The organism is Dictyoglomus sp. SSW, assembly GCF_055181335.1.
Window position 1 is genome coordinate 1,268,584 of the sequence record NZ_CM143705.1, and the last position, 115,343, is coordinate 1,383,926.

The following is a 115,343-nucleotide window of genomic DNA, read 5'->3' on the forward strand; positions in this document are numbered from 1 at the left end:
GCAGTTCTTGATTTCGTAACCTTAGATAAAATCAAAGATGCGATATTTACACCCAGTAAATCGGAAAGACAGAAATCCTTAGAGGATCTAAAGAAAAAAGCTCTTGATTATTTGAAACCTATCTATGGAGAAGTAAAAGCACAAATAGATGAAATTATAAATGAAGAAGCAAAAGCAATATTAAAGAAAGTTATATTGGAGGAAAAGAGAAGAGTTGATGGAAGAGAACTTGATGAGTTAAGACCAATAAGTTGTGAAGTAGGAGTACTTAGTAGAGTCCATGGATCAGCCTTGTTCCAGAGAGGGGAAACGCAAGTTCTTTCTGTAGTAACCTTAGGTGCAGGAGAAGAACAGATAATTGAAAGTGTAATAGAGAATGAGCCTAAAAGATATATTCATCATTATAATTTTCCACCCTTCTCAGTAGGAGAAGCAAAACCCTTAAGAGGGCCAAAGAGAAGGGAAATTGGGCATGGTGCTCTTGCTGAGAGAGCTTTACTCCCACTTATACCCAAGGAGGAAGAATTTCCATATACTATTAGGGTTGTATCAGAAGTCTTAAGTTCTAATGGTTCAACTTCTATGGCTAGTGTTTGTGGTAGTAGTTTATCTTTAATGGATGCTGGAGTTTCTATAAAAACACATGTGGCTGGTGTGGCTATGGGATTAATAAAAGATGGTGATAGGTATGAAATATTGACTGATATTCAAGGTCTTGAGGATGCTTTAGGTGGTATGGATTTCAAAATAGCTGGTACACGTAATGGTATAACAGCAGTACAACTTGATATAAAGGTAGATGGTCTTACTTTTGATATTATCGAGAAAACCTTGAGGCAAGCTAAAGAAGCAAGAACCAAAATTATTGAAATAATGGAAAAAACTATTCCTGAACCAAGACCTCAAATATCACCTTATGCTCCTCGTATCATGGTATTAGAGATCAATCCTAATAAAATTGGAGATCTTATTGGGCCGAGTGGTAAGAATATAAAGAAGATCATAGAAGAGACAAATACTACTATAAATATAAAACCTGAAGGATTAGTCTACATTTCAGCTCCCAATCAGGAATCAGCAGAAAAAGCAGCTAAAATGGTACAAAATTATACTAGAGAGATAAAAGAAGGAGATGTGTTCTTAGGCAAAGTTGTAAGAGTTACAGATTATGGAGTATTTGTAGAAATATTACCTGGAAAAATAGGACTTCTTCATATATCAAAGTTTAAAACTACAAAAAGCGGTAAAAGTGAGGTAAGAGAAGAGATTAATTTAGGAGATGAGATATTGATTAAGGTTGATTCTATTGATCCAATGGGTAGAATCAGTCTGAGCAGAAAAGATCTATAACTCATGTTAAAAGGATGCAAGTTACTGAAATAGAGTTTGAAAATGGTCTAAAGATAATTCATGATTTTAATCCAGGCAGAAAAACCGTGAATGTTGTAGTAGCAGTAAAGGTAGGAACCCGTGATGAAGATAAAAAAGAGCATGGCTTAGCTCATTTCGTAGAACATTTACTCTTCAAAAACAATTCTGCCCGGAAAATTGATGACATTCACGAAGAAATAGATCGCTTAGGCGGAGAGTTGGACGCCTTCACCACAAGGGAAACTACCTATTTCACGTTAAAGATTTTAGGATATCATTTTACAAGAGGAGTTAAACTTCTCAGTGATATTATATTAAAACCTGATTTTACTGAGGAAGAAATAGAGTTAGAAAAAATGGTAGTTAAAGAAGAGATAAAAATGTATAGAGATTCACCTGAAGAATTAGTCTTTGACAATTTTCTGAAGGCATCTTGGGATGGTCATCCACTGGTAAAAGAAATTCTTGGGACTGAAAAAAAAGTGTCAAGTTATAATAAAGATCTTATTGTCTCTTTTTATAAAAAACATTATGTACCAAATAAGTTCATTATTGGCATAAGTGGTAATATCCCTACAAAGAGAGTTGAAGAAACTTTCAGAAACTTTTTTATTTTTAATGAGTCAAATATCAACAATGTAAATAAAAAAATCTCTTCTAAACCACCTGTTTTTAAACCTAAAAATATTTTTCTAAGAAGAAATTTTGAGCAAATTCAATTGATATGGGGAACTGAAGGATACCCACCTGGTCATGAAAAAAGAGAAGCTTTGTCTCTCCTTTCTGTATCATTAGGGGGTGGAATAAGTTCAAGATTATTTAGAGAATTAAGAGATAAACGCGGTTTAGTTTATAATATTGAGACCCAACTTATTACCTTTAGGGATGCATCTCTTTTCGGTATATATACGGCTACTTCTCCTAATTCATTTTTAGAAACCTTTAAAACTCTATCAGAAGAAAAGAAAAAACTTTTAAAATATGGAATAAAGAGAGAGGAATTAGATCTTGCAAAGAAACAAATCATAAATAATATACTTATGGCTATCGAAAGTCCAACGCAGAGACTTTTTTATTTAATAGACTCTTATCTAGTATATGGAGGAGTTTTTCCTTGGATTGAAAAGATTAAAAAGATAAGAAAGATAAAAATAGATGATGTTAATGATACTATAATGGATATCTTTAACAAGCCTTTCTCTTTAGCAGTAATAGGTACTTTAGATTCTCAAATAAAAAATTTTTTAAAAGGGGAGAGAGTATTATGATAAAAGTGGTTCTATTTGGCGCTTGTGGTAAGATGGGAAAAGTTATTGGAAAGGCAATAGTTGATGCAGATGATATGTTACTTGTAGGTGCAATAGATCCTAAATTTACTGGGGAAAACTATGGAAAAATTATAGGTACTGATAAAATTTCTTTAGATGTGTTAGGATCAATTGATGAAGTAAAGGATGATTTTGATGTAGGAGTAGATTTCACAACAGCAGAAGCAGCTTATGATAACATAAAGAAGGTTTTGTTGAAAGGTAAAAGAATGGTTGTGGGAACAACAGGACTTCCTAAAGAAAGTATAGAAGAGATAAAGAATTTAGCTAAAGGAAATAAGACTTCGATATTGATTGCACCTAATTTTGCTCTCGGTGCAGTTCTTATGATGCAGATTGCAAAACAAATAGTAAAGTATTTTCCTGATGTAGAAATTATAGAATTGCATCATAATGAGAAGATAGATGCTCCTTCAGGAACAGCTTTATTAACTGCCGAACTTCTTTCTCAAGAGATGAAAAAATATAATCTAACTCATAAAGATGCTACAAAGATTGAAAAACTCCCTGGATCGAGAGGGGGGAAAGTAGAAAGTATAAATATTCATAGTATAAGACTTCCTGGACTTGTAGCTCATCAGGAAATTATATTTGGAGGTATAGGGCAAACCCTTTCTATCAGGCATGATGCTTTGAGTAGAGAGTGTTATATTCCTGGTGTCCTTATGGCTTTAAGAGAGATTGTAAAAAGAGATGGTTTCTTTTATGGATTAGAAAGCTTTTTAGAATAGAGGGGAGGTAAAGCTTATGATTCATTTTGGTTCATTAATTACTGCTATGATAACACCTTTCGGTAACGATGATGAAATAAACTGGAAAGAAGTAGATAGAATAGTAGATAAGCTTTTAGAGGATGGCAGTGATAGCATTCTTGTATCTGGTACTACAGGCGAAGCTCCAACATTGTCTAAGAAGGAAAAATTAGAACTTTTTGCACGAATAAAAGAAAGAGTAGGAAACAAAGCTAAAGTAATTGCAGGAACAACTACTTATTGTACAAAAGAATCGATAGAACTTACAAAGGAAGCAGAAAAAATTGGGGTAGATGGTATTTTAGCTACTGCACCATATTATAATAGACCACCTCAAGATGGATTGTATTTACATTTTGCAAAAATAGCATCTGAAACATCACTACCAATCATTGTTTATAATATCCCATCCAGAACAGCAGTTAATGTTCTTCCTGAAACATTAAAAAGATTAGCCAATGATTACTCTAATATTGTGGGTGTTAAGGAAGCAAGCGGTGATATGAATCAAATTTCTACTATAAGAAGAATTCTACCACACCCCTTCTTACTATATAGTGGAGATGACTCTATGACTTTACCTCTTTTAAGTGTGGGGGGAGATGGGGTGATAAGTGTAGCATCCCATATTGTAGGAAAAGAAATAAAAGAAATGATAAATAGCTATTTTAAAGGTGATGTAAATAGAGCATCTGAATTACATCTGAAACTTTTACCTATATTTAGGGTACTTTTTGTAACCACCAATCCTATACCTTTGAAAGAGGCATTAAATTTATTAGGGTATAATGTAGGTAAATGTAGACTTCCACTAAACCCTATAGATGCGAAAAGTAGAGCTGATCTTATAAGAGTATTGAAAGAGTATGGATTTGAAGTAAATGAAGGATAAGTTGAAGATTATACCTCTTGGAGGATTTGGAGAAATTGGGAAAAATATGTTGGCTATCCAATACCAGGATAGTATTTTGGTTGTAGATGCAGGGTTAATGTTTCCTGATGGTGACATGTTAGGTATTGATTTCATAATACCAGATATCTCATATTTGGTCTCTAATAAAGAGAAAGTTAAAGCTATTTTTGTAACTCATGGACATGAAGATCACGTAGGAGCTTTACCATATATTTTAAAAGATATAAATGTGCCTATTTACGGAACTTCTTTGACCCTGGGACTTATAGAGAGAAAACTGGAAGAATTTGGGTATAAGGCAACCCTGAAGAGGATTGTACCTGGAGAGTCTATAGAAATATCACCCTTTATAATTGAAACTTTCAGGCAAACCCATAGTATACCAGATACTGTTGGACTTGCTATTAATACACCAGTAGGATTAGTAGTTATAAGTGGAGATTTTAAACTTGATCAGAATCCCATAGATGGTATAACTCCTGATTTTAAAAAGATGGCTGAACTTGCCGGAAGAGGTGTTCTTGCCCTTTTTTGTGATACTACAAATATTGAACAACCGGGTACAACTCCTTCTGAAAGTCTTGTTAAAAGCACTTTTGAAAATATATTTGCATCTACGAAAAGTAGGATTTTTCTTGTTACTTTTGCTTCTAACTTTCATAGAATACAACAAGCTATAAATATGGCTCATAAATTTGGTAGAAAAGTAGCTATTGCTGGTAAAAGCTTAATAAACAATATAGAAGTAGGGAAGAAATTAGGATACTTAGATATACCAGATAATCTTATTATGAATATTAGAGAGGTAAATAATCTTCCTCCTGAAAAGGTGTTGGTACTTTCCACTGGAAGTCAAGGAGAAACTTATTCTGCATTATCACTTCTTACTAATCATTCCTATAAACAACTTTCTTTGCAACCTGGAGATACTGTTATTCTTGCTACAAAGCCTATACCAGGAAACGAAGTAATTGTGTATAGATTGGTAGATCAGCTTTTTAGAAAAGGGATTGAGGTAATATATGGAAAAGATGCAGGAGTACATGTATCAGGTCATGCTGCTCAGGAAGAGATAAAGCTTTTAATAAATATTCTAAAACCTAAATATCTTATACCCTATCATGGAGAATATAGGCATTTAGTATTACTTAAAAAGTTAGGTAAAGATTTAGGTTTCTCTGAAGATAGAATAATTCTGATGGAAGATGGTGATGTTTTAGAATTAGATCAACAAACAGCTAAAATAGTTGATCATATAGAACTTTCTAATGTTTATGTGGATGGGTTAAGTGTGGGAGATGTTGGAAATATTGTTCTTAGAGAAAGAAGAGCATTAGCAGAAGATGGAGTATTAGTAATAGGTGTTTTATTAGATAGTGCTACTGGGTTAATTCTTGAAGGACCTGAGATAATATCTAAGGGTTTCATATTTATGAAGGAATCTGAAGAATTAATAGAAGAAGCTAAAGAGGTCGTTAGAGAATTATTTAAGAAGAAAATTAAAAATGGTAATGTAAGTAAGGAAGTATTAGTAAAGACCTATCTGGAAAACTTTTTTAATGAAGAAATAAGAAGAAAGCCTGTAATAATTCCTTTAGTATGGGAAATATAGTTATGGAGAAACATAGGCTTATAGGAATAATTGTCTTCTCTATTGTTATATTTATCTTTATGGCTTGGTTATTTCCTGATGCAAGCGGTCGTTTAGGGAAAACTATAATAGACTTTTTAACTTGTGTTTTTGGTATATACCTAATTCCTTTGTTTCTTTATCTAACAAGTATTTCATTTCTGCTCATTAAAAAGGACTATCAACCAAATATTTTAAAGGCTTTATTGTTTTATTTTTTATCTTTATTGCTTCTAATTTCGATCTTGATACATATTTTTAATCTTCAAGATCATGGTAAATTTATTGGAAGATTATCTTTTAACATATATCAATATGTGGGAATAGGTGGATACATACTATTAACTTTGTTTTTTACTTTTTTAGGATTTCTCTTTTATCCATCCTTTGAAATTTTTAATAAAAAAAAGACTCTTTCAAAGGAAGAAAAAGTAGTAAAAAGAAAGAAAGAAGGAAAGATTGATAGGATACAAAATAGAGAGCAAGCCAAATTTATAAATACTTCTCAAAAACCTGTTACTAAAGAATTTTCTATCCCTCTAAATATTCTTTCCTATTCTGCTCAAAAAAATGATGAGGAAAACTATGAAAAAATGGCTCGTAGTTTGGAGGAAACTCTTAAAAGCTTTAAAATAGAAGCTAAGGTTAAAGACTGGAATATTGGACCTTCTGTTGTGAGATATAATATATCTATACCTCCTGGAGTTAGAGTAAGTAGAATTTTGAGTCTTTCTAATGATTTAGCTTTAGCTCTTGCAGTACCAAGTGTAAGATTTGAGGCTCCAGTTCCCGGTGAATCAGTTATAGGAATTGAAATTCCAAGAAGCAAGCCAGTTAAAGTATATTTGAGGGAAATCTTAGAGAGTGATGTTTTTAAAAAATCTGTTCATCCATTAACTATAGCTCTTGGAAAGGATTTGATTGGAAATATAAAAGTTGGTAACCTTGCAGAAATGCTCCATCTTTTGATTGCTGGTACTACAGGTTCTGGTAAGAGTATGTTTATTAATTCTTTAATTTTAAGTCTTTTATACAAAAATTCCCCTGAAAATTTGAGTCTCATTCTTATAGATCCAAAAAGAGTAGAATTATCAATGTATAATAAACTATTAGGTAAATATATGAGACACAAAGTTGTGGTTGAACCTAAAAAAGCTGTTTATGCGTTAAGATGGGCAGTTTCAGAGATGGAAAGGAGATACGAGGTATTTGAAAAATTGGAAGTAAGAAACATAGATGAATATAAAAATCTTTCTCAAATAGAAGAAAATTTACCCTATATAGTAATCATTATAGATGAATTGAATGATCTTATGATGATAGCTCCAAAGGAAATTGAGGATTTAATATGTAGAATAGCTCAAAAAGCAAGAGCTGCTGGTATGCATTTAGTGGTTGCTACTCAGAGACCCTCTACAGATGTAATAACAGGCCTTATAAAGGCTAACATTCCTTCTCGTATTGCTTTTGCGGTATCATCACAAATAGATTCAAGAATAATATTGGATGATGCAGGTGCTGAAAAACTTATAGGAAGGGGAGATATGCTATTTCATCCAATAACAAGCAGTCATCCTATAAGGCTCCAAGCACCTTATGTGGAAGACAAAGATATCAAAAATGTGGTATCATATATCGTAGAAAATTTTGGAAATTTAAATTATGATATTATTACCTTTGAAGAGAAAGAAGAGACAGAAGGAAAAGAGATTGAGGAATTTGGAGATCCACTTCTACCAAAAGTTATAGAACTTTTGAAGGGAAAAAAAGTAATTTCTACATCTTATATTCAAAGAAAATTTAGTATAGGTTATAATAGGGCAGCAAGAATATTAGATATATTAGAAGAAAAGGGTTATGTAGCATCACAAGGAGAGGGGAAACCAAGAAGAGTATTAAGGGGAGGTGATGACATCTAGTAAGATTAAGAATTTAGAATTTTAAGGGGTTGTTTGTTTTAGAAAATTTTCTCAATGGAGGAGGTTTAAATTATTATGCGTAAGTTTTTAATTACCTTTTTAGTTCTTTCTCTTATCCTATTTTCTTCTTTAGGATTTTCTGCAAAAACTATTAGAGTTGGTATAGTATATGATGTAGGTGGTAGAGGAGATAAATCTTTTAATGATGCTGCATATAATGGATTGCAAAGAGCGATTAGGGTACTTAAAGTGGAAGGAAAGGATTTAGAACCTGGTCCTGGAGGGGCGAATAGGGAAGAACTATTAAGGACCCTTGCTGAACAAAACTATGACTTAGTTATTGGTGTAGGTTTTCTTTTCACTGATGCTATTATGGCAGTAGCTAAAGATTTTCCAAAAGTAAAGTTTGCCATAGTAGATGGGGTTATAGAGGGACTTCCTAATGTTTCTTCTTTAGTATTTAATGAGCATGAAGGATCCTTCTTAGTAGGTGTTATTGCAGGTTTAATGACTAAGAGTAATATTATTGGGTTTGTAGGTGGAATGGATATTCCCTTAATACACAAGTTTGAAGTTGGGTATAAAGCTGGAGCATTATATGTTAATCCGAAAGTAAAGGTATTGATAAATTATATTGGTGTAACAGGAGATGCATTTAAAGATCCAGTGAAAGGTAAAGAATTAGCCTTGGCACAATATAAACAAGGAGCTGACATAATTTATCATGCTTCTGGGGCATCTGGAGAAGGAGTATTTGAGGCAGCAAAAGAAACTAAGAAATATGCTATTGGAGTAGATTCTCCTCAATCTTGGATTATGCCCGATAGGATTATTACAAGTATGTTAAAGAGGGTAGATGTAGCAGTTTATGAAACCATAAAAGATGTAAAGGAAGGAAAATTTAAACCGGGAATTAGAGTTTTTGGTGCAGCAAATGGTGGGGTTGATTATGAAAAAACAAAACTTCTTCCTTTAGGTGTAATTTCAAAAGTTGAACAAGTTAAAAAAGATATAATATTAGGAAAAATCGTAGTTCCATATGATGGTAAGACCTTCGAACAATTTAAAGCAAAATATCTAAAGTAAAAATATAATTTCTTACCCCCTCTCATAATGGGAGGGGGTTTTATAAAGGGAGGTAAGAAAGTAAGTGGAAGAGATAATAAGATTAGAAGGAATCACTAAGATTTTCCCAGGAGTTGTTGCAAACGATAATGTATCCTTATCAATTTATAAGGGAGAAATTCATGCAATTGTTGGAGAAAATGGTGCTGGAAAATCTACCTTAATGAAGATAATATATGGTCTTTATAGACCAGATAAAGGTGAAATTTATATAAGTGGGAAAAAGGTTAATATACATTCTCCTAAAATTGCTATAAATTATGGTATAGGTATGGTGCATCAGCATTTTATGCTGATACCTCCTTTTACAGTTATTGATAATATTATTTTGGGATCAGAAGTAAAAAATGGTATATCTTTAAATTTAAAAAAAGCTGAAGAGACTCTAAATGAAATTATTAATTCTCTTGGTTTTAAAATAGATTTGTATGAAAAGGTTGAAAATCTTTCTGTTGGTGAGGCCCAAAGGGTAGAAATTTTGAAACTTTTATACAGAAAGGCTGAAATATTAATTTTAGATGAACCTACAGCTGTGTTAGCTCCCCAAGAAGTAGAAGAGCTTTTCACTATTCTTAGAAAGCTTTCTTCTCAAGGGAAAACCATAATATTTATTTCTCATAAGTTGAATGAAGTCCTTGAGATATCTGATAGAGTAAGTGTAATGAGAAGAGGAAAATTAGTAAATACAGTAAATACTAAAGAAACAAATAAGTTTGAACTCGCTCAAATGATGGTAGGAAGAGAGGTTTTTCTAAAAGTTGATAAAATTAAGAGAGAAAGAGGAGGCGAAATATTTAGAGTTGAGGATATATGGGTAAGGGGAAGAAAGGGATTAGATGTAGTTAAAGGTGTATCTTTTAATATAAGAGAGGGAGAAATTTTGGGTATAGCAGGAGTTGAGGGAAATGGACAATCTGAGCTTGTAGAAGCTATAGTAGGGCTTTTACCTTTAAAAAGAGGAAAAATATTTTTTAAAAACAAGGACATAACTTTGGAAAAGATTAGACAAAGACGTCTTCTTTTTGGTCATATACCAGAGGATAGGCATAAAAGAGGATTAATCTTAGATTTCTCTGTAGCGGAGAATTGTATTTTAGGTCTTCACTATTTTAATAAATTTTCAAAGGGAATATTTATAGATTATTCAAAAGTGTATAAACATGCCAATGAAATTGTAGAGAAATATCAAGTAAAAACTCCTAACATAAAAATACCTATTAGGAATTTATCAGGTGGTAATCAACAAAAAATAGTTTTAGGAAGGGAATTAAGCTTTTTACCTGATCTTTTAATCGCAGCTCAACCAACTCGTGGTTTAGACATAGGAGCTACAGAATTTGTTCATCAACTTTTAGTAGATCTAAGAAATCAAGGAAAAGCTGTGCTTCTTGTTTCTGCGGATTTAGATGAAATTTTAAATTTAAGTGATAGAATTTTGGTAATGTATAATGGGGAAATAGTAGGATCTTTTAGTCAATCAGAAGTTGATGAAAAAGAATTAGGTTATTACATGACTGGAGTTAAGAGGCAGACTGAATTAAAGGAGGCATTAATTTGAAAAATCGGGAATTTATAGAAAACTTAATTCTCAGTATAATAAGTCCTTTAATATCAATATTTATAGCATTATTTTTTGGCGGGATTATTATTTATTTACTTGGACATAATCCATGGGAAACATATAGAGAAGTGATAAATTTTTCTCTTGGAAATCCAAATGGATGGGGTTATGTATTATTTAATACCACCTCTTTTATATTAGCTGGATTAGCAGTAGCTATTGGTTTTAAAGGAGGTCTTTTTAATATTGGTGCAGAAGGGCAAATTCTTGTAGGAGGATTAGTATCTGCTTTGGCAGGTCTTTATATAGCTCCGTTATTTCCACCTTTTCTACACTTACCCATTACTCTTGTTTTTTCTGCTTTAGGTGGAGCTATTTGGGCATTTGTTCCTGCCATATTAAAGGCAAGATTAGGGGTCCATGAAGTTATTAATACCATAATGATGAATTGGATAGGTTATGCTCTTACTAATTATTTAGTTGTTAATACTTTTAGAGAAAAAGGAGTTTTATATCCATTACCCCAAACTGATAAATTGCCTCCTTCAGCAGTTCTACCTAAGCTGTATTCAATTTTTCAAAAGATAGGTATTAATATACCAGAAAGTAACCCTGTAAATTATGCATTGGTAATTGCTACATTAATGGTTATAGTTACTTACTATTTATTATGGAAAACTAAATTAGGCTATGAGATAAGAGCTTTGGGGCTTAATATACATGCATCAGAGAATGCAGGTATAAATGTGAAAAATGTCATATTGGTAACTATGTTAATAAGTGGTGCTATAGCTGGACTTGCTAGTATAAACGATGTTTTAGGATATAGATACAGATATCTTGATAATTTTTCTCACGGACTTGGTTTTACTGGAATAGCAGTTGCTCTACTTGGGAAAAATCACCCTGTAGGCATAATATTTTCTGCACTTCTTTTTGGTGCATTAAATAGAATGGCTATTGGTATGGATGTTTTTACTCATATACCAAGAGAAATAATTTCAGTCCTACAAGCAGTCATAATATTAACTATTGTGGTAAGTAACGAAGTACTCATTCGCTTTCTGAAAAAAAGGAGGAAAGTTACATATGCTTGAAACAATTTTTGCCTGGGAAACCATAACTTCTGCTATAAGAATGGCAACTCCACTTGCTTATGCATCCTTAGGGGGAGTTTTTTCGGAAAGAAGTGGAGTAGTGAATATAGCTTTAGAAGGTATTATGTTATTTGGAGCATTTTTTGCTGCAGTTGGAACATATTTTTTTAAAAATCCTTTAATTGGATTATTATTCTCTATAATTGCTGGTTCAATTGTTGCATTTATTCATGCAGTGGTATCGATTAAGTTTAGAGTAAATCAGATAGTAAGTGGTACAGCATTAAACATGTTAGCTGTTGGAGGTACCACTTTTTTGTCAAGGCTGATATTTAAAGCTGCAGGATCTTCTCCCCACATTGAGGGTTTTGTACATATAGATATTCCAGTCATTTCTAAAATCCCTGGTATAGGGTTAATTTTTAGAGACCTTTCTCCACTAATCATCCTTATGATTGTTCTTGTCTTTTTGTCCCAATATATACTGTATAGAACAGTCTTTGGTTTAAGAATAAGGGCAGTAGGTGAAAACCCACAGGCAGCAGATACATTGGGAGTAAATGTTTATAAATACAGATATATAGGTGTGCTTATAAGTGGAATTTTAGGGGGTATAGGAGGTGCCTTTCTTTCCTTAGAACATGCGAGGGTTTTTGTCGAGAATATGACCGGGGGAAGGGGTTTTATAGCTCTTGCTGCTATGATATTTGGTAATTGGAATCCTATAGGTTCCTTAGGTGCATGTTTACTTTTCGGTCTGGCTGAAGCTCTAAGAATGAGACTAGAAGGTGTAGGTATTCCAACGCAATTTATACAAATGATACCTTATATTCTTACTATGTTAGTTTTAGCAGGAGCTGTAGGAAAATCTACTCCTCCTTCGGCAGATGGAGTACCCTATGAAAAAGAGGAGATATAGGGAAAAGTTTCAAATATTTGTTTATAAAAGTATTGCAGTTGTTCTTAGAAGATTACTAAAATGGTTTTATAATTTGAAAGTGTATGGTATTGAAAATATACCATTAGAAGGGCCTGTCATTATTGCTCCTAATCATAGGAGTAGTCTCGATGTTTTGGTTATAGCTACGACCCTGCCAAGACCTATTAAGGCTTTGGGTAAAATAGAACGATTCGAATATCCCATATTTGGTAGATTTGCAAGATATTTGGGAGGAATTCCAGTTAAAAGAGAAAATATTGATTTGTCTGCTGTAAAGGATGGTTTAGAAGCTATAAGAGAAGGTGAAGTATTATTAATATTTCCAGAAGGCACGCGTTTAAGAAGAGATAATGGAGATGTTAAAATCAAAAGAGGAATTGGTTATTTTGCAGCGAAGACTAAGGCTCCTGTTATTCCTACAGCTATAATTGGAGCTGATAATATATGGCCTCCTGAGAAAAAATTTCCTCATTTATCTGGCAAAATAAAAGTAATATACTCAGAACCATTAGTTTATGAGGGTGAACATGATAGAAAGAAAGAAGAAGAATTTACGAATAAAGTGATGGAAATAATAAATCAAATTTTAATGGAAGCAAGGATAGAAAATGAAAAGGATTAAGAAGGAAATTTCCTATTTTTTCTATAAAATAATTATTTATATTGTAAGATTTCTATTAAAAATTTTATGGGGCTATAAAGTTGAAGGGAAAGAAAAGATTCCTAAAGGTTCTTTCATTGTGGTTGCTAACCATGTCAGTTTATTGGATCCTATTGTTATAGGTGCTGCCTTTGATAAGAGACTTTTTTATCTTGCTAAAAAAGAGCTTTTTAAATCAAAGATTTTCAACCCTTTTCTAAGATGGCTTGGAGCTATAGATGTAGATAGACGAGATTTTAGGTTTGAAACATGGAAAAAGATTAAAAGACTTATAAAAGGAAATGAAATAATTGTAATTTTTCCTGAGGGAACAAGAAATGAACATCCTGAGAAAGGACTTCTTGAGATAAAGGATGGAGCTTCCACTCTTGCAATTACTCATGGTCTTCCCATACTTCCGATTGGAATTAAGGGTACTGAAAAGATCTGGAGAAGAAGAAAAGTAATTCCTCAATTAGGAGGAAATATTACTATAAAAATAGGAGGACCAATTTTTGTTATAAAAAATAATAAACCTACTAAAGAAGAGATAAAAGATCTTAATGATAAGATTAAAGAAAGTATTACGGAGCTTTTAAAATGAAGGTATATTTGGTAACACCTTATGGATGGTGTTCAGGTGTTAAGAAATCTATTAGTTTAGCGGAAAAGATTTTACAAACAAAAGGTGAAGTATATACATTAGGTGCATTAGTGCATAATCCAAAAGTGATAGAAGATTTAGAAAGAAAAGGAATAAAAATTTGGAATAATAAGTCAATTCCAGAGGGAAAAAAGCTTATTGTAAGAGCTCATGGTTTGCCATATAAGGAGGTAGAAAAATATAAAGAGTATGGTAATGAAATTTATGACGCAACGTGTCCCTTGGTTAAGAAGGTACAAAAATTAGCTGAATTTTTAAAAAAAAATGGTTATAAAGTATTAATTGTTGGTGAGAAAAAACATCCAGAAGTGATTGGTATAATGAGTTATGCTGAAGAAAAAGGCATAGTAATTGAAAATATTAATGATGCTATAATGGTAGAGTCATTTCCTAAAATAGGTATAGTTATTCAGACGACTCAAAGTTGGGAAGAGGTGGAAGAGATTATAAAGTTAATACTAACTAAAGGGAAGGAAATTAGGATTTTCAATACCATATGTCCTGAAGTTGAGAAAAGGCAGGAAAAGGCAAAGATATTATCAGAAATGGTAGAATTAGTGTTAGTTCTTGGAGGAAGAAATAGTGCTAATACAAGAAGATTGTATAATATTTTAGTTAAAAGTGTGCCTACTTATCATATAGAAAACTTAGAAGAAATTGATATGGAATGGTTTGATAATAAACAAAAAATTGGTATTATAACAGGCACATCTACACCAGATGCTTTTGTAGAGGAGGTTTTAAAATTATTAGAAACCCATCATCCCTTAGAGATACATTTGGTATAGAAGTAGGAATCCCTGTAGTAAGTATTGTAGGAAGGCCTAATGTAGGAAAATCTGTGCTCTTTAATAGAATTGCAGGAGAGGAAAAAGCTATAGTTGCTGATGAGCCTGGAGTTACTAGGGATCCTTTAGTGCACCTTTGCGAATATGAAGGTAAGTTTTTTTATCTTATAGATTCAGCAGGATATGGATTAAATGATGATTTAAGTGAACTTGTTAAAGAAAAAATATATGAAGTGATTGAAATAAGTGATCTTATACTATTTGTGGTAGATGGAAGGTCAGTGCTTACTTCTCTTGATTTTGAATTTGCTGAGATTCTTAGGAAATCTGGAAAAAAGATAATTTTAGTAGTAAATAAAATGGAAGGAAGAATTGATTCTGAAATTTATCTTTCTCCTTTTACTGTGTTGGGTTTAGGTGAACCTTTCCCTATCTCTGCTATTCATAAACAAAATCTTACTGAGCTTATTGAGAAAATATTATCCCTTATTCCAAATGTAGAAGTAGGAAAAGAAGAACAGTTAATAAAATTTGCTTTTGTAGGTAGACCAAATAGCGGTAAATCATCCTTAGTAAATACCTTGATAGGTAAATATAGAAATATTGTTAGTGAAATTCCTGGAACTACCAGAGATACGGTGGATATAATATGGGAATTTAATGGAAAGAAATACATGATTCTTGATACTCCAGGATTAAGAAGGCCCTCAAGAATTGAAGAAGAGCTCGAAGAATTATCAGTAAGAAAAGCATTAAATACTATAAAAAGATTGGATGTAGCTATAATGGTTGTTGACCTTTCGATAGGAATTAGAGATCAAGAGAAAAGAATTTTGCATTATATTGAAGATAAGGGAAAATCTTGTTTAATTGTTTTTAATAAAACAGATTTATTTCCCTCTTTGAAAGAAAGAAGAGAGTTTGAAAAAATAGTTCCAAGTTTACTTTCTCCTTTCGATTATTTTCCCTTTATATTTACATCTGCCCTTACTGGATATAATGTAAAAAAGATTATTCCTTGGGTAGACAAATTGTATGGACTAAGTCATATGAGAATTCCTACATCTCAAATTAATATGGCAATTCAAGAAGCTTTAAGTAGAGTTTCCTTCTCAAAAAAGAGTAAAAGCTTGAAAATTTATTATGCCACACAGGTTGAAACTTCTCCTCCAAGAATAGTCTTCTTCGTAAATGAACCAGAAATCATGAATAAGAATGTTCAAAAATATTTTGAAAAGTATATTAGAAATTACTTTTCTTGGACAGGTACTCCTATAAAAATAGAAGTAAGAAAGAGGGAGTAAAAGCCATGATCACAAAAATCTTATTAATGTTGATTTCTTATCTATTAGGATCTATACCTAGTGCATTAATTGTGGGTAAACTTTGGAAAGGTATAGACGTAAGAAAACATGGAAGTGGTAATTTAGGTGCTACTAATGTTCTTAGAGTGCTTGGATGGGGACCTGCTATTATTACAGCCTTAATGGATGTGGGTAAGGGAGTTTTAGCTGTATATCTTGCAACATTTATCCTTAAAAATGATCATATAGCTATTTTATTATGTGTTATCTCTGCAGTAATAGGACATTCTTTTCCTATATTTGCTGATTTTAGAGGAGGAAGAAGTGTAGGGATTTCTTTTGGTATTCTTTTTTATCTTTTCCCTAAAACCTCTTTGACTGTTCTGATAATTGCCATAATAATTGTGAGTATAACAAAATACAAATCAATAGCTTCTATAACCTCTGCTATTATTTATCCTTTTGTTTTATATTCTTTAGAAAGACCAGTAATGGAATATATGATTTGTGTGGTAATCGTATGTCTTTTTATTATTTATAGACATATACCTAATATTAGGAGGCTTATAAGAGGGGAGGAACATAAAATAGATTGGAGAATAAAAAGATAAAAATTACAGTTTTTGGTGGAGGAAGTTGGGGAACCACATTAGCAGATATATTATCGGAAAAGAATTATGATGTAACTCTTTGGGTACGAGATAGCAAAAAGGCGAAAATTATAGAAGAAAAAAAAGAAAATATCTTTTACCTTCAAGGGTATAAGTTAAATCCCAATTTAAAGATTACAAGTGATATAGAATTAGCCACAAAGGATACTCTGATAGCAATTTTGAGTATTCCTGTTCAAGGCTTGAGAGATTTTATTAGATCGAATAGATATTATCTTACCCATATTCCATATTTTGTTAACACTGGAAAAGGTATAGATATAGAAACTCTTAAAAGGCCTTCTGAAATAATAATGGAAGAGCTTAATATTGAACAGGGACAAGTTGCTATTTTTTCGGGTCCAAGTTTTGCAAAAGAGGTGATGGAAAGAAAACCCTTAGCTATGGTGATTGCTTCTCCAAGTATTGTAACTGCAGAATTTCTACAAAATATTTTTAATATGGATTTTATGAGAGTATATAGAAGTGATGATATAGTAGGTGTGGAATTAGGAGGTGCTCTGAAGAACGTAATTGCAATAGCAGCTGGAATATCGGATGGTTTAAATTTTGGATATAATGCAAAAGCAAGTCTTATTACAAGAGGTTTGGCAGAAATTAATAGGTTTGCTATTTTATTTGGAGCTAATCCTTTTACTATACTCGGTCTTTCTGGACTTGGAGATTTGGTACTTACAGCTACAAGTACTTTAAGTAGAAATTGGAGGGTAGGAAAATATGTAGGAGAAGGGAAAAGTTTACAGGAGGCATTATCTGAACTTCATGGTATGGTAGCAGAAGGAGTTTATACTGTAAAATCAGTTTATAATCTTTCCCAGAAATATAATATCTATATGCCTATTACTGAAGAAGTTTATGAAGTATTGTATAGTGGAAAATCCCCTAAATCAGCTCTAATAAGTCTTTTATCAAAAGAACTAAAACGCGAAATTGACGAAAATTTTCAAATAAACTTGTTATAAAAAATTACTCTTGTTATAATACTTTTAGAAATATAAAAAATTTTGAGGTGTATTAAAGTATGGAAAAAGAGAAAGCATTAGAATCAGCAATTTTTCAGATTGAGAAACAATTTGGAAAAGGCTCCATAATGAAATTAGGAAGTAATGAGAGATATGAGGTACCGGTCATACCGACTGGTATTCTTACCTTGGATTATGCTTTAGGAGTTGGAGGAGTTCCGAGAGGAAGAATTATTGAACTCTTTGGACCAGAAGGTTCTGGTAAGACAACAGTTGCCTTACAGATTATTGCTTCTGCTCAAAAACAAGGCGGAATTGCTGCTTTTATAGATGCTGAACATGCTTTTGATCCAAATTATGCAAAAAGAATAGGAGTAAATTTAGAAAATCTTCTTATCTCACAACCAGATACTGGAGAACAAGCATTAGAAATTGCTGAGATTCTTGTAAGAAGTGGCAGTGTAGATGTGATTGTCATAGATTCAGTAGCTGCTTTAGTGCCAAGAGCGGAGCTTGAGGGAGAGATGGGAGATGCCTTTATAGGTTTGCAAGCAAGACTTATGTCTCAAGCTTTGAGAAAGTTAACTGGAGTTATTAGCAAATCTAAAACTGTAGCCATATTTATCAATCAATTAAGAGAAAAAGTAGGAGTTTTCTTTGGAAATCCCGAAACTACACCTGGAGGAAGAGCTTTAAAATTCTATGCTTCAGTTCGTATTGATGTAAGGAAAGCAGAATCAATGAAAGAAGGAAGTGAGGTTACAGGGACAAAAGTAAAAGTTAAAGTTGTAAAGAACAAAGTAGCTCCTCCATTTAAAGAAGGTGAATTTGAATTAATATATGGTGAGGGAATATCAAGAGAAGGATGTATATTGGATGCTGGAGTAGAAGCAAAAGTTATAGAAAGAAGTGGTACATGGTATATATACAAAGATATAAGATTAGGGCAGGGTAGGGAGAATGCAAAAACATATCTTAAAGAGCATCCAGAACTTGCTGATGAGATAGAAAGAGAAATAAGAAAGATATGGGGTTTTGAAACTTCTCAAGTATCAGGAGAACCCAAAGAGAGTGAGAAAACAGAGACAAAAGAAGAAAAGACTACAAAAAGATCTTCTTCTAAATAACAAAATTATCTTAGAATCTTGACATCGGTTTATAGTATTTATATAATCAAAATCAAGAAATGCCGAGGTGGTGGAATTTGGCAGACACGTAGCATTGAGGGTGCTATGGGCTTACGCCCGTCCGGGTTCAAATCCCGGCCTCGGCACCAAATTAGAATATGAAACTCTTCCCCAATACTCAGGGAAGGGTTTTATTTTAATTAGCTGACGGAGGAATCATTGTTGTGGAAGATTGTTTGTTAGAGGTAAAAAATCTAAGAACATATTTTTTTACAGATGAAGGAATCGTTAAAGCAGTAGATGATGTATCCTTTGGTTTAAAAAAGGGAGAGAGTTTAGGAATTGTGGGAGAATCAGGAAGTGGTAAAAGTGTAACTGCTCTCTCTATCATGAGACTCATACAAGATCCTCCTGGAAAGATTGTTGGTGGAGAGATAATATTTAGAGGAGAAGATCTTCTTAAAAAGAAAGAAGAGGAAATGAGAGAGGTGCGCGGGAACAAAATATCTATGATATTTCAAGATCCAATGACCTCTCTCAATCCTGTTTTTACAATAGGGGATCAAATAATGGAAGCTATAATTCTACACCAAAAACTAGATAAGGTTTCAGCAAGAAAAAAAGCTATTGAGATGTTAGAACTTGTTAGAATACCGGAGGCATCTAAAAGAATTGATGAATATCCTCATCAATTTAGTGGTGGAATGAGACAAAGAGTAATGATAGCAATTGCACTATCATGTAGTCCTGAAATCCTTATAGCTGATGAGCCTACTACTGCTTTAGATGTTACAATTCAAGCTCAGATTATAGAATTAATTAAACAACTTCAAAAAGAATTAGGAATGTCTCTTATATTAATAACTCACGATATGGGAATAGTAGCAGAAACTTGTAAAAATGTGCTTGTTATGTATGCTGGGAAAGTAGTTGAGTTTGCTGATGTACGTACTATCTTCAAAAAGCCATCTCATCCTTATACAATTGGACTTCTTGAATCAGTGCCAAGGCTTGATGTAAGGAAAGAAAGATTGAAGGCTATAGAAGGTCAACCTCCAGATCTTGTTGCCCTTCCAAGTTATTGCTATTATGCTGAAAGGTGTCCTTATAAAACTGATAGATGTTTAGAAGAAATACCTGATTTAATTGAGGTAGAACCTGGGCATTATTCTCGCTGTTTTTATGCTAAGGGAATTGGAGTGAAAGTATGAATAACTATACAGATGATGTAATTTTAGAAGTCAGAAATCTAAAAAAATATTTTCCAATAAAAAGTGGCATCGTTTTTTCAAAACATGTGGGAGATGTAAAAGCTGTAGATGGACTAAGCTTTTATATTAGAAGGGGAGAAACATTAGGTCTTGTAGGAGAATCAGGTTGTGGGAAAAGTACGGTAGCGAGAACTATTATAAGACTTTTAGATCCTACAGATGGTGAAATTATTTTCGATGGGGTAGATATATCAAAACTTCCCCATAGTGCTCTAAGAAGAATAAGAAAAGATATGCAAATTATATTCCAAGATCCATATTCATCATTAAATCCAAGAATGACTATAAGTGAAATAATAGGTGAACCGTTACAAGTTCATAAAATAGTATCTTCTTCAAAAGAGAGAGAGAAGAGGGTACAAGAGTTATTAGAACTTGTAGGTCTTGCTCCTTACCATGCAACCCGTTATCCTCATGAATTTTCTGGGGGTCAAAGGCAAAGGATTGGAATAGCAAGAGCCCTTGCATTAAATCCAAAATTTATAGTTGCTGACGAACCAACATCTGCATTGGATGTATCTATAAGATCTCAGATTATAAATTTACTTCAAGATTTACAAAAAGAATTTAAATTAACTTATTTATTTATATCTCACGATTTAGCTGTTATAAGACATATATGTGATAGGATAGCTGTTATGTACTTAGGTAAGATTGTAGAACTTTCAGAAAATGATGATTTATATACTTCTCCACTGCATCCTTATACTCAAGCTCTTCTTTCTGCTATACCTATACCAGATCCTGAATTAGAAGAAAAAAGAAAAAAGATAGTACTTACAGGAGATATACCAAGTCCTTTAAATCCACCAACTGGTTGTAGGTTTCATACCAGATGTCCAAGCGTAATGGATGTATGTTCAAAAGTTGAGCCTGAATTAAAAGAAGTAAAACCAAATCATTTTGTGGCTTGCCATTTATATTGATATGGAAAAACAAGATTTTAAAAATCAACTAAAGAAAACTGCTCATCTGGCGAGATTATATCTAACGCTAGAAGAAGAAGAATTATTTTCTCGTCAATTACAAAGTATTCTTGATTATTTTAATAAACTTCAAGAATTAGACACTACTAATGTAGAGCCAATGGCACATGTATTACCTTTGTCCAATGTGTGGAGAGAGGATGATATTAGAAAGAGTATTCCTAAGGAAGAAATTTTTATGAATGCCCCTGAAGTGGAGGAAGATGGATTCAAAATTCCTAGAATTTTAAAAAGGGAAGAATAATTAGTATGAGAACTCTTAAGGAATTAAAAGATTTATATAGTAAAAATGAGATAAAAGTAAGGGAGTTAATAGATTTTTATCTAAAAAAGATAGAAGAATGGGAACCATTTATTCATGCTTTCCTTATATTGCCTTATAATGAAATAGAAAAACAAATTAGTGAAATTGAGAAAAAACCTAAAAATTTACCTCTTTATGGAATTCCTATTGCTGTAAAGGATAATATACTTACAAAAAATATTAGGACTACTTGCGCTTCCAAAATTCTTGAAAATTTTACACCTCCATATGATGCTACTGTTATAAGAAGGCTTAAAGATAATGGAGCGATAATAATTGGAAAAACAAATTTAGATGAATTTGCCATGGGTTCCTCTACAGAAAATTCTGCTTTTGGTCCTACTAAAAACCCTTGGGATATTGAGAGAGTTCCAGGAGGGTCAAGTGGTGGATCTGCAGCATGTGTTTCAGCAGGAGAAGTACCTGTTTCGATAGGATCTGATACGGGTGGATCTATAAGGTTGCCTGCGTCTTTTACTGGAGTTATAGGATTAAAACCCACATATGGCCTTGTATCACGATATGGACTTGTAGCCTTTGCATCATCCTTAGATCAGATAGGACCTTTTGGTAGAAGAGTAGAGGATGTGGCTTTAATTCTTCAGGTTATTGCTGGATATGACCCCATGGATTCTACGTCTTCTCCTTATGAGATTCCAAATTATTTTGAAAACTTGGGTAAGAGCGTAAAGGGATGGAAAGTAGGATTCCCTGAAGAACTTTGGCAGAAAGGGGTTTCAGAGGAAGTTTTAAGAGTTCTTGACAAATCCTTTGATATATTCAAGGATTTAGGAGTTGAAATAATAGAGATATCTCTTCCTTCTATAGAATATGCCCTTTCAGTTTATTATATCATTGCTACCTCTGAAGCAAGTTCCAATTTGGCAAGATATGATGGAGTAAAGTATGGATATAGAGAAGAGGCAGAAGATCTTATATCAATGTATAAGAACACAAGAGGTCATGGCTTTGGAAGTGAAGTTAAAAGAAGAATAATATTGGGTACTTATGCTTTAAGTGCTGGGTATTATGATGCCTATTATTTAAAGGCAACAAAGGTAAGGAATTTAATTAGAAAAGAATTTGAGGAAGCATTCAAAAAAGTTGATATAATTGTTTCACCAACAAGTCCTATACTCCCATTTAAATTAGGAGAGAAGATATCTGACCCTCTTCAAATGTATCTAACCGATATAATGACTATACCAGTAAACCTTGCTGGTATTCCTGCTATCTCTATGCCTGCTGGTTTCTATAATAATCTACCTGTAGGAATTCAATTCATGAGTACTTTCTTTTCAGAAAATAGACTTCTTCAGTTTGCTTATGCATATCAAGAAATGATGGATTTTTCAAGTAAATACCCAACTCTTCCTCAAAAGAGGAGGACTTAAAAATGCTAAAACCAGTAATAGGATTGGAAGTACATGCTCAGCTATCTACTGAAACTAAACTTTTTTGCTCTTGTAGTACGGATCATGAAAATGTCCCCCCAAATACTAATGTTTGCCCAATATGTATGGGGTTTCCAGGAGTCCTTCCAGTACTTAATAAAAAAGCGGTAGAATTTGCAATAAAGGCTGGTTTAGCTTTGAACTGCGAGATTTCAAATTATTCAAAGTTTGATAGAAAAAATTATTTCTATCCGGATTTACCCAAAGGATACCAAATATCTCAATATGATTTACCTTTATGCAAGAATGGTTATTTGGAAATTTTTGTGGATGGGGAAGTTAAGAAAATAAGAATAAAGAGAATTCATTTAGAGGAAGATGCTGGAAAATTATTACATATAGGGACAGGGGATAGATTATCAGAAGCCGATTACAGTCTTGTCGATTTTAATAGGGCAGGCATTCCTCTTATTGAGATTGTTACAGAACCTGATATAAATTCTCCTCAAGAAGCAAGAATATTTTTACAGGAACTAAGATTAATCTTAAGATATTTAGAAATAAGTAGCGGAGATATGGAAAAAGGTTCTCTAAGATGTGATGCTAATATTTCTATACAAACTCAGGAAGGAGTTTTAGGAACAAGAACTGAGATAAAAAATGTAAATTCTTTTTATTCCTTGGAAAAGGCTTTAGAATATGAAATTGAAAGGCAGATTGAACTTTTGAAAAATGGTGAACAAGTAATACAAGAGACAAGGCATTGGGATGAAAAAAAGCAAAAAACAGTGAGTTTAAGAGGAAAAGAAGAAGCAGAAGATTATAGATATTTTCCTGAACCTGATCTTTCCCCTTTAATCGTGACAGAGGAGATGAAGGAAAAAATAAAAAAGGAAATTCCAGTATTACCAAAGGAACTAAGAAGAAAATATTTTGCATTAGGTTTATTACCTAATGAAGTTGAGATAATTATTTCTGAAAGGGAATTAGCAGAATTTTTTGATAAGTCTCTAGTGTTATATACTAATCCCAAAAATCTTTTAAATTGGATATCTGTAGAAATCTTAAGTTATTTGAATGATAATAATATGTCCTTTAAAGATTTAAATATACTTCCTGAAAAATTTATAAAATTAATACAAATGGTAGATAAAAACGAAATAACACGTCCTGTAGCAAAGGACGTATTAAGAAAATATCTAACCACAGGTAAAGATCCAGAGAAGATAGTGGAAGAGGAAGGTTTAAAAACAGTATCTGATACTTCATATTTACAAGAGGTTATTCAAAAGGTTATATTAAATAATGAAAAAGCAGTTTCTGACTGGAAGAAGGGGAAGAAACAAGTCTTGAACTTTTTAGTAGGTCAGGTGATGAAAGAGACAAAAGGAAGAGCAAGTTTAGATTTAGTAAAAAATCTTCTTGAAGAAGAATTAAATAAATTATGAAAGAGAAAAAGCCCTTAGGTGAATATCTTTTAGAATTAGGACTTATAACAAAGGAGCAATTAGAGAAAGCTCTCGAGGAACAGAAGAAAACTGGGGTTAAATTAGGACAAATACTGATCGAGAGAGGATATGTAAAGCCCGAGGATATTGGAAAAGTATTAGAAAGGCAAAGTGAAATTCCCTATATTTCTTTGTCTGAAATCCCTATTGATGAAAAATTAGCTGGATCCTTTCCAGAAAATCTTTTAAGAAAATATAAATTTATACCTATGAAAAGAGAAAGTGGAATAATACATGTTGCTATAGTTCCTCCTATTGATCCTGTAGTAGTAAATGAAATAAGAAGAATAGTAAAGGCACCAATAAGATTGTTTATTACTACCGATAAAGAGTTTAATCAGATTATGTCAAAACTTTTCCCTTTAGAGAAGAGTACCCTTTCTGCTGTTCAAGACTTTCAAAGGAGTATGCCGGTAGAAACAATAGTTGAAGCCCCTCCTGCAATAGGCGTTGAAGAAGCACCTATTGTTAGATTGGTATCTTCTATAATTAATGAAGCAATCACAAGAAATGCCAGCGATATCCATTTAGATCCCCAAGAGAAAGAGATGAAGGTAAGATATAGAATCCATGGAATTCTTTATGATATTATGAGTATTCCTAAGGAAATTCAAGATGCTGTAGTAACAAGAATAAAGGTAATATCAGGAATGGATATAGCAGAAAGAAGAAGACCTCAAGATGGAAGAGCAACTTATAGATATGAAAATAAAATCTTTGATTTAAGAGTAGCTTCAGTGGGTACTATACACGGAGAAATGGTAGTTATAAGATTACTGGATAAATCAAAAGTACTTATTGAGCTTGATAGATTGGGCATGACAAATGAAGACCTTAATGTATTTGAACATCTTATAAAAAGACCTTTTGGAATGATCCTTGTCACAGGACCTACAGGAAGCGGTAAAACTACCACATTATACTCAGCTTTAAATGTTTTAAATAAACCATCAGTAAATATAATAACCTTAGAAGATCCGGTAGAATACGAACTTCCAGGAATAAATCAGATTCAGATACAACCAAAGATAGGTATAGATTTTGCTATGGGACTTAGAAATATCTTGAGACTTGATCCCAATATTATAATGGTGGGTGAAATTAGGGATTCAGAAACATTAAATACCGCTATTGAAGCTGCTCTAACGGGTCATTTGTTGTTAAGTACTTTTCATGCAAATGATTCTGTAAGTGCTGTGGCGAGATTGATACAAATGGGGCTGGAACCTTTTTTAATTGCATCTTCACTTATAGGGATAGTAGCCCAAAGATTAGTAAGGACTATATGTTTATCTTGTAAAGAAGAGTATATACCTTCATCGGAGGAAATAGAAGAACTCGGATTAACAAAAGATGAAGGAAGAAATATAAGACTTGTGCGAGGAAAAGGTTGTCTATTCTGTAATTATACAGGATATTCAGGAAGAACTGGAATTTTTGAGTTATTAAAAATAACTAAGAACATAAGGACATTAATAAATAAAAGGGCATCTATTGATGAAATTAGGGATATGGCATTAAGAGAGGGGATGAAAACCTTACATATGAATGCAAGAGAAAAGGTATTATCAGGAATAACTACTATTGAGGAGGCACGTAGAGTAATAGCTTGGGAGGAGGATTAATTTGCCCTCCTATAGATATGTGGCAAGAGATCTTGAGGGAAGAAGATATAAAGGTATAATTGAAGCAACCAATGAAAGAGAAGCAAGAAGAATTCTAAAATTAAGGAAATTATATGTAATATCCTTAAAAAAAGAATCCTCATTATGGAAAACTTTAACCTATAAAAAGAAAGTTACTCTTCCAGAGCTTGTTTTATTCACATCCCAATTTGCAACTCTTTTAAGATCTGGAATTATTCTTACAGAATGTCTTACAACTTTATCATCTCAAACCAACAATCCTTATTTTAGAGATATACTTAATGATGTAAGAAAAAGTGTTGATTCTGGATTGAGTCTATCAGAGGCTCTTTCTAAATATCCTAATGTATTTCCCAAAATATTTATAAGCTTAGTGAGAACGGGTGAAATTACAGGAAGTCTTGATATTATGTTGGAGAGACTTTCAAGGTATTTTGATGAACAACATGAATTAAGGGAAAGAATAAAATCAGCTACTACTTACCCTATAATAGTTATGGTTGCTGCAATCTTGGTTGTAATATTTATGCTAACTTTTGTAGTGCCTACTTTTCAAAGAATCTATGGGAGAACTAATGTACCTCTTCCTCTTCCCACAAGGATTACTATATTATTAGGAGATTTTGTTAAGAAAAATCTATTTATTATTTTTATCTTGTTTTTTTTGATTATTATTGGAATAAAACAAGCCCTAAAAATTAAAAAGATAAAAAGATGGTGGGATGAGTTTAAACTGAATATTCCTAAAATAGGCAATCTGTGGCGAAAAGTGTTACTTAATAGATTTACTAGTACCTTTTATGTACTTATAACAGGTGGAATATTAATAACCCAATCTTTGGAAATCCTTGAAGACGTAATGGGAAATCTATATTTCTCAGAGAATCTTAGAAAAATCCTTTCTGGGGTTTTGGAGGGAAGAAATTTATCAGAGCTTATTGATGAGAATGTATTTACCCCTCTTTTAAAGCAAATGATAGCAGTAGGGGAGAGGAGTGGAAGATTGGATTCTATGCTAGAAGAATATAGTAGATTTTCCCAAAGAGAGATAGAGATTGGAACAAAAAGAATAACCTCTCTAATAGAACCTGCATTAACATTGTTTTTAGGTATTGTAGTTTTCTTCATTGTTATATCAATGTATCTCCCAATGTTTAATATGGTAAGACTTTTTAGAAGGTAGGAATTAATACTTGGTATATGATAAATTTGTGATATAATTTAGTAAAGATAATAATTTTTAAATTTTGGGAAAGGAGGTGAGTTATTTGAAAAATAGTAAAGGTTTCTCCTTGTTAGAGCTTTTAGTTGTAGTAGCTATTCTTGGAATCCTTATAGCTATCGCATTACCAAGATATTTTGATGCAGTGGCAGATGCTAAAAGAAATGCTCAGAGAACAAATATAGCAATAATAAGAACGAGCTTAGAATATTATAGGAACAAAAATAACACATATCCAACAGATACACAGACATTTGTTAATTTCTTAAAAGATCCTAACTACTTCTCAGAAACACCAGTATGTCCGTATAATGGGCAAACATATACTTCTCAAGGATCTGCACCTGCTACTTGGGATGAGAGTAATGCTCATATATTAGTTTATCAAGGTTCAGCAAAATCCTATACTTTATCTTATACATCTCCATAGTTTTGTAACTATATTTATGCCCCGAAGCTTGTCTTCGGGGCTTTTTGTTAATAAATGAAGAAACTTTTTAATATCTTAAAGCTTAAAAAAATTATAAGTCCATTATTATATACTCTTCTTACATGTATTTTATTAATTCTTCTTTATATGTTTTTTAATATATTTTTTTGGTTAGGGGTACAAGCATTTATAATTTCCCATGAGATAGTAATAAATGCAAACTATGCTCTACAGCTTTCAGTTTTAAAAAATGAAAAAGTAGTCTTTGATTTTTATTACTCTTCTAAGACAAATTCTATTCAATTTTATTGGATGTATGGGGAAAAAACAAAAAAAAATATATCTTTCTCCTCATCTTATTCCCTCAGGTATAAGAGCATATAGCCCAAAAGGGACTTATACTTTTTATTTTGAAAATGGAAATATATATCCAGAAGGTGAAATATCACTTTCAACATTTTTTACAAAGAGAGTTATAAAGTTTTATAAAAATGGAAAGGTGAGTTTTTAAAACTTCTTGTAAAAACTTTTAAAGATTTGATAAAATAAAAACATGAAAAAGGGGTTTTCATTCTTAGAGGTTATAGTAGTAATATCCATCTTAGGAATCCTTTTATGGATTACATATAACTCTATATTGAGTAAACCGGACTCTAAAATATTATTACAGAATACTACAAATCAATTTATTCAGGATATAAGATATATAAGACAAAGAGCAATAATTAATAAAACTGACTGGATATTAATAATCTCACCTCAGGCATATACTTCCTATACCTTCCTTGATGATAAGGGAAAGATTGTAACAAGATTTTTTAATAATATTTCTGTAAATACAACTGCTACTTTATTTTCCTTTGATAGAGATGGCAATTTTACAGCTGATTATACAGAAACTTATGCCATTTTAACATTAATAATTGATAATTATACTTCTACTATAAGGATAAATTCCTTAGGTTTTATTGAAGTGGAAGGTTTATGAAAAGAGGTTTTACCTTCTTAGAAGTTTTGATATCAATACTTATTTTAGGAATATTTATGGCATCCTTTGGAGTTGGGTTATACCATATTTTAAATGAGGATGATATGGAAAAAATTGAAAGTACATGCTTAGAATTATCTGAAAGAGTTATAGAAGATTATAGAAAAACTATTTTAGCCAATTGGACAGCTTCTTTTCCCATTTCTGGAAATTTTGCTAGTATTGGATATACAAGCTATCTTTATACAATAAGCATTACAAACATTACAAATTCACTAAGACAATTTACAATTACAGTTTGGAATGATGCAAATAATAACAATACATTAGATAATTTTGAGGGTAAAGCAGTTCTTGTTAGTTTAATATCAAGAAGGAGATAATAATGAGGAATGGCTTAACCCTAATTGAAGTGATTATAGGTGTTTTAATATTAGGAATGATTGCTCTTCTTCTTGCCAATGTTCTTATAGGAACCATAGATCTTTTTGGTAGAAAACAAGAATCTCAAGAAATATTCTCAAATGCCCAAATAATTCTCGATAGATTAACAAGAGAGATAAGACAAGGATCTCAAGTGTTAGATATAAGTTCTGCTACTGATACCCTTGGTAAACTTTCCATTCAGCTTTGTACAGGAGATATAAGAAGTTTCTCCTACACATTATATAATGGAAAATATTATTTTACTGTTGATGGGGAGATTCAAGCGGGTCCAATAAAAGAGCTTAGGTTTATTGGATATGATTTTAATGGTACCTACACCACATTGACATCTACTATAAGAACTCTATCAATTACACTTGTCATGGACAATAATGAAAAACATATGACTTTGGTATCTTTAAGAACTCAAGTCCAACCACAGTTATCAGGTATATTCATTACTGAGATTATGTATTATCCTGCAAGTCTTGATAAAAATGGAAATTCTCAAGATGAAAGAGATATGGAATTTATTGTTCTGTATAATGGAACAACTTATACTGTAAACTTATATGGTTGGAGAGTTAATAGAACTACAAGAATTTTTGACAGTCCTTCAGGAAGCTTTTTATTAACACCTGGTAATTATGCTATTATAGGAGGAAAAGATTCAAATTTAACTAATTTTTACAATCTTCCATCTTCCTATTTATATTTGAAAACACAGCAAAGAGGTCTTTACTCTGCAAATGGGGAGATGCCTGATAATTATGGATCTGTTGTTATAGAGGATGATAGGCAAAATGTAATTGATCAAGTAGATTATTCCTATACTTGGGGTGGTTATCCATCGGGTAATAATTATTATTCTCTTCTTCGTAAATCTATATCAGCTCCCTCCAATGATCCGTCAAATTGGAGAAATAGTCTTTGTTTAAATTATTATACTTCAAGCTTGTACGTTTACTGCTTAATTCCGAGATTGATTATTAATGAAGTAATGTATTATCCTCCAACATTTGATAGGAGTGGTAATAATAGAGGAGAAAGAAATATGGAATTTATTGAATTATATAATCCTACAACCCAAACTATAAATATTCAAAACTGGAGTATAAATAATAATAGATTTAATACTGTTGTGGTAGGATCATGGAATATTCCTCCCAATGGATATGCAATAATTGGTGGAAGTAATTCAACTCTCAATACGTCCTATAATATTCCAGGATCTTATACTTACATAAGAACGCGAAATTCGGGTCTTGGAGGGGGCACATCCCTTTTACCAAATAACTCTGGCAATGTGGTATTAAGAGATAATTATAATAATATAGTAGATCAAGTAAGTTATTCTTTAACCTGGGGTGGTTACAGAGTATATTTGTCTCAACCTCCTAATTACTATTATTATCACTATTCTTTAGAAAGAAAACATATTTTTGGAAATTCTCAAGATCCTGCCAATTGGGAAAGTAGTAATATACTAAATTATTATTTCTTAAGACTAAGGAAAATTGGCTCAATTATATACTATTATCATTATTATTCTTATTGTACACCAGCTTCTAAAAATTCAATAATGCCATGAGAAAAGGACAAATTTTAGTTGCAGTTTTATTGGTTTTTGCTATACTTAGCTTAGTAATAAGTGGAGTTATATCTATGTGGGAGGGGAATATTAAAAGTATTTCTGCCCAAATAGGAGAAAAACAAGCGTTATATCTTGCAGAAGGAGTAGCTGAGATAGCTATTTATAGTTTAACATGGCTAGTAAATCCATCAGCTTATTTTGCTAATACTTATACCTTTTCCTTTACAGGCTTTTGGGGGACTGCAAAATTGGAATATAATTATAATAGTACAGAAAATTCATTTGTTATTTCTGCAACAGCCCAAGTTGAATCGGTATATACAGGAGAAAGTTACATTTATACAAGAGCCTTAAATATAGAAGGAGTAAGAACTGGGACTTCTGCTCCATATTCTCTTACTATAAATAAGTGGACAGAGGAATGATATGTTGTCTATTCATTGGATTGATGGAAAGTTAAATATAGGGCAAGTAAATATTAAAGGTAAAAAAGTTGAATTAAAAAATAAATTTACCTTCGAAATACCAAAAGGAGATTTCTGGAATAGAAAAAAAGATGTAGAAGAGATAAAGAAAACATTAAATGAATTTTTAAAGAAGAATAAAATTAAAGATAATAATGCGGTTGTTTCTTTTGAGAATAAAGATATAATGATGAGGATCGTAGAGTATCCAAAGATGTCTGTTAAGGAGCTTGAAACCTATATTCTGGATGATTTAGAAGAATCTCAAGGTATAAGTTTAGATAATTATTCTATATCCCTTTCTCCCATATTGGATGATAAAGATAAAGTAAAACTTATTGTTGCAACTTTACCAAGGGTTATAATAAATTCTTTTAAAGATATTTTTGAAAATAATAAAATATCTCTTATTCGTTTTGAGCCAACCTCTTTAACAATTTTTAGATATCTATTATACACACAAAAGGAAAATATTGCCTCTGTTATATTCATTGGAAATGATACTACTGATCTCATATTTTTGAATAATAGAAGATTATTTTCCTTTATAAATTTAAGTGTTGGTATCAATGATTTTACAAACTTAGATTCCTTAGATATAGATCCAGCCTATATAAGTTGGAAAGAAGAAATGATCACCTATTTAAATAGTGGTTTATATGACATAGAAGAAAAATCTGTGGTTATTGTAGGAGAAGATGATAAGTTTTTAAATATAGGAGTTAATCTGTTGGAAAATTTATCATTAACTTTCAAAGCCAGCTTAATACAAGAGACAAGTTTACCCCTCTTAGGCTCAATTCTTTATAGAGAGAAGATTGTACCAGATCTCAATTTTATAAGGTCGAAAATAGATATTGATAGAGAGCTCATTACCCGTTCTTTATTATCTCTGCTTTTATCTTTATCTTTACTATTTCCCTTGAATTTCTATTTGGATCTTAGAATTAGAGATTTAAATAGAAGAATACAAAGTTTGAGTCAAGAGATAGCAAAATATAATGATCAGATTTTTAATTTAAGAAAACAAGTGGATGATGGCAATTTGTTGTTGCAAACCTTAGAAGGATGGCTTGACGAAAGATCATCTGTTGCGTTACCTTTTCTGTTTCTTTCCGATCTTAAAAATTTTGTTCCAAGAAGTTGTTGGCTTACAAATTTTCAGATTGGCTTAGATAGAAAAATTATTATTGAGGGATATAGTCTTGATACCGAAGGAGTAGCAGATTTAATGCTTGCTTTATCTCAATATGAAAGAGTTAAAAACATAAAATTGGAAAGTTCAGTTTTAGAGATTGTTGGAGATAAACCTGTTCAAAAATTTAGAATGATAGGCTATATAAAATGAGAGAGAAAATTCATATTTTTATTTTTTTATTAATATTTCTCTTAGGCTTAATCCTTTTTATAATGCCTAAATATAGTCAGGTTAATAAACTGGTGAACCTTTATAGAAATAAGAGATTAGAGTTAGAGAATACTATTGAGAGTTTAACTATTCTTAGGGATACATTAAATAAAATAGAGGAGAGGAAGAAATTGATTTTTGCTGATAGAAATTTTCTTTTTCTAAGAGAGGATGAGATCCCTATCTTTTATAAAGATTTAAGTATAGTAATAAAGAAAAATAATATAAAATCTTTTGAAATAAAACCAGGGGATATGGAAGATGTGAAAGATTTACCAGAAAATTTTCCACTAAAAATGCAAAAACTACCTATAGAATTAAGATTAGTAGGAAGCTATAATCAATTTTTAGATTTCTTTAGAAATCTTTATAACCAGAACTATCCTATAAGTTTTACCCAAATACAATTAACAAATAATGAAAATGGTAACCTTATCTTATATACATCCTTTGATATATATATTCTTAAAGGAGGAGAGGAATAAGTGACTAAATTAGAATATTTTTTAGGATCATTATTAATAATATCCATGGGTTTAAATACATATTTAGTGTTAAATGTAGATAGGATAATATCTAAGGAAGATTATATAGAAATTGTAAATGTGAAAAAAGCTTCCTTGGAAACAGACAAAAATGTTAATATAAAACTACCTGATATAAAACCATTAAAAAGCTATAAATTAGTATTAGGGAGAGATGATCCTTTCGCTCCTCTTGTAAAAGTAAAGGAAGAAAAAAATACAACTACAAGTCAAAATATAAAAACTATTAATAATCTTTTTGTAGAGGAGAAAGAATCTTCTGAGGATAAGTTTCCATATGAGCTTAAAGGTATTTTAAAAGGAGAAGAAAAAGAATTAGTCATTCTTGAAAAAGTAGGAGAAGATAAAGGCACAATTTTAGAGAAAGGAAATCAAATAGATGGATATAAGATTTATAATATAGATGTGGAAAAAGGAGAGGTAATATTAAGGAAAGGAAATATTTCTTATAAATTAAAAATGAGAATTTAATAAGCTATAGGAAGTTCTTCTAAAAAGACTGCACCTTTAAATTTTATCTCCTTATTTCTGTAGATATTTTGATATCTTCTTTGAGCTCTTATAGTTACTTCCACTTGTTGTATATTTATACTTCTCGATGTTATGGAGTTTGTATAGGTTGTATATGTGTAAGCTGATGTTACATCAACAACATAATAATTTACTGTAAATCCATTATTTATTATATAATCAGCTATAACCTTAGGTCCTTCACCAGTAGTAAAGGTAATGTTTGTAGGATAATTAATTATTTTTGCAAGTTTAATAACTCTAGTTCCTCCTGTTTCTACAACAGTTAAAGTAAAAGTATTATATTGAGGAGCCCAGTTTATAAATTTTTTGTAATAGAGGAGCATTCTTGAATTTGGTAACAATGCATCTTGAGGATTTCTTGGTACAGATAAATATGCATTTAAATAATATCCTCCTGATGTGGGTGAAATAGTTAATAGTTTATTATAGGATACTTTTTCATTTATATTCAAATTAAAACGAGAATTATCCCTCAAAACAATATTCACATCAGGAGGATATATGAAAATACTTTTCAGAACCGAATCTAATATTTGAGACTTTGCTGTAGATAGTTGATCATACATTTCTCTATCGAGCCTTTGAACAATAAGATCCCTTTGTATAGCAAACCACATACTAAAAGCAGAAGCTAATACTATAAAAAGAATGGTAATTGATATTATTAATTCTGGTAAAGACATTCCTTGTTTCATGGCCTTGAAATAACTCCTACAATTTCAGCTAATGGATTTTCATATCTTTTTGGTGGACTTCCAGGTCCTGGCTTGTGGAAACTGGTATCAGTTTTTCCATCTCTTTTTGTGTAATATACCCTAATTGTAATTCTCTTTAGTATGACTGTGGAAGTTCCAGGTTGATAGTAATCCTTAATTAAAAATTGTACAGCATATTTGGGAGATCCATTTACTTGAGGTATGCTCATGAATTGTGTATAGATCATATCACCACCTGAAGGATCAGCTGGAATAGCTGGACATATTGTTGGAATAGCTGGGATCGCCCCTTGGACATTCTGCTTTTCATTTTCATTTAAAGATAAAAAGTTATCAAGACTATTCCCAGACCAAACCTTAATTGTTTCTATGATGTTTTTAGCTATGTCTTGAGCTTCAGCTCTATCTTTCAATCTTTTATTTAAGGTAAAACTTAACACTGTTGCTCCTGTTGCTCCTAAGACAAGAACCATCAAAATTATAGCAAAAATTACCACTCCAATTAAGGATTGTCCTTTTTCTCTTTTATTTTTCATACCATCACCCCCTAAGGTTACTCGGTAAACTCCACAAATGGAGGATAAGGACCTCTTTTATTATGATTCTCATTCTCCTTTTTGATTGGATTTGTATATGTATTTTTCTCTTCAATCTCCAAATTAATATCCCTTTCTACTTTACTCTTTATTTCCATAGATGAATATTCTTCGGTTTTTGAAGGTATCAATCTAAATATGAGAATCACTATAAATATGCCTATACTGATTATTAGCAATATTCTATCTAAATCTTTCATCTCCAGCTCTCCACCCATGAATCTATAGTTACCCATCTCTGGGTTTGAGGATTACCTTCCTGAATAGTTCTATTAGTAGTAGGGAAATATGGAGGTGCATACCCAGTACGCATTCTATAATCATACCAGAAATCTCTCCCATAACCGCTTTGAGGAACCGGATTACCATTTCTATCGGTGGTAAATGTACCAAAAGCACCATAATTTTTGGATATAATACCACCTAAAAGGTGCACATCTCCCGCAGGAGACCTAGTGTTATAGTTAGCTACTTGTACCACCCCATTGGGGGCCATAAGTACTGCATGGATATTAGGATCTTGTAGTGGAGTTCCGTTACTATTTTTAGGATCAAGAATTATATTGCCAGTTTCTGCGAGGAGTCCAAGTACATTTATAGCATCGGGATTGTTTCTTGGATCTTCCTCATAGGTTATATGATGTGTTATAGTTATACCACTTTTAGCAACCACAGTAATTCTTTGATCTTTTTGCACTATGCCTTTTATACTTGTGACACTTCCATTTACATAGATTACTCCATTGGGAATTTTATTTATTTCTATAGTTTTACTACCTATTTTTACATAAGTTTTATTATTTTGGGTATCAATAGTGAATACATAAGTATTTGATCCTTGGGTTATAGTATAAACTGCTCTTCCTAATGAATCTTTTCCAAGTTCTATACTTGCATCACCCTGTACATATATTCCTCCACCATTGGCTATTGTTATGGTATATATTCCATTATCAGGTGCCTGATTACTAACGGGTAGACCAAGGTACTGTCTTATAATAGAGTATGTGGGTGAATAGGTTGGAAAATTATCATTAGGGAAGTAGGATAGTGCAGCGTAAAGCTGAGTATAAGCTACGGTAGGAAGATTAATTGCAGGAGCACCTCTGACAAATCCTTTTGCAAAATAGGGAATATCTCTTGGAGGATTACTATCCGCATCAAGCCTTCTTTGATTTCCTCCATTGTAAAATAGAGCTGTTCGTGAATAGGAAGACACTTCATCAAAAAATTGTGGTGTATATGCAAAAGCAAATTCTCCATTGGTATGGACAGGACCATAGAATCTTGTCCTGTCTGTAAACCAAACTCTTGTTGTACCATCTCCCATTACATGTCTATCAGTAAATAATGCAAATCTTGCAAAATTTTCCTTTCTCAATACTCCCTCAATTTTACCTGTTACTGTTACCTCAAGGCTAATAGGTGGATTAAAGTTTATTTTTCGACCCAAACAGGTTATTGTATATACATAAGTATAGCTAATTTCATCGGTCGTCCCACCTCTTACCACTGCACTATAGCTTGCCAAACTAAAAGAGTAATCTAATATAGAGTAAACAGTAGTAGGATCTACTTGAGATGTACTGGTATAAATGTAATTAATTGTATTAACAAGGTTTGAGTTATTTTTTGATAGAACATATGAGAGAAAATCACTATCTATATCTGTTAGTTTTCGCCTTGTCAATTGGTCTTTTAGGTAATATCTGGCTGTAGTAAGAACAGTTTTAATACCGACTTGAGTAGCATAAAGCACTTGATCTCTTGCCTGATTTCTACGGGTAAAAAAGGATTGTTCAATAGGGAAGTTTACAACAAGGGCAATCAAAGCAGTAATAAAGATAGCAAAGGTAATCGCCGTGATTAAGCTTATATCTCCTTTCTCCCCCTTTTTACCTCTCATTTGTTAACACTCCTTATTAATATTTAAGGTCTTTCTAAAATATATTATACACATAAAAAACAAAAAATAAACCTTTCTTTATTTAAATTCAAAAGAAGTGTGAGAATTTCTAATGGCTAATTTAAATATAAATTCAAACTATAATCTTAATACATCATCGCAATCTTACCTGTAGTAGTTATCTTTATAGAATAAGAGAGATTTATAGTTAAATTTTTACCTGTTATTACTAAACCATTATTACTTGTAATATTAGTGTCCGAAGACAATCTTCTGCCATTTAATGAATTAACAATCTTCGCCTGCCCTCTAATCTCATCCGTATTTCCACCTGCTTTAAATACAATTACCAAATAGTTTTTGCCATTTATGTTTAGAGTAGGTGATACCAATTGCATTTTTATGTTTCTTGGAAACTTTACATTCTTAAAGTATCTAGAGGTTGTATCTCCTGGAACAAAATGTAAATTATAAGTTTGAGGATTTTGTAGCATTCCATATTGCATAAATTCAACATAATATTCATCTTCACCAATGTACGCAATAAGGTCTTGTTGTTGAGTAATAGCTTTTTCTCTTGCGATCCTTAAATCTTGAGCAAGTTGCCAAATTGTATTTTCCAAAGCTTTTCTTTCATAAAAATTTCGCAGAGTCGGAACACCAATTATTGCAATAATAGCTAAAACAGCAAGGACAATATATAATTCTATTAAGCTAAACCCTTTTCTCATAGCTTTACACTAACTATAGGATTTAAAGATCCTATATAATTTTCAGAAACAGTTTTAGTTATAATCTCTGACCATTTATTCCTTAATACCTTTCCTGCTGAAGATGTAACTTCAAAAGAAACACTAACATACTTCTTTGGCTCTCCCATTAATGGAGGTGGAGCAATGGTATTATTAGCAAGCCTATTGTCATAAATTATATTCTGCTTTCCATTAAAAGTAACTCCCTGGGTACCTCCATAACCCCCACCAATGACAGCTCCAAATATAGTAGATTCACCATTAAAGGTGACGTTACTATAAGGAGCATACATTAGTCCATGATACTCTACACTTCCATTTACTACTATTCCACCATTAGATCCTTGTCCAAGAGAAACAAGGGCAGAAATACTTTTATCATCCAAGTATTTTATTCCCTGAGCTCCATTAAATTGTATCTTCTTAGTGGAAATTATAGTACCCGAACCTTTTATCTTGACTATTCCATTAAAAGTTACATCTCCATTTACCCATATAACGCCTGGAGATGAAAATTCAAGAGTACAATCACCATTAAAAGTAAGATTACCATTAATATACAAGGCTACTGGGGGATTGGTTGAAGTAGGATTTATTTTCACGTTTCCAACAGCATTTAAAGTTAAAGCTCCATTTATATAATAAGGTACATTTGTCCCATTGTAAGTTCTTCCGTTTACTACAAGACTATAATTATTGTAAGTGGTTAAAGATCCATTATGAATAACTCCTGATGAGCTTGCTATCTGTTTTATCTGATCCTCTAAAGGAAGGGGTATTTGTGGCAATGATTCTTTTTGATTGTAAATTATTTGTCCTCCTATGTATGTACCACCTTCTATTATATTAACAGGATTTGCTTCTTGAGGTAGTGAGGTTATTACATTGCCATATATTTTTGCTCCTCCCCCCAAGTTTGCTGTTCCGTCTACGTATAGATCTCCATTACTATACTGAGTAGTATAGGTACCATTGGGAGATATATTTCCCGAATATATTTTAGTATCTCCATTTATAGTTAGGCCATTTCCAGACCAGACTGCATGAGTAAAAGCGGGCGGTATTATAGTATTAGTATAATCTTTAATAATTTGTGCTAATATACTTCCAATTTTAGCGGAGGAATAAATTGACCTAATCTTACTTGGGTTGTTTAAATAATATCCAGTAATTCTTATATGAAATTCTCCATTACTCCCACTGTCATCAGTGTATTGAACATTAGTCCTTAAGACAACCCAACGATTGGTTGTTCTAAGATTACTATCTAAGGTAGATAAACGATATGTATTATTTGAATAGAATTCTTGTACCAAAGTATTTTCATTTATTTCGGATACGTTTGGAATTAAATAATACATTCCGCTATTATTTAATCCAACTACTTTGTATAATTTCTTTTCGGATAGATCGTACAAGTAACTTCCATAATTATCTAAAATATCCCAAAGAGACCCAGAACTTTTAATAGCCTGAGAATAATTGCTATAATCTGCTCCTACAGCACTATATGGGTTTAATGTAGTGTTTAGATCAACTACTTCTCCACCATTGATTTTAGAAAGAAGTAAACTCAAAGTATAATAAGCTGATGCTTTTTTGATCATATTTTCGTCAGTTAGTTTTTGGGATATTATATTTAAACCCCTGTAAATATCTGAGTTTGTGTCAAGTACAGATGAAAGTAGTAGTTTAGAAAAATCGTTTATAGTAAGTAGAGTATTATCAAGCATCAAATCACATACGACAAGTAAATTATCCGACATTTTTTCCTCACTAAAAAGAACATCCTTAGTCAAAGCAGTATTAAGAAGAGTTATCGAGATTCCAAGAAGTATGAAACCAAGAAAAATCACCAATACAATAGTCGAATACCCTTTCTCCTTAATTTTAATCATAGCTAAACTCCCCCCAGTCAGAAAAATTATTTATTGCCTTAGAGAAATTAGAAAAGTCCTATATATACTCATGGTATTTCCATAAGGAAGAATAGATTCTGCGAAAATTTCCACCTCTACAACTCTTGGATCCCAAAAGGGTCTCCTTATAATTACGTTTCTAAAAACTTTCTCTGTTAATGGTTGGCTATTTATTATTTGTTGAAAAGTAGTTCCATTATCGTTAGATAAATTTAGAGAATAAAGAATAGATCTCATTCCCCTTGAGTTGGCAGTACCAGGTAGATAAACAATTTTTCTAATATGATTATTTTCATCTATAGTACTAAATTCAATAAGCCTGCTCTGACTAAAGTCAGAAGTACTATCATTTAAGCTTGAGTAGGAAGGAAAAGTTATAGTATAAGCTTGTCTTAAATCATTAGAAAGTTGTTGAATGAAAATACTCATATCATCGAGAATTTCATTATATATTTGTTGGGAACGGGATATTTGAAAAGAATAGAGAAGAGCACCAAATATTAAAGAGAAAATGATCATGAATATAACAATAACTATTAAAGTCTCTACAAGGGTAAAACCTTTATCTTTTTTAATTTTCATCCTAATCTCCCCAAGTCATTATTTGATTTGCTACCTCATAAGAGTATTCTTTACCACCATAAATCCAAAAGACTCTTACAAGAACATCATAAAATTGGACATGTTCTGGATCACTAGTATATCTTTTTCTTGCTATAATTCTTGTAAGAATCCTAAAACCTTCATAGTTCATGGTACTTTTTATTAAACTGGCATCGTTAGTGTAGTGAGGATCATAGTCAGGAGAATTTGGATTAGTTTTTTCAACATCATTTGTATAAATTTTAGGTATATAAGTTCCTTTTGCCTTGAAAAGATTTTTGGATATGTTTTTAGAATATTTAACCAAAGGAATTAAATTAGTAGTTTTATCTTTTCCATTATCGAGGTTGGCATCAGAAGCTCCAAAGGGAACAAATCCTTGTAGGACAGAATAGAAAGATTGAGGCTTATCATTATAAGTTTGATAAGGAAGAGAAGGATTAACATTTATGACTAATGGATCGCCGTTTATATCTACAAGCCCAGGATAATAATGATAAGAATCATTACCCAATGTATAACTAGTACCATATGTGGATCCATATTTGGCATCTATAATAGATCCTTTTCCTGGATTATTTTGATAATTAACATTTCTTGATCTTATATATTCAACAGTAAAAAAGGCTATATTTTTTGCCATCTCTGAAAGCTCTGTTTTTTTTATTTTTTCTCCAGAAGAGATAAAAACAGGAAGAGAAAAACTCATAATAATAAGCAAAATAGTCATGCTTACCAGAAGTTCTACCAAAGAAAACCCTTTCAATTTTTTAATTAAAGTCACACCCATCACCCTAATGTTGTATCTATTTTCCTTTAGTACTGATTACTTTTTACTTTTTATAAATTATACCAAAAATTTATAATTTTTATTCAATTGTTTAAATAAATAAAGAAAGTTGATTTATTATGCTTTTAACTTTACATAATATATATTATCGGAAGTAAAAATAAAAATAGGAAAATTCATATAAAAATTTCATCTAACCCTCTTTACAAAAAAAATTTTGTATGATAATATTCCTGATTAAATATAAAAAATCAAAGGCGATGAAGAGGAGCAGTATGTAGATTTGCATATTTTACAGAGAGCCAGGGGGTTGGTGTGACCTGGTGTTGCGGTCTATAGAACTCGCCTCGGAGCTTGAAATCTGAAACTTTTAGTAGGATTTCACGTATCTCTGCGTTAAAGAGAAGAGAGGCCTTAAGTATAATTATCTTAAGGCAATAAAGGTGGTACCGTGGGAGCTTCTCATCCTTGTTGTGGTTGAGAAGCTTTTATTTTAAGAAAGGAGGTAAAAATATCATGCAGATGACAGTAGCTGAAGCAATAATAAAATATATGCAGGAAGAAGAAGGGATTGAAATATTATTTGGTTATCCGGGTGGTGCTGTCATAAGTTTTTATGATGCATTATATAATTCTACCCTTAAGCACGTATTAGTAAGGCATGAGCAAGGTGCAGCTCATGCTGCAGATGGTTATGCGAGATCAACAGGTAAAGTTGGTGTATGTGTGGCTACCTCTGGCCCAGGAGCTACCAATTTAGTGACAGGTATAGCAACAGCATATATGGATTCTACTCCAATCGTGGCTATAACTGGACAGGTAAGAACTTCTGCTATAGGAAAAGATTCATTTCAAGAAGTAGATACCCGTGGTATAACCATGCCAATTACTAAACATAATTATCTATTGAAAGATCCAAGTGAGGCACTAAGAATAATTAAAGAAGCTTTTTATATAGCAAAAACAGGTAGAAAAGGTCCTGTTTTAATTGATATTCCAGCAGATGTATTTTCTTCAAAAATTGAATACTCTGTACCTAACAAAGTAGAACTTCTTGGATATCGTCCTAATTATGAACCACATCCATTACAACTTAGAAAAGCTGCCCAATTAATAAAAGAGTCAGAAAGACCAATTATACTGGCAGGTGGTGGAGTAATATCTTCAGATGCTTCTACAGAGCTTATTAAATTTGCAGAAAAAATTAATACTCCTGTAGTAACCACATTAATGGGAAAAGGCTCTATACCAGAAGATCATGAGTTATGTTGTGGATTTATAGGGATGCATGGGGCTGCTTATGCAAATTATGCTATAAATGAAAGTGATCTTATTATTGCTATAGGAGTAAGATTTAGTGATAGATCTACAGGAAAAGTAGAAACCTTTGCTCCACATGCTAAGATAATTCATATAGATATAGATCCAGCTGAAGTTGGTAAAAATGTTTCTGTTGATATACCTATTGTGGCAGACGCTAAAAGAGCTTTAGAGAAATTGTGCGAGATAGTAGAGCCAAAACATAATCCTATCTGGTGGGAAAAGATTAAAGAATGGAAGACTAAGTATCCTTTAAGATATAGATGGTATGATGATGAAATAGTACCCCAGTATGTAATTGAAAAAATCTATGAAAAAACCAAAGGAGAAGCTATAGTAGTCACAGAAGTAGGACAAAATCAAATGTGGGCTGCCCAGTTTTATAAAGTAAAAAGACCTAGACAATTTATTACTTCTGGTGGCTTAGGAACGATGGGATTTGGATTTCCAGCCTCAATAGGAGCCAAAATAGCAAATAAAGATAAAATTGTTATTGATATAGCAGGTGATGGAAGTATACAGATGAATATTCAGGAATTAGCTACTGCCTCAGCAGAGAAACTACCTGTTAAGATCTTTGTTTTAAATAACAGCTGTCTTGGCATGGTCAGACAGTGGCAAGAACTTTTTTATAACAAGAGATATGCATGTACATTATTAGATGTAGCTCCTGATTTTGAAAAATTAGCAGATGCATATGGAGCATATGGGAGAAAAGTTACTAAAATTGATGAACTAGAAGATGCTATCGAGTGGGCACTGAATATAAACGATGCTCCAGTAATAGTAGATATTAAAGTAAAAAGGGAAGCTAATGTCTTTCCTATGATCCCAGCCGGTGGTTCTATTGATAAAATGATGATTGACTAAAGGAGGCGAATGTTTTATGCAACATACCTTATCATTAATTGTAGAAAATAAGCCTGGAGTATTAGCAAGAATTGCAGGACTCTTTAGTAGAAGAGGTTATAATATAGAGAGTTTAGCAGTTAATACCACAGAAACTCCTAATCTTTCTCGTATTACATTAGTTGTAAATGGAGATGAAAAGGTATTAGAGCAAATAACAAAGCAAGCTTACAAACTAATAGAAGTTATTAAAGTTAATGATTTTACAGGTGTTCCTGTTGTAGAAAGAGAACTCGCTTTAATAAGAGTTAAATCAGATGCATCAACTCGTAGGGCTATTATAGATTTAGTTGAAATATTTAGGGCAAGTATAGTTGATGTTAGTGATAAGGATCTTATTATTGAAGTTACTGGAGATAGCGAGAAAATAGATGCCTTTAAGAAGAATTTGGAGCCATACGGAATTAAGGAAATGGTACGTACTGGAAAGATTGTTATGGAGAGAGGATTAAAATTATGAAAACTTTAATATGAGGAGGTTCTACTATGGCAAAGGTTTATCATGATTCAGATGTTAGTTTAGATATCATTAAAGGTAAAACTATTGTTATTATTGGCTATGGTAGTCAAGGTCGTGCCCATGCCAGAAATTTGAAGGACAGTGGACTCAACGTTATAGTGGGAGTAAGACCTAACGGTGAATCATGGAAAAGAGCTGTAGAGGAAGGTATGAACGTAGAAAAAATAGAGAATGCTGTACAAAAAGCCGATATAATAATGTTTTTAATACCAGATACAGAACAACCACATATCTATAATAATCAAGTAATGCCATATTTAAAACCAAATCAAGCCTTAGGATTTGCTCATGGATTTAATATACATTTTTCCCAAATAGTTCCCCCACCCTTTGTTGATGTATTTATGGTAGCTCCTAAAGGGCCTGGACCACTTGTAAGAGATTTATATGTAGAAGGTAAAGGAGTACCTGCATTGTTTGCCGTATATCAGGATTATTCTCAAAAAGCTAAAGAAATTGCTCTTGCTTATGCCAAAGGTATCGGAGCTACAAGAGCAGGGGTAATAGAGACCACCTTTAAAGAAGAAACAGAAACAGATCTTTTTGGCGAACAAGTAGTATTATGTGGTGGAGTTACTGCGTTAATTAAGGCTGGATTTGAGACTCTTGTTGAGGCAGGTTATCAGCCAGAAGTTGCTTATTATGAGTGTTTACATGAGATGAAGCTTATTGTGGATCTTATAAACCAAGGTGGTATAAGCTTTATGAGAAAAGCCATCTCAGATACAGCTAAGTATGGTGATATAACAAGAGGTCCAAGGATTATTAATGAAGAGACTAAAAAAGAAATGAAAAAGATATTGTATGAAATACAAAGTGGACAATTTGCAAAGGAATGGATACTTGAAAATCAAGTAGGAAGACCAGTTTTTAATGCTCTTTTGAAAAAGGATGAGGAACATCTAATAGAAAAGGTTGGAAAAATCTTAAGAGAAATGATGCCTTGGTTAAAGAAAAAGTAATTAATTTAAGGTGGTGAGTTTTTATGTCAAAGGTATACATCTTTGATACAACTTTGAGGGATGGAGAACAAACCCCTGGAGTTAACTTAAATAAGGAAGAGAAATTAGAAATAGCAAAACAACTTGCTAAGCTTAATGTGGATATCATTGAAGCTGGATTTCCAATTGCATCTCCTGGAGAATTTGAGGCTGTAAAGAATATAGCAGATAATGTAAGAGGATCTATTATTGCTGCTCTTGCAAGAGCTATTCCTTTAGATATTGATAGAGCATGGGAAGCTATAAAAGGAGCAGAATCTCCTAGGATTCATACCTTTATTGCCACTTCTGATATACATATTGAGAAAAAACTAAGAAAAACAAGAGATGAGGTTCTTGAACAAGCTGTTTCAGCTGTTAAATATGCAAAAAGATATTGTAGTGATGTGGAGTTTTCAGCAGAAGATGCAGTTAGAAGTGATTTTAATTTTCTATGTAAAGTGTTTGAGGCTGTTATAGAGGCTGGAGCAACTGTCATAAATGTACCTGATACAGTTGGTTATGCCTTACCCTGGGAATTTGGTGAACTTATTAAGAGGCTGAAAGAAAATGTAAAAAATATAGATAAAGTTATAGTTAGTGTACATTGCCATAATGATTTAGGGCTTGCTACTGCTAATTCTCTCTCTGCAATAATAAATGGAGCAGAACAAGTAGAATGTACAATAAATGGATTGGGTGAAAGAGCTGGAAATGCAGCCATGGAAGAAATTATTATGGCAATAAAAGTAAGAAGACTTCCTTATGAAGTAGGTATTAATACTCAAGAAATATATAAAACAAGCAAATTAGTAAGTACTCTAACAGGTATTCCTATTCAGCCTAATAAAGCAGTAGTTGGAGAAAATGCCTTTGCTCATGAATCAGGTATCCATCAACATGGAATAATTCAAGATCCAACTACTTATGAAATTATAGATCCTAAAATGATAGGTATACCTGAAAGTAGAATAGTCCTTGGTAAACATTCAGGCAAACATGCTTTTGAAAAGAGATTGCAAGAATTAGGTTATAATTTGTCAGCAGATCAATTGGAGGAAGCTTTTAAGAAGTTCAAAGAATTGGCTGATAAAAAGAAAGAAATTACAGACAGGGATATTGAGGCAATAGTATCTAATCAAATGAGACTTATACCTGAATTTTATAAGTTAGAACATCTTCAAGTAGTCAGCGGAATAGGAATAGTACCAACTGCAACTGTAATCATTGCAGAAGATGGTGAAACAATAAAATCTGTAGAGATAGGAAATGGTCCAGTGGATGCTGTTTATAAAGCTATATCAAAGGCGGTAAAAATACAGCATAATCTTGAAGATTTCTCATTAAAGTCTATTACTGGTGGTACTGATGCTTTAGGAGAAGCAGTGGTAAAGATATCAGATAAAGACGGAAACTTTTATGTTGGTAGGGCGTCAAGTACTGATATCGTAGAAGCAAGTGCAAAAGCTTATTTAAGGGCTATTAATCAAATGATTATGTTTAGGGGTAAAGATTAACAGAATAAGTTTCGTAAAAAAAAGGAGGCTTTTAGATAAATGGGAATGACAATAACAGAAAAAATATTAGCAGATCATTCTGGAAGAAAAGAAGTATATCCAGGAGAATTAATTTTTGCAAAACTTGATTTTATTCTTGCTAATGATATTACAGGTCCACTTGCAATTAAAGAATTTGAAAAATTTGGGGCAGAAAAGGTATTTGATCCTGAAAGAATTGCTTTAATTCCAGACCATTCTACGCCTAATAAAGATATAAAGTCAGCTATGCAAAGTAAAATGTTAAGAGATTTTGCAAAAAAACATAATATAAAATATTATTATGAGGTCGGTAGAGTTGGAATTGAACATGCTTTACTCCCTGAGGAGGGTTTAGTATTACCAGGTGATTGTATTATTGGGGCTGATTCTCATACATGTACCTACGGAGCATTAGGAGCCTTTTCAACAGGTGTAGGCAGTACCGATTTTGCTTATGCTATGGCAACTGGAGAAATATGGTTTAAAGTTCCAGAAAGTTTAAAATTTGTTTATTATGGAAAATTACCACAGTGGGTAACTGGAAAAGATCTAATACTACAAACAATAGGATATATAGGAGTTGATGGTGCAAGATATAAAGCAATGGAATTTACAGGTGAAATCATTAGAACCCTTCCTATGTCTGATAGGCTTACTATATGCAATATGGCTATTGAAGCAGGAGCAAAAAACGGAATAATAGAACCCGATGAAATCACATTAGAATATGTAAAAGGAAGAGCAAAAAGAGGGTATAAATTCTATAAAAGTGATCCTGATGCTAATTATAAAGAAATATATGAATGGGATGTAAGTAAGTGGGAGCCTGTTGTAGCTTTTCCTCATCTACCAAGTAATGTAAAGCCGATTTCTTCAATAAGTAAAGACATTTATATAGATCAAGTCTATATAGGGTCATGCACTAATGGAAGAATTGAAGACTTAAGGATGGCAGCTAAAATTTTAAAAGGGCATAAGGTACATCCTGATGTTAGACTTATAATAACACCCGCCACACCGCGTATATATATGGATGCATTAAGAGAAGGCTTATTAGAAATATTTTTAGAAGCTGGAGCTTCAATAACACCACCAAGTTGTGGACCGTGTTTAGGAGGACATTTGGGAGTATTGGCAGATGGTGAGAGAGCTGTAGCAACAACTAATAGGAATTTTGTTGGTAGAATGGGGCATCCGAAAAGTGAAGTATATTTGGCTAATCCCGCAGTAGCAGCTGCTTCTGCTATTCTTGGAAGAATAGCTGCTCCATGGGAAGTGGAGGTGAAAGAGTAATGATGGTGTTTAGAGGGTTTGCATTAAAATATGGAGACAATATTGATACCGATGTAATTATCCCTGCAAGATACTTAAATACAACCGATCCTAAGGAACTTTCTGAACATTGTATGGAAGATCTTGATTTGTACTTTAAAAATAAAGTAAAAGAAAAAAATATATTAGTAGTAGGAGAAAATTTTGGCTGTGGCTCTTCCAGGGAACACGCCCCTATTGCAATTAAAGCTTCTGGAGTTCAATGTATAATAGCAAAATCCTTTGCTCGTATATTTTATAGAAATGCTATAAATATTGGCTTACCAATATTGGAGGTACCAGAATCAGTTGATAAAATAAAAGAAGGAGACGAAATAGAAGTAGATTTTGATAATGGGATTGTAAAGAACATAACAACGGGAGAGACTTTTAAAACATTCCCCTTCCCTCCCCTTATTCAAGAAATAATTAAAAAAGGTGGTCTAATTAATTTTGCTAAGGAAAGAATTAAAGGAGGGAAATAATGAAGCTTAAGATAGCAGTACTTCCTGGTGATGGCATAGGTCCTGAAGTAGTTAAGCAAGCTATTAAAGTTATTAAAACTATTGAGAAAAAATATGGGCATAAGATTGAATTGTTAGAGGGTATTGTTGGAGGAGAAGCAATTGATAAATATGGAGATCCTTTGCCTGATGAGACATGGAAATTATGTGAAGAAAGCGATGCTATACTACTTGGAGCTGTAGGTGGACCTAAGTGGGACAATCTTCCGGGTGAAAAACGTCCTGAAAAAGCTCTTTTAAAACTTAGAGGTGGCTTTAATCTTTTTGCTAATATTAGGCCAATTAAAGTATTTGAAAAACTTTCATTTTCATCTACTATAAAACCAGAGGTTTTAAAAGGAGTAGATTTTGTAATAGTTAGAGAGCTTACCGGAGGACTATATTTTGGAAAACCCAAGGAGATAAGGGTTGAAAATGGAGAAGAAATGGCTATAGATACTATGACATATAAAGCTTCTGAAATAAAAAGAATTGCTCATGTGGCTTTTAAAATGGCTCAAAAAAGAAATAAAAAAGTTACATCAGTAGATAAGGCGAATATATTGGAATGTTCAAGGTTATGGAGAAAGATTGTGGATGAAGTAAGTAAAGAATACATGGATGTGAATTTAGAGCATATGTACGTAGATAATTGTGCTATGCAGATTGTAAGAAATCCTAAACAGTTTGATGTAATTCTTACTGAAAATACTTTTGGAGACATTTTAAGTGATGAAGCAGCAGTAATTACAGGCTCAATAGGAATGTTACCCTCAGCAAGTTTAGGGGAAGGGACAAAAGGTTTATATGAGCCTATTCATGGTACAGCTCCAGATATTGCAGGAAAAAATATAGCAAATCCTTTGGCAACAATTCTTTCTGTGGCTATGATGTTCCGTTATTCTTTTGACTTAGAAAAAGAAGCAAAGGATATAGAAAATGCAGTGGATAAAGTAATTGATAGTGGATACTTTACACAAGATTTATTTACAGGAAATCCCTACGCAAAGCAATTAGTAAGTACAGAAGAAATGGGTGATTTGGTTTGTAAGATAATTGAAGGAGGTGCTTAGTAATTCATGACAAAAATCTTTTTATATGATACTACCTTAAGAGATGGAGCTCAAAGTGAAAGAATTTCTTTTTCTTTAGAAGATAAAATTAGAATAGCTCAAAAACTTGATGAATTTGGTTTTGATTACATAGAAGGAGGATGGCCAGGTTCTAATCCTAAGGATTTAAATTTCTTCAAAAGAATTAAGGAAATACCACTTAAAAAAGCCAAGATAGCAGCCTTTGGGAGTACAAGAAGAGCCCAGGTAACACCGGAGGATGATGCTAATTTAAAATCTCTTTTAGAAAGCGAAACCCCTGTGGTTACAATTTTTGGAAAGACTTGGGATCTTCATGTTATGGAAGTTTTGAAAACTACTTTAGATAATAATCTTAAAATGATATATGATTCAGTTAAATATCTAAAAAGTCATAATAAAGAAGTAATATATGATGCTGAACATTTCTTTGATGGCTTCAAGTCTGATTCGGAATATGCTTTGGCTACATTAGATGCTGCAGTCGAAGGAGGAGCTGATTGGATTGTATTAGCTGATACAAATGGTGGTACACTACCATGGGAAGTAGAAGAAATTATGAAAAAAGTAAAAGAGAGAATAAAAGTTCCTTTAGGTATTCATACTCACAACGATAGTGGTGTTGCAGTTGCTAATTCAATAATAGCAGTTAGAGAAGGAGCTACACAGGTTCAAGGAACTATAAACGGATATGGAGAAAGATGTGGAAATTCAAATCTATGTACAATAATTCCAATTCTTCAATTAAAAATGGGATATGAGGTACTTCCAGAAGATAAATTAGCTCAGCTTACAGATTTAGCTAATTGGGTTTCTGAAGTGGCAAATCTTCCTCCTGATCCTACTGCTCCTTTTGTTGGAAGAAGTGCTTTTGCTCACAAAGGTGGAGTGCATGTAAATGCTGTGTTAAAAAATCCCAGGTCTTACGAACATATTGATCCATCAAAAGTAGGAAATAAAAGAAGATTTCTCATATCTGAACTTTCAGGTACAAGTACGATAGTATCAAAAGTAAAAGAATTAAATATTGATATTGATAGAGATTCACCTCTCGCAAAAATGATATTAGAACAGATTACCCATCTTGAAAATGAGGGTTACTATTTTGAAGGTGCAGAAGCTTCATTTGAGCTTTTAGTAAGACATGCCTTAGGGCAAGAAACTAAATTATTTGATCTAATAGGATTGAGAGTTATTATAGAGAAAATTGGAGATAAAGGTGAAACTATTACTGAAGCAACATTAAAATTAAAAATCGGAGATAATGTGGTTCACGTTGCAGCCGATGGGGATGGTCCTGTACATGCATTAGATCAAGCATTGAGAAAAGCTCTTATTGAGTTCTACCCAGAGTTAAAAAACATTCATCTTTCAGATTTCAAAGTCAGAGTACTTAATGGAGGTACAGGTACTGCAGCAAAGGTAAGAGTATTAATTGATTCTTCTAATTTTAAAGGAGAAACTTGGAGTACTGTGGGAGTTTCAACTAATATTATCGAAGCAAGCTGGGAAGCATTAGTCCAGAGTATAGAATATGGAATTCTAAAAATGCGGGAGATTTAAATCTCCCGCACCCCATCTGAGATATTTAGTAATAAAATTCCTGGATCAAAACCAAATTTTTCTCTATAGCTCTTAGAAATGTTATCAGACCATTTATCTAATATGTCTTGATGAACTAAATTTACTGTTGATCCTCCAAAACCGCCACCTGTCATTCTCGATGCAAATGCACCATATTCTAAGGCTTTTTCTACTAAAAAATCTAATTCTTCACAAGTAACCTCATAGAGATACTTTAAACTTAAATGGGAATCTAACATATATTTAGGAAGATTTTCCCAATTATTCCTTTTGAGATCATCAACAAAAGCAACAACCCTTTTATTTTCGTTATAAACATGAGCGACTCTTTCTTTTAATGGTGAAGGCAAGACTTCTTGTGATATTTTAAAACTTTCATCATTTAAGTCTCTAAGTGAATTTATGGGAAGATATTTCCTAAGAATTTTTAAGGCTTCCTCCCCTTCCCTTCTCCTTGTAGAGTATCCTTCACCAGCAATAGAATGCTTAATTTTTGTATCAACCACCACTAATTTTAAATTTCTCTTATTTAGATCAAAAGGTACATTCTCAAAATCCAAAGTTAATGTATCGATAAACAAGGCTGTATTTTCTTTACCAAAAGTAGCGATAAACTGGTCCATAATACCACATGGTGCACCCACAAAATTATTTTCAGCTCTTTGAGATAATCTAGCAATCTCTTTTTTATCTATTCCAAGATTAAAGTAAGTATTTATTCCAAAAGCTACAGCAACTTCATAGGCTGCAGAACTTGAAAGTCCAGATCCCATTGGTATATCGCCATATATTAATGCGTCAAAATAAGGTATTTTACCTTTCAGTTTTATAATTTCATTGATAACTCCTTTTAAATAATTTATCCAAAGTTTTTCGGGATCATATTTGATAGAGTCATAGTCAAATTCATAAAGTTCTGTAAAATTTTCCGAATATATTCTAAATTTATTGAGATTATTTTCCTTAATGCAAAAATAAAAATATCTATCAATACTTACTGGTAACACAAATCCATAATGATAATCAGTATGTTCACCTATGAGATTTACTCTTCCAGGAGCTCTAAAAATTCTAAATCCTTCTATATCGTCAAAAATCCTCTTAATGGTTTCATCAAGCATCTTTAAAGCCTCCTTATACTATCCCTCATAAGTTCAGCAGATTCTTCTGGAGATAAAGGGTTTATAAAAGTTCCGGCACCCGACTCTACTCCTGCTAAATATTTTATTTTGTCTTTTGCTCTATGTAGGGAATAAAATTCTATATGAAAATGATAATTAGGAAAGTCACCTTTTACAGGTTTTTGATGAAAAACCATCATGTAGGAAAAGTTAAAGCCATATACATTATCATAGGCTTTTGTGATTTTCTGAATTATTTCAGCAAGATATATTTTTTCAGCATATGTCATCTCTGAAAGAGATCCTACATGTCTTTTAGAGTATATATGTAATTCAAAAGGATATCTTCCATAAAAGGGCATAAAAGCTACAAAATGTTTGTTCTCATATACAACTCTTACTCCCTCACTAAGTTCTCTTTCCAGAATTGAACAAAAGAGACATTTATTCTTTTGATTATAAAATTCATCGCTTGATATAATCTCTTTTTCTATAATTGGAGGAATATAAGGAAAAGCATATATTTGTCCATGCGGGTGGTGTAAACTTACACCTATAATCTCTCCTCTATTTTCAAATATAAAAACATATTTTATAAAATCCAGACTTCCTAAATCCTTGTATCTGTCTTCCCAAACTAAAACTAACTTTTCTATTTGTTCTAAGGGCATTCTCGACATGGAGGAATCATGATCCATAGTATAAAGAACAACTTCACATACTCCTCTTCCCTCTTCTAATTTATACAAATCATCTTCCCAAGGTATAATATCAGGAGTTTCTTTTGTTAAGGATGGATATCTATTTTCAAAAACTGCTATATCAAAAGGTTTTGGAATCTCTACACCTCCATAGCATAATGGGCATGCATTTCTTGCTGGAAGAACAGGTCTTTCTTGGACCTTACCAGCCACAATTACCCATTCTTTTAAAAATGGATGCCATCTAAGTTCACTGCTCATCGTTAATCTCTCCCTCTAATTCAAAATCGTAATAATACATAAGCCTACCATCTTCTTTTGTTTCTATCTTTTTAATCATTTTCCATTTCCTCATAAATGATTCCTCCTAAGAATTAGTATTATACAAATTTTAGATTGATTTTAGCAAAAATTCAACAAATATAGAACTCCAAAATAGATTATATGAACTCTAATTCTAATAACCGGGTACTATATTTAAGAAGAGTAGGTTTTAATAAGATTTTCCGATTCTTTTTTAACCCATTCAATAAGGCTAAACAGTTCTTCAATGTTGTCAATGTTACTTTTTCCTTTCCATTTTTCCATAAGTTCCATTATTAATGGAACAATTTGAGAAAATCTTATTTGTCCATTTATAAAATATGAAACAAATATTTCATCAGAAATAGCAAGAATTGCAGGATATATATCACCGTTTTTTACCACATTATAAAGATATTTAATAATAGGGAACGTGTCATCATCAACTGGATAAAATTCAAGTATTAAATTTTGGAGGTTTAATTTTTCCCATTTATAAATTGGTCCTTCAGGATAAAAAAGAGCATATTGAATTGCAAACCTCATATCGGGAGGTGAAAGATATGCCATCATACTACCATCTAATAATTCAATGATTCCATGAACGATACTCTGTGGATGTATAACAACTTTAATATTTTCATACGGTACATTAAAAAGATAATGAGCTTCCACGATTTCTAAGGCTTTATTAACCAGATTTGCAGAATCAACAGTAGTTTTTTTCCCCATTTTCCATCGGGGATGTTTCAATACATCCTCTATTTTTGCATTTTCAATATCTTTTTTATCATTTTTAAAGAAAGGTCCCCCTGATGCTGTTAATATAATATTCTCTATATGGATCCTATTTTTAATAAGCTGGAATATAGCACTGTGTTCACTATCTACAGGTATTATTTCTGATTTTGTATTTTTTAGCCACTCTTTAATAAATTTTCCTGCAGCAACGATTACTTCTTTTGTGGCTAAGGCGATTTTTTTATTATTTAAAATTGCTTTTTGAGTAGGGTAAATAGCCTCTATCCCCGAAATAGCTATAACAATCAATTCTGCTTCGCTTAAAGAGGCTAAAATTTCTAAACCTTCTCTTCCATAATAAACTTTAGGTGAATAATTTAAATTTGGTAATTTTACTGATTTATTATAAATAGAGATATAGGGGGGTTTAAATTCTTCTATTACATCTTGTAATAATGATATATTCTCCCTTACAGCTAACCCCAAAAGTTTAAACTTGTTTTTATGTTTTCTTATCACGTCTATAGTTTGTATGCCTATTGATCCAGAAGCACCTAATATTACTATGTTTCTCATAATAATCGTAAAATAAACAACATGTAATAAGTAGTAGGTACAATAAAAAATAGACTATCAAATCTGTCTAAAATCCCACCATGACCTGGAAGTAAGGAAGATGAGTCCTTTACCCCTATTTCTCTTTTTAACATTGATTCTACAAGATCTCCTAATTGTCCCATTATACCTAAGGATATTCCAAGAATTATAGGTAATAAATATTTTTCATAATAAACAGCCCCAAAAGCAAGAGATACTATAATTGATCCTATAATACCTGCAACAGTCCCTTCTATTGTTTTGTTAGGACTAATAGAAGGTGCTAATTTATGCTTACCAAAAAACTTACCTATAAAATATGATGCTGAATCACTAACCCAAGTAACAAAAAGGGTATAATAAGTTAATACTTCACCTTGAGGAAGATTTCTCAATAACAAAAAGTAGCCCGATAAAAAAGGAATATAAAAGAAGCCTAAGAAGGTTAGTGATATTTCTATTATAGAATGTTCTTTTTTCAGTAATTCATATACAAGGATTGAAACTATAAGTAGAGGTAAAAAAATTCTCAGAGCCCATCTACTTTCGAGATAAAGAAAGGTTAAATATAAAAAACCAGCTACTATACCTTCTGTTTTAAGAGTTTTATAATTATTTTTCTCTAAAAGAGAATAAAATTCGTAAAGTCCTAAACATGCGACTAATACCACAAATATAAAGAAAGGTTGATCACCTACATGAACAATCCATAAAATTAAGGGAATTCCCCATAAGGCAGTAAAAATTCTTTTAAGCATTGTTATCTAAACCGCCAAATCTTCGTTTTCTTTTAGAAAACTCAATACAGGCTAATTTTAAGTCTTCTTCGTTAAAATCAGGCCAATATTTTGGTGTAAACCATAACTCTGTATAAGCTAATTGCCATAAAAGAAAGTTGCTTATTCTAAATTCTCCACTTGTTCTTATTAAAAGATCTGGATCTGGAATATCATAGGTTGAAAGAAAAGATGAAAAGGTGTTTTCGTCTAAGTCATCTAATGAGAATTTTTTAGATTTTACCTCATTTAAAATCTTTTTTACTGCCTCTAATATGTCCCATCTTCCACCATAGTTTAATGCTATGGTTAATACTCTATCCTTCCCGTTTTTAGTTTCTTCAATTACATATCTTATTCTTCTTTGTAAATAATCTGGTAAAGCTTCTATATTTCCTATAACCTTCAATCTAATATTGTTTTTAATTAATTTGTCTTTAAAGTTATCAATACTTTCATCCAAAAGTTTCATTAGACCTTCTACTTCTTCTCTTGGCCTTTTCCAGTTTTCTGTAGAAAAGGCAAAAAAGGTTAAATATTTTATCCCCCAATTAAAGGCAGTTTCAGATATTCTTTCAACAACCAAAGCACCTTCTCTATGTCCCATCAGTCTCGGAAGATTTCTTTCTTTTGCCCATCTTCCATTTCCATCCATTATAAAAGCTATATGATTTGGTAATTTATCTTTTGGAATCTCTACCATCTTTGATGTTTCTTATTTGGTAATTTTCATATGATAATAAGAAATACCACTTCCCATTTACTCTTTTTTCAGCAACTACTCTTAAATCTCCAAAGGCTTCGCATGGTGCATCTAAATAGTTTAAGTCAAAAATTATATTTTCTTTGCCAATTTCTCTCTCTATTTCTTCGTATTTTCTTCCTAAATAACCCATAGATTTAAACTTCCATAATCTCTTTCTCTTTTAATTTTATAAGTTTCTCGATTTCATCTATAAATTTGTTAGTTAGTTTTTGCAGTTCTTCTTGTAGACGATAAAATTCATCTTCTGATATTTTTCCTTCTTGTTTTTCTTTTTTAAATATTTCCAAATAATCTCTTCTAATATTTCTTATGGCTACACGTCCATTTTCTGCCTCTTTATGTACCACTTTGACAAGTTCTTTTCTTCTCTCCTCAGTAAGTGGTGGAAATACAACTTTTATTGCCTGACCATCATTTTGTGGGGTCAAACCAAGATCAGATTTTAATATAGCCTTTTCTATTTCTCCTAAAATACTTTTGTCCCATGGCTGAATAATAACTACTCTTCCTTCTGCCACTTTAAGACTTGCTACTTGGTTTAATGGCATAAGATTCCCATAATATGAAACCTTTATTTCATCAAATATTCCTACAGAAGGTTTACCTGTTCTTATACCCTGAAATTCTTTTTTTACAACCTCTACTGCCTTTTTCATTTTTTCTTCTATTTCTTTAAAATGCTCTTTACCCATCTTCTCCCCCCTTCTCGGATATAATTTCAACATCTCCTATATAGGTTCCTACTTTTTCTCCTAATATAACTCTTCTAAGATTCCCTCGTTCGGACATATTGAATACAATTATAGGAATTTTATTATCCATACATAAAGAAACTGCTGTAGCATCTAAAACTTGCAATCTTAATTTAAGAAATTCAATCGGTTCTATGGAATCAAATTTTTCAGCATCAGGATACTTTAATGGATCTTTGTTATAAACTCCATCAACCTTTGTTTCTTTTAGAATAACTTCTGCTTTAATTTCAGCTGCCCTTAAAGCAGCAGCAGTGTCGGTAGAGAAAAAAGGATTTCCAGTTCCAGCTGCAAAAATTACTACTCTACCCTTCTCCAAATGTCTTATGGCTCTTCTTCTTATAAAAGGTTCAGCAATTTGTCTCATCTCAATTCCTGTTTGTACTCTTGTTACAACTCCAAGTTTTTCTAATGCATCCTGTAATGCAAGAGCATTTATTGTTGTAGCTAACATTCCCATATAATCAGCAGTGACCCTATCTATTCCTAAAGTTCTACTTTCTCTGCCCCTAAAAAAGTTTCCTCCTCCTACAACAACTCCTATTTCTACCCCTAAATCATGAACTTCTTTTATGTCTTCAGCAATATTTTTAATACTCTCAGGATCTAAACCAAAACCTTGAGTTCCACTGAACGATTCTCCGCTTATTTTTAGAAGTATTCTTTTATATTTAGGTTCCATATACTTACTCTTCTCCCACAACAAACCTCGCAAACCTTCTCACCACTATATTTTCTCCAAGTTTGGATATGGCCTCAGTTATTAAATCCTTTACTTTTATTTCGGGATTTCTTACAAAAGGTTGTTCTAATAAACATACTTCTTCATAAAACTTTTCAAGTTTTCCTTCTATAATTTTTTCAATCACATGGTCAGGTTTCCCTTCGTTCTTAAGCTGAGTTCTATATATTTCTTTTTCTTTTTCAATAACCTCTTGAGGAACATCTTCTTTACTTACATATTGGGGGTTCATTCCTGCAATCTGGAGAGCTATTTCTTTTGCTAACCTTCTAAATTCATCTGTTCTTGCTACAAAGTCTGTTTCACAGTTTACTTCTACTAAAACTCCAAGTTTTTCTCCCGTATGTATATATGCCTCTATAATCCCTTCTTTTGCTATTCTTCCAGCTTTTTTAGCAGCCTTTATAACACCCTTTTCCCTCAATATGGTAACTGCTTTTTCCATATCTCCATTAGCTTCCTCCAAGGCTCTCTTAGCCTCCATTACTCCTGCTCCTGTCCTTTCTCTTAATTCCTTTATCATTTCAATAGTTATTTCCATCTTTATTCAACCTCCTACTTTTTATTAATTATTCTGAAATTTCTGATTGAAGATCTTCTTCTTTAAACTCAAGAGAAAGCTCTTTTTCTCTTAAATCTCTGCCCTCTATAATAGCATCTGCTATTTTTGAAGTGATAAGTTTTATAGATCTTATTGCGTCATCATTTCCTGGAATTGGATAAGTGATTAATTCAGGATCACAATTAGTATCCACAATAGCAACAATAGGTATACCCAACCTATTTGCTTCTTTTACAGCAATTTCTTCTCTTTTGGGGTCAACTATATACAATACATCTGGAACTCTCTCTATACCTCTCAAGCCATCAAATATTTTTACAAGTTTTTCTAATTCTCTGTTTAATCTTGATGCCTGTTTTTTAGGTAGCTTTTCAAAATAACCATTATTCTTCAGCTCTTCTAATTTTATCATATAGTCAATTCTTGCCTTTATAGTAGTAAAATTAGTTAACATACCTCCAAGCCATCTTTGTGTAACATAAAACGCTCCACATCTTTTTGCTTCTTCTTCAATGGTCTGTTGAGCTTGCTTTTTTGTTCCTACAAAAAGAAAAGTTTTACCTTCTTTTGCCTGTTCCTTCACAAACTCATAAGCTTCTTCAAGTTTAACAAGTGTTTTTTGAAGATCAATAATGTGGATACCATTTCTCTCAGAAAATATGTATTCTTTCATTTTTGGACACCATCTTTTTGTCTGGTGCCCGAAATGAACTCCTGCTTCTAAGAGCTGTTTCATTAATACATGTGCCATTGTAACACCTCCATATTTTGGTTTTTTCCTCCCCTTCCTTCTTCTTCTCTTGGAACTTCTCCTAAAAGAGAAGCACCCCCAAGAGAATCTGGAAGGGTGAGTTCTCAAATCATTCAAAAAGGAGTATATCACGAAGTGATTTGGTTTACAAGACTATTTAAAGAAATTTTTATTTATGGTATACTTTGTTTAAAATTTCTTTAAAAGAATGGGAGTTGTATTAAGATTGAGCTACAATTTCCCAATATATATAGTAAGAATATTGAAAAAAGATGAAAATATTAACAGGTACGATATTCCTGTGGTTGCTATTGGAAATGCTCGAGAAATTTTAATACTTTGTCAAAAGATATTGGCTCCAAAACTTAGTTTATCAGAATTTTTTCAAATATACAAAAAACAGGCAGAGGATAGAGGGATAAATACTAAAAATTTAGAAATAAACACTTTCTTAAAGATCTTAGCTTTGTTGAATGTTATAGAAATATATGAAATACCAAAAGAAATTTTTAGTAATGATGGTTAAAATAAGCTAAAATTTTTAATTATTTTATTGCTTTTTATAGTGATTTAATGTATACTTAAATAAAGTTTGTTAGAAGAGAAAGTTTAAGGACGAAAAAGTGGGAGTTCCCACTTTTTCTTTTTAATAAGGTAAAAGAAAGTGAAAGATCAAATACATATGGAGTTTATCAAAAAACTAAGAAGTATCGTGGAGCCTGTCTGCGAGAGATACTATTTTGAACTTGTAGACTTAGAATATCAAAGAGAATCTCGTGGATGGGTACTAAGGGTATTTGTTGATAAAGTAGGAGGTGTCACAGTAGAGGACTGTGCTTATATAAGTGAAAAAATAAGCAAGGAACTTGATATTCATGATCCAATTCCACATTCATATGTGCTTGAAGTTTCATCTCCTGGTTTAGATAGACCATTAAAGAAAAGGCGAGATTTTGATAGACATGTTGGCGAAAAAGTAAATATTTTACTTTTAGAAAATATTGAAGGGAGAAGGAAGGTTGAGGGAAAAATTATAAGTACTGATGAAGAAAATGTAATAATAGAAGTTGATGGTAAATTTATTCATATTCCTTTCTCCAAAATAAAAAAAGCAAGGTTGATTGTAGAATTTTGAGGAGGATGATAATTTATGAGATTAGGTGAAGATTTCTGGGTTGTTTTAGAACAGATTATTAAAGAGAAAAAGTTAGATAAAGCTGTAGTTATAGAGGCTTTAAGAAAAGCCTTACTTTCAGCTTTTAAGAAAGCTTATGGTACAAGCAAAGGTGCGCGTGTAGAAATAGATGTAAATAGACAAGAAATAAGAATTTATGTGGTAAAGAGAGTGGTTGAAAAGGTATTAGATCCAATTTCAGAGATTACGATTGATGAGGCAAAGGCCTTAAAACCTGATGCAAAATTAGGAGATGAGATAGAAATAGAAGTGGAACCTCAAGAATTTGGGCGTATAGCTGTTCAAGTTGCAAAACAGGTTATTATGCAAAGTTTGAAAGAAGCCGAAAGAAAAATTTTATATGATAAATATAAAGCTAAAGAGGGAGAATTAGTTAATGGTACTGTGGTAAGAATAGAAAGAGGAAATGTTTATGTAAGATTTCCTGATATTGAGGCAGTGTTACCTGTAAAAGAACAGATTCCAGGAGAAGAATATTGGATAGGAAGAAGATTAAGAGCTTACCTTTTGGAGGTAAGAAAGACCACAAAAGATCCCTTAGTAATATTATCACGAAGCCATCCTGGATTTTTAAAAAGGCTTTTTGAATTGGAAGTTCCTGAGATTAAAGAAGGAACTGTAGAAATTGTAAGCATAGCAAGAGAACCAGGTTTAAGATCGAAGGTTGCTGTTTATTCTCATTATCCTGAAATAGATCCAATTGGTGCTTGTGTTGGGTTTAAGGGAGTTAGAATACAAAATATTATAAACGAGCTTAATGGTGAGAAAATTGATATAGTATTATGGAGTAAAGATCCAGCGGAATTTGTTGCAAGAAGTTTGAGTCCTGCTAAACCCATATCAGTAGAAATAAAGGAAGATGAACATAAAGCTATTGTTATAGTGCCTCCTGATCAATTCTCTTTAGCTATAGGCAAAGAAGGTCAAAATGTAAGATTAGCTGTAAAACTTACATCATGGAGGATTGATGTAAGGACTCCAGAAGAATATTCTAAAGAAAAAGATAATAAGGAAATAGAGAAGGTGGTAGAAAAAAGTGAGTAAGCATGTGCCTATAAGAACATGTATAGGTTGCGGAGAAAAAAAGCCCAAAAGAGAGCTTTTGAGAATTGTTAGAGATGAAGATAATAATATAAGTTTTGATCCTACTGGTAAGGCTTCGGGTAGAGGTGCATATTTATGTCCAAAGATAGAATGTTTAAATTTGGCTTTCAAGAAAAGAGCATTTTCACATGCTTTAAGATGTGAGGTTTCTTTCGGAACATTACAAAAAATTAAAGAAGAATTACAAAACGAAATTTCTCGTCGGGGGGAGATAAAGTAATGAAAAAGAGAATATATGAATTAAGTAAAGAACTGGGTATAGAAAGTAAAGACTTATTAAAGATTCTTAGTGATTTAGGAGTTAATGCAAAGTCAGCGTTAAATGTAATAGATGAAGAAGTAGAAGAGATTATAAAGGAACTTGTTACAGGAAAGAGTAAAGAAGAAAATCCCCCCACTGCCTCAGAGGCTATTCAAGTAGAAGAAATAAAGGAAGATCAAAAATTAACAGAGACAAAATCTCAAAAAATAGAGGAAAACGAGCAAATAACTGTTAAAGAAAAGGAAAAGGTATTAATAATACAAGGAAGTATGAGGATAAAAGATGTAGCTGATGCTCTCTCCGTATCTCCTACAGATTTAATAATGGAACTTTTAAATATGAAAATATTAGCCAATGTGAATCAAATTTTAGATCCAGATGTTATTAAGAAACTTGCGATTAAACATGGATATAAAGTAGAAGAGGTAAAACCTCAAGCAATAGTTAAGAGAGTGCAGTTAACACCTGAGGAAGAAGCAAGACTAAAACCAAGACCACCTGTTGTAGTAGTAATGGGACACGTGGATCATGGTAAAACTACCCTCTTAGACGCTATTAGACAGACAAAGGTGGCAGAAAAAGAATATGGTGGGATAACTCAACATATTGGAGCGTCGATGGTAGAACATAATGGAAGAAAGATTGTTTTTTTAGATACTCCTGGTCATGAGGCCTTTACAGCTTTAAGGGCAAGAGGTGCTCAAGTTACAGATATAGCTGTACTTGTGGTAGCTGCTGATGATGGTGTTATGCCTCAAACGGTTGAAGCAATCAATCATGCCAAAGCAGCTAATGTACCTATTATTGTGGCTATAAATAAGATTGATAAACCTGATGCAAACCCTGAAAGAGTAAAACAACAATTGTCTGAATATGGCCTTATTCCGGAAGAATGGGGTGGAGATACCATAATGGTGCCTATCTCTGCTATGAGGAAACAAGGCATCGACCAATTATTAGAAATGATTTTACTTATGGCAGATGTCTTAGAATTAAAGGCTGACCCTGATAAGCCTGCCAAAGGAACAATTATTGAAACAAGAATAGATAAAGGTAAAGGACCTGTGGCAACAGTAATAATTCAAGAAGGAACCCTCAAATTAAGGGATATTTTTGTGGCTGGGGATGTTATGGGACGTGTTAGAACAATGGTCGATGATAAGGGTAGATCTCTAAAGGAGGCCTATCCTTCTTGGCCTGTTGAAATTTCAGGATTTGAAGAGTTGCCACAAGCTGGAGATATTCTTGAAGTTGTACCTAATGAGGCAGTTGCCAAAGAGATTTTAGAGGAAAGAAAGAAAAAGAAGGAAAAATCTAACATAGAAGTGGTAGGACTTGGTGAAAAAGTTTTACCATTAATTGTAAAAGCTGATACTCAGGGTTCTTTAGAAGCTATTTTACAAACTATAGACAAACTTCCAACAGAAGATATAACTGTTAAAATAATACATTCAGGTGTAGGGGGAATAACAGAAAGTGATGTCATGTTAGCATCTGCCTCCAAAGGTATGATTATAGGTTTTAACGTAAGACCCGATTCAAGGGCTCAAGAAGCTATTACGAAAGAAAAAGTAATTGCTAAAACATACAGAATTATATATGAAATAATAGATGATTTACAAAATTATATCAAAGGGTTAAAAGCTCCCCAGATCAAGGAAGTAATTATGGGAAGAGGCGAAGTGAAAGCTACATTTAATGTTCCCAAGGTTGGTACTGTGGCAGGAGTATATGTTAGAGAAGGTAAAATTCAAAGAAATGCAAAGGTTAGACTAATAAGAGACGGTGTAGTTATATATGATGGAAAGATAGCCTCTTTAAAGAGGTTTAAAGAGGATGTCACAGAGGTTCTTACAAATTTTGAATGTGGAGTAGGTTTAGAGAACTTTGGAGATATAAAACCAGGGGATATTTTAGAAGTCTATACCGTTCAACAAGTTCAGTAATTTATGTTAATAGGAGTATGTAGAGTTATTTTATCGATTCCTGAAAGTTTCTCCCTTAAGGAAAAAAGGAGAGTAAAAAGAAGTATTGTAGACAAAATAAGGACAAGATTTAATGTTTCTATAGCTGAGGTAGACGCTCAAGAAATATGGAACGAACTTGTCTTAGGAATAAGTATTGTATCTACAGAGTCAAAACATATATATCAAATATTATCAGATGTTATAAAGTTGTTAGAAGAACAAAAAGACACAGAGATAGTAGATTATGAAATAGAAATTTTGTAAATTACCAGGAGTGATGTTAACATGAGACAAAGACAAGAAAGATTAAGTGCTTTAATTAGAGAAGAAATAAGTGAGATATTATTAAGAAGGGTTAAAGATCCTCGTATCTCATCTAATTTTGTTGTAATAACTGAAGTAGAAATTAGTAAAGATCTTAGATATGCAAGAATATATGTGAGTGTTTATGGTAGTGAAGAAGAAAAAAGAGAAACTATGAAGGGACTTGAAAGTGCTAAAGGATTCATAAGAAGCGAATTAGGAAAAGATCTTAGAATAAGATTTATACCAGAAATTTCTTTTGAGCTTGACGAATCCTTAGAAAGAGGAGACAGGATACTTAGAAAATTGAAAGAATTGAAATTAGAGGATGAAGAAGATCAATAAAGAGATTAGAAGATTAATAGATATAATAGAAAAATATCAAGATTTTATTTTATTCACACACATAAATCCTGATGGAGATGCTATTGGATCTATATTAGGATTTTATTATTTTCTATTAGAAATAGGAAAAAAACCATATATTTTTCTAAATTCACCTATCCCCTCTTTTTATAGATTCCTTTTAAAGGGGGATGTAAACACAATAAGTAATTTGGATAGATCATATAATATAGGTATTGTCTTTGATTGTAGTGATATATATAGGGTTAAGGAAGATTTAAACGTAAAAGAAAAAACTAAAATACTAATAAATATAGACCATCATACTTCAAATTCAAAATTTGGAGACATAAATATTATAAACGAAAAAGCTTCATCAGTAACAGAAATTATTTACGATATTCTTACCAAATCAAAATTCAACATATCAATAAATGTGGCTGCTTGTCTTTTAACTGGTCTAATAACTGATACAGGAAGCTTTAGATTTAGTAACACTACTCCTAAAAGCCTAAAAGTAGCAAGTAATCTTGTTAAGATAGGGGTTGATATTTCCTCTATATCAAAGGAGATATACGAGAAAAGAAAACTTTCATCATTAAAATTATTAGGAATATCATTACTAAGAATAAATGTTGATAAAGATATTGCTTGGAGTTTTATCAATATGGAAGATATGGAGAAATATAATGCAACTTTAGAAGACACAGAGGGAATAATAGACAATCTTAGGATGTTGAAAGATGTGAGAGTTGTAGTGTTCTTCTATCCAATAAATGAAAAAACATTAAAAGTCAGCCTAAGATCTAAAGATAATCGTATTGATGTAAGTAAATTTGCACAATCTTTTGGTGGAGGGGGACACAAAGAGGCAGCAGGTTTTCAAGTAAAAAATAACAATTCCGATGTTTATAACTTAGTTATCAATAAGCTAAAAGAGTTTATTGAAGAAAATGAACGGATTTCTTTTAGTAAATAAACCTCCTGGTATAACCTCCTTCAATGTAGTAAAAAAAATAAGAGAAATAACAAAAATAGATAAAGTAGGACATATGGGTACTTTGGATCCCAGAGCATGTGGGCTTATAATAATAGGCTTGGGAAAATATGTAAGATTAGAGGAATACATTTTAAACTTTACAAAAACATATATTGTAGAGATTCATTTTGGTATAAGTAGTGACACTTATGATAGAGAGGCTTATTCTTTTAAATATCAAAACATAAAAAATCAAGATATTTCTCCCCAAAAAATAGAAGAAATATTAAAAAGCTTGTTAGGAGAAATTGAACAAGAACCCCCAATCTATTCTGCTCTTCATATAAATGGTAAAAGGGCTTATGAACTAGCAAGAGAAGGGAAAAATTTGAAACTTCCAAAAAGGAAGGTAAAAATATTTAAGGCTGAACTATTAGATTATAAGAAAAGTAAATTTCCTATTGCTTTAATTGAATTTAAGGTTTCAGCTGGTACCTATATAAGAAGCCTTGTAAAAGATATAGGTGAGAAACTTGGATGTTATGCAATAACCTCTTTTTTATTAAGGACTGAAATTGGTCATATCTCTATAAGTGATAGTATATCTTTTAACAAACTCTCTAAACATTGGAAAGAAAATTTAGTTTCTCCAGTTAAAATATTAAACTTTCCTCTAATAAAAGTTGATGCTCTGGAAGAGAAAAGAATTTTAAATGGAAACAATGTTCTTTTACCTACTTATGAAAATAAGGAAATTTTTGTCTCAGTGGTTAATTCAAAAGATAATTTTATTGCTGTAGGTAAGATAAAAGGAAATGTTCTAAAACCAGAAAAGGTCTTTTCAATTGAATAATTATTATGGAAAAAGATATTAAAGTAATAAAGCTGAACAATATAGAAAAAAAGGGAAAACTAATTCTAAGTATAGGAGTATTTGATGGAATACACAAAGGGCATTCCTCTATTCTGGAAGAGATGTTCAACTATGCGCTGATTAGTGATTCAAATACTGGAATAATAACTTTTGAAGATACATATCCCAAAGTTTTCAAAAATTTATCCTCCTTTCTACTAACAAAGGATGAGAAAAGAGAAATGATAGGTTTAAAAGGAATTGATTATATGTTTTGTTTGCCCTTTGACTCAAAACTTAGAAATCTTAGTCCGAAGGATTTTATTGAATTTCTTAGAAAAAATATGGAATTCTCATGCATACTTGTAGGGGATAATTTCAAGTTTGGAAAAGGAAGAACAGGAGATGTAAGTGTCTTATTAGAATTGAGTAAAAATTACAATTTTAAAGTATTGGTAAAGCCACTTCATGATATAGATAATACAACTGTATCAAGTAGTATGATAAGAGAAGCCCTTCAGAAAGGAGACATTTCTTTTGCTAATAAAATGTTAGGCTATAAATATTTTATAAGAGGTAAAGTGATAAAAGGTGATAATATAGGAGAAAAGATAGGCTTTCCAACTGTAAATGTAAAACCTGATCCTTCTAAACTTATTCCTAAAAATGGAATATATAAAGGTAAAGCTAAAATAAGAGATAAAATATATCACTCTGCTATTTACATAGGAACAAGACCTACTTTTAATGGTGAAGAGCTTCGTATAGAGGCATATTTATTTGATTTTGCTGGTAATATTTATAACGAGATTATTGAATTAGTCTTAGAAGAATACATAAGACCTGATATAAAATTTCCCTCATTAGAAGAATTAAAGAAGCAAATAACTCAAGACCTTTTATTTATAAAATATAGAATATATGAAGAAGAAAAAGAAATTAAAATCATAACAATAGACGGCACTGCAGGATCTGGTAAAACTACAATAGCAAAATCTTTAGCAAGAAAATTTAATTTTGATTACATAGATAGCGGTGCATTATATAGAAGTGTGGGACTTTTGGCTATGAAATTTGATATTTTTGATGAGAGTAAATTGGCAAAAATTATAAAAGAAAATCAAATAAAATTTTTGTGGGATGGAGAAAAATTTAGAGTTTTCTATAAAGAAATGGAATTAACAGATTTGATAAGAACTACAGAAGTAGGACTTGTAGCTTCTAAAATAGGTAGATTTAGAGGAATTAGAGAGATTATAACAGACTGGCAAAGAGATTTTCTTAAAAAGGTGAAACGGGGATTAGTTATAGAAGGTAGAGATAGTGGGACAATAGTTTTTCCAAACGCAAACTTAAAGCTTTTTATTAATGCTAATATTGATATAAGATGTGAAAGAAGAGCAAAAGATCTTAATGATACAAATAAAGAAAAACTTCTTGAAAGCATAAGAGAAAGAGACTACTTAGACATAAACAGAGATGTAGCACCTCTTAGGCTTCCTCAGGGAGGTTATTTTATAGATAATTCATATACCACAATAGACGAGGTTCTAAACATTATTACTACTTTATTTATGAGGTCAATGTAATGGTGATTATTTACTATAAACAAGTAACCTCTACTATGGATATTGCTCATGATTATGCTTCAAAGAATTTTCCTCATGGCACAATTATTTTGGCTGATATACAGACAGAAGGAAGAGGTAGATTAAGAAGAAAATGGATTTCTCCTGAAGGTGGCCTTTGGTTTTCTATAATCCTTTATCCTTCTATCTATCTGAAAAAGAAAATAGATTGTTTAGGTATTCTTATATCTGTAGCAGTATATAAAGCTTTAGATATATTCTTGAAAGAAAAAGATATTCTTAATTTTAAATGGCCTAATGATTTAGAACTCAATAAAAAGAAGGTTGCAGGAATACTATTGGAAAGTATTTATGAAAATAATGAAATAAAATACATAATAGCAGGTGTCGGAATAAATCTTTTTGTAGAACAGTCATATTTTCAAAAATATGATATAGATGCTACTTCCCTTAAAGACCTTGTTTTGGTTGAAGATAAACTAATCATATTAAAAGAGATAAGAAATCAGATTCTTTCGCATATAGCTGATTATCCTGATAATTGGGATTATGTATTTCAGTTTTACAAGAGTAAGTTTCCGTATATAGGAAGTAATGCTGTAAACAGATTAAATGGAAAAGAAGTTAAAATAGTAGATATAGATGATAATGGAAGTATTATATTGGAAGAAGAAAATAAAATCAAAAAATATCCATGGGGAGGTATTTCACTTGAAATTAAAAGGATTACTTATTGATCTTGATGGATCTATTTATAGAGGAGATGTCCCACTTCACTACAGTAAAGAGTTCATAGAATTTTTAAGAGAGAAAAATGTGAAATTCATGTTTCTAACTAACAATTCCACTAAGCTTCCCGAAGAATATATAGAAAAATTACAAAAAATGGGAATTTTCACTAATACTGATGAAATTCTAACATCTGGAATTGCTACAGCTATATATCTTAAAAAAATTAAAAATCAAGGTACAGCTTACGTTATAGGAGAAAAAGCATTGAAGAAAGTTATTTCTGACATTGGTTGGGAATTATGCGAAGATAAGGATATGGTTGATTCTGTGGTAGTAGGATTAGATAGAGAGTTTACTTTTGAAAAATTAAGAAAAGCGAACTACCATATAAGAAATGGGGCGAAGTTTTTAGCTACAAATCCCGATAAGACATTTCCAACTGAAAATGGTATAGATCCAGGAGCTGGATCTTTGGTCGCAGCTGTTTCTTCAGCATCTCAAAAAAGACCTTTTATAATTGGGAAACCATCACCATACATGGGAAAAATTGCTATAGAAAAGTTGGGCCTGAAATCAGAAGAAGTAGGGGTTGTTGGGGATAGAATAGATACAGATATTTGCTTAGGAAAAAGACTTAATGTAAAAACTTTTTTACTCCTTACAGGAGTAACTCAAAGTAAAGATTTAGAAAGATCGAAGATAAAACCTGACTTTGTATTTGAAAATCTTGAGGATTTAACTAAGTTCCTAAAAGGGCATTTAGAAAAGTAATCATGGAAAATATAAAGGTAAAATCATATGTTAATATCAATAGAAAAGATATAATGTTTCTATAAGTCTTATTAATGATCATCTCTAAAATTCTCAAAATTATAAAAACAAAAAGTGATACATAAAATGAGCCTATATAGTAAGTAATGAATATTATAGTTCTTAAAATAACCTCCATATATTTTTCCTTTATTGATATTCCATCTTTGTAAAATATATTTTTCCCCCCAAAGGTTTTTATAACATAAAAATAAAAGATAGTTCCTGCAAAAGCAACGAAAAAATAACCAATAGATAAAAGAATATAGTAATCACTATTATAAAAGCGATTTAAAAAGGATAAAGGAGAGCTTAGATTTAGATATTTGGGCTCCTTTGCTTGAGGTAATAAGAAAACAGAAATTAAAGTTATAAAATGTTGAATTTGATCTTTCAAAAATTCCCTAATACCATTACTTTTGGATATCTTTTTGATTTTCGAAAGATCTATTATTGTGTGTAATGAAAATAGAATAAAAATATAAGAGAAACACATTGGGGAAGTTAAGTAAGGTATGGAAAGTAGAATTGTAATTACTAAGTAAATACTTGTATGTATCAGTACTCCATATTTATTATAGACTTTATATTTAAATACTCTGTTCGTCTGTAAAGTGAAATCTGCAATAAGATGTGCTAAAAATAACCTTAAAAACCAGAACATTTAAGTAATCCCTTTCTGTAAAGAGATAAAAGAGCCTCAACTATAGAAGGATCAAATTGCTTTCCTTTTTCCTCTTTAATTCTATCTATTGCCAAATTTAAACTTACACCTTTTCTATAAGGTCTATCAGATATTAAAGCATCAAGAGTATCTACCACAGAAATAATTCTTCCAATAAGAGAAATTTCTTCACCTTTTAAGCCTTTTGGATATCCTTTACCATCATATCTTTCATGGTGTTCTTCAATACCTTTTATAATATCCTCTAAAAGATCGATGGGTGCTAATATATTTTTCCCTATTATTGGATGCTTTTTTATCTCCATTAATTCATCTTCAGAAAGTTTATCCTTTTTCCTCAGAATATTATCCTCTACCCCAATTTTTCCTATATCATGTAGTAACCCTGCAAGTCTAATTTTTTCTAAATAATCAGAATCTAAATTTAATTCTTTACCAATTAAATATGAAAATTCAGAGACCCTTTTTGAATGTCCATGAGTATAAGGATCTTTTGCATCAATAGCATTTACAAGAGATTCTATAGTATCAAAAAATAGACTTTTTAAGTTATTGTATAAAAGAGCATTTTTTATTGCTACAGCAGCTTCATTTGCTATAGTTTGTAGTAAGTCTAAATCTTCATAGTCAAAAGGTTTATCGCTTTTTTTGTTTATAGCTTCTATTACACCTATTAGTTCATCTTTATACAACATTGGTACCCCTAAAATGGATTTGGTTTTGAAAGAGGTTAAATAATCAAATTTTGGATTGAATATATTACTACTTTCCACATTATTTTCAATAATAGGAGTTCTTGTTTGAGCAACTTTTCCTGCAATCCCCTCCCCTACTTTTACTGTATATCTTTTGATTGTATCTCCCTTTTCTCCAAGAGCTACTTCAAAATATAATTCTTCTTTTTTGGAATCAAGAAGAAGTAACGAACAAGCCTCAACCATTAAACTCTCTTTTACTATTTCCATGATTATTTTTAAAAGATCAGAAAGATTCAAATTTGAAACAATCTTATAGGAAATCTCCCTAATTAAATAGAGTCTCTCTATTTCTTTTTTTAAAGATATATTTTCTTTAAGTATTTTACCTATTTTAATTTTCATTTTTGTACCCTAATACTCTAAATACATGAACAGGTTTTTCTTTTCCTTTAATATTGAAAAAACCAAGATCTTCAATAATAAACTTATCTTTTATTTCATTATATGTTTGTTCACATATTAGAATCTCTCCTCCTTTAGCTAAACCTTCTAATCGAGATGCAAGATTTACAGTATTTCCGATTGCTGTATATTCTATCTTCTGTTTGGGTCCTATAATACCCACTAAAGCTTCTCCTGAGGAAATTCCTATTCCCACTTCAAAAGAAGGATAACCTTGACTTTTCCATTCTAATTGTAATTTCCTGATCTTTTCTTGTATTTCTAAGGCAGAAAGTACAGCTTTTTCTGCAGTATTTTCCAAAGGATAAGGAGCTCCAAAAATTGCCATTATTGCATCTCCCATAAATTTATCTACAGTCCCATTGTTTTTTAAAACAATATCTGAAGAGCTTTTTAAGAAATCATCTAAAATCTTAATTATCTCTTCAGGTTCTCTTATATCAGAGTAATAAGTAAAATTTCTAATATCTGCAAACAGAACGCTTATCTTCTCTCTTTTGGTAGTGAAAATTTTATCTCTTTCTGTTTTAAGAAGCATTTCAACTACTTCTGGAGAGACAAATCTTTGAAATAATGTCTTAATTTCTCTCTTTTCTTGTTCTGTTTTTATAATTTCATATAACATGTTAAATAAATAAGAAATTAAAAGTCCAAATACTGGTATGTAATATGGAAGTAACGTATTAAAATAAACAAAAAATAAATTGGCTATTGTGAGGTATAATAAGGAAAATATCACGGATATTACAAATATAAAAATTGTCTTGTATTTTCTTATTAAAATAGAAGGAATAAAATTCATAAGTAGTGTAATTATATATAATGGGGATCCATCATTAAAAGGTTTTATAAAATCTTTGCTAATAAGGGTGTCTATAGCATTAGCATGAACTTCTACTCCCGGCATTTTTCCTAATCTAATAGAACCTCCATATCTTATAAAACCATAAAATGGAGTAAAATGAGTATCGTGTAATGTCTCAGTTACTGCACCTATAAGAACAATTTTGTTTTTAAAAACATTTGGATCAATATTTCCTTTTAATATATCAACAAAAGAGTAAACAGGATAACTAAAAGGTCCTCCTCTGTAATTTATATATATGTTATTTTTTTTATCTGTGAACAATTTTGTTTTAGAAATATATTCGTCTGAAGTTAGAGAAAGATATTTTAATGTTATTAAAAAAGGAAAAGAAATCCATTCCTTTTCTAATACGAAATTTTTTAGTTGGAATCTTCTTATAAATCCATCCAAATCATGTTCTGGATTAACGAGTCCAACCTTAGCGTTTTTCAAAAATTTATCAATGGGAAGAAAGAGTCTTTTAAGAGAACCATATCTTGGATCATCCACTGATATATAAAAAGCAGAAAGTATTATCCTTTTATCCCTTTTTAAAAGTTCCTCAAATTTCTTATCATCTACCGGAGTTGTTTCTGTATCAAAATATATATCAAAGGCTATAATTTTGGGATTTTTCCCTAGTTTATTTATTAATTCCACATATAAAGATCTATTCCAAGGAAAATTACCTAATTCTTGTATTGAATTATCGTCTATTCCTATTATTACGATATTACTTTCTGACTCTCTCTCCCCTCTAAATATAAATCTTAAGTTAATAGAGCCTAATTCAAGTTTTTGAAGTACTTGACTTTGAAACAATAATAAAGTCACTACAAAAGATATTAGCACTATTATACATCTTATTATTATGCCATTCTTTATAAACCTATTTATATAATTCACTTTTTAAAGTCTTAACTTTGTCGATACAAAATATATATCTGTTGGATTACCATAAGGATCAAAAGTTCTTTTTATAGTTAGTATAGCATCTACATTTTGAGCTAATGGATAGGTTATATTTAAAGTCATAATTGTATTTTCATTAAAGAGTATAAATGGAGTTTTTATCTCTTTTTGCTCGTATAGTAAGTTCATCTTTAATCTTTCATTTAATGACATAGTAAATCTACTATATATAGATGGACGCATACCATTAAAAGATTGGTAATTTACATTTAAAAAGGCAATATTTAATATATTAGTGTCTAAGTCTAATGTTAAACCAAATATTCTATTTACAGACTCTTTTAAAGGAGATAGAGTTTTAAGTACCTTATTCTTTTCATAATAAGCATTGAAATAACCAGGATAAAAATTATCAGAAAAGTTTATTAGCTGGACACTAAAAACACTGTTGAAAAGACTGAAATTGCTTTGAAGACCTAATGCAACACCATTTTCACTTAGAACTCTTGGATCACTAATTGTTACTCCATCATGTATTATTCTTTGTGCAAAAGATGAATAAATAACAGTATTTTTTGTCAAAAAGTACGATAAATCTGCTCCAACTATTGCTTGTCTTTTATTTTCATCAACATCCATATCCATCATACCATTTATACCAATTTCTAATCTATTTATGGGTCGATAAAAAGCTCTCAATGCATATGTTGAGTTTAGATTTTCATATTTATTAAAAGGAGAAGGAAAGAGAGTAAGAATACCCCCTCTTTTTGGATCTTCTAATCGAAGTACTACCCCCTCCATTTCATATGTGGAATATCTATTGGCAATTAATCCGTATCCAAGAGTAAAGTGATCTATAACACCATATTTTATTCCAAGCCAAGGTAAATTTAGTTCTCCATACCTTATTTTTCCTTGAATATAACTTATACTTTCTCCATCGGTATATAAAGAAAGATCAAGACCGAGTTTTAATATTCCAAAAGAAAGTTCTGGAGAAAAGGAAAGTTTAGCAAGCATCAAATCATTCTTTTTATATAAACCATAATCTAAATTATTATTAAGCGCTAATCTAACACCTTCGGATGATCCCCTTTGAGGAGGTGTAATAGGTTTCTCTTCTTTAATCTCTTCTTTGGGCTTTTCTTCTTTTGGTTTCTCTTCTTCATCAAACTTTTCAATTTCTGTTATTGGTGTCGGATTTTCAGGAGGATTTTCAGGTTTTACAATACTTTGAAAACCTTCTTTTACATCTACTGTTACACCTTTAGCAGAAAAAGAAACTACTCCTTTAAGAGTTTTCACCACAGTCGTTCCATCTTCACTTACTTGCTGAATCCATTCCGTACCTCTTACACCTGCAACAGCTGTAGGTGTGTGTATCTCTACTCTTTCTCCTATAGATAATATCTTCTCAACTGTCGCCCATACTTTTCCTAAAAGTAATTTAAATATTGATACTTCTTTTTGTGTATCTTTATCACGATCCAATCTTAAAATATCAAGCTGGGTATTTGAAGCAAGTTTTAGGGTTGATCTATCTGAAAACTCTAATATAGCTTGTGAGTTTTGTTGTACCCAAATCTTATCTCCTGAAGAAAGTTCCATTTTTAACTTAGCAGGTATCCATAACTCTGATTCAGCCTTTTTTACATAAACATTTCCTTTTAGATATGTTATTATTGCTACCCTTTTTGTTGCTTGAGCAAAAATAGGGACAATAAGGATTAATAAAACTAAAAGAAAGACAAAAAGTTTTTTAAACATTTTTAATACACCCCACTAAATTGTTTTTAAAATAATCTTAAACTTTTTATATTATATCACAGGTTTTTTTTATAAAGATAACAAAGTCCTTTAAGAGTAAGATAAGGATCAATATTTTCTAATTTAAGGTATTTTGAATGAGGTACTATTCTTTTAGCCCAACCACCAGTACTTATAAGAACAGGATTTCCATTCATTTCTGATATTTGTCTTTCTAAAATTCCATCAACAAGTCCTGCAAACCCAAAAACTATTCCTGCTTGAATTGCAGATATAGTGTTTTTTCCTAAGGAAGATTCTGGAGCTTTAATATCTACTTGAGGAAGTTTAGCGGTTTTTTCAAAGAGGGCGTAGGATGCCGTCCCTACGCCCGGTGCTATAGCTACTCCTAAAAATTTCTTATTCTCTATAGCAGAAAAAGTAGTTGCTGTGCCAAAATCTATAGCTATTCCAACTGGACCATACTCTTCTTGAATAGCAACCACATTACATATAAGATCTGAACCTACCTCTTTGGGGTTTTCTGTCTCTATGGAGATTCCTGTTTTTATTCCTGGTTCTACAACAAAAGGAGAATAATTGAAGATATATCTTATGGCATCAACAAAAACTGAGGTAAGAGATGGAACTACAGAAGATATAGCTATACCTTCTACTTTAGCCTCGGAGATCCCATTTCTTTTTAGAGTCCATTCAATAAGTAGTGAATATTCATAGCTTGTAGAGTATTTCTTAGTCTCAAATTCATAATGAGATATAATTTTATTTTTTTTAAAATAAGCTATATCTATATTTGAATTGCCGATATCTATAGTTAAAAGCATACCCTATGCACTCTCCTTAATTAATCTTTTTAATAATACAACTATAGGTGGACAAATTATTGACGCGATAATTGCTTCTGGAATACCATGAAGAATTCCTATGGATATAATAACTCCTAATGGGAAAATTTTAAAAATTGCTGCAAGACCAAGAGTTCCCACAGTGTTAGTCATACTTCCTAAGAAGGATGCTATTCCAATGGCAACTATTTCTCCTTCTTTTTCTTTTATTATAAATAAAATTAAAAAAGCTATGATAAAAGAGATTAAAGCTATTAAAAAACTAAATTCTAAAGAGTAATTAATAAGGCTTTCTGTAAACCACTCTCTCATGATATAGACACCACTAAGATATGCGAAAGAGAAAACTACAAAAGAGATAATAAAAGCGGTAGAGTTTTTAAGCTTCTTTTGAGACCTAAAAAAGGATAAGAGAAAATTATAAACAAGACCTGAAACAATACCAATAAAAGGTCTTGCAGGAAAAAGCACCCAGAAAGGAGCAATATGGGAAAAATACATAACTGCAGAAATGCCAAAAATGCTACCTACTAAGGCTCCAAACCATGGTCCCATAACAATGCCTGCTAATATCACTGGAATATGCATTATTGTTGCAGCACCTGCTGGTGTTGGTAGGGATATATAGCCTATACGTGAAAAACCTAATAAGAGGGTAATTGCAACAAAAAGAGATGCTAATGAGATTTTTTTGATGTTTTTAAACATTTTAATACCTCCCTTCCGGCTCCCCAACAAGGGATGCCGTTTTTTTGATTTGACTATTTATATTGATATTTATTGATATTGTCCCGCGATCCTAAAGATCTGCAGGCTTTTTTGGATTATAATATATAAACTAAAAAAAGAAAAGAGGTTATATAAATGGATAAAAAAGAATTGCGGAAGATATTTTTAGAAAAAAGAAGGAATATAAGAGATAAAGAGGTAAAATCTCATGAAATTTTTCATAAGCTGAAGAATTTAGTTATTTGGGGAAAAGCATCTATAATTAACACTTATGTCTCTATAAAAGATGAGGTAGATACAAGGTTCATAATTTATCATGCTCTTGTAGAAAACAAAAGAGTATTTTGCCCCGTTATCTTTGGTAAAGACTTAAAATTTGGAGAAATTAAGACAATTAATGATTTAGAAAAAGGTCCATTTGGTATACTGCAACCTAAGGAGATTTATGAAATAGATTATAACTTGTTCGATATTATTGTAGTACCTGGAATTGCATTTGATGTTAAAGGTTATAGAATAGGTTATGGTAAAGGTTACTATGATCGTTTTTTAAGCAACATTAAAAGAGGTATAAAAATAGGTTTAACCTTTGACGATTTAATCATTAATGAACTTCCAAAAGATCCTTACGATCAAAAAGTTGATATTATTATTTCAGAGAAAAAGATTATTTTTACTAATAATTATTGAATACCTATACAAGATAAACACAAAATAATACTATTTCTATAGATCTCATAAAATTCTCCCATATATATACCAATAGTCAAAAAAAGGAATATAAGAAAGAATATAAAAAATCTTATAATTACTTTTTTAGCCATTTTTCCAATTCCTTTTTAATATCCTTTTCTGAGATAATTCCTAAATAAATTTTTCTTATAATAAAATTTTTATCAATTAAAAAAGATGTTGGTATAGCTACAATTTGATATGTATATCCTGCTTTTCCTTCTCTGTCAGAAAGAATAGTAAAACTAACTGGATTATTCTTTAAGTAATCATTAACATTTTTAGGATTGGAGTCTAGACTAACAGCCACTATTTCAAATCCTTTATTTTTATGTTCCTTGTATAGCTTATCTAATAACGGCATTTCATATCTACATGGAGGGCACCATGTAGCCCAAAAATTTAATAAAATAACTTTCCCTTTAAAATCAGAAAGCCTATAATTTTTCCCCTTTAGATCTTTAAGTGAAAAATCTATAGCTTTTTCATTTTCTCCTATATTGGCTATTGAGTAAGATGTATGAATTAATAGGACAAATAATATAATCATTAAAAAAATTTTTAAAAATCTATTATTCTTCATCATTTTTTTCATTTTAAACTCCTCCCTTTTTGCATATATTAATTAAAAGAACTTTCCAGGCGAGGTAGGGGGTGATGGGTGAGGGGGGAAGGGGACCCTCGCCTGGAAAGGTTCTTAACAAATTCTTTTTGAAATAATACTAACATTTTAAAAATTTTTTGTCAAGATTCCTAATTTTAAAATTGATTAAAAATAATAACAGAAATAATTTACACTGATCAAAAAAGAGGAGGCTCTCTGGCGATGACCTACTCTCCCACCCCGTTGCCAGGGCAGTACCATCGGCGCTGGAGGGCTTAGCTTCCGTGTTCGGAATGGGAACGGGCGTTTCCCCTCCGCTCTAATCACCAGTAGCCTCCTCTTCCTTCATAACTCCATCATAAATCCTTCTTGAGAGAGATCACACCGTAACCAGCCAGGCGTCAAAGCCTCGGCATATTAGTACCGGTCGGCTTCACGCATTGCTGCGCTTCCACCTCCGGCCTATCTACCTCCTCTTCTCGGAGGTGCCTTACCAGGTTCTCCCTGTGGGAAACCTTATCTTGGGGTGGGCTTCGCGCTTAGATGCTTTCAGCGCTTATCCCGTACGGACTTGGCTACCCAGCTCCTGCACCTGACGGCACAACTGGTACACCAGAGGTCCGCCTGCTCCGGTCCTCTCGTACTAGGAGCAGTTCCCCTCAAGTTTCCTACGCCCGTGGCGGATAGGGACCGAACTGTCTCACGACGTTCTGAACCCAGCTCACGTACCGCTTTAATGGGCGAACAGCCCAACCCTTGGGACCTTCTCCAGCCCCAGGATGCGGTGAGCCGACATCGAGGTGCCAAACCTCGCCGTCGATGTGGACTCTCGGGCGAGATCAGCCTGTTATCCCCGGAGTAACTTTTATCCGTTGAGCGATGGCCCTTCCACTCGGGACCACCGGATCACTAGGCCCGACTTTCGTCTCTGCTCGGCCCGTCGGCCTCACAGTCAGGCAGGCTTAACGCCCTTACACTTTAGGCACGATTTCTAACCGTGCCAAGCCTACCTTTGGGCGCCTCCGTTACCTTTTAGGAGGCGACCGCCCCAGTCAAACTGCCCACCAAGCACTGTCCCCCAAAAGGCTCTTCTTTTGGGGTTAGAACCCCAACACCACAAGGGTGGTATTCCACCGGCGGCTCCACAGAGGCTGGCGCCCCTGCTTCTCAGCCTCCCACCTATCCTCTACATGCGGTGCCAAAGTTCAATGCCAGGCTGCAGTAAAGCTTCACGGGGTCTTTCCGTCCTGCCACGGGTAGTCCGTATCTTCACGGACACTCTAATTTCACCGGGCCCCTCGTTGAGACAGCGCTCCAGTGGTTATGCCTTTCATGCGGGTCGGAACTTACCCGACAAGGAATTTCGCTACCTTAGGACCGTTATAGTTACGGCCGCCGTTCACTGGGGCTTCGGTTCAGGGCTTCGGGTATTCCCCTAACCCTTCCCCTTAACCTTCCAGCACCGGGCAGGCCTCAGCCCCTATACATCGGCTTCTACGCCTTAGCAGAGACCTGTGTTTTTGGTAAACAGTCCCCAGAGCCACTTCACTGCGGCCCTTTCAGGCTATTCACCTTACTCGGGCACCCCTTCTTGCGAACGTACGGGGCCATTTTGCCGAGTTCCTTAACGAGGGTTATCCCGCGCACCTTTGGATCTTCACCTCGCCCACCTGTGTCGGTTTGCGGTACGGGCACCCGCTAACCTCCCTAGAAGCTTTTCTCGGCAGTGTGGGCTCGATGCCTTCGCCCTCTCTCGAGGACTCCCCATCACTCCTCGGTTCATCAGGAGTGCGGATTTGCCTACACTCCCTCCCTTAGAGCTTGGACCTGGTATGTCACCACCAGGCGCACCTACCCTCCTGCGTCCCTCCTTCGGTATTAACGGTTAGCAGGTGGGGCCGGAATATTAACCGGCTGTGCATCACCTACGCCTTTCGGCCTCGGCTTAGCTCCCGCCTAACCCTGGGAAGACGAGCTTTACCCAGGAAACCTCGGGCTTTCGGTGGGAGGGATTCTCACCCTCCTTTTCGCTACTCATGCCGGCATTCTCACTTCCGCCTCGTCCAGCGGTCCTTCCGGTCCGCCTTCTCCCTACAGCGGAACGCTCCCCTACCGCTCTACCTACCCGAAGATAGGTAGAACCCAAAGCTTCGGTGCCGGGCTTTAGCCCCGTGTATTTTCGGCGCAGCTTGGCTCGATCAGTGAGCTATTACGCACTCTTTGAATGATGGCTGCTTCTAAGCCAACATCCTGACTGTCTTCGCCAAGCTACCTCCTTTACCACTTAGCCCGGACTTTGGGACCTTAGCTGTTGATCTGGGCTGTTCCCCTCTCGACTATGGAGCTTATCCCCCACAGTCCGACTCCCAGCCATCCACCTAAGGCATTCGGAGTTTGACTGGACTCGGCAGCGGATCCCCGCCCCTCGCCCAACCAGTGCTCTACCTCCTTAGGCTTCATCGGCTGAGGCTAGCCCTAAAGCTATTTCGGGGAGAACCAGCTATCTCCAGGCTCGATTAGCTTTTCACTCCTACCCACAGCTCATCCCATAGCTTTTCACTGCTAACGGGTTCGGACCTCCACGGGGGGTTAACCCCGCTTCATCCTGGCCATGGGTAGCTCGCCTGGTTTCGGGTCTAATGCGTGTGACTAATCGCCCTCTTCAGGCTCGCTTTCACTTCGGCTCCGGGACTCCTCTCCCTTAACCTCGCCACACGCATTAACTCGCCGGCTCATTCTTCAACAGGCACGCAGTCGAGCCAGCTCAAAAGAGTTACCCCTTTTGAGCATCGCTCTCCTACTCCTTGTGGACGTACGGTTTCAGGTTCTATTTCACTCCCCTCTCCGGGGTTCTTTTCACCTTTCCCTCACGGTACTATGCGCTATCGGTCACCAAGGGTATTTAGCCTTAGGCGGTGGTCCGCCCTGATTCGCGCAGGATTCCACGTGCCCCACGCTACTCGGGATTAAGGCCCATAAGAGATACATACTTTTCGCCTACGGGGCTCTCACCCTCTCTGGCCAGCCTTCCCAGACTGTTCGGCTAAGTATGCATTCCCTTACGAGAGAGTCGCGGCTCTCTCCGGCCTTATCCCTCTACCCCTGAGTGGCAACGCCCGCGAGCTTCTCCACCACTCAGGTTTAGGCTCCTCCCCTTTCGCTCACCACTACTCAGGGAATCGATTGTCTCTTTCTTCTCCTCGGGGTACTAAGATGTTTCAGTTCCCCCGGTTCCCCTCCCTAAGAGTTTCCCCTTAGGGATACTCTGGCATTACCCAGAGTGGGTTTCCCCATTCGGAAATCCCCGGATCATAGCTTGCTCGCAGCTCCCCGGGGCGTTTCGCCGCCTGCCGCGTCCTTCTTCGGCCCTTGGTGCCTAGGCATCCACCGTACGCCCTTTCTACTTTGACGCCCGGCTGATTACTGCATCATCCCTCTCTATCTTCTCTTGTCTAAGGTGCAAATTTGGTGGAGCTGACCGGACTTGAACCGGTGACCCCCTGCGTGCAAAGCAGGTGCTCTCCCAGCTGAGCTACAGCCCCACCCCTCAAATAAAATGGTGGGCCCTCCTGGACTCGAACCAGGGACCTCACCCTTATCAGGGGTGCGCTCTAACCACCTGAGCTAAGAGCCCACTTTAATAATCATAATTAGTCGGGAGAAAAGAGGGAGAAGAGATAAAGGAAAAAGAGGACACTTTTCCTTCTCCATAAGAAAGGAGGTGATCCAGCCGCACCTTCCGGTACGGCTACCTTGTTACGACTTCACCCCAATCATCCGCCCCACCTTCGGCAGGCTCTTCGCCTGACTTCGGGTGTTGCGGACTCTCGTGGTGTGACGGGCGGTGTGTACAAGGCCCGAGAACGTATTCACCGCAGCGTGGCTGATCTGCGGTTACTAGCGATTCCGCCTTCACGCAGGCGAGTTGCAGCCTGCGATCTGAACTGGGGGTGGCTTTAGGGATTCGCTCCACCTCGCGGCTTCGCTCCCCTCTGTACCACCCATTGTAGCGCGTGTGTAGCCCAGGGCATAAGGGGCATACTGACTTGACGTCATCCCCACCTTCCTCCGGCTCATCGCCGGCAGTCCCCTTAGAGTGCCCGGCTTTACCCGCTGGCAACTAAGGGCAGGGGTTGCGCTCGTTGCGGGACTTAACCCAACATCTCACGACACGAGCTGACGACAGCCATGCACCACCTGTGCAGGCTCCAAATAAGGGGAAACCCCCTCATTCGGCACTTACCCTTTCGGGTAAGCTTTCAGCCTGCATGTCAAGCCCTGGTAAGGTTCTTCGCTTAGCATCGAATTAAACCACGCGCTCCACCGCTTGTGCGGGCCCCCGTCAATTCCTTTGAGTTTTAGCCTTGCGGCCGTACTCCCCAGGCGGGGCACTTATCGCGTTTGCTGCAGCACGGAGAGTCTGACTCCCCACACCTAGTGCCCATCGTTTACGGCTAGGACTACCGGGGTATCTAATCCCGTTCGCTCCCCTAGCTTTCGCGCCTCAGCGTCAGGGCCAGTCCAGAGAGCCGCCTTCGCCACCGGCGTTCCTTCCGATATCTACGCATTTCACCGCTACACCGGAAGTTCCGCTCTCCTCTCCTGCCCTCTAGCTTAGCAGTATCAGATGGCCTCCCCAAGTTGAGCTTGGGGCTTCCACATCTGACTTGCTAAGCCGCCTACACGCCCTTTACGCCCAGTAAATCCGGACAACGCTCGCCCCCTACGTCTTACCGCGGCTGCTGGCACGTAGTTAGCCGGGGCTTTTTCCTCGGGTACCGTCAGCTTTCTTCCCCGAGAAAAGAGGTTTACACCCCGAAGGGCTTCTTCCCTCACGCGGCGTCGCTCCGTCAGGGTTTCCCCCATTGCGGAAGATTCCCGGCTGCTGCCTCCCGTAGGAGTCTGGGCCGTGTCTCAGTCCCAGTGTGGCCGACCACCCTCTCAGGCCGGCTACCCGTCTTCGCCTTGGTGGGCCATTACCCCACCAACTAGCTGATAGGCCGCAGGCCCATCCCAGAGCAGTATACAGAGTTGCCTCTGTATACTCTTTCCTTACCTTAGCTCTCCGCTCGGTAAGTATATGGGGGTTTAGCACCCCTTTCGGGGTGTTATCCCCCTCTCTGGGGTAGGTTACCTACGTGTTACTCACCCGTGCGCCGCTCTCACTCCTATCGGTTATCCCAATAGGAGCTACCGCTCGACTTGCATGCCTTAGGCACGCCGCCAGCGTTCGTCCTGAGCCAGGATCAAACCCTCCATCCAGTATATATCATACCTTCCCTTTCGGGTCTGTATCCTCGCTCTCTATATGCCTTCCTCTCTTCTTCCTTCTCTCTTCTCTCTCCCTTTTCTCCCTTTGTCTAATGTGCATCCGCCCTTTCTCATCGGGCGGATTAAATTCTATCATATATATCTCCCTTTTGCAAGAGGGGGGATTTAAATTTTTTAAAAGAAATTAGTCTATATATATTCTTGTAAACCCCATATTTTTAGCTAAATTTATTGCCTCCTTATATTCACTTGGTAATATTGTTCTGTTTATTAATGGATATTCATAGGCTTTATAGAGCGGTCTGTATTGAGGCATTATATTTATAAAAACATCTGTAGAGATTTCCCTTTTTAAAAATTCGAGCCATTCCTTTATAGATGAAACCCCATTGGGAAGTAGGAGATGTCTTACAATAAGGCCTCTTATAGCTACGCCATTCTCGTCCGTTATAAGATTTCCTACTTGTCTATACATTTCCTTTACTGCTTCTTTTGCTACCTCAGGATAATCAAATGCATTAGCAAGTTTTAAAGATATATCATAGGACCAAAATTTTATGTCTGGCATATATATATCTATTATACCTTCTAACTCTCTAAGGGTTTCTAAAGACTCATATCCACTACTGTTATAAACTAAAGGTATATTTAAACCCTTAGGAATAGCATAATAAAGAGCTTCTAATATTTGAGGTACATAATGAGTAGGTGTGACAAGATTAATATTGTGACAACCCATATTCTGTAGTTCAATCATTATATTTGCTAAGGTTTCTGTATCAATAATTTCTCCAATCCCTAAATGACTAATAGTATAATTTTGACAAAAAATACAACCCAGATTACAATAAGTAAAGAATATAGTACCAGATCCACTTTTCCCAACTAGAATCTTTTCTTCACCAAAATGAGGGAAATAACTTGATATAGTTATTTCTGATGAAGCCTTACAATACCCTTTTTCTCTTTTTTTTCTATTTACTTTACAATTTCTTGGACACAGGTTGCATGATTCCAGTTTTTTACTTAAGATATTAATTTTTCTTTCCAAATCACCTTTCTTATAACTCTCAATGTAAATAGGTCTCATAAGGACCTTAAAAATTCCCTTATCTTAAACTTTACATTTAAATTATGGGCCACTTCCTCACATTTTTTTATATCTATAGAAGGTATATTGACAACACTTACCCACACATCTTTAATATAAATAGAAGAGAATTTGATAAATTCAATTAAATGTTTATATGCATCTTTAAATACTGGTCGTGATATTAAGTTATATTTATATTCATTTTCTGCATTTAGACTAATAGAAATACTATCTACAAAAGGTGCAATTTCTGGCAAAATGTTTCTTCCATGAAAGATATTAGCATGTCCATTAGTATCTATTCTTATGTTTTTGTTGGGATAGTATTCTTTAACATATCTTGAAACTTTCTTTACTATTTCTACTCTTAATAAGGGTTCTCCATATCCGCAAAATACTATTTCTTTATAGTCGTTCAAATTTAATTCTTTTAATTCAATAATAATATCTTTAAAGGTAGGTTCTTTTTCTAACCATAATATTTTATCACCGATTCTATCTGAATAATTGCGTATACAAAATGTACATCTATTAGTACATTTATTGGTTATATTAAGATACAAATTTTCACCTAATACATATACTACGTTCATATATTTATATTTTTGAATATTCTTTTTAAATTTTTCTTGATAATATCAGAGAGAGTGATTAGATCTATTTTTTTAATTTCGGATATTTTTTGGGCTATCTCAGGTAAATAGGCAGGTTCATTAATCTTTCCTCTTATAGATTGAGGAGGAAGATAAGGTGCATCAGTCTCAATAGCTATTAAATCTAGTGGTAATTTTTTTAAAACTTCTCTTAAATTATTTGCATTTGGATAAGTTATAGGTCCAGAAAAACTGAACAAAAAATTCCAATCTGCTATAATTTTTGCTATTTCATAACTTCCACTAAAGCTATGCATTATACCTCCTACATCCCATACTCTTTCGGCTTTCATAATATTTATAAGATCTTTCCAGGCCTCTCTACTATGAATGACAATAGGAAGTTTATTTTCTTTGGCATATTGAATAAATTGTATAAATACTTGTTTCTGAGAATCTTTTGAAGAGTATAGTTTATAATAATCAAGCCCTATTTCTCCAATAGCTATTACCTTTGACTTAAGAAGTTTATCCCACTCTTTTTTATTGAATTCAAATTTGTCGGATTCATGCGGATGTAAGCCTATGATTGCATAAATATCATCATCCACACTTAGTTCCACTGCAATTCGGCTTGACTCTATGTCATATCCTACTACAAAAAATTTATTAACCTCTTTTTCTTTAGCTCTATTTACGATCTCTTCCCAAGAAGCATAAAGTCGCTTATCATTTAGATGAACATGTGTATCAATCCACATACTTTAAAATAATAGCCCAGGGCTATGCCTCCACCGTCGATTTGATCCTCCGGGAGAAGAGAGATAGGAAAGCTCCAATTAGGTTCACTGCGGCACCTAAGAAGTACCTCTTACCGTTGCTTCCTTTCGGACCTGGCGGGGTTTGAGGACCTCTTAGTGCACAGCTCCTAATCTTCATCGCTTCCATCTCTCCCTTCTTACCCACAAGATCAAACCTCAGGTGGCCTTTCGGCCCTGCTATAGCGGATTGCAGGTTCAGGGCACCGCTAGCTCCCCGCCTAAGCATAGCCCTGGGCATTTTTATTCTTGAATTCTTAATAATATGAATAAAGTACTAAAAATAACCCAAACAAATGAAAGTATTAATAAGAAAACTAATATTTTACCTATCCATGCTCCTATGCTTTTTTCATTTCTAAAAAACAAAGAAAAATTTAGCTCTTTTACAACTGCAAAAGCAGCTAATATACCAACAAAAAAACTAATTATAATACTCGTTAGACTCATTAATTCTCTTATATTTTTCATATCTTCATATCTTTAATATTAATTATTTATACTAAATGGCGGAGAGGGTGGGATTCGAACCCACGAGGCCACTTTCGTGGCCTACTCGCTCTCCAGGCGAGCGCCTTCGTCCACTCAGCCACCTCTCCGCTCTGATTATATTTTATCATAAAAATACGTTAAGGTGAACTCCTTAAATTAGTAAAAAACTTCTTTAGAATTTCCTCGCTTTCTTCTTTCATTATTCCAGTTATAATTTCCAATTTCTGCCACTTTTTATAATTTTCAATATTACATATAAACCTTGAAAATCCTTCTTCATGATTACTCGCCCCATATATTAATTTATCAAATCTTGCTTGTAGTATAGCTCCGAAACACATTATACAAGGTTCAAGCGTTACATATATAGTACAGCCATAAAATCTCCAATCACCAAGCTTTTTATATGCTTTCCTTATAGCTATAATCTCTGCATGGCAAAGAATATCTTTTTTTGATTCACGAAGATTGTGTCCTCGAGAAATTATTTCCCCATCTTTTACAACAACAGCACCTACAGGTACTTCATTCTTTTCTAAAGCCTTTTTTGCTTCTCTTAATGCTTCTGACATAAAAAAGTTTATATCTTTACTGAGTCCATGACCCATTTTATATATTCGGGAAGTCCATAATTTATTGGGATACCTATAATTTCAGGAAGTTCATATGGGTGTAACTCTTTCACTTTTTTTACTAAATCTGGAAATTTACTTTTATCTGTTTTTAATAAAACTATCACTTCATCTGCAATTTGTTTTTCATTATTCCAATAAAAGTAAGACTTAACATTAGGAATAATATTACCACAAGCAATTAGATGATCATCTAAAAGAGCGTTGACTATCTTTTCTGCTGTCTCTTCCTTATCCACCGTTATAATACATAATATCATTTTTCTCTTCACCTCACTTTAAATTAATAATCTTCTTCCCAATTCTATATAATGAATCATTTGGATTACAATCTAATATAAAATTAGCAACCTTCTTAAGTTTCTCTGATGAGTTTATCAATGTAAAGCTCAATCCAGCTAATTTTAACATATCCTCATCATTATCAAAATCCCCAATGGCAATAACTTCTTTAGGAGATATATTTAACATATTTATAAGCATCTTGAGGGCATTACCCTTTGATATACCATATGGTAATATTTCTAAATAATACGGAGCAGAGAATACAGCATTAATTTTATTATTATAATTTCTATCTATATGAGTTTTAATAATCTTTAAATCTTCTTCTTTTCCTTCCAAGAATATCTTAATTATTTTTTCGTTTTCTCTTTCAAGTAGCAATAAAGCCTCTTCATCTTCAAAAAGCATATCTTCATAATATACCCCTACTTTTATTTTTTCATAATATATCTTTATAAACTGAAGCGAATCTTTAACTTCTCTATTGGATAAATATTTGATAAATAAAAATCTACTCTCCACAGGGTGATATATTCCAGCCCCATTGTATAATATTACTGGTATATTAATATTTAATATTCTTATCTTCGATTCTATAGATGACCATCTTCTACCCGTTGCTATGGTAAAATCTATTCCTTTTTCTCTGAGCTTTCTTATAGCAATAATGTTTTGAGATGATAAGGTTTCTGTATAATCAACTATACTTCCATCAAAATCAGCCACAAGTAGCTTATACATTTAAAATCACTTCTCTTACTTGATTTATTAGCAAAGGCTTATAGGAAAAAATTTCTAAGAATTCCTCTCCTCTAATAATTGAATCTTCTATCTTTTTGGTCTTCAATTCTATATTATATCTATTGTCCCTTTTTTCTATTTTTATATCGTAAATATACCTTTTCAAATCTATTTCCTTTATCTTTTCCCCTCTTCTTACTAATATATAAACCTTATCATTATTCTTAAATCTTTCAATATCTTCTAAAAATGAACTTTCATTAGCCACAAAAACTTCTAACTCATAATTTATGCCGTAAGTATCTTTGATAAGAGATGATTTAGGTGATTCTAACACCTCAAAAAATTGAAGGTCTTCAGGTAATTCTTTGTTCCATTTATTAAGAACTTCTTCCTTTTCAATATAATACTTTAACGTTATATCTAACCATTCTTTTTTGCTCTCAATTCCAACTGGACAAGGTAATCCCAAGGATATTAGAGGCCTTGGATTATACCCCTGAGAATAAGCTACAGGTAATCCAGACCTCCTTACAGCCCTATTCATAAAATTTAACATATCTATTGAACTTATATATTTAAGCAACCTTTTTTTGTAAAATGCAAGTCTATAGACTATTTTATCCATAATGAGATACTCCACAAAAATCACAAAATAATCCCCATTCACAAGGAGGTGTCTCTTCACATTTATAAGCTTTTTCTCTTTCTTTTATAAGATAATTTTTTCTAACCCCACAAGATATATGATCCCAGGGTAAAGGATCATCTATATTTTTCTTTTCTGTATACCATTTAGGATTTATATTTAGATTATTAAAGATCTTTTCCCAAATATCTATTCTTAAAAACTCTGTCCAACTTTCAAATCTGCTTCCCATTTGCCAAGCTAAATTAAGAATGTTCGAAAGTCTTCTGTCACCTCTTGAAAAAATTGCCTCCAAATAACTCATACTATAGTCATGGAAATCTATAGAAATATTTTTTCTTTTAAGAGCTTTTCTTAAAATATTTTTTCTTCTCTCAATTATTTCTCTATCCTCAAATTTTTCCCATTGAAATGAGGTATGAGGTTTTGGAACAAATATGGAGAAACTCAAATGTATTTTAGATCTTCTATTTAACCTTATTATTTTTTCAACTAGATTGACAGTCTCATAAATGTCCTCATCTGTTTCTGTAGGTAGTCCTAGCATGAAGTATAACTTAATATTATTCCAACCTTTACTAAAAGCCACATCGAGAGTCTTAAAAAACTCTTCTTCTTTAAGGTTTTTATTTATAACTTTTCTCAACCTTTCAGTTCCTGCTTCTATCGCGAAAGTAAGACTTGATTTTTTATTTTTTTCTACTTTCTCTGCAAGCTCTAAGGAGAATTTATCAGCTCTAAGAGATGGTAAAGTAAAGTTTACATGTTTTCCTTCAAAATCCTCGTTCAATAAATCTAATAGTTTTTCTATATTGGGATAGTCATTAGTACTTAAAGATAATAAACTAATTTCTTCATAACCTGTGTTCTCAAATATTTCCTTAGCATATTTTCTTATAGTATCTATACTTCTGTATCTTTTAGGTCTATATATATAACCTGCAAAACAAAATCTGCAACTTCTTTGACATCCTCGCATAATTTCTATTGATCCACGATCATGAGCAACCTGCTGGATGGGCACAATAGGACGAGTTGGAAAAGGAGCTTTTTCTAAATCATAGACAATTCTCCTTGATATTTTTGGAGGAACCCAAGGATATAAAGGAATTATTTCTTTAAATTTATCCTTCTCATAAATTGGCTTGTATAATGAAGGGATATATACTCCTTCTATTTTTACAAGTTCTTTAAACAGTTGAGTTTTATTTTCTTTTGTCTCCTTCCATTCCAAATATACATTAATAATTTCGTTAATAGCTTCCTCTGCTTCACCAATAAAAATTACATCAATAAAATCAGCAATAGGTTCTGAATTTAATACTGTAGGACCACCTGCTATTATTAAAGGATAAGATTCATCTCTATCCCTTGAGAAAATAGGAATATGTGATAAATTTAATATGGTAAGAATTCCAGAGTAAGTAAGCTCGTAGGATAAACTAAAAGCCAACCAGTCAAAACTCTTAATAGGCTTTTTCGTTTCTAATGAAAAAAGAGGGATTTTTCTATCCCTTAGCAAATTTTCTAAATCTATATAAGGGGCAAAAACTCTTTCACATAGTGTATCCTCTCTATTATTTAGTAAAAAGTAAATTATCTGAAAACCTAAATGAGACATTCCAATTTCATATAAATCTGGAAATGCTAATGCAACTTTCAATTTAACTTTATTCCAGTCCTTAATAATAATATTGTGCTCATTGCCTATATATCTTGAGGGTTTTTCTACTTTATCCAAGATTAATTCTAAATCTCTCATAAAATATTTATTTCACTCCTCAATGCAATGTTAAACATTAATCCCAACATAGCATAACTTACGATTAATGAGGTTCTTGCAAAACTTACAAAGGGCAGAGGAATACCAACAACTGGTGCCATTCCCATAACCATACTTAGGTTTATAAAGGTCTGGAATAAAAGGGTAAAAAGTATTCCTCCAACTACTAACTTACCAAAATTATCTTTTAGCCTTTTCAAAATTTCCCATATATTTCTAAATAATAAATAATAGAGTAAAACTAGCAAAACACTACCTATAAACCCAAATTCTTCAGCAAGAGAAGAAAATATAAAATCAGTATGTTGTTCTGGAATAAGACTTAAATGGGTCTGGGGTCCTTGTAACCATCCTTTTCCCAAAATTCTTCCAGAACCTATAGCTATCATAGATTGAATTACTTGATATCCACTACCGAGAGGATCTCTCATAGGATCAAAAAATGTCAATATTCTCTGTTGTTGATAAGGCTTAAGAGAAAGCCAAAGAAAAGGAAGAATAGTAAGTATTAGAAAAAAGGTTCTTATAATATATTTTTTGGGAATACCATAAAGATATAAAACAAAAATTCCAGAAGTAAAAATAACTATTGCTGTTCCAAGATCCGGTTGTATAACCACTAACATAGTAGGAACTAAGATGAGTGATAAAATTAAAGTATAGTCTTTAAAAGAAAAACTTTTTTTATGTTTTGATAATTCAATAAGAAAGCCCGATATTGATATGGTTATAAAGAGTTTTGATAATTCAGAGGGCTGAAAAGAAAAACCAAGAATAGAAAACCATCTTTGAGCTCCTAAACTTCTTCTTCCAAAGAATAAAACAAATATCAGTAAAATTAAATTTAATAGATATACTAAACTCCAAGCCCTTTCCCAAACTCTAAAGGGAATGGACATAAATAGAAAGAAAAATATAATCCCTATTAAAAAAGCTACTAATTGTCTATTTACAAAAAGAAAGGGTGAAAGTTCCTGATAAGTTAGTCTACTTACAGTAGTATCATAAATAAGAAAAAGTCCTATAAACGTAAGTAATATAGATAATATAAAAATACGTACTAAATATTTTCGTACCATGTTTTATTCATCCATTTTCCAAAGAGCCAATCCTGATGCTGGTTTTGGATAAAAATATGTAGACTTTTGAGGAAGTCTTTCTCTGTTTATAGCCAAAGCATAGACGATTTCAATAGGTATGGAGGGTAATATGAAAGCATATTCAAATTCGTTAGAATTTATATTTTTTCTTAACTCTTTAAGATCATGGGAAAATCTTATTAATCCTTTTTCTTGTAAATCACTTTCAGTAGTATTTAATATACCTTCCCAAACACCTTTTTGAAGTAGAGTTGTAGGTAAGATCCACCATAAATCTGAAACGTCATTATTCCTACTATTTATATATGAGGTATTAGGAATTAATTTCAATATTCTATTATCTTTAAGAAGGTATATAAAAGGTTTGTTTGGATTAAATACAAGATCTAAATCATCCATATTCTCCCCTAAATATACATCAAAGTTCTTTCTGAGATCCTCAATATTTAATTGAACTTCTTTACTAACTATTCTATGGGTTGGTAAAAGCTTAACTCCTGGATCATATAAGTCAGTAATAAGCATAAGTATATATTTGGCTTTTTCATCTTTAGTCTCACTATAATAAAGCCATGAGGCTTCATATCTATGGTGACCATCTGCAATTAAAATCTTTTTTTCAATCAAATATTGTTCAATGAGATTTATAAGTGATTCATCGTTTATTTTCCATAGATAATGATCTCTATAATCCCAGCTAGTTACTTTAATGAGAGGTTTCTCCTTTTCAATCTTCTTCCACAATGATGAAAGTTTTCCTTCTTTGTCTTCATAAATGCCCCAAATAGGTTCAAGATTAGCCCTTAATTCTTTGAGAAGCTCTAATCTATCTTTCTTTGGACCAGAAAAAGTACGTTCATGAGGTAAAATGTTTTCGCCTAAGGGTTGTAATTCTAATATTCCTAAAAGTCCATACATCTTATCTATTTTGTCTCCCCATTGATATTCTTGTTTATATAAAAAATATCCATTTTCCTCAAAGACAAGAATACCTTGATTTATCCACTCTTTAAAAACTTTAGAAATTTCTATATAATTGGTTGGATATTTATCTCCTAATGTAAGATGAGTTATATTGTAAGGATGCATAGATAGAAAATAAACCCTTTCTTCTTTTTGTATCACATCATAAGGTGGAGCAATAAGTTTTTCTAAGGGAAGATTTAAATTATATCTTAGAGCTCTAAATGGTAAAAACTTAATCATACATTATTACCTTCCTTTCTTTTAGGAATTATAATTTCAAATTTTGTCCCTTCTCCAAGTTTACTTTCTACTTTTATACTCCACCCGTGTCTTTCAACCAACTTTTTGACAATAGAAAGCCCTAACCCTGAACTAAATCCATCCTCATTAGTGCGAGATTTACTTACTCTATAAAATCTGTCAAATATTCTATCTATATCCTTTTCAGGAATTCCAATACCTGTATCTTGTACCCATAAGTGTAAGTATTCATTTTTATCATTTACTCCTACCTCAATTTTCCCTCCAGAAGGGGTATACTTAACAGCATTTTCAATCAAATTAAATAAAATAGTGTCTAAATACTGTGGATCTGCAAATATTACAATGTTCTCTGGTAAATTTATATTTACTTTTAAGTTCTTCTTAGAAATATGAGGACTAAGTCTATCTAAGACATTAATTACACTTTCATAGAGAGATACATCTTTAGGTTGAAGTTCCATAACACCAGCCTCTAATCTTGATAAATTAAGAAGATTACTTATTAGTTTTGACATTCTCTCTATTTCTCTTCTTAAATAAGGGAAAAATTCACTATATATTTCTTCAAGAGTAATCTTTTTTTCAGAGAAAAGATCTATTAATATCTGTATAGAAGTAAGCGGTGTCCTTAATTCATGAGATGCATTTCCTAAGAATTCCTTGAAGTTTTCCTCCATTTTTTGTATAGGAGTATAATCATTTATTATTAACATCACTTCATTATTTTCCTTTAAATAATAGGCTTCGATTTCTAAAAATTTTCTTTCATTTCCCCAAAAATTGAGGGATATTTTATTATATTTTTGATTTTCTAATGTTTTTCTAAATACATCATCTATTTCATAATCCGGTATTAATTCTATTAACTTTTTCCTTCTCGCTTTTTTCGGTATATCAAAAATTTCAGAAGCCTTCTTATTCACACATAGTACAGTACCATCCTTGTTAATGATAATTACCCCTATAGGAATATATTCTAAAAGAAAATTCCATCTTTCTTTTAACTTATTTATTTTCGCTCGCCTCCTGGAATTTGTAACCTAAATTTCTAACTGTCACAATATATTTAGGGTGACTAGGATCATCCTCTACTTTTTCTCTTAACCATCTTATATATACATCTACCGCTCGAGGTTCTCCCCAAAAGTTCTCTCCCCATATATGTTTTATAATCATATCCCTCGTCCACACTCTTCCAGGTGAAGATATTAATAGTTTTAATATTTCAAACTCTCTATATGAAAGATTAACTTCTTTTCCTTTCACTTTTACAGTTCTTTTGACTAAATCCATTTCAAAAGGTGGGGCAACGATTTTTTGACTTTTTAAAAGATCTGATTGATACCTTCTTAAAACAGCTTCTATCCTTGCAAGTAGTTCTTTTGCGCTAAAAGGCTTTGTAATATAATCATCTGCTCCTATTTTTAAACCAAGAACTTTATCTACTTCCTCATCTTTGGCTGTTAACATTATAATTGGTACATTACTTACTTTTCTTATCTCTTTACATACTTCCCATCCATCCTTTTCAGGTAACATTATATCAAGAAGCACTAAATCAGGATTGAAGAGCTTGAATTTGTTTAATGCTTCTACGCCATCATAAGCTGCTTCCACTTCATATCCCTCTTTTTTCAATAAAAGCGATAGAGAGCTTACTATACCCTTATCATCTTCCACTAGTAATATCTTTTTCATCCTCTCACCTCAAATTCTTTAGAGAATATTATTCTTCCTAACCTAAGAAGGTTAGATCCCTCTTCAATGGCTATTTCAAAATCTTCCGACATTCCCATTGATAGATACCTTAAGTTTAGGTTTTCCTTAACTTTTAAAACCTCCCAGATATTATAAAGACTTCTAAAAACCCTCCTTATTTCATCCTTATCTGTAGTCAAAGGACCTATTGTCATAAGACCTTCTATTTTTAGGTATTCGTAACTCAATAATTCATTTAATGATTTCCAAAATTCATCCTCTTTAAATCCATATTTCGTCTTTTCTCCAGATAAGTTTAACTGAATTAATACCTTTACTACTTTGTTCTCACGTTGGGCTTCTTTATTTAAAGCTTTAGCAAGATCCAATCTATCTAAGGAATGAATCAAGTCAAATAATTTTAATGCTTTCTTTACCTTATTTGTTTGTAGATGACCCACTAAGTGCCATTCACATTCTAAATCTCCTGCTAATTCGTTTATTTTCTTTTCTGCTTCTTGCACTCTGTTTTCTCCAATTTTTCTAACTCCGACCTCATAAGCCTTTCTTATATAAGTTGATGGAAAACCCTTAGAAACTGCAACTACTTTAATTTCATCAGGATTTCTTCCCACTCTAAGAGCAGCTTTCTCTATCTTTTCTTTTACTTTTTCCCAATTTTCTTTAATAAAATTTAATTCGTTATCCATAAGAGATTAATATATCTTTAGAATTTTTCCCTTAATAATCCTTTCTTTTAATATTATATTGTTAAATTCTAAAGGTAAAGTAGTTAATTTGTAAAAATTTTTTAAAAATTCAACTTTTAAGACTTTTGTTCTAATTAGATTTTTGGAAGGAAAATTTGTATCGATTATTACATATCTACCAGATTCTACCAAGCTTTTAGAAAAAAGTATTAAAGATTTAGGTGGTAACTCCCTTATCACACATAAAGGATCCCCCTTTTTTACTCTTTTTCCAGAAAAAGAAGTATATTTTACATTATTGAGTTGTGAAAGTGATACCTCATTAAGATTTTTGTCTATTAAATTATCAATAAAAAAAGAAATATATCCAGATTTAATTGCAAAAATATAATTTTCTCCCTGAATCCTCTTTATCTCCTTCCGAATATTTTCTTCTAAAACCTTTATACTGTTAAAAATTTTTAATCTTTCTTCAGATACACTTTTAAGATATAAAATATCTTTATCTATTTCTTTGAAATCATTATTAAAAACTTTAATCCTGATTTCATCAATTTTCAAATTAATTTTATCGCCCAGTTTATTTATTTCTTCAAGTAGATCTATGTATCTTTTATCGTATAAAATATTCTGTTCTTTCCTTTTATTAACTGTATCCATATAACCAATTATTTGTCCTACTCTAACTTTCTCCATATCCTCTATACTTGTTCTAAAGATTCCATCAACTGGAGCTCTTATAAGACTTTCATCAAATTCAAAATATCCAATTATAGGAGGGATTCTATTAGACAGTAAAACATAAATGAGAAAAACTATGAAAATTATAAAAATAATAAAAAATAATAAAACTCTTCTAAAAAGTCTTTTTCTATTCTTTCTTAATCTATAAAAACCTTCTTTATAAAAAGGATTCATTTTAAAAATATATAGGCAATATTTCTTTCGGATGTTTTATTTCTCCTATAGGAGTAATAAGCATTGTTGCAATAGGTACATATATCAGATATATCAACATTTTCTTTTGGTATTTTCTCTTCTTCGAGTTGTTGCAAAAGAAGGGCTATAAGATCATATTTTACCTTTTCTTTTTCATATATAAGGTATTTTCTATATTCCTTAGGCAACTGAGAAATAAAATCTTCCTTAACCTCAAAACAGCAAGAATGAATGCTTGGACCAACACCTATAAATATATCCTCAGAATAGATATTATATCTATTCCTTAATTCGTATATTAATTTTTGGGGAAGTTTTTTAATTGTTCCTCTCCATCCAGAATGTGCCAAACCAATCAATCTAATTTTAGGTATATAGACAAAAATTGGAATGCAATCTGCAAAAAACATAATAAGGGGATGTCTTCTTTCTTGGGTTAGTATAATATCAGTTTTATTTGCAATTTTTGGAAAAAAAGATACATTGCTAATTTTTGATACATATATATTATCTCCATGTACTTGTTCTGCTACAACCCATCTATTTGGAAATATCTTAATCAAAGAAAGAAACCTTATATATGAAGGGATATGCTTAAGGGAGAAATAAAAAGGAAAAGAATATGGATCTGATACGAATCCATGGGATATTTCGTGAAATTTATTCAAAAGTTTGGATTGCCAAATCATATACACACCCCACAAGTCTTACAATAATTGTTACATGGCAAAGTAATAACTCCTTGATATGCCTTCTCCCTTTCTCTCCACAAATATTCTCTTTTAACTCCTGTATCTATAAAACTCCAAGGAAAAATTTCATCCTTTTCTTTTTCTTCTAAGTAATACTCTTTTAATAGATTATCTTTTACAAGTTTCTTTAAAATTCTTAAACTATGAGGATCTTTTATATATTCTTTAAAAAATTCTTTCAATCTTCTATCTCCTCTACTTAAAACTCCTTGCCAAAAAACCCAAATGATATTTTCATCTTCCATTTTTGCATTATCCATTTTCCTAAGATTTTTTAATAGATAAGATCTAACTCTTTCAATATATTCAAGATCTGCCATTTTTTCCCATTGGAAAGGTGTATGGGGTTTAGGAATAAAGGTAGAAACACTTACACTTATCTCCATTTTTTTAACAATTCTTCTGATATTCATTATTAAATCCAAAATCCCTTCAATATCTTCCCAAGTTTCAGTAGGTAATCCAATCATAAAATATAATTTTAAAGTTTTTATCCCATAATCCTTAATTTTCCCACTAAAATTTAGGATATCATCATTAGTAAACTTTTTATTCAATACTTTTCTAAGCCTATCAGTACCTGCCTCTGGAGCTATAGTAATAGTTTTTTGATTAGTAATTTTTATAAGATCTAATATGTCTTCTGTAATATCTTCTAGTCTAAGAGATGAGAAAGATATAAGTATTTCACCTCTCACCACATAATCCTTAACATTTATCAGGCTTAAAGAGGGATCTATGGCAGGAACAATAAATCCTAATTTAGGTATATCCTCTTTATAAAACCAATTAACCTTTTCATATATTCTCTCTAGGGAAGAAACCCTATAGGGTCTATAGAAATAACCAGCCAAACAAAATCTACATTGATATTTACACCCTCTAACCAATTCACATAATGCCATATCAGAAAATACACCTTTGTTAGATGTTATAGGTGAAACCATGGGGTTATTGGAAAAATTTGAATAAATTCTTCTTCTTACTGGTAATTTTTGATCTCCCCATATTTTCTCTATTTTTTTACCGTTATATGTGAATTTGATAAATTTAGGTATATAAAAACCCTCATAATCTTTTACAGTATTTAAAAACCTTTCTTTTGTCCAACCGTTTTTTTTCTTTAATATTAAAGCTTCTGATAATTCTGAAACCATGTCTTCTCCTTCACCTATTAGTATTAGATCGAAAATCTCAGATATTGCCTCTGGATTGGAACTTAAAGCAATTCCCCCTCCAATTATTAGAGGATAACTGTCATCCCTTTCGTAACTATAAAGGGGGATTTTTTCCAAGTTTAAAATATAAATTATATTAAAAAAATCCAGTTCAAAACTAACAGAAAAAAGCAAAACATCGAAGTCTCTTAATTCTCTAAATCCTTCAATTGAATAAACTCTAAAATCTTTTCTCTTTTTCCAATCTATAGGAATATACGCTCTTTCACATAAAATTCCTTGTTGCTCATTAAAAATATGATATAAACCTATATATCCTAAATTATTTATGGATACATTATATGTGCTAGGGTATATAAATAATAATTTTACATCTCCACCCTTTTTACTTAACTTAAATCCTTTCTCACTGTTTAATACATCTAATATTTCTTTCTTTAGTTTCCAGTTCAAGAATATCTCTTTCTCCGTAAGATAGCAGGAATATCTAAATCATCTTCTGATATGTTAGTATAATCCTTCTTACTAGAACTTTCTTCTATTTCCTCACCTTGATGATCAAAACCTGTGGCTATCAATGTAACTTTTATACTATCCTTCATATTCTCATCAATTACAGCACCAAACTTAATATTAGCTTCTGGATCAACCTTAGGAGTAATAACTTCTGCAATTTCTTCTACTTCATGTAAGGATAAATCTAAGCCCCCTGTTACATTAAATATAACTCCTTTAGCTCCATTAATAGAGAAGTCTAAAAGAGGACTCTGTAAGGCATTCTGAGCTGCTTCTTTTGCTCTATTTTCACCTTTTCCTACTCCTATACCCATGTAAGCTGTACCAGCCTTTGACATTATAGATTGTATATCAGCAAAATCTAAGTTTATCAATCCAGGAACAGTAATCAATTCTGTAATTCCTTGAACAGCTTGTTTTAAAACCTCATCGGCTTTCTTAAAAGCCTCAACTAAAGGCAATCTACTATCACCAAGTTTTAAAAGTTTATCATTAGGTATTATTAAAAGAGTATCAACTTTATCCTTAAGTTTCTCTATTCCCTCCATAGCATTAACTCTTCTTTTTCTTCCTTCAAAAGTAAAAGGTAATGTGACCACAGCTACCACAAGTTTTGCAATTTCTTTTGCTATTTCAGCTATAACTGGAGAAGCTCCTGTTCCAGTACCTCCTCCCATTCCTGCAGTTATAAAGATCATATCTGCATCATCTAAGATATCTTTCAAAATCTCTTTACTTTCTATAGCTGCTTTTTCCCCAATCTTAGGATCTCCACCAGCACCAAGACCTTGAGTCACTTGCTCTCCTATTTGGATTTTATGAGGAGCTTTATTAAGATCAAGTACTTGAATATCGGTATTAACTGCAATAAACTCAACGCCATGAATTCCAGCTTCAATCATCCTATTAATGGCATTACCACCACCACCCCCAACACCAATAACCTTAATTTTTGCCCTTATCTCTCCATTATCTAAGCTGTCTGTAAATCTTGATAAAGTCAATTTCTAACACCACCTTCCCCTAATTCTTTACTCTTTAAAAGGTCTAAATATATTGTTAAATGTTTCTTTTAAATAGTCAAGAAGTTTTTTGTTTTTGTCTTCAAAAGAAATAGTCTTCAAAAAACTCTCTAAAGCCCCTACTGCAGAAGAGTAAAATACAGCATCTTTTTCTCCCAGAAAACTTCTCATTTGAGAAGGGGCACTTATTCTGACCGGTACTTTTAAATAATTACTTGCAAATTCATCTATACCATCTAAGAGAGCAGTACCACCTGTAAGCACGATACCTCCTGGAATAATTTCTAAGGGAGAATTTAGTTCTTCTAGTTTTTTTTGTATAAATTCTAAAATCTCTTCTACGCGAGGTTGTATGATCTCTCTAACTTGAGACTTTGATACTCTAATTTTTCTTTCTTGTAATGATGTAACTTCTAACGTTTCTTCTTCTTCATCTTTTAAAGTTCCCAATATTTTTTTAACCTTTTCTGCTTCTTCGGTAGAAATTCTTAGCGTAATAGCCAAATCTCTTGTTATTCTTTCCCCACCTAATTTTAATATACCAATACTATAAAGACAACCTTCTCTATAAATAGCAAGATTAGTTAAATCTCCTCCAATATCTACCATTACTACTCCTAATTTTTTTTCTTCTTGAGTAAGCACTGCTTCTGCTGCTGCTATCTCTTGAGGAACAAATCCTTCAATATTCACTTCTGCTTTTTCCAAAGTATTGATAATATTTCTAAGTTGAATTTTATCATGAGTTACTAATAACAAATCAGATTCTAAGCGAGTACCTATCATGCCTACTGGATTTACAATTCCATCTTGGCCATCTAATCTAAATCCCCTAACTACATGATATATAATTTCCCTATCCGGAGGAATAGAGGTTGCTTTTGCTGCATCAATCGCCCTTTCAACATCCTTTTCCGTAACTTCTTGTTCTCTGCTTTTTACTATAATCATGCCTCTGCTTGGAATAGCTGTTACTTTTTCTCCACTAATTGCTGCATATAATCTTGATATGTTCTTTATTCCTGCAATTCTTATAGCCTTATTTAATGCATCTTTTATACTATTACTTGCCTCTTGAATATCAACTATAACTCCATATTTTATTCCCTTAGAAGGTGAAATAGCAAAACCGATTATTTCAATGTTTTTTTCTAAAACATTTCCTACCACAACCGCTATTTTTGTAGAACCTAAATCTATAGCCCCAACAGTATCGGCCATCTATATTCCTCCAATAAAAGGAATCCTAAACCTGAAATCTAAACTTTTGTTTTCTATACCCATCTTCTTGACAATTTCTTTAAATGTTTCAATTTTCTCTTTAAAGTTATCATTAGAAAATTTTAATAAAAAATTATTTCCATAAATCTCAAAATAATTTTTATAAAAAACTATTTTTTTTATATTTAGATCTTTAAAGGCTTCTAATATTGTTCTAATAAGTTGAATATTCTTTGTACCTTCTATCTTTATTGTACCATCAAAAGATTTAAATTTCTTCATCTCTTTAAGTTTTTGATTATAAAAAAATTTTATACTGTCATAGTCTACCTCAAGAAGAGTCACCTCAGGTTCCCAATTAATCTTTACACCCCAAGGAAGGTAATTTATATCTCTTATTATTATTTCATGCTTTTTCTCAATTAGGTCGATTTTTCTATTTAAAAAAAGAATATTATTAAATTTAAAAATTTGACAAATATCCTCTTTAATTTTCGTATCACCATCATTTGTTATTACGTATAAGATCCACGTAGACGAAAAGATTATTATTAAAATTAAGACAAGAAATTTTCTCATAATTTTACCAAATCCTAATCTCAGGTTCTAACTCTATACCATACTCCTTCTTCACTTCTTCCTTAATTAAACTTATCAAAGAAATAACATCCTTATATTTAGCGTGGCCTAAATTAATAATCACATTAGCGTGTTCATAAGATACCATAGCATCTCCAATTCTTTTTCCTTTTAAACCAAGTCTTTCTATAAAAACTCCTGCTGGCCCTTGAGGAGGATTTTTAAAAACGCTTCCTGCAGAGGGATATTTAGGTAACCTTTTACTTCTTTCTTTTAAGTATTTTTTAGCTTGTTCTATAGAAATATCTTTATCTTTTTTTTCAAATCTTACCAATACAGATTTAACAATATACTCTTTTGGAATATTAGAATTCCTATAAGAGAAATGTAAATCCTTTTTATCTATATATTTTACACTTAAAGAATTATCTATAACATATAATCCTTCTATATAATCTCCAATAGCCTTTCTCCACGCTCCTGCATTTCCTGTTACAGCCCCACCAATGGTTCCTGGAATTCCCATTAAAAATTCTAATCCACCTAATTCGTTTTGCCATCCAAAATACAACAATTCTGAAATCAAACATCCACTCTCAGCCTCAACTATTAAAGAATCTATTCTTTTAACATTACCAAGGTTTTTACATATTTTTATCACTGCTCCTTTTATACCCTCATCAGAAATCAGCACATTAGTTCCTGCTCCTAAAATCTTTGTAGGAATTTCTTTTTCTTTAAGCTCAGACAATATATAAATAAGTTCATCCCATGAATAAGGAATAATAAATAAATCTGCTTTTCCACCTATTTTAAAAGATGTATAAGGAGCTAGATCATGTTGTGAAAGTATTCTACTCTTAAGTTTCTCATTATTGATGATATTCAACCTTACTTTCACTCCTCAATTTAGCAAGTAGTACTTCTCCTACTTTCCAAACGTTTCCTGCTCCTATTGTCAATAATATATCTCCATCTCTTAATATGTCTAATGCTGTAGAAGCTGCATCGGTTAAATTTTCTACATAGTATATATTAAAATCTGGCCTTTTTCCCTTAATTTCTTCATATATTTTTTTAGCCGAAACTCCTAATATAGGTTTTTCACCAGCAGAATAAATCTCTGTCAAGATGACTACATCAGCTAAGGTTAATGCTTCTGCTATGTCTCTATAAAGATAGAAAGTACGTGTATATCTATGAGGTTGAAAAACTACTACTATTCTTCTGTTATAAAGCTTAAGAGTTAATAAAGTTGCTTTTATCTCTGTGGGATGATGTCCATAGTCATCAAAAATTAAAACATTATTTTCTAATATACCTTTTAGTTGTATTCTTCTTTGCACACCATTAAATTTTTCTAATGCTTTGATTGTTAGATCGATATCTAATCCAAGTATTTTAGCTGTAGCTAATGCAGAAAGAGAGTTTAATACATTATGTTTACCTGGTATTTTTAATTTAACCTTACCTATTTCCTCTCCCCTGAAATAAGCCACATATTCAGATCCATATGGTGTAATATTTATAATATTAGCGATAAAATCTGCGTTATCAAAGCCATAGGTATAAAATTCTTTATTAATATAGGGTATGATAGATTTTATATTATCGCATTCTGAACATAATAGAACCTTTCCATTTTGGGGTATTTTATCTATTACATTAAGAAATGTTTCTTTTATCTTACCTAAGTCTTTATAATAATCTAAATGATCATTATCTATATTAGTGACCACAAGAATAAATGGAAAAAGTTTTAAAATAGAACCATCACTTTCATCTCCTTCTGCCACCAAATAATCTCCATTCCCAAGTTTTGCATTTCCACCTATATCTTCTACTTCCCCACCCACAATAATTGTTGGATCCACCCTATTATTTTCAAGAACAAGCCCTATTAAAGAAGTGGTTGTTGTTTTTCCATGAGTCCCGCTGACAATAATAGACTTTTTTTCTTTAGTTAGTTCTCCTAAAAGTTCACTACGATGTAATATGGGGATATTTTTTTCTTTTGCAGCTAAATACTCCTCATTTTCGGGAGGAATAGCTGAAGAGACTATAACTACATCCACACCTTTGAGATTTTTCTTATGATGTCCATTATATATTTTTACACCCTTTGCTTTTAATCTTATTGTAGAAATATTTTCTTGTATATCAGATCCTGATACTTCATAACCTTTTTCTGCAAAAATGTATGCAAGAGCACTCATACCTGTACCAGCAATACCAATAAAATGAATCCTCTTATAATTAAACAAATTTAGTTCCTCCCTTCTAATGTCTCTAAAATCAAATTCCAAAAATATTCTCTACCATAAGGATTAGAAATTGAAATACAAGCACTAGAAGCTTCTAATAGCCTATTATCATCCCAATTCATAATATGTTTAAAAAGTAGATCATGATTAAGATCCTTTTCAAAAATTATCTCTCCCCCTCCCCTCTTAACTACAAATTCTGCATTATATATTTGGTGATTATCTTTCGCATATGGATAAGGAATATATATGGCAGGCAAACCTGCTACCAAAAACTGAGAAATGGTTGTAGCACCAGCCCTACTTATAGCAAGATCTGATGCCCTTATTGCAATCTCCATATTTTTTATGAAAGGAACAGGATTATATCCCTTGTCGACCCATTCTTCAAGGGGAATATCTTTTACAAATTCTACATAATTTTTTTCACCTATTTGATGAAGTACCTGCCAACCATTCTCTAAAAGCTGAGGAATAATCTCTTTTACTACCATATTTATCATCCTTGCCCCCTGACTTCCTCCAGTAATCAGAAGAAGTTTTCTATCTGTTTGAAACCCTAATTCTTTTTTACAATTCTCTTTATCTAAAGTCAATAATTCAGTTTTTATAAAATTACCAGTTACAAAAATTTTTGATCTATCTCCCAAATATTTTTTTGTGTCAGAAAAAGTAACTGCTACACCTGTTGAAAAGGGGGTAAACAATTTAGTTACTCTTCCTGGAATAACATTTTGCTCATGAAGCCAAAAAGGATATCTTCTAATAATAGCAGAGATCAAAACTGGAACTGTAATATAGCTTCCAAATACTATTAAAAGATCAGGTTTTATTTCATTTAAAATATGTATACTTTTTTTCACCGAGGATAAAAACTTTATAGATTTTAATTCTGTACTTCTATTAAGTGGAAGACCATAAAATTGATATTTCCCAACTATAAGTCTTTCTTCTAAACTATTTTCTCTTCCTATAAAGATAATTTTCCAATGGGGTGCTTTACTAATAATAAAATCGGCCATATTAATGGCTGGTATCACATGCCCACCTGTTCCTCCAGCAGCAAAAACTAAACTAATCATTTTCTATCACCCATACTTCCAAGTTTCATTAATAATCCTACTTGAGCCCAATTAACTATTAGAGCAGAACCCCCAAAGCTTAAAAAAGGTAATGGTAAACCCATAACAGGTAAAAGACCTATATTCATTAATATATTTAAAATAATTTCAATACTCCAAAAAACTAATATTCCCATACTTAATAACCCACTAAAAAGATCTTTTTTCGAAATATTTAAAGATAAATAAAATATAGTTAAAACTAACAAAACATAAATAAAAATAATAAAAGTACCAGCTACTAATCCTCCTTCCTCAAAGATTACTGGTAACAAGAAATCATTATATGCTTCTGGAATATAAAATTTCAAGCTACCTCTACCCCAACCCTTTCCAAATAATCCTCCATCTTTTATTGCATTTAAAGCTTGACTTTGCTGATAAGTGGAAAAAAGGGGGAAAATTGATCCACTCATAACTATTCTCTGCTTCCTATAGTCACCAGTTAATATTGAGATACCAATAAAAAGGATCAAGATTAAAGCCAGAAACGTGGTTTGTTTATAATCCATATTAGAAATAAAGAGGATTATAAAGGTTGAAAGAGAAAATAATACTAGCATACTCACATTAGGTTGAAGATATAGAAGAAAAGCTATTAAAAATAAAAAAAACATTATCCATATTAACCTTATGTTTTCTAATTTTTTATCCTTATTTAAAGATAAAAATTGAGCAAGAAAAATAATCCATGTAAACCTCATTATCTCTATTGGTTGAATCTGAATAGGCCCTATTTCAATCCAACGTGCAACATTTCTTGAGACTTTCCCAAAAGGTGGTATAAAAACTAATATTAATCCTAAAAAACCTAATATTAAGAAAGGAAAAGAAAACTTTTTCCAAAAATTTATTGGGATTATAGATACAAAAAATGCAATTCCAATACTTAAAGGTAAATAAATCAATTGGTGTTTAGAAAAATAAGAAGGGTTATTGAGCGAAATACTTGCCCACTTCCAGCTCGCTGTATGAATTACTGGAAGCCCAATAAGGGAAAGTAGCAATGATAAAATAAATATCATTCTATCATATCTTTTCATTTTTTAATCTCTCAACTATCTTATTAAAAGCTTTACCTCGCTCTTTATAATTCTCAAACATATCGAAACTTGCACAAGCAGGAGAAAGTAATACTACATCACCAAAATCTGATAAATAATAAGCCTTTTTAACAGCTTCCTCTAATGTATTTGCTTCCTCATATGATATATTATAAGATTTAGCTAAATCTCTCATTATATTTTTAGTTTCTCCAATAAGAACTACATGCTTTACATTGCCATTTTGTTTTATACTTTCAAAAAGCTCAGTAAAATCAAAATTTTTATTTCTTCCACCCAATATTAATACGATACTTGCATTAATACTTTTTATAGCCAATATAGTTGAAATTGGATTAGTAGCCTTTGAATCATTAATAAATACTCTTCCATTTACGGTATCTACTTTTTCCAAAGCAAAAGGTATTCCCTTAAACCTATTTCCCACATCTTCAATAACTTTTTCATCTATACCAAGAATCAATCCTACTAAAGATGCAGCCATAAAATTCTTTAGTAAAATACTATTCCATAACCCATTAGGAGAGGGATTCATAAAACCATTTTTGTTCTCTGTATGATAAATAAGTTTATTTTTATCGAAATATATGCCGTACTCTTTAATTGGGTTTTCACTAAAGTATAGTTTATTTACGGGGTACTTTTTGGCTACTTCTCTAATAATATCTTGATCATAATTTAAAATAGCGAAATCTTCTTCTTGTTGATTCATAAAAATTCTTTCTTTTGCTTCTATATATTCATTCATACTACCATATCTATCTAAATGATCAGGATAAATATTTGTAAAAACCGATATGTAAGGTCTGAAACTCTCAATATCTTCTAACTGAAAACTGCTTACTTCTAATACAAAATAACCTTTATCAAGATCTTTTACAACACTTATAAATGGTAAGCCTATATTACCAGCCACCACATTATCTATCTTTGCTCCATTTAAGATCTCCCCTATTAAAGTAGTAGTTGTTGATTTTCCCTTGGTTCCAGTCACAGCAATAATAGGCACCTTTGCAAACCAATAAGCAAGTTCTATTTCTCCAACAATTTTTAAGTTTCTTTTTATAGCTTCTTGATAAATAGGATTTGTTTTCGGGATACCAGGACTTAACACTAATAAATCAATATCTTGTAAAAGTTCTACCGGATGATCTCCAAAGAAGAAATCTATATCTTTTTCCTTAAGCAAAGGGATCACATCTTTAAAACTATCTTCTTTTTTATAATCATTTACAATTACATCTATGCCTTCATTTTTTAAAAATTCTGCAATCTTCAAACCACTTATACCAAGCCCTAAAACTAAAGCTTTTTTAAAATTTAAATTAACATCCATAAAATAATTCCTCCTACAATCATAATGATATGAATTATATTAAATCTTGCTACTATCTTTGTTTCTTTCCATCCTTTTAACTCAAAGTGATGATGGAGAGGACTCATCAAAAAGATTCTTTTCCTTTTCCATTTATAAAAGAATACTTGTATAAAGACGGACAAAGATTCTATTAAAAAAATACCTCCTAAAAAGATCATTAAAAGTTCTACCTTTTTTGTTACAGCTAAGGCAGAAATTGCTCCTCCTAAGGAAAAAGCACCCACATCTCCCATAAATATTTCAGCAGGATGCATATTGTACCAAAGAAAGGCTAAGATAGATGCTATAATAACACCTATATATATGCTTATTTGTAAGGAAGTATAAGAAAACTTATAAATTAAAAAGGTTAAAAAAGTAATTAAAGTAGTCCCACCTGCTAGTCCGTCAAGACCATCAGTCAAATTAACTGCATTAGGTACTGCGATAAAGAGGCAAAAAAATAATATAAAGTAAATAATTCTTGAGTTAAATAGAGTGTATGAGCCCCAACTTATCTTATAATCTGTAGTAAAAAATAAACCATAAGCAAAGAGCAGTATCAAGGTTAAAGCAAAAGATAGAAATATTTTTTTAAGAGGTCTTATTCCATAATCTTTATTTCTGAGTAGTTTTAAATCATCTATAAGTCCTAATAATCCGAAAAGTATGGTGGATAAAGAGATAAAAAAGGTTTCTTTTATAAACAAAAAGGGTAATGAAATAATTATAAAAATTAATCCTCCCATTATAGGAGTTCCTGATTTAGAAAAATGAGATGAAGGTCCTTCTTTTCTAATATATTTGCCTATTTGTTTATTCTTTTGAAGTTTAATCCAGTAATTTAAAAAAAACCATGAAAATATGAAAGATACAATACTGAAAAATAATAGTTCTTTCATATTTCCTCCTCAATGAACTTAACGAAATTTTCCATTTTCATAGCCCTTGAACCTTTAATTAAAATAATGTCATAAGGTCTCAAAATTTTTCTTAAAAAACCCTTTATCTCTCTTTCATCTTTCGTATAAAAAATTTTAGAATCAAAAATATCTTTTAATTCAGCTTTCATATCATCAATAGCCTTACTAAACTCTTCGCCATAAAATAATAAATAATAAAAATCCTTATCTATAGCATGTTTTATTACTTCTTTATGTGCAGAAATGCTATATTCCCCAAGTTCTAACATATCCCCTAATAATAGGACTTTCCTACCAGATGAAGGCAATATATCTAAGTACTCAATTGCTGTTTTAACAGAATCAGGATTTGCGTTATATGTATCATCAATAATTTTAATCCCTTTATATGTAATTTTAGTGTTCAACCTCTGTTTGGGTAATGACAAATCATAATTGACAAAAGAAAAATTATTTACAGATTTGGGAGAAAATATCCACAATACTCCAAAAGCAGAAAGGACATTTCTATATATGTTTAATGGATATAAATGTAGTAAGATCTCAATCTCTGATTTATCTGGAAAACCTATAGACATTCTTACTTTATCATCTAATTTATCCAAAATTTTTCCTCTTATATTACTATCCTCACTAAACCCGAAGGTATATTTATTTAATTTTAAATTTTCAAAAATCCGCATACTTAAGTCATCATCTCTATTTAAAATTGCATAACCTTGATCATTAATATAATCAAAAATCTCAGCTTTTGCCTCCATAATCGCTTCTCTAGAACCTAAAATTCCAATATGAGCCCAACCTATATTGGTTATGATTCCTACATCAGGTTCTGCAATTTTACTTAATTCTCTAATCTGTCCTTTACCTCTCATAGCCATTTCTAAAACTAAGAAATTCGTATCTATTTCCGTTTCCAATATAGTTAGTGAAACTCCAATTTCATTATTATAATTTTCTCTACTTATATTAACTTTTCCTATCTTACTTAACAATTCACCAATTAAATTTTTAGTAGTAGTCTTACCGCTACTACCTGTAACTCCGATAACCTTTGCCTTAATCTTTTTCCTATAATAATTTGCTAAATTTTGTAAGGCTATAAGAGTATCTTTTACCTTTATAACAATTACTTCTTCCACTGGAATCTCCAAATCCCTACTAAAGATGAAGCCTTTTGCACCTTTTCTTATTGCATCGTTTATAAAATCATGTCCATCAAATTTCTCTCCTTTTAAAGGTATAAATAGATCTTCAGGTTTAATTGTTCTCGAATCTATAGAGACACTATTTACTACGTCTTTCAAATTCCCTTTAATTAGGATTCCCTTTGTAGCTTTTAGCATTTCTTCTACAGTAAGATTAATCTTCATGCCCTGATAAGCGCCCCTTTATATATTTTCTTGCTACTTCTTGATCACTAAATGGATATTTCTGAGTTCCTATAATCTGATAGTTTTCATGTCCTTTACCTGCAATTAGCACAGTATCGTTTTCTTTTGCTATTTCTATGGCTTTTTTTATTGCTTCTTCTCTATTTTCTATAATCTCATAATTTCTAAAACCAACTCTTTTGACTCCTGCCTCTATGTCCCTAATGATTTTTAAAGGATCCTCAGTTCTTGGATTATCCGAAGTTATTATCACATAATCAGATAATTTAGCAGATATTTCACCCATTTTATCTCTCTTTGTAGGATCTCTATCTCCACCACATCCAAATACCACAATTATCCTCCCTTTAGTAAACTCCTTAATTGTCTCAAGAACATTCAGTAATCCATCTGGTGTATGAGCATAATCAACAATCACATCAAAATTTTGCCCCTCTTCTATAAACTCTAATCTTCCCTTTACCCCTTTAAAAGTAGCTAAATATTTACCAATATCATCTAAGTTTTCACCACTTGCTATTAATAAACCTACCGCAAAAAGAAGATTATAAATATTAAATTTTCCTCTTAACTTGGTAGATAATTCTATTTGACCTTTAGGAGTAATAGCTTCTATGAACATTCCTTTTTTATCTACAAAAACTTTTTTAAGGACTATATCCGCTTTCTCATCATATAGAGACACCCAATAAATTTTTTTATGTTTTAGATTTATTTTTCCTGTCCATTCATTATCTTTATTTATAATTCCAAAGCCATCCTGCTCTAAATAATCAAAGATTTTCATCTTTGAATTAAAATACTCTTCCATAGTTTTATGAAAATCTAAGTGATCTTGAGTTAGGTTGGTAAATATAACACCTTTGAATTCTAATCCTTCAATTCTCTTAAGAGCTAAAGCATGAGATGATACTTCCATAGAAACATATTCTATTTCTTTATCTACCATCTTCCTTAGAAGTTCCTGTAGTTCATGAGGCTGTGGGGTTGTAAAATTGGAAGGATAGATCTCATCATCTATTCTATAATCTATAGTACCTATAAGGCCTGATTTTTTACCTTTTGATTTCCAATAATGGTAGATTAAATTCGCAGTAGTAGTCTTTCCATTAGTACCCGTAACTCCAAATATCTTTAAATGTTTATTTGGAAAATCATAAAAAGAAGAAGAAAAAATCCCAAGAACTTTGAATATATCATTTACTTTAATATAAGTTATACCATCTTTTATTGCATAATTTAAATCACCATTGTAAAAGATTACTTTAGCACCATTTGATATTGCATGATCAATATATTTTTTCCCATCATCTTTAGTTCCAGGCAAAGCAAAAAATACATAATCATTTTTAACCTTTCTTGAATCTACACTAATACCTTCAATATATAGAGAAGTACTTCCCATAATATCAATTATTTCTTCTTTAAGATAACCTAATATATCCTGCAAATTTTTCAATTTATTAACCTCCCATATATAGAGAGTTTATTAACAATCTCACCAAATATAGGTACTACTGTTTCTCTTGCAAACCTACCTTTCTTTGGCTTATCTAACATAACAAGAATACAATATTTTTTATCATCTAAAAAGAGATAACCTAAGAAAAAGTGATTATAATAAGATGTATATCCAAATTTACCGGAAACTTGAGCAGTTCCTGTTTTTCCAGCTATTTTATAATTTAAATCAGCTAGGATATTTGCCGTTCCTCTTTTTACCACTTGAAACATATAATTTAATGTCTGCAGAGATGTATCTTTAGAAAAAACTTGTCTGTATATTTCTGATTTAGACGTATATATAGTTTTACCATTATTTTCTATCTTTTTGATTAGTTTAGGTTTTACTAAAAACCCATCATTTCCTACAAAACTAAGAGTCCATAACATTTTCAAAGGTGTCATACCAATACCATGTCCAAAACCTAACGTACCATGCATAACAATACTACTTTTAACATCAGGTAAAATTGTATCTCCAGAAAATATCTTCACATCTAACGGTATATCAGAATCTAACCCTAAGAGTTTAAAATATTTTTCCCAGATAGATGCAGGTATTTTTTTTGCTAAATAATAAAAATATATATTACAGGATCTAACTAAAGCATCTTCTATATTTACTAATCCATGATGCTCTGTACATCTTACTTTATAACCGTCAATTATTTCTTCTCCTTTACAATAAACAGAAAAATTTACATCTACCAATTTTTCTTCTAAGGCAATAGCAGTTGTAACTACTTTAAAGAGAGATCCAGGTTCTAAAACAGTATTTAAAAGATTTCTAAATCTATTATTCTGTTCTATTATTTCATCAAGATTTCTACTTAAATCAATTTCAGGAAGAGTAGTTAGGGCAATAATTTCTCCTGTATTTAAATCCATAATTCCACCAAAAGCATTATCTGCATTATACTCTTTCATGTATTCTCTTAAATACATAGTCAAAAGCTCTTGAAGATTTTTATCTATAGTAAGATAAATACTATATCCATTTCTTAAATAAGAATCAAAATATGCCTCTAATCCCGATAGTCCTTGGTTATCAACTCCGACAAAACCAATAAGATTTGAAATTCCTATTCCTATAGGATAAGTCCTATAAGGTTCATCTATTAAAATAATCTTTTTATTATCAACATATTTTTCTATTCTTTTGACATCTTCATCAGAGAGCATTCTTTTAATCCAAACAAATTCATATGGAAGATCTATCTTTTTGTAAAGTTCATCTGAAGAAAGTTTAAGATTATTGGAAAGTATGGATATTATTTTTTTTCTCTCTTTACTTTCAATGCCTTTAGGATTAATAGCTAAAGATTTCCTTTTAACATTAAATACAATCTCTTCCCCATTCCTATCTAATATAATCCCCCTGTCTTTTGTCCTTGTTTGAGAGTAAGATATACCCCCTCCTAACTGGAGTATAATGATAAATATTTCAATGAAAAAAATTATTATAATCCAAAAAGTTAAGAATATTCGTGCTCTTATAATATTCATAAACAATTTATATTACCATATTTATTGTTCTAAAGAAGCTGCATAATACTTCTCCCTTATTACCTCTGCCACGCTACCATTATAAACTTTTATTTCTACCACATTTTTAGGATAAGTTAAACCTAATTTTTGAGCCTTAGTTTCTATATTTTTAATACTTAAAGATGATTGAATCTTTGTTTCCAAGTATACTTTTTCTTTTTCTAAGTTATCTATTTCTCTGTTTATTTTTGCTATTTCACTTTTAAGAGCTGAAACTTTTACATTTAAAAAAACTGTACTTAAAAACACTAAAAAAAACAATATAATTACTAAAAATTGTTTCAACTTTCCACCCTCCTTTCCCCCACTCTCAACTTTGCACTCCTTGCCCTCTTATTATTTTCAATCTCTTCTTTTGAGGGTACTACTGGCTTTTTAGTAATAATTTCAAATTTATCTCTGTTGTTCTTTAAAAAATTTTTTACAATTCTATCTTCCAAGGAATGGTAGGTTATAACTACAATTCTTCCTTGTGGATTAAGAATATGAGATGTAATTTCTAAAGACCTTTCTAAAAGATCTAATTCTCTATTTACAGCTATTCTCAATGCTTGAAATATACGGGTTGCAGGATGCTTTTTATAATTTTGGATATTTTTCCCTATAACTTCTAACAAATCTCCCACATATTTTAAGGGTTTTATTTTTCTTCTTTCTACTATTTTCCTTGCTATTTTGTAGGCATTGGGTTCCTCACCATATTTGTAAAAAATTTCTGCAAGTTCCTCTTCAGAAAAATTATTCAAAATATATTCAGCTGTTAAAGAGTCATCTTTAGAAAATCTCATATCCAAAGGTTCCTCAGGCCTTTGAAAGGAAAAACCTCTCTTGCTTTTCTCTATATGATATGATGAGAAACCAAGATCAAATAAGATACCATCAACTTTAGCTATACTTAGCTTTTCTAAAACTTCTGGAATTCTATCAAACGTTGTATTAAAAAGTACAAAATTATCTCCATAAATTTTCAACCTATTTTTAGCTATTTCTAAACTTTCTATGTCTCTATCTATACCTATCAGTAACCCTGATCTATTTAATTCTCTCAATATGGCACTACTATGTCCCCCAAGTCCACAAGTAGCATCAATGTAGATTTTTCCAGGTGTTACCTTAAGGTAATATAAAACTTTATCTAGCATAACTGGCTTATGTATAATTTCTATCTCTTCCATAAGTCCTTTATCTTTTCATTTATTTCGTTCATATTATTAATCAAATCTTCTTCTTTATTAATTTCTTTCCACTTTTCCTCTGCCCAAATCTCTATATGTCTACCAGCCCCTACAATCACCACATCTCTATTTAGTTGGGCATATTCGATAAGAAAAGAGGGAATAAGAATCCTGCCCAACTTATCTGTTGTAACTTGTACAGAGCCTGAAAACCAAAACCTACATAATCTTCTTATATAATCATCCGTAGGAGAAAAACTACTTATTATCTCTGAGAAATTATTCCAATCCACAATAGTATAAATGTTTAAACATTTTTCAAAGCCTCTTGTTATATAAAAAGTATCTCCTAATACTTGTCTAAAAACTGTAGGTATAACTATCCTCCCTTTCTCATCTAAAGAATAATGATATTCCCCACAAAACAATTTAATATCCCCCACAAGATTTCCACTTTTTACCACCTTTTTACACAATTATACAATGTAATCCTTAACAAATAGAAATAAGAGTTAAATATGATGTAATAAGGGTTTATTAAAACTGGTTAAATTAATGCCTAACTTTTGTTCAAGTTTTGTTTAATAAACACTAAGAGGGAAGAAGCAGACCATAAGCCGAATTCTGTTCCCCTTTTTAGGGGCGGCAACCATCTATCTAGGGTAAGGATTACTCCTTACCTCAAGCGGCCAACCCGAGGGTCAGCGGGCCACCTCAACCCCTCCTATTTGGCCTTGCACCGGGTGGGGTTTGTCAAGCCAGGAAGGTCACCCTTCCTGCTGGTGAGCTCTTACCTCACCTTTTCACCCTTACCCATATAAGAATTTTCATTAACCTTATATGGGCGGTCTGTTTTCTGTGACACTATCCTTCAGGTTACCCTGACTGGGTATTACCCAGCACCCTGCCCTGTGGTGTTCGGACTTTCCTCGGAATCTTTCGATTCCGCGGTTGCCTGGTCTACTTCTTCCCCCTCATACAACTTAGTCCAAGGTACAACTTCAAAACCTCTAAGTCCTTCTTTCCTAACTATTTTCCAGTAAGGAACTTTATATGTTACTTTCCTTTCGTATCCGCATTCACAGTATAAAGTCTTTTCTTCTATTCCATCCTCAATAGTTGTTGGAGCTTTGATTAATTTGTAATGTACATTCAAAACTTTACCACAATTAGGACATCGAGGAGTTGTTAAATATTTAATAACTCTATCACCTATATACAATATCAAGATTGCAAAAAGTAATAATAATATTAATTCCATAAATTTCCTACCTTAATAATATTATTCCAACCATAAAATTCTACCACAATTTGGACAATTTACAATATCACCTTTTTTAACCTTTTCTAAAACAGCTTTAGGTATCGAAAGTCTGCAGCCTTCACATATTTCTTTATTTATAACTCTGGCAATTGCTCTACTATTTTTAGATTTTAATAAATTGTCAAACTCAATCAAATCTTGCTCAGGTATCTTAGACCTTTTTTCAGAAATATTATCAGATAAGTTCCTTATCTCATCTTTAACTAAATTTATCTCATTTTCTAATATTTTCTTATTGTTTTCAAACTCTTCTCTCATTTTTTGTAATTCTAAACTTACATGTTTTTTCCTTAAATCTATTTCTTCTGACTGAATCATTAAATTTAATATTTCATCTTCAAGATTATTAATTTGTTTCTTTAGATTTTCAATTTCCTTTTCAATATGCATCACCTCTTTAGGATTTTTTAAAGTTAAGCTTCTTTTTTCCTCCTGAGATAGTTTTTCCCTATATATTACAACCTTATCTTCCTTTTCCTTTTGCTGATCTCTAATTAACTTAAAATCATCAATGATCTTTCTTAACTCTTCCTCTTTGTCATTAATCAACTTAAGATTTTCATTGAGATAGTTTTCAAATTCTAATTCCAAATTTTTAAGCCTTTTTTCATAATCTCTTAGTTGTAATATTAATTCTTGGATTTCTAGTAAACTTGGTATTATTTCTCTCCTCATACCTTCTCCCTAAAATTTTTTTTATTTATATAAAGTATATCATTTTATTATAATCTATCCTTTTCTTATCCAAACTGTCATAGGACCTTTTTCTCTATTTGCCCATGCATAATACGGTATGGCTATAAATTCTACCTCTTTTTTGTTTTTTTCTACTTCTTCCTTCGGTAAATATAAATTGCTCTCCCAAATTCTACTGTTTATAATCTTTCCCTTGCCTTTTATCGTAACTATCCCTCCAAGAATCTCTGATAGCTCTGCTTTTAAATTATACTCAGAAATTTCCATGTATCTTGGATCACCCCATGAATTGTCAACCTGCTCCATACAGTAAACTATTGGTCCCCTCTTTATCGCTACTTTCCCTATATTGTCTTTTACCTTTGGATGACTCTCTATTATTTCTATCTCCATGGGTAATCTTAAATTTATTTTGTCCCCTTCTTTCCATTGATTCTCTATTTCTATATATCCATTTCTTATTTCCTTTGTATTTAAATGATTTCCATTTATCTTTATCGTGTAGCCTTTTGCCCAGCTCGGTATCCTTAAAAAGATTTTGTATTCTCCTTCTGTTTTTATTTCAAATTCTATATTCCCTTCCCACGGATAATTAGTCTTTTCTATGAGCCTTACCTCCTTATCTCTCCATGGAATTTGGGCTTCATTCTCTCCATATAAATGAACCCATATTCCTTCTTCTGATGTAGTATAAAAATATCCCGGTATTGATGCTATTAATCTTGCTATGTTTGGTGGACAACAGGCACATGCAAACCATGGCTTTCTTATGTGTTCTCCATTGTTTTCTAATGGGTTTACATAAAAGTATTCTTTACCATTTAGAGATATTCCTGATAGTAATCCATTGTATAATGTTTGTTCCATTATATCTGCAAATCTTCCTT

Annotated in this window: 113 protein-coding genes, 4 tRNA genes, 3 rRNA genes, 2 other RNA genes and 1 other annotated feature (2 of these 123 only partly in view); of the genes, 54 read left to right on the forward strand and 68 right to left on the reverse strand. The window is 32.3% G+C overall.

Translation table 11 applies throughout. The features are described 5' to 3' along the window. From ACY3JM_RS06160 to ACY3JM_RS06320, 33 genes are all read left to right on the forward strand, one after another. Positions 1-1,350: the 3' portion of a polyribonucleotide nucleotidyltransferase gene (locus ACY3JM_RS06160; protein ID WP_463082081.1), read on the forward strand. 732 nt of this gene lie to the left of the window's left edge; 1,350 of the gene's 2,082 nt are visible here — the last part of the coding sequence; its start codon lies off the left edge, out of view; the stop codon is at positions 1,348-1,350. Between the two features lie 14 nt (positions 1,351-1,364). After that, positions 1,365-2,639: a M16 family metallopeptidase gene (locus ACY3JM_RS06165; protein WP_463082080.1), complete on the forward strand. Its 1,275-nt coding sequence runs from the start codon at positions 1,365-1,367 to the stop codon at positions 2,637-2,639. Beyond that, entirely contained in the window at positions 2,636-3,430 is a 795-nt protein-coding gene (dapB, locus tag ACY3JM_RS06170; RefSeq protein WP_463111143.1) for a 4-hydroxy-tetrahydrodipicolinate reductase, read from the forward strand. The genes ACY3JM_RS06165 and dapB overlap by 4 nt, the downstream gene beginning before the upstream one ends. 16 nt (positions 3,431-3,446) lie before the next feature. Next, a complete protein-coding gene (gene dapA / locus ACY3JM_RS06175) occupies positions 3,447-4,343 on the forward strand; it encodes a 4-hydroxy-tetrahydrodipicolinate synthase (protein ID WP_463111144.1) in 897 nt (298 codons plus the stop codon). Further along, positions 4,333-5,976, forward strand: coding sequence for a ribonuclease J (locus ACY3JM_RS06180; RefSeq protein WP_463082077.1), 1,644 nt, complete (start codon positions 4,333-4,335; stop codon positions 5,974-5,976). Before dapA ends, ACY3JM_RS06180 begins: the two co-directional genes overlap by 11 nt. Positions 5,977-5,978: 2 nt before the next feature. Then, complete coding sequence (locus ACY3JM_RS06185) at positions 5,979-7,913, forward strand: DNA translocase FtsK (RefSeq protein ID WP_463111145.1); 1,935 nt, start codon at positions 5,979-5,981, stop codon at positions 7,911-7,913. Positions 7,914-7,988: 75 nt separating this feature from the next. Continuing rightward, positions 7,989-8,999 carry a BMP family lipoprotein gene (locus ACY3JM_RS06190; protein ID WP_463082075.1) on the forward strand — a complete coding sequence of 337 codons (1,011 nt, stop codon included), beginning with the start codon at positions 7,989-7,991 and terminating at the stop codon, positions 8,997-8,999. A gap of 64 nt (positions 9,000-9,063) precedes the next feature. Next, on the forward strand, positions 9,064-10,596 hold the full coding sequence (locus tag ACY3JM_RS06195) for an ABC transporter ATP-binding protein (RefSeq protein WP_463111146.1): 1,533 nt from the start codon (positions 9,064-9,066) through the stop codon (positions 10,594-10,596). Then, on the forward strand, positions 10,593-11,696 hold the full coding sequence (locus tag ACY3JM_RS06200; protein ID WP_463082073.1) for an ABC transporter permease: 1,104 nt from the start codon (positions 10,593-10,595) through the stop codon (positions 11,694-11,696). The genes ACY3JM_RS06195 and ACY3JM_RS06200 overlap by 4 nt, the downstream gene beginning before the upstream one ends. Then, positions 11,689-12,615: an ABC transporter permease gene (locus ACY3JM_RS06205; protein WP_463082072.1), complete on the forward strand. Its 927-nt coding sequence runs from the start codon at positions 11,689-11,691 to the stop codon at positions 12,613-12,615. The genes ACY3JM_RS06200 and ACY3JM_RS06205 overlap by 8 nt, the downstream gene beginning before the upstream one ends. Beyond that, positions 12,596-13,258, forward strand: a complete 663-nt coding sequence (locus ACY3JM_RS06210) for a lysophospholipid acyltransferase family protein (RefSeq protein ID WP_463082071.1) — start codon at positions 12,596-12,598, stop codon at positions 13,256-13,258. The genes ACY3JM_RS06205 and ACY3JM_RS06210 overlap by 20 nt, the downstream gene beginning before the upstream one ends. Beyond that, complete coding sequence (locus ACY3JM_RS06215) at positions 13,245-13,880, forward strand: lysophospholipid acyltransferase family protein (RefSeq protein WP_463082070.1); 636 nt, start codon at positions 13,245-13,247, stop codon at positions 13,878-13,880. Before ACY3JM_RS06210 ends, ACY3JM_RS06215 begins: the two co-directional genes overlap by 14 nt. Next, a complete protein-coding gene (gene ispH / locus ACY3JM_RS06220) occupies positions 13,877-14,728 on the forward strand; it encodes a 4-hydroxy-3-methylbut-2-enyl diphosphate reductase (RefSeq protein ID WP_463082069.1) in 852 nt (283 codons plus the stop codon). Before ACY3JM_RS06215 ends, ispH begins: the two co-directional genes overlap by 4 nt. Positions 14,729-14,751: 23 nt before the next feature. After that, complete coding sequence (gene der / locus ACY3JM_RS06225) at positions 14,752-16,032, forward strand: ribosome biogenesis GTPase Der (RefSeq protein ID WP_463111804.1); 1,281 nt, start codon at positions 14,752-14,754, stop codon at positions 16,030-16,032. Between the two features lie 5 nt (positions 16,033-16,037). Then, positions 16,038-16,643 carry a glycerol-3-phosphate 1-O-acyltransferase PlsY gene (gene plsY, locus ACY3JM_RS06230; protein WP_463111147.1) on the forward strand — a complete coding sequence of 202 codons (606 nt, stop codon included), beginning with the start codon at positions 16,038-16,040 and terminating at the stop codon, positions 16,641-16,643. After that, positions 16,625-17,665 (forward strand): NAD(P)H-dependent glycerol-3-phosphate dehydrogenase, encoded by a 1,041-nt coding sequence (locus ACY3JM_RS06235; protein WP_463082067.1) that lies wholly within the window; start codon positions 16,625-16,627, stop codon positions 17,663-17,665. The genes plsY and ACY3JM_RS06235 overlap by 19 nt, the downstream gene beginning before the upstream one ends. Before the next feature lie 59 nt (positions 17,666-17,724). Next, complete coding sequence (recA, locus tag ACY3JM_RS06240; protein ID WP_463082066.1) at positions 17,725-18,792, forward strand: recombinase RecA; 1,068 nt, start codon at positions 17,725-17,727, stop codon at positions 18,790-18,792. Between the two features lie 61 nt (positions 18,793-18,853). Further along, positions 18,854-18,941: transfer RNA gene (locus tag ACY3JM_RS06245), tRNA-Leu, on the forward strand. Between the two features lie 75 nt (positions 18,942-19,016). Then, positions 19,017-20,003, forward strand: coding sequence for an ABC transporter ATP-binding protein (locus tag ACY3JM_RS06250; protein ID WP_463082065.1), 987 nt, complete (start codon positions 19,017-19,019; stop codon positions 20,001-20,003). After that, positions 20,000-20,989: an ABC transporter ATP-binding protein gene (locus tag ACY3JM_RS06255; RefSeq protein WP_463111148.1), complete on the forward strand. Its 990-nt coding sequence runs from the start codon at positions 20,000-20,002 to the stop codon at positions 20,987-20,989. Before ACY3JM_RS06250 ends, ACY3JM_RS06255 begins: the two co-directional genes overlap by 4 nt. Next, positions 20,967-21,293, forward strand: a complete 327-nt coding sequence (gene gatC / locus ACY3JM_RS06260; RefSeq protein ID WP_463082063.1) for an Asp-tRNA(Asn)/Glu-tRNA(Gln) amidotransferase subunit GatC — start codon at positions 20,967-20,969, stop codon at positions 21,291-21,293. The genes ACY3JM_RS06255 and gatC overlap by 23 nt, the downstream gene beginning before the upstream one ends. Positions 21,294-21,298: 5 nt before the next feature. Further along, positions 21,299-22,747: an Asp-tRNA(Asn)/Glu-tRNA(Gln) amidotransferase subunit GatA gene (gatA, locus tag ACY3JM_RS06265; protein ID WP_463111149.1), complete on the forward strand. Its 1,449-nt coding sequence runs from the start codon at positions 21,299-21,301 to the stop codon at positions 22,745-22,747. Positions 22,748-22,749: 2 nt separating this feature from the next. Continuing rightward, positions 22,750-24,195, forward strand: a complete 1,446-nt coding sequence (gatB, locus tag ACY3JM_RS06270) for an Asp-tRNA(Asn)/Glu-tRNA(Gln) amidotransferase subunit GatB (RefSeq protein WP_463111150.1) — start codon at positions 22,750-22,752, stop codon at positions 24,193-24,195. Next, complete coding sequence (locus tag ACY3JM_RS06275) at positions 24,192-25,880, forward strand: GspE/PulE family protein (protein WP_463082060.1); 1,689 nt, start codon at positions 24,192-24,194, stop codon at positions 25,878-25,880. The genes gatB and ACY3JM_RS06275 overlap by 4 nt, the downstream gene beginning before the upstream one ends. 1 nt (position 25,881) lies before the next feature. Further along, a complete protein-coding gene (locus ACY3JM_RS06280; RefSeq protein ID WP_463082059.1) occupies positions 25,882-27,084 on the forward strand; it encodes a type II secretion system F family protein in 1,203 nt (400 codons plus the stop codon). 76 nt (positions 27,085-27,160) lie between these two features. Then, positions 27,161-27,553, forward strand: coding sequence for a type II secretion system protein (locus ACY3JM_RS06285; protein WP_463111805.1), 393 nt, complete (start codon positions 27,161-27,163; stop codon positions 27,551-27,553). A gap of 553 nt (positions 27,554-28,106) precedes the next feature. Then, positions 28,107-28,541, forward strand: a complete 435-nt coding sequence (locus ACY3JM_RS06290; RefSeq protein ID WP_463082056.1) for a pilus assembly FimT family protein — start codon at positions 28,107-28,109, stop codon at positions 28,539-28,541. Continuing rightward, entirely contained in the window at positions 28,538-28,924 is a 387-nt protein-coding gene (locus tag ACY3JM_RS06295) for a type II secretion system protein (RefSeq protein WP_463082055.1), read from the forward strand. The genes ACY3JM_RS06290 and ACY3JM_RS06295 overlap by 4 nt, the downstream gene beginning before the upstream one ends. A gap of 2 nt (positions 28,925-28,926) precedes the next feature. Continuing rightward, positions 28,927-30,558 (forward strand): lamin tail domain-containing protein, encoded by a 1,632-nt coding sequence (locus ACY3JM_RS06300; protein ID WP_463111151.1) that lies wholly within the window; start codon positions 28,927-28,929, stop codon positions 30,556-30,558. Beyond that, on the forward strand, positions 30,555-30,986 hold the full coding sequence (locus tag ACY3JM_RS06305) for a hypothetical protein (protein WP_463111152.1): 432 nt from the start codon (positions 30,555-30,557) through the stop codon (positions 30,984-30,986). The genes ACY3JM_RS06300 and ACY3JM_RS06305 overlap by 4 nt, the downstream gene beginning before the upstream one ends. A gap of 1 nt (position 30,987) precedes the next feature. Beyond that, positions 30,988-32,373, forward strand: a complete 1,386-nt coding sequence (locus tag ACY3JM_RS06310; RefSeq protein WP_463111153.1) for a PilN domain-containing protein — start codon at positions 30,988-30,990, stop codon at positions 32,371-32,373. A gap of 62 nt (positions 32,374-32,435) precedes the next feature. Then, entirely contained in the window at positions 32,436-32,918 is a 483-nt protein-coding gene (locus ACY3JM_RS06315; protein WP_463111154.1) for a hypothetical protein, read from the forward strand. Continuing rightward, positions 32,919-33,449, forward strand: coding sequence for a hypothetical protein (locus tag ACY3JM_RS06320; protein WP_463111155.1), 531 nt, complete (start codon positions 32,919-32,921; stop codon positions 33,447-33,449). Here ACY3JM_RS06320 and ACY3JM_RS06325 read toward each other — a convergent pair. The 8 genes from ACY3JM_RS06325 to ACY3JM_RS06360 form a co-directional block, all read right to left on the reverse strand. After that, the gene (locus tag ACY3JM_RS06325; protein WP_463111156.1) at positions 33,446-34,207 is read right to left on the reverse strand and encodes a pilus assembly FimT family protein; all 762 of its coding nucleotides are present in this window, start codon (positions 34,205-34,207) and stop codon (positions 33,446-33,448) included. The two genes, ACY3JM_RS06320 and ACY3JM_RS06325, sit on opposite strands and share 4 nt — an antisense overlap. Beyond that, positions 34,204-34,764: a type IV pilus modification PilV family protein gene (locus ACY3JM_RS06330; RefSeq protein ID WP_463111157.1), complete on the reverse strand. Its 561-nt coding sequence runs from the start codon at positions 34,762-34,764 to the stop codon at positions 34,204-34,206. The genes ACY3JM_RS06325 and ACY3JM_RS06330 overlap by 4 nt, the downstream gene beginning before the upstream one ends. 17 nt (positions 34,765-34,781) lie before the next feature. Then, positions 34,782-35,024, reverse strand: coding sequence for a hypothetical protein (locus tag ACY3JM_RS06335; protein WP_463082050.1), 243 nt, complete (start codon positions 35,022-35,024; stop codon positions 34,782-34,784). After that, on the reverse strand, positions 35,021-36,730 hold the full coding sequence (locus tag ACY3JM_RS06340) for a DUF4900 domain-containing protein (RefSeq protein ID WP_463111158.1): 1,710 nt from the start codon (positions 36,728-36,730) through the stop codon (positions 35,021-35,023). Before ACY3JM_RS06340 ends, ACY3JM_RS06335 begins: the two co-directional genes overlap by 4 nt. A gap of 146 nt (positions 36,731-36,876) precedes the next feature. Beyond that, the gene (locus ACY3JM_RS06345) at positions 36,877-37,461 is read right to left on the reverse strand and encodes a pilus assembly FimT family protein (protein ID WP_149123120.1); all 585 of its coding nucleotides are present in this window, start codon (positions 37,459-37,461) and stop codon (positions 36,877-36,879) included. After that, entirely contained in the window at positions 37,458-39,380 is a 1,923-nt protein-coding gene (locus ACY3JM_RS06350) for a DUF7305 domain-containing protein (RefSeq protein ID WP_462786250.1), read from the reverse strand. Before ACY3JM_RS06350 ends, ACY3JM_RS06345 begins: the two co-directional genes overlap by 4 nt. Positions 39,381-39,410: 30 nt before the next feature. After that, positions 39,411-39,983: a PulJ/GspJ family protein gene (locus ACY3JM_RS06355; protein ID WP_149123122.1), complete on the reverse strand. Its 573-nt coding sequence runs from the start codon at positions 39,981-39,983 to the stop codon at positions 39,411-39,413. A gap of 1 nt (position 39,984) precedes the next feature. Then, a complete protein-coding gene (locus tag ACY3JM_RS06360; protein ID WP_276900190.1) occupies positions 39,985-40,794 on the reverse strand; it encodes a PilW family protein in 810 nt (269 codons plus the stop codon). A gap of 251 nt (positions 40,795-41,045) precedes the next feature. Next, positions 41,046-41,267, forward strand: a binding site (T-box leader). A gap of 43 nt (positions 41,268-41,310) precedes the next feature. Here ACY3JM_RS06360 and ilvB point away from each other — a divergent pair. From ilvB to cimA, 8 genes are read left to right on the forward strand one after another with little or no spacing between them, the layout of a single operon-like run. Beyond that, positions 41,311-42,984 carry a biosynthetic-type acetolactate synthase large subunit gene (gene ilvB / locus ACY3JM_RS06365; RefSeq protein WP_463082048.1) on the forward strand — a complete coding sequence of 558 codons (1,674 nt, stop codon included), beginning with the start codon at positions 41,311-41,313 and terminating at the stop codon, positions 42,982-42,984. A gap of 16 nt (positions 42,985-43,000) precedes the next feature. Beyond that, the gene (ilvN, locus tag ACY3JM_RS06370; RefSeq protein WP_148807603.1) at positions 43,001-43,483 is read left to right on the forward strand and encodes an acetolactate synthase small subunit; all 483 of its coding nucleotides are present in this window, start codon (positions 43,001-43,003) and stop codon (positions 43,481-43,483) included. Positions 43,484-43,509: 26 nt separating this feature from the next. Then, positions 43,510-44,505, forward strand: coding sequence for a ketol-acid reductoisomerase (ilvC, locus tag ACY3JM_RS06375; RefSeq protein WP_463082047.1), 996 nt, complete (start codon positions 43,510-43,512; stop codon positions 44,503-44,505). 23 nt (positions 44,506-44,528) lie between these two features. Next, entirely contained in the window at positions 44,529-46,040 is a 1,512-nt protein-coding gene (locus ACY3JM_RS06380; RefSeq protein ID WP_463082046.1) for a 2-isopropylmalate synthase, read from the forward strand. A gap of 39 nt (positions 46,041-46,079) precedes the next feature. Then, positions 46,080-47,354 (forward strand): 3-isopropylmalate dehydratase large subunit, encoded by a 1,275-nt coding sequence (gene leuC / locus ACY3JM_RS06385; protein ID WP_463111159.1) that lies wholly within the window; start codon positions 46,080-46,082, stop codon positions 47,352-47,354. A 2-nt stretch (positions 47,355-47,356) separates the two neighbouring features. Continuing rightward, positions 47,357-47,857: a 3-isopropylmalate dehydratase small subunit gene (gene leuD, locus ACY3JM_RS06390; protein WP_463083632.1), complete on the forward strand. Its 501-nt coding sequence runs from the start codon at positions 47,357-47,359 to the stop codon at positions 47,855-47,857. After that, complete coding sequence (gene leuB / locus ACY3JM_RS06395) at positions 47,854-48,948, forward strand: 3-isopropylmalate dehydrogenase (protein ID WP_463083631.1); 1,095 nt, start codon at positions 47,854-47,856, stop codon at positions 48,946-48,948. The genes leuD and leuB overlap by 4 nt, the downstream gene beginning before the upstream one ends. 6 nt (positions 48,949-48,954) lie before the next feature. Further along, positions 48,955-50,529 (forward strand): citramalate synthase, encoded by a 1,575-nt coding sequence (gene cimA, locus ACY3JM_RS06400; protein WP_463111160.1) that lies wholly within the window; start codon positions 48,955-48,957, stop codon positions 50,527-50,529. Here the strand turns inward: cimA and galK are convergent. The 10 genes from galK to rpsB form a co-directional block, all read right to left on the reverse strand. Continuing rightward, a complete protein-coding gene (galK, locus tag ACY3JM_RS06405; protein ID WP_463082043.1) occupies positions 50,526-51,671 on the reverse strand; it encodes a galactokinase in 1,146 nt (381 codons plus the stop codon). The two genes, cimA and galK, sit on opposite strands and share 4 nt — an antisense overlap. A gap of 2 nt (positions 51,672-51,673) precedes the next feature. After that, positions 51,674-52,633: a galactose-1-phosphate uridylyltransferase gene (gene galT, locus ACY3JM_RS06410; protein ID WP_463082042.1), complete on the reverse strand. Its 960-nt coding sequence runs from the start codon at positions 52,631-52,633 to the stop codon at positions 51,674-51,676. 216 nt (positions 52,634-52,849) lie between these two features. Next, positions 52,850-53,992, reverse strand: coding sequence for a 1-deoxy-D-xylulose-5-phosphate reductoisomerase (gene dxr / locus ACY3JM_RS06415; protein ID WP_463111161.1), 1,143 nt, complete (start codon positions 53,990-53,992; stop codon positions 52,850-52,852). After that, entirely contained in the window at positions 53,989-54,771 is a 783-nt protein-coding gene (locus tag ACY3JM_RS06420) for a phosphatidate cytidylyltransferase (protein WP_463082040.1), read from the reverse strand. Before ACY3JM_RS06420 ends, dxr begins: the two co-directional genes overlap by 4 nt. Beyond that, entirely contained in the window at positions 54,764-55,492 is a 729-nt protein-coding gene (locus ACY3JM_RS06425) for an isoprenyl transferase (RefSeq protein WP_463082039.1), read from the reverse strand. Before ACY3JM_RS06425 ends, ACY3JM_RS06420 begins: the two co-directional genes overlap by 8 nt. Continuing rightward, the gene (locus ACY3JM_RS06430) at positions 55,470-55,685 is read right to left on the reverse strand and encodes a hypothetical protein (protein WP_463111162.1); all 216 of its coding nucleotides are present in this window, start codon (positions 55,683-55,685) and stop codon (positions 55,470-55,472) included. The genes ACY3JM_RS06425 and ACY3JM_RS06430 overlap by 23 nt, the downstream gene beginning before the upstream one ends. A gap of 4 nt (positions 55,686-55,689) precedes the next feature. After that, complete coding sequence (frr, locus tag ACY3JM_RS06435) at positions 55,690-56,247, reverse strand: ribosome recycling factor (protein ID WP_463082037.1); 558 nt, start codon at positions 56,245-56,247, stop codon at positions 55,690-55,692. Beyond that, positions 56,240-56,989 (reverse strand): UMP kinase, encoded by a 750-nt coding sequence (gene pyrH, locus ACY3JM_RS06440; RefSeq protein WP_463082036.1) that lies wholly within the window; start codon positions 56,987-56,989, stop codon positions 56,240-56,242. Before pyrH ends, frr begins: the two co-directional genes overlap by 8 nt. 4 nt (positions 56,990-56,993) lie before the next feature. Continuing rightward, on the reverse strand, positions 56,994-57,590 hold the full coding sequence (gene tsf / locus ACY3JM_RS06445) for a translation elongation factor Ts (protein WP_463082035.1): 597 nt from the start codon (positions 57,588-57,590) through the stop codon (positions 56,994-56,996). A 28-nt stretch (positions 57,591-57,618) separates the two neighbouring features. Beyond that, positions 57,619-58,362, reverse strand: coding sequence for a 30S ribosomal protein S2 (rpsB, locus tag ACY3JM_RS06450; RefSeq protein ID WP_463082034.1), 744 nt, complete (start codon positions 58,360-58,362; stop codon positions 57,619-57,621). 208 nt (positions 58,363-58,570) lie between these two features. On the opposite strand from rpsB, the gene ACY3JM_RS06455 reads away from it, so the two are divergent. From ACY3JM_RS06455 to ACY3JM_RS06510, 12 genes are all read left to right on the forward strand, one after another. Beyond that, positions 58,571-58,888, forward strand: a complete 318-nt coding sequence (locus ACY3JM_RS06455; RefSeq protein ID WP_463111163.1) for a hypothetical protein — start codon at positions 58,571-58,573, stop codon at positions 58,886-58,888. Between the two features lie 138 nt (positions 58,889-59,026). Continuing rightward, on the forward strand, positions 59,027-59,497 hold the full coding sequence (locus tag ACY3JM_RS06460) for a ribosome maturation factor RimP (protein ID WP_463082032.1): 471 nt from the start codon (positions 59,027-59,029) through the stop codon (positions 59,495-59,497). 15 nt (positions 59,498-59,512) lie between these two features. After that, positions 59,513-60,601: a transcription termination factor NusA gene (gene nusA, locus ACY3JM_RS06465; RefSeq protein ID WP_463082031.1), complete on the forward strand. Its 1,089-nt coding sequence runs from the start codon at positions 59,513-59,515 to the stop codon at positions 60,599-60,601. Then, positions 60,594-60,881 (forward strand): RNase P modulator RnpM, encoded by a 288-nt coding sequence (gene rnpM / locus ACY3JM_RS06470; protein WP_463111164.1) that lies wholly within the window; start codon positions 60,594-60,596, stop codon positions 60,879-60,881. The genes nusA and rnpM overlap by 8 nt, the downstream gene beginning before the upstream one ends. Then, complete coding sequence (gene infB / locus ACY3JM_RS06475; protein WP_463111165.1) at positions 60,881-62,869, forward strand: translation initiation factor IF-2; 1,989 nt, start codon at positions 60,881-60,883, stop codon at positions 62,867-62,869. Before rnpM ends, infB begins: the two co-directional genes overlap by 1 nt. Before the next feature lie 3 nt (positions 62,870-62,872). Continuing rightward, the gene (locus tag ACY3JM_RS06480; protein ID WP_463082028.1) at positions 62,873-63,154 is read left to right on the forward strand and encodes a DUF503 domain-containing protein; all 282 of its coding nucleotides are present in this window, start codon (positions 62,873-62,875) and stop codon (positions 63,152-63,154) included. Positions 63,155-63,175: 21 nt separating this feature from the next. Further along, complete coding sequence (rbfA, locus tag ACY3JM_RS06485; protein ID WP_463082027.1) at positions 63,176-63,538, forward strand: 30S ribosome-binding factor RbfA; 363 nt, start codon at positions 63,176-63,178, stop codon at positions 63,536-63,538. Then, positions 63,522-64,517 carry a DHH family phosphoesterase gene (locus tag ACY3JM_RS06490; RefSeq protein ID WP_463111166.1) on the forward strand — a complete coding sequence of 332 codons (996 nt, stop codon included), beginning with the start codon at positions 63,522-63,524 and terminating at the stop codon, positions 64,515-64,517. The genes rbfA and ACY3JM_RS06490 overlap by 17 nt, the downstream gene beginning before the upstream one ends. After that, positions 64,492-65,370, forward strand: coding sequence for a tRNA pseudouridine(55) synthase TruB (gene truB, locus ACY3JM_RS06495; protein ID WP_463111167.1), 879 nt, complete (start codon positions 64,492-64,494; stop codon positions 65,368-65,370). The genes ACY3JM_RS06490 and truB overlap by 26 nt, the downstream gene beginning before the upstream one ends. Positions 65,371-65,375: 5 nt before the next feature. Next, complete coding sequence (locus tag ACY3JM_RS06500) at positions 65,376-66,959, forward strand: bifunctional riboflavin kinase/FAD synthetase (protein ID WP_463082024.1); 1,584 nt, start codon at positions 65,376-65,378, stop codon at positions 66,957-66,959. Next, positions 66,959-67,696 (forward strand): biotin--[acetyl-CoA-carboxylase] ligase, encoded by a 738-nt coding sequence (locus ACY3JM_RS06505; protein ID WP_463111168.1) that lies wholly within the window; start codon positions 66,959-66,961, stop codon positions 67,694-67,696. Before ACY3JM_RS06500 ends, ACY3JM_RS06505 begins: the two co-directional genes overlap by 1 nt. Then, positions 67,671-68,462, forward strand: a complete 792-nt coding sequence (locus tag ACY3JM_RS06510) for an HAD-IIA family hydrolase (protein WP_463082022.1) — start codon at positions 67,671-67,673, stop codon at positions 68,460-68,462. Before ACY3JM_RS06505 ends, ACY3JM_RS06510 begins: the two co-directional genes overlap by 26 nt. On the opposite strand, the gene ACY3JM_RS06515 is transcribed toward ACY3JM_RS06510, so the two are convergent. Genes ACY3JM_RS06515 through ACY3JM_RS06540 form a run of 6 tightly spaced genes read right to left on the reverse strand, consistent with a single transcriptional unit; the run spans position 68,431 to position 75,428 of the window. Continuing rightward, on the reverse strand, positions 68,431-69,165 hold the full coding sequence (locus tag ACY3JM_RS06515; RefSeq protein WP_463111169.1) for a DUF3307 domain-containing protein: 735 nt from the start codon (positions 69,163-69,165) through the stop codon (positions 68,431-68,433). The two genes, ACY3JM_RS06510 and ACY3JM_RS06515, sit on opposite strands and share 32 nt — an antisense overlap. Beyond that, the gene (locus ACY3JM_RS06520) at positions 69,150-70,286 is read right to left on the reverse strand and encodes an HD domain-containing phosphohydrolase (protein WP_463082020.1); all 1,137 of its coding nucleotides are present in this window, start codon (positions 70,284-70,286) and stop codon (positions 69,150-69,152) included. Before ACY3JM_RS06520 ends, ACY3JM_RS06515 begins: the two co-directional genes overlap by 16 nt. Then, entirely contained in the window at positions 70,276-72,099 is a 1,824-nt protein-coding gene (locus tag ACY3JM_RS06525) for a CHASE2 domain-containing protein (protein WP_463111170.1), read from the reverse strand. Before ACY3JM_RS06525 ends, ACY3JM_RS06520 begins: the two co-directional genes overlap by 11 nt. A gap of 3 nt (positions 72,100-72,102) precedes the next feature. Further along, entirely contained in the window at positions 72,103-73,875 is a 1,773-nt protein-coding gene (locus tag ACY3JM_RS06530) for a FecR family protein (RefSeq protein WP_463111171.1), read from the reverse strand. A gap of 56 nt (positions 73,876-73,931) precedes the next feature. Then, a complete protein-coding gene (locus ACY3JM_RS06535) occupies positions 73,932-74,699 on the reverse strand; it encodes a type III pantothenate kinase (protein ID WP_463082017.1) in 768 nt (255 codons plus the stop codon). A gap of 3 nt (positions 74,700-74,702) precedes the next feature. Continuing rightward, positions 74,703-75,428: an ECF transporter S component gene (locus ACY3JM_RS06540; RefSeq protein WP_463082016.1), complete on the reverse strand. Its 726-nt coding sequence runs from the start codon at positions 75,426-75,428 to the stop codon at positions 74,703-74,705. A gap of 156 nt (positions 75,429-75,584) precedes the next feature. Between ACY3JM_RS06540 and ACY3JM_RS06545 the strand changes: the two genes are divergently transcribed. Continuing rightward, positions 75,585-76,139, forward strand: coding sequence for a 5-formyltetrahydrofolate cyclo-ligase (locus ACY3JM_RS06545; RefSeq protein ID WP_463082015.1), 555 nt, complete (start codon positions 75,585-75,587; stop codon positions 76,137-76,139). 118 nt (positions 76,140-76,257) lie between these two features. Here ACY3JM_RS06545 and ACY3JM_RS06550 read toward each other — a convergent pair whose 3' ends face one another. From ACY3JM_RS06550 to ACY3JM_RS06765, 44 genes are all read right to left on the reverse strand, one after another. After that, positions 76,258-76,776, reverse strand: a complete 519-nt coding sequence (locus tag ACY3JM_RS06550) for a TlpA disulfide reductase family protein (RefSeq protein WP_463082014.1) — start codon at positions 76,774-76,776, stop codon at positions 76,258-76,260. Between the two features lie 223 nt (positions 76,777-76,999). Beyond that, positions 77,000-77,116 (reverse strand): 5S ribosomal RNA (gene rrf, locus ACY3JM_RS06555). A 66-nt stretch (positions 77,117-77,182) separates the two neighbouring features. Then, a 23S ribosomal RNA gene (locus ACY3JM_RS06560) occupies positions 77,183-80,196 on the reverse strand. Positions 80,197-80,251: 55 nt separating this feature from the next. After that, positions 80,252-80,327, reverse strand: a tRNA-Ala gene (locus ACY3JM_RS06565). 15 nt (positions 80,328-80,342) lie between these two features. Further along, a tRNA-Ile gene (locus ACY3JM_RS06570) sits at positions 80,343-80,419 on the reverse strand. 80 nt (positions 80,420-80,499) lie between these two features. Continuing rightward, positions 80,500-82,047 (reverse strand): 16S ribosomal RNA (locus ACY3JM_RS06575). Together the 16S, 23S and 5S rRNA genes with 2 tRNA genes alongside form the textbook arrangement of a ribosomal RNA operon. A gap of 7 nt (positions 82,048-82,054) precedes the next feature. After that, on the reverse strand, positions 82,055-82,192 hold the full coding sequence (locus ACY3JM_RS06580) for a hypothetical protein (protein WP_463082013.1): 138 nt from the start codon (positions 82,190-82,192) through the stop codon (positions 82,055-82,057). A gap of 48 nt (positions 82,193-82,240) precedes the next feature. Next, positions 82,241-83,146 (reverse strand): radical SAM protein, encoded by a 906-nt coding sequence (locus ACY3JM_RS06585; RefSeq protein WP_463111172.1) that lies wholly within the window; start codon positions 83,144-83,146, stop codon positions 82,241-82,243. Beyond that, positions 83,143-83,742: a TatD family nuclease-associated radical SAM protein gene (locus tag ACY3JM_RS06590; protein WP_463082011.1), complete on the reverse strand. Its 600-nt coding sequence runs from the start codon at positions 83,740-83,742 to the stop codon at positions 83,143-83,145. The genes ACY3JM_RS06585 and ACY3JM_RS06590 overlap by 4 nt, the downstream gene beginning before the upstream one ends. Then, positions 83,739-84,503, reverse strand: coding sequence for a TatD family hydrolase (locus tag ACY3JM_RS06595; RefSeq protein ID WP_463111173.1), 765 nt, complete (start codon positions 84,501-84,503; stop codon positions 83,739-83,741). Before ACY3JM_RS06595 ends, ACY3JM_RS06590 begins: the two co-directional genes overlap by 4 nt. Positions 84,504-84,525: 22 nt before the next feature. Continuing rightward, positions 84,526-84,791: signal recognition particle sRNA large type (gene ffs / locus ACY3JM_RS06600), an RNA gene on the reverse strand. A 12-nt stretch (positions 84,792-84,803) separates the two neighbouring features. Beyond that, positions 84,804-85,031: an ABC transporter permease gene (locus ACY3JM_RS06605; RefSeq protein ID WP_463082009.1), complete on the reverse strand. Its 228-nt coding sequence runs from the start codon at positions 85,029-85,031 to the stop codon at positions 84,804-84,806. 36 nt (positions 85,032-85,067) lie between these two features. Further along, a tRNA-Ser gene (locus tag ACY3JM_RS06610) sits at positions 85,068-85,159 on the reverse strand. Between the two features lie 30 nt (positions 85,160-85,189). After that, positions 85,190-85,624, reverse strand: a complete 435-nt coding sequence (locus ACY3JM_RS06615; RefSeq protein ID WP_463082008.1) for a nucleoside deaminase — start codon at positions 85,622-85,624, stop codon at positions 85,190-85,192. A gap of 8 nt (positions 85,625-85,632) precedes the next feature. Next, complete coding sequence (gene cutA, locus ACY3JM_RS06620) at positions 85,633-85,944, reverse strand: divalent-cation tolerance protein CutA (protein ID WP_463082007.1); 312 nt, start codon at positions 85,942-85,944, stop codon at positions 85,633-85,635. Between the two features lie 13 nt (positions 85,945-85,957). After that, positions 85,958-86,710: an HAD family hydrolase gene (locus tag ACY3JM_RS06625; protein WP_463082006.1), complete on the reverse strand. Its 753-nt coding sequence runs from the start codon at positions 86,708-86,710 to the stop codon at positions 85,958-85,960. After that, on the reverse strand, positions 86,703-87,338 hold the full coding sequence (locus ACY3JM_RS06630; RefSeq protein ID WP_463082005.1) for a TIGR03936 family radical SAM-associated protein: 636 nt from the start codon (positions 87,336-87,338) through the stop codon (positions 86,703-86,705). Before ACY3JM_RS06630 ends, ACY3JM_RS06625 begins: the two co-directional genes overlap by 8 nt. Beyond that, positions 87,331-89,121, reverse strand: coding sequence for a TIGR03960 family B12-binding radical SAM protein (locus tag ACY3JM_RS06635; RefSeq protein ID WP_463082004.1), 1,791 nt, complete (start codon positions 89,119-89,121; stop codon positions 87,331-87,333). Before ACY3JM_RS06635 ends, ACY3JM_RS06630 begins: the two co-directional genes overlap by 8 nt. After that, on the reverse strand, positions 89,118-90,221 hold the full coding sequence (gene rodA, locus ACY3JM_RS06640; protein ID WP_463082003.1) for a rod shape-determining protein RodA: 1,104 nt from the start codon (positions 90,219-90,221) through the stop codon (positions 89,118-89,120). Before rodA ends, ACY3JM_RS06635 begins: the two co-directional genes overlap by 4 nt. A 3-nt stretch (positions 90,222-90,224) precedes the next feature. Then, positions 90,225-91,448, reverse strand: a complete 1,224-nt coding sequence (locus tag ACY3JM_RS06645) for a DUF1015 family protein (RefSeq protein ID WP_463111174.1) — start codon at positions 91,446-91,448, stop codon at positions 90,225-90,227. Beyond that, positions 91,445-92,485, reverse strand: a complete 1,041-nt coding sequence (locus tag ACY3JM_RS06650) for an ATP-binding protein (protein ID WP_463083630.1) — start codon at positions 92,483-92,485, stop codon at positions 91,445-91,447. The genes ACY3JM_RS06645 and ACY3JM_RS06650 overlap by 4 nt, the downstream gene beginning before the upstream one ends. Further along, positions 92,478-93,170 carry a response regulator transcription factor gene (locus ACY3JM_RS06655; protein WP_463082001.1) on the reverse strand — a complete coding sequence of 231 codons (693 nt, stop codon included), beginning with the start codon at positions 93,168-93,170 and terminating at the stop codon, positions 92,478-92,480. Before ACY3JM_RS06655 ends, ACY3JM_RS06650 begins: the two co-directional genes overlap by 8 nt. Further along, complete coding sequence (locus ACY3JM_RS06660; RefSeq protein WP_463082000.1) at positions 93,167-93,880, reverse strand: YggS family pyridoxal phosphate-dependent enzyme; 714 nt, start codon at positions 93,878-93,880, stop codon at positions 93,167-93,169. The genes ACY3JM_RS06655 and ACY3JM_RS06660 overlap by 4 nt, the downstream gene beginning before the upstream one ends. A gap of 6 nt (positions 93,881-93,886) precedes the next feature. Next, the gene (locus tag ACY3JM_RS06665) at positions 93,887-94,798 is read right to left on the reverse strand and encodes a biotin/lipoyl attachment domain-containing protein (protein WP_463081999.1); all 912 of its coding nucleotides are present in this window, start codon (positions 94,796-94,798) and stop codon (positions 93,887-93,889) included. Next, complete coding sequence (locus tag ACY3JM_RS06670; protein ID WP_463111175.1) at positions 94,795-95,508, reverse strand: purine nucleoside phosphorylase YfiH/LACC1 family protein; 714 nt, start codon at positions 95,506-95,508, stop codon at positions 94,795-94,797. Before ACY3JM_RS06670 ends, ACY3JM_RS06665 begins: the two co-directional genes overlap by 4 nt. After that, positions 95,505-97,202, reverse strand: a complete 1,698-nt coding sequence (locus tag ACY3JM_RS06675) for a radical SAM protein (protein WP_463081997.1) — start codon at positions 97,200-97,202, stop codon at positions 95,505-95,507. Before ACY3JM_RS06675 ends, ACY3JM_RS06670 begins: the two co-directional genes overlap by 4 nt. Next, complete coding sequence (gene ftsZ, locus ACY3JM_RS06680; protein WP_463081996.1) at positions 97,199-98,269, reverse strand: cell division protein FtsZ; 1,071 nt, start codon at positions 98,267-98,269, stop codon at positions 97,199-97,201. The genes ACY3JM_RS06675 and ftsZ overlap by 4 nt, the downstream gene beginning before the upstream one ends. 27 nt (positions 98,270-98,296) lie before the next feature. Next, positions 98,297-99,508: a cell division protein FtsA gene (gene ftsA / locus ACY3JM_RS06685; protein WP_463111176.1), complete on the reverse strand. Its 1,212-nt coding sequence runs from the start codon at positions 99,506-99,508 to the stop codon at positions 98,297-98,299. Continuing rightward, positions 99,509-100,087 (reverse strand): hypothetical protein, encoded by a 579-nt coding sequence (locus ACY3JM_RS06690; RefSeq protein WP_463111177.1) that lies wholly within the window; start codon positions 100,085-100,087, stop codon positions 99,509-99,511. It lies immediately after the preceding gene. Positions 100,088-100,091: 4 nt separating this feature from the next. Next, on the reverse strand, positions 100,092-100,976 hold the full coding sequence (gene murB / locus ACY3JM_RS06695; RefSeq protein ID WP_463081993.1) for a UDP-N-acetylmuramate dehydrogenase: 885 nt from the start codon (positions 100,974-100,976) through the stop codon (positions 100,092-100,094). Beyond that, on the reverse strand, positions 100,960-102,351 hold the full coding sequence (murC, locus tag ACY3JM_RS06700) for a UDP-N-acetylmuramate--L-alanine ligase (RefSeq protein WP_463111178.1): 1,392 nt from the start codon (positions 102,349-102,351) through the stop codon (positions 100,960-100,962). The genes murB and murC overlap by 17 nt, the downstream gene beginning before the upstream one ends. Positions 102,352-102,353: 2 nt before the next feature. Continuing rightward, positions 102,354-103,433, reverse strand: a complete 1,080-nt coding sequence (locus ACY3JM_RS06705; protein ID WP_463111179.1) for a UDP-N-acetylglucosamine--N-acetylmuramyl-(pentapeptide) pyrophosphoryl-undecaprenol N-acetylglucosamine transferase — start codon at positions 103,431-103,433, stop codon at positions 102,354-102,356. Further along, positions 103,430-104,515 carry an FtsW/RodA/SpoVE family cell cycle protein gene (locus ACY3JM_RS06710; RefSeq protein WP_463111180.1) on the reverse strand — a complete coding sequence of 362 codons (1,086 nt, stop codon included), beginning with the start codon at positions 104,513-104,515 and terminating at the stop codon, positions 103,430-103,432. Before ACY3JM_RS06710 ends, ACY3JM_RS06705 begins: the two co-directional genes overlap by 4 nt. Continuing rightward, positions 104,502-105,872 carry a UDP-N-acetylmuramoyl-L-alanine--D-glutamate ligase gene (gene murD / locus ACY3JM_RS06715; RefSeq protein WP_463081989.1) on the reverse strand — a complete coding sequence of 457 codons (1,371 nt, stop codon included), beginning with the start codon at positions 105,870-105,872 and terminating at the stop codon, positions 104,502-104,504. Before murD ends, ACY3JM_RS06710 begins: the two co-directional genes overlap by 14 nt. After that, positions 105,857-106,795 carry a phospho-N-acetylmuramoyl-pentapeptide-transferase gene (gene mraY, locus ACY3JM_RS06720; RefSeq protein WP_463081988.1) on the reverse strand — a complete coding sequence of 313 codons (939 nt, stop codon included), beginning with the start codon at positions 106,793-106,795 and terminating at the stop codon, positions 105,857-105,859. Before mraY ends, murD begins: the two co-directional genes overlap by 16 nt. Continuing rightward, positions 106,792-108,189 (reverse strand): UDP-N-acetylmuramoyl-tripeptide--D-alanyl-D-alanine ligase, encoded by a 1,398-nt coding sequence (locus ACY3JM_RS06725; RefSeq protein WP_463081987.1) that lies wholly within the window; start codon positions 108,187-108,189, stop codon positions 106,792-106,794. The genes mraY and ACY3JM_RS06725 overlap by 4 nt, the downstream gene beginning before the upstream one ends. Further along, complete coding sequence (locus tag ACY3JM_RS06730; protein WP_463111181.1) at positions 108,179-109,669, reverse strand: UDP-N-acetylmuramoyl-L-alanyl-D-glutamate--2,6-diaminopimelate ligase; 1,491 nt, start codon at positions 109,667-109,669, stop codon at positions 108,179-108,181. Before ACY3JM_RS06730 ends, ACY3JM_RS06725 begins: the two co-directional genes overlap by 11 nt. Further along, positions 109,666-111,219 (reverse strand): peptidoglycan D,D-transpeptidase FtsI family protein, encoded by a 1,554-nt coding sequence (locus tag ACY3JM_RS06735; RefSeq protein ID WP_463111182.1) that lies wholly within the window; start codon positions 111,217-111,219, stop codon positions 109,666-109,668. Before ACY3JM_RS06735 ends, ACY3JM_RS06730 begins: the two co-directional genes overlap by 4 nt. Positions 111,220-111,240: 21 nt before the next feature. Then, complete coding sequence (locus ACY3JM_RS06740; protein WP_463081984.1) at positions 111,241-111,546, reverse strand: hypothetical protein; 306 nt, start codon at positions 111,544-111,546, stop codon at positions 111,241-111,243. After that, positions 111,543-112,436, reverse strand: a complete 894-nt coding sequence (gene rsmH, locus ACY3JM_RS06745) for a 16S rRNA (cytosine(1402)-N(4))-methyltransferase RsmH (protein ID WP_463081983.1) — start codon at positions 112,434-112,436, stop codon at positions 111,543-111,545. Before rsmH ends, ACY3JM_RS06740 begins: the two co-directional genes overlap by 4 nt. Then, positions 112,424-112,864, reverse strand: a complete 441-nt coding sequence (mraZ, locus tag ACY3JM_RS06750; protein ID WP_463081982.1) for a division/cell wall cluster transcriptional repressor MraZ — start codon at positions 112,862-112,864, stop codon at positions 112,424-112,426. The genes rsmH and mraZ overlap by 13 nt, the downstream gene beginning before the upstream one ends. Before the next feature lie 170 nt (positions 112,865-113,034). Continuing rightward, positions 113,035-113,403: RNase P RNA component class A (rnpB, locus tag ACY3JM_RS06755), an RNA gene on the reverse strand. Between the two features lie 315 nt (positions 113,404-113,718). Next, entirely contained in the window at positions 113,719-114,435 is a 717-nt protein-coding gene (locus tag ACY3JM_RS06760) for a zinc ribbon domain-containing protein (RefSeq protein WP_463081981.1), read from the reverse strand. A 54-nt stretch (positions 114,436-114,489) separates the two neighbouring features. Beyond that, positions 114,490-115,343 carry the end of a glycoside hydrolase family 127 protein gene (locus ACY3JM_RS06765; protein ID WP_463081979.1) on the reverse strand. The gene runs 1,003 nt beyond the window's last position, so only the last 854 of its 1,857 coding nucleotides appear in the window; its start codon lies beyond the right edge, outside the window; its stop codon occupies positions 114,490-114,492.

Bases quoted from the DNA above. Each gene is read 5' to 3' on its own strand.
- ACY3JM_RS06190 (WP_463082075.1), top strand. From the start codon at position 7,989: ATGCGTAAGTTTTTAATTACCTTTTTAGTTCTTTCTCTTATCCTATTT.
- ACY3JM_RS06760 (WP_463081981.1), bottom strand. From the start codon at position 114,435: ATGAGGAGAGAAATAATACCAAGTTTACTAGAAATCCAAGAATTAATA.
- ACY3JM_RS06505 (WP_463111168.1), top strand. From the start codon at position 66,959: ATGGTGATTATTTACTATAAACAAGTAACCTCTACTATGGATATTGCT.
- ACY3JM_RS06185 (WP_463111145.1), top strand. From the start codon at position 5,979: ATGGAGAAACATAGGCTTATAGGAATAATTGTCTTCTCTATTGTTATA.
- dapA (WP_463111144.1), top strand. From the start codon at position 3,447: ATGATTCATTTTGGTTCATTAATTACTGCTATGATAACACCTTTCGGT.
- ACY3JM_RS06580 (WP_463082013.1), bottom strand. From the start codon at position 82,192: ATGATAGAATTTAATCCGCCCGATGAGAAAGGGCGGATGCACATTAGA.
- nusA (WP_463082031.1), top strand. From the start codon at position 59,513: ATGAGATTAGGTGAAGATTTCTGGGTTGTTTTAGAACAGATTATTAAA.
- ACY3JM_RS06530 (WP_463111171.1), bottom strand. From the start codon at position 73,875: ATGTTTAAAAAACTTTTTGTCTTTCTTTTAGTTTTATTAATCCTTATT.
- ACY3JM_RS06710 (WP_463111180.1), bottom strand. From the start codon at position 104,515: ATGAAAAGATATGATAGAATGATATTTATTTTATCATTGCTACTTTCC.
- ilvB (WP_463082048.1), top strand. From the start codon at position 41,311: ATGCAGATGACAGTAGCTGAAGCAATAATAAAATATATGCAGGAAGAA.
- infB (WP_463111165.1), top strand. From the start codon at position 60,881: ATGAAAAAGAGAATATATGAATTAAGTAAAGAACTGGGTATAGAAAGT.
- ACY3JM_RS06335 (WP_463082050.1), bottom strand. From the start codon at position 35,024: ATGAAAGATTTAGATAGAATATTGCTAATAATCAGTATAGGCATATTT.
- ACY3JM_RS06540 (WP_463082016.1), bottom strand. From the start codon at position 75,428: ATGTTTAAAAACATCAAAAAAATCTCATTAGCATCTCTTTTTGTTGCA.
- ACY3JM_RS06590 (WP_463082011.1), bottom strand. From the start codon at position 83,742: ATGAACGTAGTATATGTATTAGGTGAAAATTTGTATCTTAATATAACC.
- ACY3JM_RS06275 (WP_463082060.1), top strand. From the start codon at position 24,192: ATGAAAGAGAAAAAGCCCTTAGGTGAATATCTTTTAGAATTAGGACTT.
- ACY3JM_RS06585 (WP_463111172.1), bottom strand. From the start codon at position 83,146: ATGAGACCTATTTACATTGAGAGTTATAAGAAAGGTGATTTGGAAAGA.
- ACY3JM_RS06295 (WP_463082055.1), top strand. From the start codon at position 28,538: ATGAAAAGAGGTTTTACCTTCTTAGAAGTTTTGATATCAATACTTATT.
- ACY3JM_RS06430 (WP_463111162.1), bottom strand. From the start codon at position 55,685: ATGGGTTATTTAGGAAGAAAATACGAAGAAATAGAGAGAGAAATTGGC.
- leuD (WP_463083632.1), top strand. From the start codon at position 47,357: ATGGTGTTTAGAGGGTTTGCATTAAAATATGGAGACAATATTGATACC.
- ispH (WP_463082069.1), top strand. From the start codon at position 13,877: ATGAAGGTATATTTGGTAACACCTTATGGATGGTGTTCAGGTGTTAAG.
- ACY3JM_RS06520 (WP_463082020.1), bottom strand. From the start codon at position 70,286: ATGAAAATTAAAATAGGTAAAATACTTAAAGAAAATATATCTTTAAAA.
- ACY3JM_RS06330 (WP_463111157.1), bottom strand. From the start codon at position 34,764: ATGAAAAATAAAAGAGAAAAAGGACAATCCTTAATTGGAGTGGTAATT.
- ACY3JM_RS06605 (WP_463082009.1), bottom strand. From the start codon at position 85,031: ATGAAAAATATAAGAGAATTAATGAGTCTAACGAGTATTATAATTAGT.
- ACY3JM_RS06690 (WP_463111177.1), bottom strand. From the start codon at position 100,087: ATGAGAAAATTTCTTGTCTTAATTTTAATAATAATCTTTTCGTCTACG.
- truB (WP_463111167.1), top strand. From the start codon at position 64,492: ATGAACGGATTTCTTTTAGTAAATAAACCTCCTGGTATAACCTCCTTC.
- ACY3JM_RS06625 (WP_463082006.1), bottom strand. From the start codon at position 86,710: ATGTATAAGCTACTTGTGGCTGATTTTGATGGAAGTATAGTTGATTAT.
- dapB (WP_463111143.1), top strand. From the start codon at position 2,636: ATGATAAAAGTGGTTCTATTTGGCGCTTGTGGTAAGATGGGAAAAGTT.
- ACY3JM_RS06210 (WP_463082071.1), top strand. From the start codon at position 12,596: ATGAAAAAGAGGAGATATAGGGAAAAGTTTCAAATATTTGTTTATAAA.
- ACY3JM_RS06635 (WP_463082004.1), bottom strand. From the start codon at position 89,121: ATGAGAGATTTAGAATTAATCTTGGATAAAGTAGAAAAACCCTCAAGA.
- ACY3JM_RS06345 (WP_149123120.1), bottom strand. From the start codon at position 37,461: ATGAGAAAAGGGTTTAGCTTAATAGAATTATATATTGTCCTTGCTGTT.
- ACY3JM_RS06660 (WP_463082000.1), bottom strand. From the start codon at position 93,880: ATGGATAACGAATTAAATTTTATTAAAGAAAATTGGGAAAAAGTAAAA.
- cutA (WP_463082007.1), bottom strand. From the start codon at position 85,944: ATGATATTATGTATTATAACGGTGGATAAGGAAGAGACAGCAGAAAAG.
- rodA (WP_463082003.1), bottom strand. From the start codon at position 90,221: ATGGTACGAAAATATTTAGTACGTATTTTTATATTATCTATATTACTT.
- frr (WP_463082037.1), bottom strand. From the start codon at position 56,247: ATGGGTAAAGAGCATTTTAAAGAAATAGAAGAAAAAATGAAAAAGGCA.
- ilvC (WP_463082047.1), top strand. From the start codon at position 43,510: ATGGCAAAGGTTTATCATGATTCAGATGTTAGTTTAGATATCATTAAA.
- ACY3JM_RS06315 (WP_463111154.1), top strand. From the start codon at position 32,436: ATGCCTAAATATAGTCAGGTTAATAAACTGGTGAACCTTTATAGAAAT.
- ACY3JM_RS06290 (WP_463082056.1), top strand. From the start codon at position 28,107: ATGAAAAAGGGGTTTTCATTCTTAGAGGTTATAGTAGTAATATCCATC.
- ACY3JM_RS06255 (WP_463111148.1), top strand. From the start codon at position 20,000: ATGAATAACTATACAGATGATGTAATTTTAGAAGTCAGAAATCTAAAA.
- murD (WP_463081989.1), bottom strand. From the start codon at position 105,872: ATGGATGTTAATTTAAATTTTAAAAAAGCTTTAGTTTTAGGGCTTGGT.
- ACY3JM_RS06665 (WP_463081999.1), bottom strand. From the start codon at position 94,798: ATGAATCCTTTTTATAAAGAAGGTTTTTATAGATTAAGAAAGAATAGA.
- rbfA (WP_463082027.1), top strand. From the start codon at position 63,176: ATGAGACAAAGACAAGAAAGATTAAGTGCTTTAATTAGAGAAGAAATA.
- ACY3JM_RS06340 (WP_463111158.1), bottom strand. From the start codon at position 36,730: ATGAGAGGTAAAAAGGGGGAGAAAGGAGATATAAGCTTAATCACGGCG.
- ftsA (WP_463111176.1), bottom strand. From the start codon at position 99,508: ATGGCCGATACTGTTGGGGCTATAGATTTAGGTTCTACAAAAATAGCG.
- leuC (WP_463111159.1), top strand. From the start codon at position 46,080: ATGGGAATGACAATAACAGAAAAAATATTAGCAGATCATTCTGGAAGA.
- ACY3JM_RS06630 (WP_463082005.1), bottom strand. From the start codon at position 87,338: ATGGATAAAATAGTCTATAGACTTGCATTTTACAAAAAAAGGTTGCTT.
- ACY3JM_RS06215 (WP_463082070.1), top strand. From the start codon at position 13,245: ATGAAAAGGATTAAGAAGGAAATTTCCTATTTTTTCTATAAAATAATT.
- ACY3JM_RS06655 (WP_463082001.1), bottom strand. From the start codon at position 93,170: ATGAAAAAGATATTACTAGTGGAAGATGATAAGGGTATAGTAAGCTCT.
- ACY3JM_RS06180 (WP_463082077.1), top strand. From the start codon at position 4,333: ATGAAGGATAAGTTGAAGATTATACCTCTTGGAGGATTTGGAGAAATT.
- ACY3JM_RS06310 (WP_463111153.1), top strand. From the start codon at position 30,988: ATGTTGTCTATTCATTGGATTGATGGAAAGTTAAATATAGGGCAAGTA.
- cimA (WP_463111160.1), top strand. From the start codon at position 48,955: ATGACAAAAATCTTTTTATATGATACTACCTTAAGAGATGGAGCTCAA.
- ACY3JM_RS06360 (WP_276900190.1), bottom strand. From the start codon at position 40,794: ATGGGTGTGACTTTAATTAAAAAATTGAAAGGGTTTTCTTTGGTAGAA.
- gatA (WP_463111149.1), top strand. From the start codon at position 21,299: ATGAGAACTCTTAAGGAATTAAAAGATTTATATAGTAAAAATGAGATA.
- ACY3JM_RS06735 (WP_463111182.1), bottom strand. From the start codon at position 111,219: ATGAATATTATAAGAGCACGAATATTCTTAACTTTTTGGATTATAATA.
- ACY3JM_RS06425 (WP_463082039.1), bottom strand. From the start codon at position 55,492: ATGGTAGAGATTCCAAAAGATAAATTACCAAATCATATAGCTTTTATA.
- ACY3JM_RS06550 (WP_463082014.1), bottom strand. From the start codon at position 76,776: ATGAAAAAAATGATGAAGAATAATAGATTTTTAAAAATTTTTTTAATG.
- pyrH (WP_463082036.1), bottom strand. From the start codon at position 56,989: ATGGAACCTAAATATAAAAGAATACTTCTAAAAATAAGCGGAGAATCG.
- ACY3JM_RS06480 (WP_463082028.1), top strand. From the start codon at position 62,873: ATGTTAATAGGAGTATGTAGAGTTATTTTATCGATTCCTGAAAGTTTC.
- ACY3JM_RS06420 (WP_463082040.1), bottom strand. From the start codon at position 54,771: ATGCTTAAAAGAATTTTTACTGCCTTATGGGGAATTCCCTTAATTTTA.
- ACY3JM_RS06595 (WP_463111173.1), bottom strand. From the start codon at position 84,503: ATGTGGATTGATACACATGTTCATCTAAATGATAAGCGACTTTATGCT.
- ACY3JM_RS06300 (WP_463111151.1), top strand. From the start codon at position 28,927: ATGAGGAATGGCTTAACCCTAATTGAAGTGATTATAGGTGTTTTAATA.
- galK (WP_463082043.1), bottom strand. From the start codon at position 51,671: ATGCTTGATGAAACCATTAAGAGGATTTTTGACGATATAGAAGGATTT.
- galT (WP_463082042.1), bottom strand. From the start codon at position 52,633: ATGAGCAGTGAACTTAGATGGCATCCATTTTTAAAAGAATGGGTAATT.
- dxr (WP_463111161.1), bottom strand. From the start codon at position 53,992: ATGAGAAACATAGTAATATTAGGTGCTTCTGGATCAATAGGCATACAA.
- rpsB (WP_463082034.1), bottom strand. From the start codon at position 58,362: ATGGCACATGTATTAATGAAACAGCTCTTAGAAGCAGGAGTTCATTTC.
- ACY3JM_RS06515 (WP_463111169.1), bottom strand. From the start codon at position 69,165: ATGTTCTGGTTTTTAAGGTTATTTTTAGCACATCTTATTGCAGATTTC.
- ACY3JM_RS06205 (WP_463082072.1), top strand. From the start codon at position 11,689: ATGCTTGAAACAATTTTTGCCTGGGAAACCATAACTTCTGCTATAAGA.
- ACY3JM_RS06490 (WP_463111166.1), top strand. From the start codon at position 63,522: ATGAAGAAGATCAATAAAGAGATTAGAAGATTAATAGATATAATAGAA.
- recA (WP_463082066.1), top strand. From the start codon at position 17,725: ATGGAAAAAGAGAAAGCATTAGAATCAGCAATTTTTCAGATTGAGAAA.
- ACY3JM_RS06165 (WP_463082080.1), top strand. From the start codon at position 1,365: ATGCAAGTTACTGAAATAGAGTTTGAAAATGGTCTAAAGATAATTCAT.
- ACY3JM_RS06380 (WP_463082046.1), top strand. From the start codon at position 44,529: ATGTCAAAGGTATACATCTTTGATACAACTTTGAGGGATGGAGAACAA.
- ACY3JM_RS06355 (WP_149123122.1), bottom strand. From the start codon at position 39,983: ATGAAAATTAAAAAAGATAAAGGTTTTACCCTTGTAGAGACTTTAATA.
- rsmH (WP_463081983.1), bottom strand. From the start codon at position 112,436: ATGGAAGAGATAGAAATTATACATAAGCCAGTTATGCTAGATAAAGTT.
- ACY3JM_RS06615 (WP_463082008.1), bottom strand. From the start codon at position 85,624: ATGTCAGAAGCATTAAGAGAAGCAAAAAAGGCTTTAGAAAAGAATGAA.
- ACY3JM_RS06535 (WP_463082017.1), bottom strand. From the start codon at position 74,699: ATGCTTTTAACTATAGATATCGGCAATTCAAATATAGATATAGCTTAT.
- ACY3JM_RS06350 (WP_462786250.1), bottom strand. From the start codon at position 39,380: ATGATTAAAATTAAGGAGAAAGGGTATTCGACTATTGTATTGGTGATT.
- ACY3JM_RS06670 (WP_463111175.1), bottom strand. From the start codon at position 95,508: ATGATTTGGCAATCCAAACTTTTGAATAAATTTCACGAAATATCCCAT.
- ACY3JM_RS06305 (WP_463111152.1), top strand. From the start codon at position 30,555: ATGAGAAAAGGACAAATTTTAGTTGCAGTTTTATTGGTTTTTGCTATA.
- ilvN (WP_148807603.1), top strand. From the start codon at position 43,001: ATGCAACATACCTTATCATTAATTGTAGAAAATAAGCCTGGAGTATTA.
- plsY (WP_463111147.1), top strand. From the start codon at position 16,038: ATGATCACAAAAATCTTATTAATGTTGATTTCTTATCTATTAGGATCT.
- ACY3JM_RS06325 (WP_463111156.1), bottom strand. From the start codon at position 34,207: ATGAAACAAGGAATGTCTTTACCAGAATTAATAATATCAATTACCATT.
- tsf (WP_463082035.1), bottom strand. From the start codon at position 57,590: ATGGAAATAACTATTGAAATGATAAAGGAATTAAGAGAAAGGACAGGA.
- ACY3JM_RS06705 (WP_463111179.1), bottom strand. From the start codon at position 103,433: ATGATTAGTTTAGTTTTTGCTGCTGGAGGAACAGGTGGGCATGTGATA.
- ACY3JM_RS06645 (WP_463111174.1), bottom strand. From the start codon at position 91,448: ATGATTAAGTTTTTACCATTTAGAGCTCTAAGATATAATTTAAATCTT.
- mraY (WP_463081988.1), bottom strand. From the start codon at position 106,795: ATGAAAGAACTATTATTTTTCAGTATTGTATCTTTCATATTTTCATGG.
- ACY3JM_RS06500 (WP_463082024.1), top strand. From the start codon at position 65,376: ATGGAAAAAGATATTAAAGTAATAAAGCTGAACAATATAGAAAAAAAG.
- ACY3JM_RS06725 (WP_463081987.1), bottom strand. From the start codon at position 108,189: ATGAAGATTAATCTTACTGTAGAAGAAATGCTAAAAGCTACAAAGGGA.
- ACY3JM_RS06455 (WP_463111163.1), top strand. From the start codon at position 58,571: ATGGGAGTTGTATTAAGATTGAGCTACAATTTCCCAATATATATAGTA.
- ACY3JM_RS06545 (WP_463082015.1), top strand. From the start codon at position 75,585: ATGGATAAAAAAGAATTGCGGAAGATATTTTTAGAAAAAAGAAGGAAT.
- gatB (WP_463111150.1), top strand. From the start codon at position 22,750: ATGCTAAAACCAGTAATAGGATTGGAAGTACATGCTCAGCTATCTACT.